This window comes from Salegentibacter haimaensis (assembly GCF_054121495.1).
In genome coordinates this window covers 1-115,343 of sequence record NZ_JBSYGH010000012.1, presented here as the reverse complement: position 1 = coordinate 115,343, position 115,343 = coordinate 1, and the positions used below count along the sequence as shown (strand labels likewise).

Annotated in this window: 98 protein-coding genes, 2 tRNA genes and 4 pseudogenes (1 of these 104 running past the window's edge); 47 read left to right on the top strand and 57 right to left on the bottom strand. The window is 41.1% G+C overall.

Annotation, left to right across the window (positions count from 1 at the left end; all coding sequences use genetic code 11):
* Window positions 1-1,507, bottom strand: partial view of a SusC/RagA family TonB-linked outer membrane protein gene (locus tag ACW6QP_RS12205; RefSeq protein ID WP_457911149.1) — the beginning only. It extends 1,529 nt beyond the left edge of the window; 1,507 of the gene's 3,036 nt are visible here — the first part of the coding sequence; the start codon lies at window positions 1,505-1,507; the stop codon falls past the left edge of the window.
* 234 nt (window positions 1,508-1,741) lie between these two features.
* Between ACW6QP_RS12205 and ACW6QP_RS12200 the strand changes: the two genes are divergently transcribed.
* Window positions 1,742-2,338, top strand: coding sequence for a ribonuclease HII (locus ACW6QP_RS12200; protein ID WP_457911148.1), 597 nt, complete (start codon window positions 1,742-1,744; stop codon window positions 2,336-2,338).
* A 166-nt stretch (window positions 2,339-2,504) separates the two neighbouring features.
* On the opposite strand, the gene ACW6QP_RS12195 is transcribed toward ACW6QP_RS12200, so the two are convergent.
* The 4 genes from ACW6QP_RS12195 to ACW6QP_RS12180 form a co-directional block, all read right to left on the bottom strand.
* Window positions 2,505-3,860 carry a RagB/SusD family nutrient uptake outer membrane protein gene (locus tag ACW6QP_RS12195; RefSeq protein WP_457911147.1) on the bottom strand — a complete coding sequence of 452 codons (1,356 nt, stop codon included), beginning with the start codon at window positions 3,858-3,860 and terminating at the stop codon, window positions 2,505-2,507.
* 10 nt (window positions 3,861-3,870) lie between these two features.
* Complete coding sequence (locus ACW6QP_RS12190) at window positions 3,871-6,867, bottom strand: SusC/RagA family TonB-linked outer membrane protein (protein WP_457911146.1); 2,997 nt, start codon at window positions 6,865-6,867, stop codon at window positions 3,871-3,873.
* Window positions 6,868-7,079: 212 nt separating this feature from the next.
* Window positions 7,080-7,784 carry a lipoyl(octanoyl) transferase LipB gene (gene lipB / locus ACW6QP_RS12185; RefSeq protein ID WP_457911145.1) on the bottom strand — a complete coding sequence of 235 codons (705 nt, stop codon included), beginning with the start codon at window positions 7,782-7,784 and terminating at the stop codon, window positions 7,080-7,082.
* Complete coding sequence (locus ACW6QP_RS12180) at window positions 7,785-7,943, bottom strand: YqaE/Pmp3 family membrane protein (protein ID WP_457911144.1); 159 nt, start codon at window positions 7,941-7,943, stop codon at window positions 7,785-7,787.
* A 140-nt stretch (window positions 7,944-8,083) separates the two neighbouring features.
* On the opposite strand from ACW6QP_RS12180, the gene lysS reads away from it, so the two are divergent.
* The 3 genes from lysS (at window position 8,084) to ACW6QP_RS12165 (ending at window position 13,017) form a co-directional block, all read left to right on the top strand.
* Complete coding sequence (lysS, locus tag ACW6QP_RS12175) at window positions 8,084-9,787, top strand: lysine--tRNA ligase (RefSeq protein WP_457911143.1); 1,704 nt, start codon at window positions 8,084-8,086, stop codon at window positions 9,785-9,787.
* 136 nt (window positions 9,788-9,923) lie between these two features.
* On the top strand, window positions 9,924-12,419 hold the full coding sequence (locus ACW6QP_RS12170; protein ID WP_457911142.1) for a zinc-dependent metalloprotease: 2,496 nt from the start codon (window positions 9,924-9,926) through the stop codon (window positions 12,417-12,419).
* Window positions 12,420-12,552: 133 nt separating this feature from the next.
* Entirely contained in the window at window positions 12,553-13,017 is a 465-nt protein-coding gene (locus tag ACW6QP_RS12165; protein ID WP_457911141.1) for a DUF4890 domain-containing protein, read from the top strand.
* 61 nt (window positions 13,018-13,078) lie between these two features.
* On the opposite strand, the gene ACW6QP_RS12160 is transcribed toward ACW6QP_RS12165, so the two are convergent.
* The 10 genes and pseudogenes from ACW6QP_RS12160 to xrtF form a co-directional block, all read right to left on the bottom strand.
* Complete coding sequence (locus ACW6QP_RS12160) at window positions 13,079-15,682, bottom strand: heavy metal translocating P-type ATPase (protein ID WP_457911140.1); 2,604 nt, start codon at window positions 15,680-15,682, stop codon at window positions 13,079-13,081.
* A 92-nt stretch (window positions 15,683-15,774) separates the two neighbouring features.
* Entirely contained in the window at window positions 15,775-16,095 is a 321-nt protein-coding gene (locus tag ACW6QP_RS12155; RefSeq protein ID WP_457911139.1) for a four-helix bundle copper-binding protein, read from the bottom strand.
* Between the two features lie 102 nt (window positions 16,096-16,197).
* Window positions 16,198-16,764: a helix-turn-helix domain-containing protein gene (locus ACW6QP_RS12150; protein ID WP_457911138.1), complete on the bottom strand. Its 567-nt coding sequence runs from the start codon at window positions 16,762-16,764 to the stop codon at window positions 16,198-16,200.
* Window positions 16,765-16,893: 129 nt separating this feature from the next.
* A complete protein-coding gene (locus ACW6QP_RS12145) occupies window positions 16,894-17,487 on the bottom strand; it encodes a DUF3347 domain-containing protein (protein WP_457911137.1) in 594 nt (197 codons plus the stop codon).
* 30 nt (window positions 17,488-17,517) lie between these two features.
* Window positions 17,518-18,222 (bottom strand): PepSY domain-containing protein, encoded by a 705-nt coding sequence (locus ACW6QP_RS12140; protein WP_457911136.1) that lies wholly within the window; start codon window positions 18,220-18,222, stop codon window positions 17,518-17,520.
* Between the two features lie 34 nt (window positions 18,223-18,256).
* Window positions 18,257-18,703 carry a DUF305 domain-containing protein gene (locus ACW6QP_RS12135; RefSeq protein WP_457911135.1) on the bottom strand — a complete coding sequence of 149 codons (447 nt, stop codon included), beginning with the start codon at window positions 18,701-18,703 and terminating at the stop codon, window positions 18,257-18,259.
* A gap of 25 nt (window positions 18,704-18,728) precedes the next feature.
* The gene (locus ACW6QP_RS12130) at window positions 18,729-19,151 is read right to left on the bottom strand and encodes a DUF3347 domain-containing protein (RefSeq protein ID WP_457911154.1); all 423 of its coding nucleotides are present in this window, start codon (window positions 19,149-19,151) and stop codon (window positions 18,729-18,731) included.
* A 135-nt stretch (window positions 19,152-19,286) separates the two neighbouring features.
* Window positions 19,287-19,799 (bottom strand): annotated as a pseudogene (locus ACW6QP_RS12125) (efflux RND transporter periplasmic adaptor subunit); the annotation flags it as partial.
* A 15-nt stretch (window positions 19,800-19,814) separates the two neighbouring features.
* Window positions 19,815-20,246, bottom strand: a pseudogene (locus ACW6QP_RS12120) (exosortase F system-associated membrane protein); the annotation flags it as partial.
* Entirely contained in the window at window positions 20,243-20,785 is a 543-nt protein-coding gene (gene xrtF / locus ACW6QP_RS12115; RefSeq protein ID WP_457911134.1) for an exosortase family protein XrtF, read from the bottom strand. The pseudogene ACW6QP_RS12120 and the gene xrtF, both read right to left, overlap by 4 nt.
* A gap of 87 nt (window positions 20,786-20,872) precedes the next feature.
* Here xrtF and ACW6QP_RS12110 point away from each other — a divergent pair, with 87 nt between their 5' ends.
* Window positions 20,873-21,331 carry a GAF domain-containing protein gene (locus ACW6QP_RS12110; protein ID WP_457911133.1) on the top strand — a complete coding sequence of 153 codons (459 nt, stop codon included), beginning with the start codon at window positions 20,873-20,875 and terminating at the stop codon, window positions 21,329-21,331.
* Window positions 21,332-21,400: 69 nt separating this feature from the next.
* Here the strand turns inward: ACW6QP_RS12110 and ACW6QP_RS12105 are convergent, their stop codons facing one another.
* The gene (locus tag ACW6QP_RS12105) at window positions 21,401-22,654 is read right to left on the bottom strand and encodes an ABC transporter permease (RefSeq protein ID WP_457911132.1); all 1,254 of its coding nucleotides are present in this window, start codon (window positions 22,652-22,654) and stop codon (window positions 21,401-21,403) included.
* A gap of 199 nt (window positions 22,655-22,853) precedes the next feature.
* On the opposite strand from ACW6QP_RS12105, the gene ACW6QP_RS12100 reads away from it, so the two are divergent.
* The 7 genes from ACW6QP_RS12100 (at window position 22,854) to rodA (ending at window position 30,473) form a co-directional block, all read left to right on the top strand.
* Window positions 22,854-23,234: a GxxExxY protein gene (locus tag ACW6QP_RS12100; RefSeq protein WP_457911131.1), complete on the top strand. Its 381-nt coding sequence runs from the start codon at window positions 22,854-22,856 to the stop codon at window positions 23,232-23,234.
* Window positions 23,235-23,434: 200 nt separating this feature from the next.
* Window positions 23,435-24,967 (top strand): bifunctional phosphoribosylaminoimidazolecarboxamide formyltransferase/IMP cyclohydrolase, encoded by a 1,533-nt coding sequence (purH, locus tag ACW6QP_RS12095; protein ID WP_457911130.1) that lies wholly within the window; start codon window positions 23,435-23,437, stop codon window positions 24,965-24,967.
* Between the two features lie 37 nt (window positions 24,968-25,004).
* Entirely contained in the window at window positions 25,005-26,033 is a 1,029-nt protein-coding gene (locus ACW6QP_RS12090; RefSeq protein WP_457911129.1) for a rod shape-determining protein, read from the top strand.
* Between the two features lie 15 nt (window positions 26,034-26,048).
* Window positions 26,049-26,870 (top strand): rod shape-determining protein MreC, encoded by an 822-nt coding sequence (mreC, locus tag ACW6QP_RS12085; RefSeq protein WP_457911128.1) that lies wholly within the window; start codon window positions 26,049-26,051, stop codon window positions 26,868-26,870.
* Complete coding sequence (locus ACW6QP_RS12080; RefSeq protein WP_457911127.1) at window positions 26,863-27,369, top strand: rod shape-determining protein MreD; 507 nt, start codon at window positions 26,863-26,865, stop codon at window positions 27,367-27,369. Before mreC ends, ACW6QP_RS12080 begins: the two co-directional genes overlap by 8 nt.
* Window positions 27,366-29,228, top strand: a complete 1,863-nt coding sequence (mrdA, locus tag ACW6QP_RS12075) for a penicillin-binding protein 2 (protein ID WP_457911126.1) — start codon at window positions 27,366-27,368, stop codon at window positions 29,226-29,228. Before ACW6QP_RS12080 ends, mrdA begins: the two co-directional genes overlap by 4 nt.
* On the top strand, window positions 29,229-30,473 hold the full coding sequence (rodA, locus tag ACW6QP_RS12070) for a rod shape-determining protein RodA (RefSeq protein WP_457911125.1): 1,245 nt from the start codon (window positions 29,229-29,231) through the stop codon (window positions 30,471-30,473).
* 242 nt (window positions 30,474-30,715) lie between these two features.
* Here the strand turns inward: rodA and ACW6QP_RS12065 are convergent, their stop codons facing one another.
* Window positions 30,716-32,851 carry a carboxy terminal-processing peptidase gene (locus ACW6QP_RS12065; protein ID WP_457911124.1) on the bottom strand — a complete coding sequence of 712 codons (2,136 nt, stop codon included), beginning with the start codon at window positions 32,849-32,851 and terminating at the stop codon, window positions 30,716-30,718.
* Window positions 32,852-32,997: 146 nt separating this feature from the next.
* On the opposite strand from ACW6QP_RS12065, the gene surE reads away from it, so the two are divergent.
* Genes surE through ACW6QP_RS12040 form a run of 5 tightly spaced genes read left to right on the top strand, consistent with a single transcriptional unit; the run spans window position 32,998 to window position 37,770 of the window.
* Entirely contained in the window at window positions 32,998-33,780 is a 783-nt protein-coding gene (gene surE, locus ACW6QP_RS12060; RefSeq protein WP_457911123.1) for a 5'/3'-nucleotidase SurE, read from the top strand.
* Window positions 33,773-34,054 (top strand): hypothetical protein, encoded by a 282-nt coding sequence (locus ACW6QP_RS12055; protein WP_457911122.1) that lies wholly within the window; start codon window positions 33,773-33,775, stop codon window positions 34,052-34,054. Before surE ends, ACW6QP_RS12055 begins: the two co-directional genes overlap by 8 nt.
* On the top strand, window positions 34,055-35,176 hold the full coding sequence (gene lpxB / locus ACW6QP_RS12050; protein WP_457911121.1) for a lipid-A-disaccharide synthase: 1,122 nt from the start codon (window positions 34,055-34,057) through the stop codon (window positions 35,174-35,176). It abuts the gene before it with no gap.
* Window positions 35,173-35,682, top strand: coding sequence for a C40 family peptidase (locus ACW6QP_RS12045; RefSeq protein ID WP_457911120.1), 510 nt, complete (start codon window positions 35,173-35,175; stop codon window positions 35,680-35,682). The genes lpxB and ACW6QP_RS12045 overlap by 4 nt, the downstream gene beginning before the upstream one ends.
* A 45-nt stretch (window positions 35,683-35,727) precedes the next feature.
* The gene (locus ACW6QP_RS12040; RefSeq protein WP_457911119.1) at window positions 35,728-37,770 is read left to right on the top strand and encodes a ComEC/Rec2 family competence protein; all 2,043 of its coding nucleotides are present in this window, start codon (window positions 35,728-35,730) and stop codon (window positions 37,768-37,770) included.
* A 67-nt stretch (window positions 37,771-37,837) separates the two neighbouring features.
* Here ACW6QP_RS12040 and ACW6QP_RS12035 read toward each other — a convergent pair whose 3' ends face one another.
* The 3 genes from ACW6QP_RS12035 to ACW6QP_RS12025 all read right to left on the bottom strand — a co-directional run bounded on the left by ACW6QP_RS12035 (window position 37,838) and on the right by ACW6QP_RS12025 (window position 42,223).
* A complete protein-coding gene (locus tag ACW6QP_RS12035) occupies window positions 37,838-38,377 on the bottom strand; it encodes a thioredoxin family protein (RefSeq protein WP_457911153.1) in 540 nt (179 codons plus the stop codon).
* Between the two features lie 90 nt (window positions 38,378-38,467).
* On the bottom strand, window positions 38,468-40,036 hold the full coding sequence (locus ACW6QP_RS12030) for a peptide MFS transporter (RefSeq protein WP_457911118.1): 1,569 nt from the start codon (window positions 40,034-40,036) through the stop codon (window positions 38,468-38,470).
* A gap of 15 nt (window positions 40,037-40,051) precedes the next feature.
* Complete coding sequence (locus tag ACW6QP_RS12025) at window positions 40,052-42,223, bottom strand: S9 family peptidase (RefSeq protein WP_457911117.1); 2,172 nt, start codon at window positions 42,221-42,223, stop codon at window positions 40,052-40,054.
* A gap of 182 nt (window positions 42,224-42,405) precedes the next feature.
* On the opposite strand from ACW6QP_RS12025, the gene ACW6QP_RS12020 reads away from it, so the two are divergent.
* Together ACW6QP_RS12020 and ACW6QP_RS12015 are read left to right on the top strand one after the other, a co-directional pair.
* The gene (locus ACW6QP_RS12020; RefSeq protein ID WP_457911116.1) at window positions 42,406-43,722 is read left to right on the top strand and encodes a hydroxymethylglutaryl-CoA reductase, degradative; all 1,317 of its coding nucleotides are present in this window, start codon (window positions 42,406-42,408) and stop codon (window positions 43,720-43,722) included.
* Window positions 43,722-44,639 (top strand): GYDIA family GHMP kinase, encoded by a 918-nt coding sequence (locus ACW6QP_RS12015; protein ID WP_457911115.1) that lies wholly within the window; start codon window positions 43,722-43,724, stop codon window positions 44,637-44,639. Before ACW6QP_RS12020 ends, ACW6QP_RS12015 begins: the two co-directional genes overlap by 1 nt.
* Before the next feature lie 73 nt (window positions 44,640-44,712).
* Here ACW6QP_RS12015 and ACW6QP_RS12010 read toward each other — a convergent pair whose 3' ends face one another.
* From ACW6QP_RS12010 to ACW6QP_RS11980, 7 genes are all read right to left on the bottom strand, one after another.
* Window positions 44,713-46,830, bottom strand: coding sequence for a peptidylprolyl isomerase (locus ACW6QP_RS12010; RefSeq protein ID WP_457911114.1), 2,118 nt, complete (start codon window positions 46,828-46,830; stop codon window positions 44,713-44,715).
* 96 nt (window positions 46,831-46,926) lie between these two features.
* Window positions 46,927-48,216: a hemolysin family protein gene (locus ACW6QP_RS12005; RefSeq protein WP_457911113.1), complete on the bottom strand. Its 1,290-nt coding sequence runs from the start codon at window positions 48,214-48,216 to the stop codon at window positions 46,927-46,929.
* 6 nt (window positions 48,217-48,222) lie between these two features.
* Window positions 48,223-48,414: a hypothetical protein gene (locus ACW6QP_RS12000; protein ID WP_457911112.1), complete on the bottom strand. Its 192-nt coding sequence runs from the start codon at window positions 48,412-48,414 to the stop codon at window positions 48,223-48,225.
* Entirely contained in the window at window positions 48,407-48,976 is a 570-nt protein-coding gene (lptC, locus tag ACW6QP_RS11995) for an LPS export ABC transporter periplasmic protein LptC (protein ID WP_457911111.1), read from the bottom strand. Before lptC ends, ACW6QP_RS12000 begins: the two co-directional genes overlap by 8 nt.
* A 3-nt stretch (window positions 48,977-48,979) precedes the next feature.
* Window positions 48,980-50,353, bottom strand: coding sequence for a hypothetical protein (locus ACW6QP_RS11990; RefSeq protein ID WP_457911110.1), 1,374 nt, complete (start codon window positions 50,351-50,353; stop codon window positions 48,980-48,982).
* 17 nt (window positions 50,354-50,370) lie between these two features.
* Window positions 50,371-51,618, bottom strand: coding sequence for a hypothetical protein (locus ACW6QP_RS11985; RefSeq protein WP_457911109.1), 1,248 nt, complete (start codon window positions 51,616-51,618; stop codon window positions 50,371-50,373).
* Window positions 51,615-52,346, bottom strand: a complete 732-nt coding sequence (locus ACW6QP_RS11980; protein ID WP_457911108.1) for a type III pantothenate kinase — start codon at window positions 52,344-52,346, stop codon at window positions 51,615-51,617. Before ACW6QP_RS11980 ends, ACW6QP_RS11985 begins: the two co-directional genes overlap by 4 nt.
* A gap of 105 nt (window positions 52,347-52,451) precedes the next feature.
* Here ACW6QP_RS11980 and ACW6QP_RS11975 point away from each other — a divergent pair.
* Window positions 52,452-52,524 (top strand) — tRNA-Phe (locus ACW6QP_RS11975).
* Window positions 52,525-52,702: 178 nt separating this feature from the next.
* On the opposite strand, the gene ACW6QP_RS11970 is transcribed toward ACW6QP_RS11975, so the two are convergent.
* The 6 genes from ACW6QP_RS11970 to ACW6QP_RS11945 are packed head-to-tail and all read right to left on the bottom strand — an operon-like array spanning window position 52,703 to window position 55,176.
* On the bottom strand, window positions 52,703-53,296 hold the full coding sequence (locus ACW6QP_RS11970) for a hypothetical protein (protein WP_457911107.1): 594 nt from the start codon (window positions 53,294-53,296) through the stop codon (window positions 52,703-52,705).
* A gap of 11 nt (window positions 53,297-53,307) precedes the next feature.
* The gene (locus ACW6QP_RS11965; RefSeq protein WP_457911106.1) at window positions 53,308-53,694 is read right to left on the bottom strand and encodes a hypothetical protein; all 387 of its coding nucleotides are present in this window, start codon (window positions 53,692-53,694) and stop codon (window positions 53,308-53,310) included.
* 18 nt (window positions 53,695-53,712) lie between these two features.
* The gene (locus tag ACW6QP_RS11960) at window positions 53,713-53,907 is read right to left on the bottom strand and encodes a hypothetical protein (protein WP_457911105.1); all 195 of its coding nucleotides are present in this window, start codon (window positions 53,905-53,907) and stop codon (window positions 53,713-53,715) included.
* An 11-nt stretch (window positions 53,908-53,918) separates the two neighbouring features.
* Window positions 53,919-54,203: a hypothetical protein gene (locus ACW6QP_RS11955; RefSeq protein ID WP_457911104.1), complete on the bottom strand. Its 285-nt coding sequence runs from the start codon at window positions 54,201-54,203 to the stop codon at window positions 53,919-53,921.
* A 22-nt stretch (window positions 54,204-54,225) separates the two neighbouring features.
* Complete coding sequence (locus tag ACW6QP_RS11950; RefSeq protein ID WP_457911103.1) at window positions 54,226-54,615, bottom strand: hypothetical protein; 390 nt, start codon at window positions 54,613-54,615, stop codon at window positions 54,226-54,228.
* 9 nt (window positions 54,616-54,624) lie between these two features.
* A complete protein-coding gene (locus tag ACW6QP_RS11945) occupies window positions 54,625-55,176 on the bottom strand; it encodes an outer membrane beta-barrel protein (RefSeq protein WP_457911102.1) in 552 nt (183 codons plus the stop codon).
* 88 nt (window positions 55,177-55,264) lie between these two features.
* Between ACW6QP_RS11945 and ACW6QP_RS11940 the strand changes: the two genes are divergently transcribed.
* Entirely contained in the window at window positions 55,265-55,492 is a 228-nt protein-coding gene (locus ACW6QP_RS11940; protein ID WP_457911101.1) for a helix-turn-helix domain-containing protein, read from the top strand.
* A 163-nt stretch (window positions 55,493-55,655) separates the two neighbouring features.
* On the opposite strand, the gene ACW6QP_RS11935 is transcribed toward ACW6QP_RS11940, so the two are convergent.
* Window positions 55,656-56,549: a bile acid:sodium symporter family protein gene (locus tag ACW6QP_RS11935; RefSeq protein ID WP_457911100.1), complete on the bottom strand. Its 894-nt coding sequence runs from the start codon at window positions 56,547-56,549 to the stop codon at window positions 55,656-55,658.
* 116 nt (window positions 56,550-56,665) lie between these two features.
* On the opposite strand from ACW6QP_RS11935, the gene ACW6QP_RS11930 reads away from it, so the two are divergent.
* The 10 genes from ACW6QP_RS11930 (at window position 56,666) to ACW6QP_RS11885 (ending at window position 66,017) form a co-directional block, all read left to right on the top strand.
* Window positions 56,666-57,178: a c-type cytochrome gene (locus ACW6QP_RS11930; protein WP_457911099.1), complete on the top strand. Its 513-nt coding sequence runs from the start codon at window positions 56,666-56,668 to the stop codon at window positions 57,176-57,178.
* A 47-nt stretch (window positions 57,179-57,225) separates the two neighbouring features.
* Window positions 57,226-57,816, top strand: a complete 591-nt coding sequence (locus tag ACW6QP_RS11925) for a fasciclin domain-containing protein (RefSeq protein ID WP_457911098.1) — start codon at window positions 57,226-57,228, stop codon at window positions 57,814-57,816.
* Between the two features lie 97 nt (window positions 57,817-57,913).
* Complete coding sequence (nosZ, locus tag ACW6QP_RS11920) at window positions 57,914-59,872, top strand: Sec-dependent nitrous-oxide reductase (protein WP_457911097.1); 1,959 nt, start codon at window positions 57,914-57,916, stop codon at window positions 59,870-59,872.
* An 88-nt stretch (window positions 59,873-59,960) separates the two neighbouring features.
* Window positions 59,961-60,596, top strand: a complete 636-nt coding sequence (locus ACW6QP_RS11915) for a hypothetical protein (RefSeq protein WP_457911096.1) — start codon at window positions 59,961-59,963, stop codon at window positions 60,594-60,596.
* Between the two features lie 67 nt (window positions 60,597-60,663).
* Entirely contained in the window at window positions 60,664-61,107 is a 444-nt protein-coding gene (locus tag ACW6QP_RS11910; RefSeq protein WP_457911095.1) for a nitrous oxide reductase accessory protein NosL, read from the top strand.
* Window positions 61,104-62,339, top strand: coding sequence for a nitrous oxide reductase family maturation protein NosD (locus ACW6QP_RS11905; RefSeq protein ID WP_457911094.1), 1,236 nt, complete (start codon window positions 61,104-61,106; stop codon window positions 62,337-62,339). The genes ACW6QP_RS11910 and ACW6QP_RS11905 overlap by 4 nt, the downstream gene beginning before the upstream one ends.
* A complete protein-coding gene (locus ACW6QP_RS11900; protein WP_457911093.1) occupies window positions 62,333-63,055 on the top strand; it encodes an ABC transporter ATP-binding protein in 723 nt (240 codons plus the stop codon). Before ACW6QP_RS11905 ends, ACW6QP_RS11900 begins: the two co-directional genes overlap by 7 nt.
* Window positions 63,033-63,815, top strand: coding sequence for an ABC-2 transporter permease (locus ACW6QP_RS11895; protein ID WP_457911092.1), 783 nt, complete (start codon window positions 63,033-63,035; stop codon window positions 63,813-63,815). The genes ACW6QP_RS11900 and ACW6QP_RS11895 overlap by 23 nt, the downstream gene beginning before the upstream one ends.
* Before the next feature lie 84 nt (window positions 63,816-63,899).
* Entirely contained in the window at window positions 63,900-64,646 is a 747-nt protein-coding gene (gene ric, locus ACW6QP_RS11890) for an iron-sulfur cluster repair di-iron protein (RefSeq protein WP_457911091.1), read from the top strand.
* Between the two features lie 171 nt (window positions 64,647-64,817).
* Complete coding sequence (locus tag ACW6QP_RS11885; RefSeq protein WP_457911090.1) at window positions 64,818-66,017, top strand: hypothetical protein; 1,200 nt, start codon at window positions 64,818-64,820, stop codon at window positions 66,015-66,017.
* On the opposite strand, the pseudogene ACW6QP_RS11880 reads toward ACW6QP_RS11885, so the two are convergent.
* The 12 genes and pseudogenes from ACW6QP_RS11880 to ACW6QP_RS11825 all read right to left on the bottom strand — a co-directional run.
* A pseudogene (locus ACW6QP_RS11880) lies at window positions 66,014-66,136 on the bottom strand (helix-turn-helix domain-containing protein); the annotation flags it as partial. The gene ACW6QP_RS11885 and the pseudogene ACW6QP_RS11880 sit on opposite strands and share 4 nt — an antisense overlap.
* A 21-nt stretch (window positions 66,137-66,157) precedes the next feature.
* Window positions 66,158-66,610 carry a Crp/Fnr family transcriptional regulator gene (locus tag ACW6QP_RS11875; RefSeq protein ID WP_457911089.1) on the bottom strand — a complete coding sequence of 151 codons (453 nt, stop codon included), beginning with the start codon at window positions 66,608-66,610 and terminating at the stop codon, window positions 66,158-66,160.
* Between the two features lie 64 nt (window positions 66,611-66,674).
* Window positions 66,675-67,565 carry a carbohydrate kinase family protein gene (locus ACW6QP_RS11870; protein WP_457911088.1) on the bottom strand — a complete coding sequence of 297 codons (891 nt, stop codon included), beginning with the start codon at window positions 67,563-67,565 and terminating at the stop codon, window positions 66,675-66,677.
* Between the two features lie 76 nt (window positions 67,566-67,641).
* Window positions 67,642-68,796 carry a DUF4960 domain-containing protein gene (locus tag ACW6QP_RS11865; RefSeq protein ID WP_457911087.1) on the bottom strand — a complete coding sequence of 385 codons (1,155 nt, stop codon included), beginning with the start codon at window positions 68,794-68,796 and terminating at the stop codon, window positions 67,642-67,644.
* 7 nt (window positions 68,797-68,803) lie between these two features.
* Window positions 68,804-70,630: a DUF4960 domain-containing protein gene (locus ACW6QP_RS11860; RefSeq protein ID WP_457911086.1), complete on the bottom strand. Its 1,827-nt coding sequence runs from the start codon at window positions 70,628-70,630 to the stop codon at window positions 68,804-68,806.
* 32 nt (window positions 70,631-70,662) lie between these two features.
* Window positions 70,663-72,375 carry a RagB/SusD family nutrient uptake outer membrane protein gene (locus tag ACW6QP_RS11855; RefSeq protein WP_457911085.1) on the bottom strand — a complete coding sequence of 571 codons (1,713 nt, stop codon included), beginning with the start codon at window positions 72,373-72,375 and terminating at the stop codon, window positions 70,663-70,665.
* 9 nt (window positions 72,376-72,384) lie between these two features.
* A complete protein-coding gene (locus ACW6QP_RS11850; RefSeq protein WP_457911084.1) occupies window positions 72,385-75,429 on the bottom strand; it encodes a SusC/RagA family TonB-linked outer membrane protein in 3,045 nt (1,014 codons plus the stop codon).
* A 16-nt stretch (window positions 75,430-75,445) separates the two neighbouring features.
* On the bottom strand, window positions 75,446-77,641 hold the full coding sequence (locus ACW6QP_RS11845) for a GH32 C-terminal domain-containing protein (RefSeq protein ID WP_457911083.1): 2,196 nt from the start codon (window positions 77,639-77,641) through the stop codon (window positions 75,446-75,448).
* Between the two features lie 49 nt (window positions 77,642-77,690).
* Window positions 77,691-79,280, bottom strand: coding sequence for a glycoside hydrolase family 32 protein (locus ACW6QP_RS11840; protein ID WP_457911082.1), 1,590 nt, complete (start codon window positions 79,278-79,280; stop codon window positions 77,691-77,693).
* A gap of 11 nt (window positions 79,281-79,291) precedes the next feature.
* On the bottom strand, window positions 79,292-80,635 hold the full coding sequence (locus ACW6QP_RS11835) for a sugar porter family MFS transporter (RefSeq protein ID WP_457911081.1): 1,344 nt from the start codon (window positions 80,633-80,635) through the stop codon (window positions 79,292-79,294).
* Window positions 80,636-80,876: 241 nt separating this feature from the next.
* Complete coding sequence (locus ACW6QP_RS11830) at window positions 80,877-83,585, bottom strand: substrate-binding domain-containing protein (protein ID WP_457911080.1); 2,709 nt, start codon at window positions 83,583-83,585, stop codon at window positions 80,877-80,879.
* A gap of 90 nt (window positions 83,586-83,675) precedes the next feature.
* Window positions 83,676-84,773, bottom strand: a complete 1,098-nt coding sequence (locus ACW6QP_RS11825; RefSeq protein WP_457911079.1) for a site-2 protease family protein — start codon at window positions 84,771-84,773, stop codon at window positions 83,676-83,678.
* Between the two features lie 348 nt (window positions 84,774-85,121).
* Here ACW6QP_RS11825 and ACW6QP_RS11820 point away from each other — a divergent pair, with 348 nt between their 5' ends.
* Window positions 85,122-85,775 (top strand): helix-turn-helix transcriptional regulator, encoded by a 654-nt coding sequence (locus ACW6QP_RS11820; protein ID WP_457911078.1) that lies wholly within the window; start codon window positions 85,122-85,124, stop codon window positions 85,773-85,775.
* A gap of 210 nt (window positions 85,776-85,985) precedes the next feature.
* Here ACW6QP_RS11820 and ACW6QP_RS11815 read toward each other — a convergent pair.
* The 6 genes from ACW6QP_RS11815 to ACW6QP_RS11790 all read right to left on the bottom strand — a co-directional run bounded on the left by ACW6QP_RS11815 (window position 85,986) and on the right by ACW6QP_RS11790 (window position 93,292).
* Window positions 85,986-86,059: transfer RNA gene (locus ACW6QP_RS11815), tRNA-Asp, on the bottom strand.
* An 86-nt stretch (window positions 86,060-86,145) separates the two neighbouring features.
* A complete protein-coding gene (locus tag ACW6QP_RS11810) occupies window positions 86,146-87,075 on the bottom strand; it encodes a DUF58 domain-containing protein (RefSeq protein ID WP_457911077.1) in 930 nt (309 codons plus the stop codon).
* Between the two features lie 94 nt (window positions 87,076-87,169).
* Window positions 87,170-87,514 carry a thioredoxin gene (trxA, locus tag ACW6QP_RS11805; protein WP_457911152.1) on the bottom strand — a complete coding sequence of 115 codons (345 nt, stop codon included), beginning with the start codon at window positions 87,512-87,514 and terminating at the stop codon, window positions 87,170-87,172.
* Between the two features lie 264 nt (window positions 87,515-87,778).
* Window positions 87,779-92,170, bottom strand: coding sequence for a DNA polymerase III subunit alpha (gene dnaE, locus ACW6QP_RS11800; protein WP_457911076.1), 4,392 nt, complete (start codon window positions 92,168-92,170; stop codon window positions 87,779-87,781).
* 217 nt (window positions 92,171-92,387) lie between these two features.
* Window positions 92,388-92,843, bottom strand: a complete 456-nt coding sequence (locus tag ACW6QP_RS11795; RefSeq protein ID WP_457911075.1) for a DUF2383 domain-containing protein — start codon at window positions 92,841-92,843, stop codon at window positions 92,388-92,390.
* A 2-nt stretch (window positions 92,844-92,845) separates the two neighbouring features.
* Window positions 92,846-93,292, bottom strand: coding sequence for a ferritin-like domain-containing protein (locus ACW6QP_RS11790; RefSeq protein WP_457911074.1), 447 nt, complete (start codon window positions 93,290-93,292; stop codon window positions 92,846-92,848).
* A gap of 250 nt (window positions 93,293-93,542) precedes the next feature.
* Here ACW6QP_RS11790 and ACW6QP_RS11785 point away from each other — a divergent pair, with 250 nt between their 5' ends.
* Window positions 93,543-94,100 (top strand): 30S ribosomal protein S16, encoded by a 558-nt coding sequence (locus tag ACW6QP_RS11785; RefSeq protein WP_457911073.1) that lies wholly within the window; start codon window positions 93,543-93,545, stop codon window positions 94,098-94,100.
* A 14-nt stretch (window positions 94,101-94,114) separates the two neighbouring features.
* A complete protein-coding gene (gene rimM, locus ACW6QP_RS11780; RefSeq protein WP_457911072.1) occupies window positions 94,115-94,642 on the top strand; it encodes a ribosome maturation factor RimM in 528 nt (175 codons plus the stop codon).
* A 97-nt stretch (window positions 94,643-94,739) separates the two neighbouring features.
* Here rimM and ACW6QP_RS11775 read toward each other — a convergent pair whose 3' ends face one another.
* On the bottom strand, window positions 94,740-95,024 hold the full coding sequence (locus tag ACW6QP_RS11775) for a GIY-YIG nuclease family protein (RefSeq protein WP_457911071.1): 285 nt from the start codon (window positions 95,022-95,024) through the stop codon (window positions 94,740-94,742).
* Window positions 95,025-95,163: 139 nt separating this feature from the next.
* A complete protein-coding gene (gene leuS, locus ACW6QP_RS11770; protein ID WP_457911070.1) occupies window positions 95,164-98,004 on the bottom strand; it encodes a leucine--tRNA ligase in 2,841 nt (946 codons plus the stop codon).
* Between the two features lie 204 nt (window positions 98,005-98,208).
* Here leuS and ACW6QP_RS11765 point away from each other — a divergent pair, with 204 nt between their 5' ends.
* The 13 genes and pseudogenes from ACW6QP_RS11765 (at window position 98,209) to ACW6QP_RS11705 (ending at window position 111,964) form a co-directional block, all read left to right on the top strand.
* Window positions 98,209-98,430, top strand: coding sequence for a hypothetical protein (locus tag ACW6QP_RS11765; RefSeq protein WP_457911069.1), 222 nt, complete (start codon window positions 98,209-98,211; stop codon window positions 98,428-98,430).
* Between the two features lie 27 nt (window positions 98,431-98,457).
* A pseudogene (locus ACW6QP_RS11760) lies at window positions 98,458-98,730 on the top strand (type II toxin-antitoxin system RelE/ParE family toxin); the annotation flags it as partial.
* A 215-nt stretch (window positions 98,731-98,945) separates the two neighbouring features.
* On the top strand, window positions 98,946-100,352 hold the full coding sequence (locus ACW6QP_RS11755; RefSeq protein ID WP_457911068.1) for a glycogen synthase: 1,407 nt from the start codon (window positions 98,946-98,948) through the stop codon (window positions 100,350-100,352).
* A gap of 2 nt (window positions 100,353-100,354) precedes the next feature.
* Complete coding sequence (locus ACW6QP_RS11750; protein ID WP_457911067.1) at window positions 100,355-101,623, top strand: glucose-1-phosphate adenylyltransferase; 1,269 nt, start codon at window positions 100,355-100,357, stop codon at window positions 101,621-101,623.
* Between the two features lies 1 nt (window position 101,624).
* Window positions 101,625-103,535 carry a 1,4-alpha-glucan branching protein GlgB gene (gene glgB / locus ACW6QP_RS11745; RefSeq protein ID WP_457911066.1) on the top strand — a complete coding sequence of 637 codons (1,911 nt, stop codon included), beginning with the start codon at window positions 101,625-101,627 and terminating at the stop codon, window positions 103,533-103,535.
* A gap of 188 nt (window positions 103,536-103,723) precedes the next feature.
* A complete protein-coding gene (locus ACW6QP_RS11740) occupies window positions 103,724-106,132 on the top strand; it encodes a glycoside hydrolase family 31 protein (protein ID WP_457911065.1) in 2,409 nt (802 codons plus the stop codon).
* Between the two features lie 91 nt (window positions 106,133-106,223).
* Entirely contained in the window at window positions 106,224-107,102 is an 879-nt protein-coding gene (locus tag ACW6QP_RS11735) for a cell division protein FtsX (RefSeq protein ID WP_457911064.1), read from the top strand.
* A 226-nt stretch (window positions 107,103-107,328) separates the two neighbouring features.
* Window positions 107,329-107,916 carry a YceI family protein gene (locus tag ACW6QP_RS11730; RefSeq protein WP_457911063.1) on the top strand — a complete coding sequence of 196 codons (588 nt, stop codon included), beginning with the start codon at window positions 107,329-107,331 and terminating at the stop codon, window positions 107,914-107,916.
* A gap of 27 nt (window positions 107,917-107,943) precedes the next feature.
* Window positions 107,944-109,206: a hypothetical protein gene (locus ACW6QP_RS11725; protein ID WP_457911062.1), complete on the top strand. Its 1,263-nt coding sequence runs from the start codon at window positions 107,944-107,946 to the stop codon at window positions 109,204-109,206.
* Window positions 109,207-109,316: 110 nt separating this feature from the next.
* Window positions 109,317-109,892 (top strand): YceI family protein, encoded by a 576-nt coding sequence (locus ACW6QP_RS11720; protein ID WP_457911061.1) that lies wholly within the window; start codon window positions 109,317-109,319, stop codon window positions 109,890-109,892.
* Between the two features lies 1 nt (window position 109,893).
* A complete protein-coding gene (locus ACW6QP_RS11715) occupies window positions 109,894-111,180 on the top strand; it encodes an acetyl-CoA hydrolase/transferase family protein (protein WP_457911060.1) in 1,287 nt (428 codons plus the stop codon).
* A gap of 114 nt (window positions 111,181-111,294) precedes the next feature.
* Entirely contained in the window at window positions 111,295-111,576 is a 282-nt protein-coding gene (locus ACW6QP_RS11710) for a hypothetical protein (RefSeq protein ID WP_457911059.1), read from the top strand.
* A 1-nt stretch (window position 111,577) separates the two neighbouring features.
* Window positions 111,578-111,964: a group III truncated hemoglobin gene (locus tag ACW6QP_RS11705; protein ID WP_457911058.1), complete on the top strand. Its 387-nt coding sequence runs from the start codon at window positions 111,578-111,580 to the stop codon at window positions 111,962-111,964.
* On the opposite strand, the gene ACW6QP_RS11700 is transcribed toward ACW6QP_RS11705, so the two are convergent.
* The 3 genes from ACW6QP_RS11700 to ACW6QP_RS11690 all read right to left on the bottom strand — a co-directional run bounded on the left by ACW6QP_RS11700 (window position 111,961) and on the right by ACW6QP_RS11690 (window position 115,077).
* Window positions 111,961-112,734 (bottom strand): universal stress protein, encoded by a 774-nt coding sequence (locus ACW6QP_RS11700; RefSeq protein WP_457911057.1) that lies wholly within the window; start codon window positions 112,732-112,734, stop codon window positions 111,961-111,963. The genes ACW6QP_RS11705 and ACW6QP_RS11700 overlap by 4 nt on opposite strands.
* 79 nt (window positions 112,735-112,813) lie before the next feature.
* Window positions 112,814-113,848, bottom strand: a complete 1,035-nt coding sequence (locus ACW6QP_RS11695) for a response regulator (protein ID WP_457911056.1) — start codon at window positions 113,846-113,848, stop codon at window positions 112,814-112,816.
* On the bottom strand, window positions 113,845-115,077 hold the full coding sequence (locus ACW6QP_RS11690; RefSeq protein WP_457911055.1) for an ATP-binding protein: 1,233 nt from the start codon (window positions 115,075-115,077) through the stop codon (window positions 113,845-113,847). The genes ACW6QP_RS11695 and ACW6QP_RS11690 overlap by 4 nt, the downstream gene beginning before the upstream one ends.
* Between the last annotated feature and the right edge of the window lie 266 nt (window positions 115,078-115,343).

Here is a 115,343-nt window from a genome sequence, read left to right as displayed (position 1 = left end):
CATACTGAGAAGCATCTCCTGAGGTAGGCACACCATACCCATATCTTCTATTAGTATATGTTCTATAGTTATAAAGCTGAAGATCGACGTTAAATTTAGTTCCTGCTTTAAAGCCTCCTCCAATATTCCAATCTAGAGAATTACCAGAAATCAAACGCGTAAAACGGTTTTCATTAAAGTTATCTCTAGTAGAGATTAATGGGTTTGGTAAAGCTCCTCCGATTTCCGCAGGTGTACCATCTTCATTATAGGGCTGTCTTAAAGGGTTCATAAAGTAAGTTGCTGTTCTTGGACTATCAAAGTAAGCACTTCTTTCTAAAAAGGCATCCTGAAAAGTGTAGGCTGCAGAGTTATTAGAAGAAAACTTCAAACTTGGACTAAAATCCTTAGAGAAATTCAAAGAACCTGAAATCCTTTCAAAAGAAGACCCTATAACAGTTGCTTCTTGCTTAAGATAACCAATGGAAGCGTAAAAACGATTATCCTCACCTCCACCGGAAGCAGACAAACTATATTGTTGAAATAAAGCATCTTTATTAGAAAGAGTTTCCTTCCAGTTCGATTCAGGACGCCCGTCTGTATCCCATTGAGAAAATAAAGCAATGTTATTTAAGACAAAATCTTCGGCTTCAGCTTTAGATGCAAAACCCCCATCATTAAAGAAAGCTTCAGAAGCCAGCTCAAGTCTTTGAGCATTAGTAAGTGGCTCTGGCTGATCTATAGCATCATTCTGAAAACCAACCTGAGAGCTAAAATTATATTGCGTCTTACCAAATTTACCACCTTTAGTAGTAATCAAAATAACCCCGTTAGCACCTCTTGCACCGTATTGAGCAGTAGCAGAAGCATCCTTCAATACCGTAATAGAACTAATTGTAGATTGATCTATCGCAGCTAGAGCACTTATACTAGATGTAGCATCACTAGCGTTAACATTACCATTATTTACCGGCACTCCATCTATCACGTAAAGCGGTTCATTACCAGCCGTTATAGAGCTAATACCACGAATTCTGATATTTGCTACAGATCCCGGAGTACCTGAAGAGGATGACACCGCCAAACCTGCAACATTACCCTGTAAAGCTTGATCTACAGATGCCGCAGCAAATTCATTAAGCTTTTCCTCGTCAACTTCTACTAAAGAACCAGTAACATCTGATCTTTTTTGAGTAACATATCCTGTTATCACTACCTCTTCTAAACCAGCTGCATCTACCGCCAGAGTAACATTATACACGTCTGATGAGCCTATAGTTATAGTTTGAGTTGTAAACCCAACATAACTAAATACAAGTACATCACCCGGGGCAACAGAGATAGAATAATTTCCATCGAAATTTGTTTGCGTACCATTAGAAGTACCTTGCTCAATAACATTAACTCCGGGAAGAGGTAAACCATCTTCGTCTAAAACTGTACCACTGACAGTTTTGTCCTGTGCAAATGATATTTGCACCACTAACGCCATAAAGAACGTTAGGAAAACTTTTAATTTGTTTTTCATTATTTAATTTAATTTGAATTAGCCTGAGCCAAAAATCATAATAAAAACTTAACAAACCAAATAAAATTTTAATTAAAATGCTTTTTGGACCAAAATTATTGGAAATTTAAGTGCATATTAATGTTCATAATTCAATTATTTTCATGAGAATGGAATTCTCAATCAATAGAGTTTAAATTTGACCTTTTAAAAAGATTATTAATTTCTAATATTGCAAAAGTATTTCTCAATTTAATGTTAAAGCAATTCGACAACAAAATTATTATCGCCGGCACCGATGAAGCGGGGCGTGGCTGCCTCGCGGGGCCGGTTACGGCAGCGGCCGTGGTTTTACCCCGGAATTTCAAAAATGATCTTTTAAATGACTCTAAACAAACCAGCCTGACGGCGAGAAACCTATTGCGCGGCATTATTGAAAAAGAATGCGCCTCCTTTGGAGTAGCACAGGTTTGGAATGGAGAAATTGACCAAATTAATATCCTCAATGCTTCGATTCTGGCGATGCACCGGGCGCTGGAGAAACTGGATTGCGACTATAAACATATAATAGTTGATGGTAACCGCTTTAAAGATTTTAAAAATATTTCTCACTCCTGTATCATAAAGGGAGATGCAAAATTTCTAAGCATAGCAGCGGCTTCCATTTTGGCAAAAACCTATAGAGATGCCTGTATGGAACAACTACACGAGGAATTCCCCATGTATAACTGGAAAAAAAATAAAGGATACCCTACCAAAGAACATCGCGCAGCCTTAGAAAAGTACGGGCCTACGAAATACCACCGCCAAAGTTTTAAACTCCTACCAGAACAACTTAGTCTTGAATTTTAACTCTTATATAAATACTCAAAAATCATCTCCCGAGTGTTACAGAAACCGACCTGACTACTAACGAAGGCTCTTAACCAGAGGGCGCCATTGGAGATTACACCGTGCAAAGCATAAAATAAAATAAGGCCGGGTTGACCCGGCCTTAAACTGTATAAAATTTGATATTCTAGTTTTGATAGGCGCTGTTTTGCACCAACAAATCATTTACATCCATTTCTCGTTGTGGAATAGGATAAATCAGTAAACCAGAATCAGCGGGAAGTTCTCCCACGGCGCGATCGGTTCTCTTATGGTCGTGGATTAGGTGACCTTCAAACATAAGTTCGAGTTCTCTTTCCAGCCATATATCTTCAAAACTAACCGACGCAAGAGGCTCGGCATTCGCTCTTTCTCTAATCGTATTCACATCGGCGGTTGGTGATTGACCCACTTCGGTTCCTTCTCTAAGATTCGCTTCAGCTCTAATTAGATACATTTCAGCCAAACGCAGGGTTGGAATATTCCCAAATTGATTGGTATATTTTGAAGTTAATCGCTCCCCACTTTGTGCACTCTCATAGAAAAACGAAGCCCTATCGTCGGTTTCTGAATCGAACTTATCTACATAGGCATCTTCAACAACTACATCACCGCCACGTCCGCCAAAGCTTTGCTGTGCATAATGAACTACCAGCCAATTTTCACCACTTTGGGTGGTTACCTGAAAGCTGAAGATATCCTCACTGCTATCGAAATCTCTGTTAAAGGCATCGGCAAATGAGCCAGTAAGAGAATGACCACTATTTTGAATAACATCATTAGCTGCATCACGAGCCTGACCATATTCTCCCATCTGAAGGTAAACACGAGCTAAAAGAGCCTGTGCGGCGTACTTGTCTGCCCAAAAACTATTGGATTCAGGCAACAGATCATAAGCCTGGTTAAGATCTGAAATCACCTGCGAATACACTTCTTCTACTGTATTCCTGGGAATTCTTAAATCCCCTGAATAATCAGTAAGACCGGTTAAAGTAATTGGCACACCCAATTGAGAGTTATTACCTCCCGGTTCATATTGCTCGCCAAATAAACGAACAAGGTCGAAATAAGATAAAGCACGAAGAAAATGAGCTTCTCCGGCAACGGTATTCTGTCTGTCTTCATCCACAATGTCTATATTATCAATCACCAGATTGGTTTGATTGATCGCATCGTAAGAGTTTAACCAAAAATTAGCGACAAATGAATTATCCACAAGGATATTTTTTGTGAAAACCTGTCTTGGTTGTTGAAATGTCCCTACCCAACTGGCCTGATCTGTAAAACCGTAAAGATCGGATAGCAAAGGCAAGTACCCTCCATAATTTGGAGTTTCTACTAATTCAGCATAGGCTCCAATTAGAATATTTTCGATATTTTCTCCCGTAGACAGAGCAATTTCATTAGAAACAGACTGCCTGGGTTCAATGCTTAACTCATCTTCACAGCCCGTAAAAGCCAGACCTGAGAGTAAGAATGAAAAGATTAATTTATATTTTTTCATAGATCATTTTTTAGAAGTTAATATTTACCCCAATCGAATAGGTGGAGGCAGCTGGAGGAGAATAAAAGTCAATTCCGGGTCCCTGGCCTGCATCACTAGTAGATTCTGGATCGTAACCAGTATAATTGGTAAAGGTCAATAGGTTAAATCCGGCGAAATACACTCTAAATTTACTCAATCCCATAGAGCTGGTCACGTTATCTGGCAAGGTATACCCGAGAGTTAGGTTACGCAATCTAACGAAATCGGCGCTTTCAAGATATCTTGTTGAATTTGCCGTACCATTAGCTCCAAATAATCTGGCCTGGGGCACATCGGTAATATCACCTGGTTGTTGCCATCTTCGCAGCTGATCTCTGGACTGGTTATCGAAATAATCGGCATTGGCAGACTGGTAAATCCCACCTCCATTATAGATACTGGCGCCCCACTGTCCCTGAAAAGTGAAACTAAAGTCAATACCTTTATAATACATAGTATTGGTTAAACCTCCAATCCACTCCGGGAATGGCATTCCTGCTACGACTCTATTAGCCTGGTTAGGATTTGTAGTAGTCTCTCTACTACCATCTTCACCGTTAATATAGTAAAGGGCATCTCCATTCTCTGGATCTACGCCGGCATATTCAAGTAAATAGAATGCTGAAATTGGTTCACCCTCTCTAAGAATATTTTGCCCGGTAATTATATCGGCACCTTCGTTTGGAAGGCTTTTCACCTCATTTTTATTCTGAGAAATATTGAAGCTGGTAGACCAGGTAAAGTCTTCCTTCTGAATATTTTTGGTATTCAAAACAAATTCCACACCGCGGTTTTCTAAAATTCCAACATTTCGTACAATACTTGGTCTTCCTGAAGTTCCCGGAAGAGGAACGTTAAAAATAAGACCATCAGATTCCTTGATATAGTAATCAATTTCTCCAGAAATACGATCGTTTAAGAATCCGTACTCCAATCCAAGATCCAGCTGTTCAACGCTTTCCCAGGTCAATAAGGGATTCTCAGCCTGAGTGGGCCCGATGCCGGGACGTTGGTTATAAGATACTCCACCAAATAATCCTCTCCAGGCAAAATCACCTATATCGGCATTACCAGTTTGTCCCCAGCTGGCACGCAGTTTTAAAAATGATAAAACACTAGAGTCTCTCATAAAATCCTCTTCAGAAACTATCCATCCCCCAGAAAGAGCTGGAAAGGTTCCAAATTGGTTTTCTCTACCAAATCTTGAAGAACCATCCCTTCTAATACTCGCTTTAAATAGATATCTATCCATTAGAGAGTAAGTAGCTCTGGCGAAATAAGATAGGAAAGCATTTTCAGTCTCGCTTCCGCTTCCGGCAGTAATTTCAGCAGCACTATTTACAGTCTGAAAATCATCTGTTGGGAACTCAATCCCTGTTACACTTTGAAATCTACGCTTGGTGTCATTATATTCCATACCGGCAACCACTTCAAGATCGTGAATGTCAGCAAAAATTTTAGAAAAAGTAAAATAATTACTGGCTACATAAGACTCGGTGCCTACGCTGGAAGCATAAGCCTGGCCATTAGTAGATTGGAAAGGAGCTAACCTTCCAACATAATTGTCTTCAGTCTGATAAAAAAGATCATATCCAAAATCTGAATTAAACTTTAGACTAGGAATAATTTGATATTCTCCAAAAGCCTTTCCGGTAACCCTTCTTACAACTGTGTTATAAAATGCATGTTTATCCTGTAAAAGGAAATTTGCATATAAAGTATTTGGATTTGGATCTCCATTCTCTAAAAAAGCAGGAGACATAGCCGGTTGAGCTATGGCCTGGATGGGGTTTACAAAAGCATTATCGTTCGCGATACGGTCTATATTTGTTCGCGAGAAACTTAAGTTCATTCCTGCTCTGAATTTATCAGACAGTCGATGGCTCACATTTACCCTTCCGGTGATTCTATCGAGTTCGTTTCCAGTAATTATACCTTTAGTGTCGTTATAAGCTCCAGAAAAGAAATAAGTAGTCTTTTCATTTCCTCCCTGCATAGATAAGCTGGCATCACGAACATGACCTGTTTGGAAGGCAAGATCCTGCCAATCGGTATCCACCTCACGGTTTCTCCAATCGGTCCCATTAGCAAGGAAGTCGAAAATACCTTCAATATAATCTGTTCCCCCTTCTTCTCCAAATGAGTTAACGGCTGCTTCGGTGAAAAGTTCGATATACTCATCTGTATTCAACCACTCTCTTTTATTAGTAGGTTGACTTATACCATGAGAGTAATTAAAAGAAAATTGTCCTTCCTGATTTTTACCGCTTTTGGTAGTAATAATCACAACTCCATTTGCACCTCTAGAACCATATACTGCGGCTGCAGAGGCATCTTTAAGAATATCGATAGACTCGATCTCATTTGAGCTTAAAGTTAGAAGTGGGTTGGTAGGTGCTCCGTTATTAGATTCATCATTATTTATTAACGGTACACCGTCCAATACGTACAATGGTTCAGAACCGGCACCAATACTGGCAACCCCACGAATTCTAATATTCACTCCCCCTTCTACCTTACCATTGGTTTGAGTAACCTGTACCCCGGCGGCTTTCCCTGAAAGGGCGTTCTGCACACTAGGAGTTGGCACCTCTTCGATATCTTCTGAGGTAAGCTTGGCTACATTATCGGTTAGTTTTCTTTTACTTTGGGTTCCATACCCCACCACAACTACTTCATCAAGTTGGCCGGCATCTTCTTCCAAAGTTAAATTATAGGTATCACTTGCCCCCACGACTAATTCCTGAGTAGCAAAGCCTACATAACTAAACACTAATACCTCTCCTTCAGCGGCAGAAATATTAAAGTTACCATCAAAATCGGTTTGCACACCTCTATTGGTGTTTTGCACAATTACATTTACCCCCGGCAATGGCATACCCTGGGTATCGGTCACTGTTCCACTTATCGGCTTTTGTTGTGCAAAAGCCATAGGAATGACAAATAACAGAAGTAAAGTAAGAATACCTTGTAAATCTTTCTTCATATTTATTTATGATTTTAATTAGAGGTTAAAAATCCTAAATATTTCTTATTAAATCAAAAATAAACTGAAAAAATACACGAATACGTTATAGCTTCAACATTTAAGAAAAATAAGTTGAAATAATGATGAGGCTAGTTACAGTAAGGGCTAATTTTGTGAATTCTTCAATTTCAATTAATAGTCCTCATTATGAATTTATTAAGAATACTCGCCTATTTAACAAACTCGGCCTCAAAAAGCGCTGCAAAATGTTTCTGAAGTTTTTCTTCTACCTCGTTCATAGGGATTTCTTTCTTTCCCAGCTCTACATTTAAAGAGGTTACCGCCTTACCTTCAATTCCGCAGGGAATGATATTATCGAAGTACCCGAGATCGGTATTTACATTCAGTGCAAAACCGTGCATAGTCACCCAACGGCTGGCTCTAACGCCCATCGCACAAATCTTTCGGGCAAAAGGGGTGCCTACATCAAGCCAAACTCCGGTTTCCCCCTTGCTTCGTGAAGCTTTCAATCCATATTCATCTAAAGTGAGAATTACCATTTCTTCTAAAAAACGCAGGTATTTATGAATATCGGTAAAGAAATTTTCGAGATCTAAAATGGGGTAGCCTACCACCTGCCCGGGACCGTGATAGGTAATATCCCCTCCCCGGTTTATTTTATAATAAACCGCATTTTTGCTTTTCAATTGCTCTTCAGATACCAGTAAGTTTTTGATATCGCCGCTTTTGCCTAAGGTATATACGTGGGGATGCTCTACAAAAAGCAGGTAATTTGGGGTAATTTCAGATAAATCTTCCCGCCGGTTTTTGATCTTGAGGTCCAGAATTTCCTTAAAAAGCTTTTCCTGGTAATCCCAGGTTTCCTTGTAATCTTTTAAACCTAAATGCTGTATTTCAACTTTTTTATTGCTCATCTATCTCTTCGGATTATTTAAAATGATCAATGCCGCGATCACTCCCGGAATCCACCCCAACAGGGTTAACAATAAAACGATGATTATAGATCCGCAGCCTTTATCATACACTGCCAGGGGCGGAAACAAAACAGAAAGTATAACTCTCCAAATGCTCATTTATAAATGAATTTCTGAAATTTTCTCTGCAAAGATAGAACTAAAATTTGGGCCTGCCAGTGCGTTGGTTGGTACTCCATTAGTGCTTATATTTGCAGCGATTTGCAGAAAAGCATCTCATTAACTTTCAAATTTTTACCATGCAGCTATCTGAACAGGAAATTGTACGCAGAGAGAAATTAAAGACCCTAAGAAATCAGGGCATCAATCCTTACCCGGCCGATCTTTTCCCGGTAGACCATACCACCAAAAAGATCAAATCGAATTTCGAGGAAGGAAAAAAGGTAGTGATAGCCGGGCGATTAATGTCCCGCCGAATTCAGGGAAAGGCTTCTTTTGCTGAAATTCAGGATGCCGATGGTAAAATTCAGGTGTATTTTAACCGGGATGAAATTTGCCCCGGAGAAGATAAAGCCAAATACAACGATTTTTATAAAAAATGGCTCGATATAGGCGATTTTATCGGGATTGAAGGTGAGCTTTTTAAAACCCAGGTGGGAGAAATGACCGTGATGGTAAAAGATTTCACACTGCTTAGCAAGGCTCTTCGCCCCTTACCCCTGCCTAAAACCGATAAAGACGGGAACACCCACGATGGCTTTAACGACCCCGAACAACGTTACCGCCAGCGTTATGCCGACCTTGCCGTAAACCCTAAGGTCAAAGAAATTTTCGTAAAACGCACCAAACTTTTCAATGCGATGCGAAATTTCTTCAATGAGAAAGGCTACTTTGAGGTAGAAACCCCAATTTTGCAGTCGATCCCCGGGGGTGCAGCCGCCCGCCCGTTCATTACCCACCACAATGCGCTCGATATTCCGCTTTATTTGAGAATTGCCAACGAGCTTTACCTAAAGCGTCTTATCGTAGGTGGATTCGACGGGGTTTATGAATTCTCTAAAAACTTCAGAAATGAAGGTATGGACCGTACCCATAATCCTGAATTTACCGCGATGGAAATCTATGTTTCCTACAAGGATTATAACTGGATGATGGAGTTTACTGAAAAACTTCTCGAGCATTGCGCGATGGAAGTTAATGGTACTACTGAAGCGATTTTCGGCCAACACAAGGTAGATTTTAAAGCTCCTTACAAACGCATCACCATGACCGATGCGATTAAAGAGTATACCGGCTTCGATATCACCGGGAAATCTGAAAAAGAACTTTACGAGGCCGCAAAAAATATGGGCATCGAGGTAGATGACACTATGGGTAAGGGAAAACTTATCGATGAGATTTTTGGAGAAAAATGCGAAGGCAAATTCATTCAGCCCACATTCATTACCGATTACCCCAAGGAAATGAGCCCGCTTTGCAAGGAGCATCGCGATAATCCTGAGCTTACCGAGCGTTTCGAGCTTATGGTATGTGGAAAGGAAATCGCTAATGCTTATTCTGAATTGAACGACCCTATAGACCAACGCGAGCGCTTCGAGGAACAATTGAAACTTTCAGAAAAAGGAGATGATGAGGCGATGTTCATCGACTACGATTTTCTTCGCGCTTTGGAATATGGAATGCCGCCTACTTCAGGATTAGGGATTGGGATGGATAGATTAATTATGTTCCTTACCAACAAGCAATCTATACAGGAAGTGCTGTTTTTCCCGCAAATGAAACCCGAGAAAAAAGCAGCAGCCCCAAAACCTGAAGATTTTATAAAAATCGGGGTGCCCCAGGAATGGGTAGATGTGGTGATGCACGAATTTGGCAACCTTGCCAAATTAAAAGAACATAAGGCCACTCAGGTGCACCAGAAACTCAACGGACTGCGCAAAAAGAATAAATTGCCTGTTGCAGCCCTTCAACTGGAAGAAGTACAGGGCTGGTTCGAAGAATAGAAATTTATTTAACTATTTTTTAAACCTTTTCCTTAATATATTGTCAAAAGACTGCCGTCGGCGGTCTTTTTTCATTTCAGAAAATATATAAGCCCGCTATTTCAAAGAATAATCCAAAAACCCTAAAACAAGATTTATGACTAAATTTTTTCCGCACAAACTCTTGCTGATAGCCCTTTCGGTATCGGTCTCGGGTTGTGCTGTATTTCAACCAGACAAAAAAAATGCTCCTGAAGCTTCAGCTTCAGCAGAAAAAAAAGAGAACGGGAAAATTAAACCTTATAACAAGGTAATTACAAAAGATGCAAAATCTGACCCGGGACTTTTCACCGTGCACCGCGTAGGTGATAAGTATTTTTACGAAATCCCAGATAGTCTTTTTAACCGGGAAATGTTAACCGTTACCCGAATTGCCAAAACCGCTTCAGGAATTGGTTTTGGAGGCGGAAAACAAAACACCCAGATGCACCGCTGGCAGAAAAAAGACGGGCACGTGTTGCTAAGAGTGGTTTCTCACGAGGTTTATGCAGCAGATTCCCTTCCGGTACACGAAGCGGTGATGAATTCGAATTTTGAGCCTGTTTTACAGCGGTTCCCTATTCAAACCTACGGAAAAGACTCCCTTAGCAAATCTACCGTGATCGAAGTAACCGATCTTTATACCAAAGATGTGATGGCTCTTGGCCTGCCAGACAGAACCCGGAAGCAATACAAGGTTTCCCGCCTGGATGATAGCCGCTCTTATATAGACACGATTAGAAGCTATCCCGAAAACATCGAAATTCGCCACGTAAAAACCTATAATGCCGGCGAACCGCCATCGAACGCAAGTACTGGCTCTATCTCGGTTGAATTTAGCAATTCGATGATTCTGCTACCAAAGGAGCCTATGAAGCGCCGTTATTTCGACCAACGTGTGGGCTGGTTTGCCCGCGGGCAGGTAGACTATGGTCTCGAAGACCATAAAAGCAAGGAAGTGCGCTATCTGGATAGATGGAGACTGGAAGTTAAAGATGAGGATATTGAAAAATTCAAGCGAGGGGAATTGGTTGAACCTAAAGAACCTATAGTTTATTATATAGATCGTGCCACTCCTCACAAATGGCGCCCTTATATCAAACAGGGAATCGAAGACTGGCAGGTTGCTTTTGAAGCTGCCGGTTTCAAAAATGCCATTATCGCCAAAGATCCGCCAACGGTAGAAGAAGACCCAGACTGGAGCCCTGAAGATGTGAGATATTCGGTAGTTCGCTATCTGGCTTCTCCAATTCCAAACGCAAATGGGCCTCACGTTAGTGACCCCCGCTCTGGAGAGATTTTAGAGTCAGACATCAATTGGTATCATAATGTAATGACCCTTCTTAGAAACTGGTTCTTCGTACAAACGGCTGCCATAAACGAATCGGCTCGTACCCCGGCTTTTGAAGATGAAGTGATGGGACGTTTAATCCGTTTTGTTTCGGCTCACGAGGTGGGACATACCATTGGTCTTCCACATAATATGGGAAGCAGCGTAGCTTACCCGGTTGAAAAACTTCGGGACCCTGAGTTCACTGCTGAATTTGGAACTGCGCCATCAATTATGGACTACGCGCGTTTCAATTATATCGCCCAACCAGAAGATGGAGATGTGGCTTTAATGCCAAATATTGGACCTTACGACAAGTATGCTATTGAGTGGGGCTACCGCCCTATTCTGGATAAGTCGGCTGAAGAAGAGAAAGCTGTTCTTGATGAATGGATTTTAGCCAAAGCCGATGACCCGATGTATCGCTTCGGAAGACAGCAAGGTGGCGGGGTAATAGACCCAAGTTCACAAACCGAAGATTTAGGTGACGACTCAATGTTAGCCAGCGAATACGGTATAAAAAATCTGAAACGCATAGTTCCAAATCTAATCGAATGGACTGCAGAAGACGGGAAAGACTACGAAGATCTTGATGATCTTTATGGGCAGGTTCTGGGTCAGTTTAATCGCTATATGGGCCACGTTACCGCAAATATTGGCGGGGTTTACGAATATTATAAAACCTACGACCAGGAAGGAGCTGTTTATACGCATGTAGATAAGGAGAAGCAAAAAAGAGCGATGAATTTCCTTCAGAAGCAACTTTTTGAAACACCTGAGTGGTTAATCGACCAGGAGATCTTTAATAAGATCGAATTTGATGGTAATATTGAACGCATCAGAAATATGCAGGAAAGGACGCTAAATAATCTTCTCGATTTCGGAAGAATGGCAAGACTTATGGAAAATGAGGAAATCAATGGAAAAGAGGCCTATGGTCTTTTAGATATGATGACCGATACCCGCCAGGGAATCTGGAGCGAACTTAGCCGTGGCGGTACTATAGACCGTTACCGAAGAAATCTTCAGAGGGCTTATATCGATAGGATGGAATACCTGATGACCGAGGAACAACCTCAGCTTTCAGGCAGAGCCAGAGCCTGGTCGTCAAGAACCGATGTAAATGTTGCGCAAAGCGATATTCGTCCTGTGGTTCGTGGAGAGCTAAAAACCCTGGAAAGACAGATTAGAAGTGCTGTAAACCGCACAGGAGATCAACTAAGCCGATATCATCTTCAGGATGCTTTAGATCGAATTGATCTAATCCTGAACCCTGTGAAGTAAGAAAGATTTAGATTGTTTTAATTAGCTATAAAGCCTGCTGAAAATTTTCGGCAGGCTTTTTGTTTTTTACGATGACATTAAACCTTCTTAAACTATAGTGGTCTAAGAATCAAACCTATAAATAAAAATTGCTATGAAAAAGATAATCACCATCCTGGCTTTGATACTTTCTGTATCGGTATTTGCACAGGAAAGAAAACAAGATCGAAAACAGGTTCACAAAAAAGAACATTCAGAAATGAACGTTGAGGAGATGGCTGAAAAAAGAGCCGAGAGAATGGCCGCCACTTATGAGCTTAATCAAACTCAAAAAGAACAGCTTAAAGCCCTGTTTGCCGAACAGGCCGAAGATCGTAAAGCCTTAATGGCCGATCGTAGAGCGCAAAAAATGGAGAGAAGCGGCAGAGACTCCATTCAAAGATTGGAAAGACGCCAGGAAAGAATGGCAGCTCAACAGGAAAAAAGAGCCGAAATGGAGGAAAAAATGAAAAACATTTTAACTCCTGAGCAGTTTGAGAAATGGAAAGCCAACGCAACTGCTGAAAAAGGCAAAATGTATCGAAAAGGTCCCAAAAGAATGGACCGTAGCAAGAGATAAAATCTGCAGTTTGAATTAACCTACTATGAGAACCCACCTGCCCCGGTGGGTTCTTTGTTTTTTAAATTTTTGCGCTTCGTAATCTCAGGGCATTTCCAATCACCGAAACCGAGCTAAAACTCATCGCCAGGGCGGCGATCATAGGGGATAATAAAATTCCAAAAACAGGAAACAGCACCCCGGCAGCCACCGGAACTCCAAGAGTATTATAAATCAAAGCGAAAAATAGGTTTTGTTTGATATTCCGCATCACTTTTCTGCTCAGGGTTTTGGCTTTTTTAATGGAATTTAAATCGCCCTTCACCAAAGTGATCCCGGCGCTTTCAATGGCTACATCGGTCCCGGTTCCCATAGCAATCCCAATATCAGCCTGGGCCAGGGCCGGGGCATCGTTAATCCCGTCGCCGGCCATCGCTACTTTCTTGCCCTCCTGCTGAAATTTTTTCAACTCCTCCTGCTTATCCTGTGGAAGCATTCCGGCTTTAAAGCCTGTAAGATCCAGCTCCCGGGCTACAGCCTTAGCAGTATTTTCATTGTCTCCGGTAAACATCCAAACTTCCACTCCATCATCCTGCAACGATTTTAAAGCTTCCCTGCTGGTCTTTTTGATTGGATCGACAATGCTGAAATACCCGGCTACTTTGCCATCTACACTTACCAGGCTTATGGTTTTACCCTGTTGCCTTTGCGAAATAATTTGTTCCTCTATTTCCTTAGCTAAGGAAATATTTAATTCATCCAGCAATTTTTCATTGCCAACAGCTATAGATTTACCGTTAATTTCTCCGGTCACACCCTTCCCGGTTACCGCATTGAAATTTACTATCTCCCCGAATTTTATCTCCCGGTCTTTAGCATAAGCCACACTGGCTCTGGCCAGGGGATGTTCACTTTGTGAATTTACTGAAGCGATTAAGGCTATTAATTCCTCCTCTGAAATTTCTGAAGTTGATACTACCTCATCTACTTTAGGTTTGCCTTCGGTTATAGTGCCGGTTTTATCGATAATCAATACATCGATTGCATCGAGTTGTTCAAGAGTACGTGCATTTTTAATCAAAACCCCGTTTTGGGCTCCTTTTCCAACTCCCACCATAACCGACATAGGCGTGGCGAGGCCCAATGCACAGGGACAGGCGATTATCAACACCGCGATAGCATTTACCAGAGCATAAACATAAGCCGGCTCGGGACCAAATATCGCCCAGACGATAAAAGTAATTACAGAAATGAGCACCACTATAGGAACAAAATAAGCCGAAATTTTATCGGCCAGTTTTTGAATTGGCGCCTGTGAACGGCTGGCCTCGTTTACCATATTGATAATCTGGGAAAGCAGGGTTTCATCGCCTACTTTTTCGGCTTTCATCGTAAAGCTGCGGTTCCCGTTTATGGTTCCAGAACTTACCTTATCCCCTTCGGCCTTATCTACCGGGATGGGTTCCCCGGTAATCATAGATTCATCTATACTGGAATTCCCCTGATTTATGATTCCGTCTACCGGGATTTTATCTCCGGGTTTTATTCGTAAAATATCACCTATTTCGATTTCATCTACACTCACCTCAACTTCCTGCCCGTCTACTACCTTAGTAGCCTTATTAGGCGCCAGCTTCAGCAATTCTTTAATGGCCGAGTTCGTTTTGCTATGAGCCCTGGCTTCGAGAACCTGCCCCAGCAGCACCAGTGTTAGTATAACCGTGGCCGCTTCAAAATACACGTGCACGGTTCCCATTTCGGTTTTAAACTGTTCAGGAAAGAAATTTGGAAAAATAAGCCCGAAAACGCTAAAAATCCAGGCAATCCCGGCACCAATCCCTATAAGGGTGAACATATTAAGGTTCCAGGTTTTAATCGATCGCAAGGCTCTTTCAAAAAACATCCAGGTAGCATAAAACACCACGGGTAGAGACAGACCAAACTGAACCCAGTTCCAGTACCTCATTTCCATCAATTCATAAAGCGGATTCCCCGGAATCATTTCAGACATCGCGATGATGAAAATAGGAAGCGTGAAGGCCACCGCGATCTTAAATTTATTCAGTAACTTTTTATAAGATTTGCTCTCGGCCGATTCAGATTCATCGCTGGAAATTCCAGCCTGCGGCACAAGATCCATTCCGCATACCGGGCAATCCCCGGGTTTATCGTAGGTTTTATCGCCTTCACAACGCATAGGGCAATAATAAACCGCATTCTTAGGAGCTTTAGCCTGTTTTTTGGGTTTTGGTTTGCTGCCTTTTTCGTGGATTTGGTAATGTCCTCCATCCTCTTCCAAAGCCTGTTGAAATTTCTTTATGGAGACCGGGGCTTCAGATACTATTTTTGCTTCAGCTGCTTCCAGATTCACATTCACTTCAGCAACTCCTTCAACCTGGCTTAAAATTTTTTCAACGTGATTTTTACAACCATTACAGGTCATTCCTGAAATGCTATAGGTTTCAGTCCTTCTCGCTGGTAATTCAATGCTGTAATTTCCAGGAATAGCGTTTAAGGCAGCCTGAAATTTATCGATTTCAATATGCTTTTCCATCGTAATTATCGCCGAATGCCCTTCCAGGTTTACCTGGGCATCATTAACCCCTTCAACATTTTTAAGGGCAGATTCTACGTGAGCCCGGCAACCCAAACAGGTCATTCCGGTAATGTGATAAGTATGTTTCATCGGTGATATAATGAAGAAAAATTCAGAAGAAAAAAATAAGAAATACTATTTAAAAAAGGCCGCCCAACTAGTTGCCGGCGGCCTTTAAAAGATTAAGCCAAAAACGCCTGGCAGGCATCGGCACACTCGCGGCAGGCTTTTGCGCACTGCTGGCAGTGGTCGTGTTTATGCTGGCTACATTCATCGGCACAGGCATTGCAAATTTCAATACAATATTTTACAAGTCCGTCTACATTTTTAAAACCTGTGGCAAGAACCTGATTTAAACTGCTGCAAACCTCGGCACAAACCCTATCGGTTCGAATGCAGTCTACCATCATTTTTACATTGTCTTCATCCAGACAGGCATCGGCGCAATAATTACAGTGGTTTATGCAATTTCCCAATGCGCTAATCAACTTTTCATTTCTCATAATATTGGTTTTTATTGGTTTACACCAAAGTTAACCAACATAAAAAGGAATTAGTTTTAATATTATGGTAAGAAGTTTTAAGAAAATGGGAATTTTAAGCGATTATAGCTTATCTAAAGATTGCCGTTCTGAGCTGTCGCTTTTAAACCGGGAGGGACTTAGCCCTGTTTCTTTTTTAAAAAAGGTAGAAAGATAAGCAGCACTGGAGAATCCAAGCCTATCTGCAATTTCGTTCATTCCAAGTTCCCCGTATTCCAGGAATTCCTTGATGCGCTCTATTCTAATTTTATTCTGAAAGCTCTGTATGCTCTGCCCCTCTGCCCGGGAAAAAATTCCCGTTAGGTGGCTGTAATCGTAGTGAAGCCTGTCGCTAAGAATTTCTGAAAGTTTTCGGCTATCTGCCTCGCCCCTTTCATACACCTGCTCTATCACAATAGACTTAATTGAGGTTACAATTTGTTCATTGCGTTCTAATACCAGTTCAAATCCGGCCGATTCCAGGGAACTTTTCAAATTATCTAAAGCTGCCTCAGAAATTTCAGATTCAATATCTATCCTGCCCAAACTTATAGCAGTATATGCCAGTTTTTGTTCGGATAGAATGTTTTGAACGCTGGCCAAACAACGATCACAAACCATATTTTTAATATGCAGGATGTTCTTGCTCAAAATTTTGAGAGTTTAAATACAGGTTGTTTTAGTTCAGAATTTGAATTGAAGGTTCTCGACTGCGCTCGCACTGACATCTGCAACTGCGTTTGCACTGATCTTAGAACTAAAACAACCTGATATTATTATTTATTGTATAGTCGCATCTACGCGCCCACATTTCAGCATTTTGTCACCATAGTACGGATTAAAAATGTCTTTTGAGTTTGAAAACCAATAGTCACCATTTCCTTCAAAGGCCATAGGGCAGTACTGCTTATAGATTTCGCCTGAAGCAAGCGCTCCTTCCAATTGATTCTCCATCGCTTTAGTAAGCTCTGAAAATGCCTCACGCTGCTTGTTTACATCCTTGGTTTCAGCGATTTTTCCGGCAGCCGTTTTTATCTCTTCTGAAGTTTCAGTCTCTGCTAATTCTTTAGCTTTCTTCTGAGTGGTTTCAGCATCGGTATTTACCAGGGCATCTTTAATGGCCACATAAAGCTTATAGGTTTCAGCGGTTTTCTCATCTTTAAATTCGGCTGAAAGTTCTTCTCCTTTATAGTTTTTCATTTCTCCCTGGCTGCTATGATCCATTCCGTCGTGATCCATACCTTCATGGTGCATTTCATTTTGCATAGGCTCTGCCGGTTCATTTTTCTTTTCCTCGGCATCTCTACAAGAGGTAAGGCTTAAACTGGTAGCTACAAAAGCCAGCATCATTACATTTCTAAAATTTCTTTTCATCGTTTTCGTGTTTATTAGAGTTTATAGTTATTAAGATTTCTTCTTAAGTTTTCTAATTGTGGGTGACGAAATATACCAAAGTACAAAGCCGCTTAATACCGTGATTAGGCCCAGAAGCGAAAAAATTCGAAGTACTGTATTGTTGAAATCGTCACGGCCTTCATAATCCATAGTATGCGTCATCCATAAAAAATCGAACCAACGCCATTCCCGGTGTCTCACCGATCTAAAAGTGGCATCGCCCACCGAAACATAGGCCTTAAGGTCGGCAGGCTCTTTATAGGAAATCACATAAGCCGGAAGCTTCCCGCTGCGGTATTCGTGATGTTTCCCGGTTTCCTTAATCATTTCTATACCTGAAACTTCCAGGTCATCGCGCATATTTCTCTGTGCAATGCTTAAGGCTTCCTCTTTAGAAATCCCGGCCCTTTTTTGGCCGGTTTCAGCATCGATTAATTGATCTCCGTTTACCAGGTAATATGGCCTGGAGTCGATTTCTTTTAATTCCAAAGAACTCACTTCTATGCTGGCAAAAGCATCTCCCGGAATTTTTAAATTGGAAAATTCAGTTTTAGGCAAGACTTCTTTTCTAAAATGATCACCGTGTATTTCATCTAAATTGGTCCAGCTAAAATACATTCCGCTAAGGGTCCAGAAAATAAACTGAATTCCTATAAAAATCCCCAGATATCTATGCGCCTGCCTTAATTTTAGCGCTGTTTTACGTTTAACCACAATGAGAGGTTTTATTGAACAAACTTATATAATTTTATTTTTCCAGTTTTTCGATTAAAGCCTTCATTTCAGCAATCTCCTTTTTCTGCGCTTCAATGATTTCTTCTGCCAGTTTCTTAACTTCAGGGTCCTGAATATTGGCATTCTCACTGGTTAAAATCGCCGAGGAATGATGCGGAATCATGGCTTTCATATACTGCACATCACCAATTGCGGTTTGGTTGCGCATCATCGTGAAAATTCCGATAAAAACAATCACGGCAAAGGCCAAAATCGCGTAATTCGCTTTTTTATTCTTATACATTCCCCACATAAAAAGCATCATACTCACCGCCATTGGGGCGATCATTAAAATCGTCATATAGGTACGCATTGTGCTTAATAGAACGTGATCTGTTTCGGCCACATTTAAAAACATTACCGCATACATTATGATGAAAGAAACGACCATCATCAATGCAAATTTTAAATACTGATTCATAATTATTGGTTTTATTGGTTAATTACTATTCTACTGTCCCGGTTACCTCCCCACATTTCAGCATCATACTGCCGTAATACGGATTCCTTATTTCTTCTGAAAGGCTTAACCAATCGGCACCCCGATCCTGGTTAGCCATTGGGCAATGCTGTATAAATAAACGTTCTCCAAATGGTTTAAAACTTTGAGCCATTCGTATCATCACCTGGGAAACTTCATCAAATTCATCTCTTAAAGCCGCAATATCGGCTGCCTCAGTCATAGAATTCAAATATGTTTCCAGCCTGGAGGTGTAGCTTTCAAGAGCTTCCCCTGCTAAATCCTGAAAATTTGCATTTTCTAGAGCATTCAGGCTATTTTGAAGCTCCGCGCTGGCTTTCGAAGCGGCCTCAAAATCATCTCCCACCAGAGCATCTTTTAATTTCAAATAATTATTAAAGATTGGCATAAGTTCTTTCTTTTCCCGGTCTGAAAGCGAAAATTCCTCCTCCGGTTCATCTTCCAGATCACTTTCTCCAGCCTGCGGCGGATTCATCATACTGGGCTTCCCTGCGAGTTGCACGGCAGCATCTACGGTAAAGGCTCCATTTACCACAATTTCATCTCCTGTTTTAAGACCATTTTCTACCACATAGGCGTCTCCCAACGAAGGTCCCAGAGTTATTTCTTTAATTCTGAAGCCTGCACCCGAAGCGGCAGGTTCTTTTAAATAAACCAAACTTCTTTTCCCTGTCCACAACACGGCCGATTTCGGGATTACGATTTGATCGCTGCTGGCTTCACCTATATTATTTTTTACTACTCCTGTAGCGAACATTCCCGGTTTTAACCTGCCATCCTTATTGTTCACCTCAACCCGGGCAGTAGCTACACGGGTTTGGGAATTAAGCAGCGGGTCTACAAAGCTTATCTTTCCTTTAAAAGTTTCACCCGGCAGGGAGCGAATGCTATATTCTACCTCGCTACCTTCCTTAATCCATCCCATAGTGCTTTCATAAAGATCAAAAAGCACCCAAACTTTCGAAAGGTCTGAAATTTCATAAATAGGCATTCCCCGCTCAACATAATCACCCAGGTCTACCATCTTTTTGGTAACAATTCCGTTAACATGTCTCTTCTGAAGCCGGTAATAATAAAATGCCGGAAGCAAAATAAGAATAAAAACCGGGTGAATTAGAAAGCGTCGAATATAAAAAAGGGTCATCACATTGCCCTTATCTAAATTCAAAACGAAAAAGATGAAGGCCAGCATTCCGAAGAAAAAAATAATAGAATACAGCAGGGAAGCGAATTTCACGATATTTATTTCACGGAAGGCCACATACAGTATTGCCAGAGAAATAAGACTGTTTATCCAAAAGCGCAGGCTTAAATTCAGTAATAATTTCGGAAAATCAATTGGAGGAATCACCCCCGAGAGATAGCCTCCATAGCGATAAAAATCGATTAAGGGATCGTAAAACAACTGGTGTTCAAAAAGCCGTACCAAAACCAGCAACAGCACCAAAAACCCAATCCCCGATAAGCGCAAAATTAGTTTCATAGGCTTTTTGTTGAATAGATTCTAACCCAGATCACCCAGAGGATAAATACGGTGCCGTAGATAATGAGTGGGAAAATTATGCTATGTAGAAATTCGGTATGCTGAGGGTATTCATAGATCCCAATAGCAAGAATAGCGATTCTAATGATATTCATCGCATAAATAATTACTGCCCCGGCAAGGAGGTAAAATAAAGTGAGTTTCAATTTTCCAAAAAACGACAGTACAAAAGCGGCAAAAAGTATGATGATGCTCACCGCGTTACAACCTTCTACGATTCGGGCCAGGTAAGTGTTGTTTACGATAAGTTTCATAGAAAGCTCAGACAAATGCGGGATGATTTCAGCTTTATATCCCATAGATGCAATTAGGGCCTCGCTTTGTTTGGCTACCAAATGCGTAATGTAATCGGGATAATAGGTGGCCGAACGAAACAGCCTGAGATAAAGATGATAGATAACCGAAAACACCAAATAACTGCCCAGAAACATAGCGATGAAGCGCAGTACCGATTTATATTTCTGAAATAATTGGAGCAAATTTGGCTTTGGTTTTTAACAAATTTATACATTTCGTCTTCAGCTACTGCGAGAATTTTTAAATACTTTTGCACCAAAATATTAGTTATGCCATTTCAAGAATTAAAACCGCAGATAAGCGAAATACTTTCAAATGAAAATCTTTCTGTAGACCACAGAATGGAACAGGTTTGTGCCGTTCTTCAGGAAAATATTCCGTATTATGATTGGGTTGGGTTTTATTTTAAAAATGGTGATAAAAATGAATTAAAGCTTCGGGCTTTTGCCGGCGAACCAACCGATCATACTATTATTCCCTTTGGAAAAGGTATTTGCGGACAGGTTGCTGTTTCTAATGAAAATTTCGTGGTACCAGATGTTAAAGCGCAAGACAACTATATCGCCTGCAGTATTCACGTAAAGGCCGAGATCGTGATTCCATTATTTGTGAATGGTGAAAACATTGGCCAAATCGATATCGACTCCCATACTCCAAATCCATTTAACATCGAAGATGAAAGATTTTTGGAATGGGTGAATGAGGAAATAGCAAAGATATTAAGTTAGAAGTATGAAGTTAGAAGTACGACGTAAATGAAACTTCTAACTTCATACCTCTAATTTCTAACTTACAGCTTACATTCCCGTTCTAATCGCTTCTACAGGATCTAATCTTGAGGCTGAAATTGCCGGGATGATTCCTGAAACCAGGCCGATCACGGCAGCTACTATTGTTCCAATCATAATGTTGAAAGGAGAAAGTACAAACTGAAAATCTCCGGTAAACTGGGACGCACCAATAGAGACCAGCCACACCATGAAGAGTCCTACCAAACCTCCAATTACCGATAGTATTACAGCTTCAAAAAGGAACTGGAATAAAATAAATTTATTTTTCGCTCCCAGGGATTTTTGAATCCCAATTAAGTTGGTTCGTTCTTTTACGCTCACAAACATAATATTAGCAATTCCAAAGCCTCCTACCAGGAGTGAAAATCCGCTAATGATAAGGCCAATTAAATTCATTTGGCTGGTGATATTATCGAGAAAATCGGCAAAGCCCTGCAGCTGATTTACAAAGAAATTATTATCGTCGCCGGGTTTAATCCCACGGTAATTTCGAATTTGTTGCTCAAGCATCGCTATAAATTCGGCATTATCTACCCCGCTTTCGGGTTTAATAACCAACTGTGGAAATATGCCTTTATTATTATCACCAAAAACACGGCGTACTAAATTGGCAGGTACGAATGCCTGGCCGTCGCGGGAATTTCCAAATAAACCTGCTCCCTGTTTTTTAAGCACTCCAATGACGCTTAATCTTCTTCCGTATAGACGCACCTGTTTACCCAAAGGATCTGAATTTCCGAAGAGATTCTGGGCAATTTCATGACCCAAAACGATTACCGGTGCCCCGCTTACCGATTCAGATTCATTATAGAATCGGCCCTCGGCGATATCGAAGGCTTCGATATCGTAGTATTCGCTGGTGGCTGCTCCCACGCCCACATCGGTAGTGGTAACATCTTCGTATTTTATAGATTCGTTAGGCACCCCGATCACATAGCTTATGGCTTCGGTATTGGGTAAATTTCGTTTCAGGTATTGATATTCGTCGTAGCTCACATCGGGGAATTGTTCCCGTTTCCAGCGAGGCACATCGGTGGGGCCAAAAGAAAAACGCATCACGATTATGGTGCTGTTATCCAGAGCGCTTAGGCTGCCTTTAATTTCCTTCTCAAGAGAGTCTACCGCAGCCAACACGGCAATGATAGAAAAAATCCCAATGGTCACCCCCAGCAGCGACAAAAAGGTACGCAGCTTGTTATTTTTTAACGCATTCAGCGCAAAATTGAAACTTTCTTTTAGTACTCGTAGATAGATAAGCATAGGTGGAGTGACCTTTTATAAAATGTAACAATAGGACGTTGTCAGTTAAATAAAGTTACATAGATTTCAGTCTAAAATTTAAATTATTAATAACCAAAGCGTTACATTAAATAAAATCATAAATTTAAAATATTTTGGAACGCAGATGACGCAGATGAATGGATAGTCGCCAATAGGAACAGTAAACATTTAATCAACTATGCAAACGATAAACTACAAGCACGCTGATCTTACCGAGAAAATTATTGGGGCATTTTTTAAAGTTTATAATTCTCTTGGCTACGGCTTTCTAGAAAAAGTTTATGAAAATGCCCTATTTATTGAGCTTAAGAAAATGAACTATTATGTAGAAAAACAGTCCAGAATTAAGGTCTACTATGAAAACATAGAGGTGGGAGATTATTATGCAGATTTGCTTGTAAACAATCTGGTAATAATAGAATTAAAAGCTGCTGAATCCCTTTGCGAAGAACACGAATTCCAATTGATTAACTATCTTAAGGCTACGAATATTGAGATTGGCTTGTTACTTAATTTTGGAAAAAAACCACAATTTAAAAGAAAGATTTTTTCCAATTAGATTGGTTCAAAGAAAACAGGCAGAGGTTTTATTAAATAAAAAATCATTAAAATCGATTCAAATCAGCGTCATCTGTGGTCAATAATCGAAATAGAAATGCGCTCTTTAAATGGCTTAAATTTTTCTTAATAATTAAAGCATCACATCTTTAGCTTTTTGGTTGAAATACTTACTTTTGCGACCTCATCAAACACAACACAATGAGCAATTTAAAACAAGCCAAATCGGCTTTGATTTCTGTATTCAGCAAAGAGGGCTTAGAACCTATCGTAAAAAAACTTAACGACCTGGGAGTCACCATCTATTCTACCGGCGGCACCGAGAAATTCATCCAGGACCTGGGCATTAAAGTAGTTCCTTTAGAAGACATTACTTCATATCCCTCGATTTTAGGCGGAAGGGTAAAAACCCTGCACCCCAAGGTTTTCGGCGGAATTCTTAATCGCCAGGATAATGAATCTGACGTTAAGGAACTGGCTGAATACGAGATTCCGCAAATTGACATTGTGGTAGTAGACCTTTATCCTTTTGAAAAGACCGTTGCATCGGGAGCTTCAGAAGAAGATATCATAGAGAAAATAGACATAGGAGGCATTTCTCTTATCCGTGCTGCAGCCAAGAATTTTAAAGATGTGCTCTGTGTTTCATCGGTTGAAGATTACGCAGAATTCGAGGAGCTTCTAAATGAAAAAAATGGAGAAACCAGCCTTGCAGATCGCAAAAACTTTGCAGCACGTGCTTTCAATGTTTCTTCACATTACGACACCGCGATTTTTAATTATTTCAATACAGAAACTCAAATTCCTGCCTTTAAACAAAGTTTTTCAAAGGGTCAGGAGTTGCGATATGGGGAGAACCCGCATCAAAAAGGACAGTTTTTTGGTGATATGGAAGCGATGTTCGACAAGCTGCACGGCAAGGAACTTTCCTACAACAATCTTTTAGACGTTGATGCCGCCGTGAATTTGATGAGTGAATTTAAAGGTGAAGCTCCCACTTTTGCAATTTTAAAACACAATAATGCCTGTGGGGTAGCTCAACGTGAGACTATTTTGGAAGCTTATAATGATGCGCTGGCCGGGGACCCGGTTTCTGCCTTCGGCGGAATTTTAATCAGCAATGTGGAGATCGATGCAGCCACGGCCGAAGAGATTCATAAACTTTTCTGCGAGGTGGTAATCGCTCCTTCATTTTCTTCGAAATCAGAAGAAATTCTGAAAGGAAAGAAGAACAGAATTCTTTTAGTTCAAAAGGAAGTGGCTCTTCCTGAAACCCAGGTACGCACCTGTCTAAATGGGGTTTTGGTGCAGGATAAAGATTTAAAAACCGATTCGGCTGAAGATTTAACGCAGGCCACCAACAATAAACCTTCAGATAGGGAGTTATCTGACCTGTTGTTTGCATCAAAAATTTGCAAGCATACCAAATCGAACACCATCGTATTGGTAAAAGACAAGCAATTATGTGCCAGTGGTACCGGGCAAACCTCCAGGGTTGATGCCCTAAGACAAAGCATCGAGAAAGCGCAATCCTTTAAATTTGATCTTAAGGGAGCGGTAATGGCCAGTGATGCTTTTTTCCCGTTTCCAGATTGTGTGGAGATTGCCGATAAGGCCGGGATTACCGCTGTAATTCAACCTGGAGGCTCTATTAAAGATCAATTGAGCATAGATTATTGCAATGAAAATAATATAGCTATGGTAATGACCGGAACACGCCATTTTAAACATTAATTTTATTACATTTACCAAACTTCAAGACTAAAAAAATATGGGATTTTTCGACTTTCTCATTGAAGAAATAGCAATAGATTTAGGAACTGCCAACACGCTTATTATTCATAACGATAAGGTGGTGGTGGATAGCCCTTCTATAGTGGCACGTGACCGTACTTCGGGCAAAATCACCGCTGTAGGGAAAGAGGCTGCAATGATGCAGGGAAAAACCCATGAAAACATTAAAACTATTCGCCCCTTAAAAGATGGGGTAATCGCCGATTTTGATGCCAGTGAGAAAATGCTCACTATGTTCATCAAGGAAATTCCGGCGCTGAAGAAAAAAATGTTTACTCCGGCTTTGCGAATGGTGATTTGTATCCCCTCGGGAATTACCGAGGTAGAGATGCGGGCGGTAAAAGAAAGCGCCGAGCGTGTGAACGGAAAAGAGGTTTACCTTATTCACGAACCTATGGCTGCAGCTATTGGTATTGGCGTGGATATTATGCAACCCAAGGGAAATATGATCGTGGATATAGGAGGGGGAACCACCGAGATCGCCGTGATCGCCCTTGGAGGGATCGTGTGTGATAAATCGGTAAAGATCGCCGGAGATGTTTTCACCAACGATATCGTATACTATATGCGTACCCAGCATAACCTGTATGTGGGAGAAAGAACTGCTGAAAAGATCAAAATTCAGATAGGTGCGGCAACCGAAGATCTGGAAGTGCCGCCGGAAGAAATGAGCGTTCAGGGTAGAGATCTTTTAACCGGAAAACCCAAGCAGGTAAATATTTCTTACCGTGAAATCGCCAAAGCACTTGACAAATCGATTTTGCGTATTGAAGATGCGGTAATGGAAACCCTGTCTCAAACCCCTCCCGAGCTGGCAGCCGATATTTATAATACAGGTATTTACCTTGCCGGAGGAGGCTCAATGCTTAGAGGATTAGACAAGCGCTTATCGCTAAAGACCGATCTACCGGTTTACATTGCCGAAGACCCGCTTAGGGCTGTGGTAAGAGGAACCGGAATTACTTTAAAAACACTCAACCGCTACAAGGGAATACTTATCAAGTAGGAAGAGAGATAGCTTATGCAGCAAATATTCAATTTTCTTATCCGCAATAAGAATAATATCCTTTTCTTATTCTTGCTGGGGCTATCTGTTTTTTTTACTATCCAAACCCACTCCTTTCACAAAAGTCGGTTTATTAGTTCGGCCAACCGGGTGACCGGGGGTATTTATTCCTGGGCCAGCGGGATTAGCAATTATTTAAATCTCGAAGAATACAATCAACGCCTGCTTGAAGAAAATATGCAGCTAAGAAATGTGATTGCCACCCTTAACGACACTATTGATATAGATAGTTATAAAGATAGCATCACATTTAGGGATAGTTATTATTTTCGGTCGGCACGGGTGATCAACAACAATTTTTCAAAAACCGATAATTACCTTACTTTGGATAAGGGTGAAAATCACGGGATAGAGCCCGAATTTGGCGTGGTTACCAGCCAGGGGATAATTGGAATTGTAGACCGAATTAACAGCCGCTACTCCAGGGTGATTTCTATTTTAAATTCTGAATCCAGGATCAATGCAAGACTGGCCAAAACCAATCATTTCGGGAGTTTGGTATGGGATGGCAAAAACCCAAATATAGTACAGCTAATCGATGTACCCCGGCAGGCACCGCTTGAGCAGGGAGACACTATAGTAACCGGTGGCCGCTCTTTAATTTTCCCTGAAGGCCTGCATATTGGAACTGTAGAAAATTTTGAACTGGACCTGAGCGAGAGTTATTATACCATACAGGTGAAGCTCTTTAATGATATGACCAATATCGGCTATGTGTATGTGATAGAAAACCTCGATAAAGAAGAAATTTTAGCCCTGGAGAAGACCGATGAATAGCCATATAATTTCAAATATCACCAGGTTCATCCTGCTCATTTTCGTACAGGTGTTGTTGCTGAACAACATTAACTTTATGGGGTATATCAATCCCTATCTCTATGTTTTATTTATTTTGCTCTATCCCTTCAACTCTAACCAGAGTTTATTTTTATTCCTCTCGTTCTTGCTGGGATTAAGTATAGATATTTTCGAAGACAGCGGCGGGATTAATGCCGCAGCCTGTTTAATTGCAGCTTATTTACGCCCCTTTTTGTTAAGGTTTTCCTTTGGAGTGAGTTACGACCATCAAAACATCAGGCTTAGCACCACTCCATTTGGGGCCAGGCTCAGTTATGTGTTTTTGATGATTTTAATTCATCATTTCATACTTTTTTCTTTGGAAATGTTCAGTTTAAATCATATCATTCCTATTCTAAAGAAAACTGTTTTTTCTACAATTTTCACGGTAATTTTGGTGTTTCTAAGTCTGGCATTATTCAGCAGAAAATATAGATGAGAAAAATTCTTTTATACGTTATTATTCTCATAACCGGGATGATCTTCCTGGCCAGGCTGTTTTATTTGCAGGTTATCGACACTTCGCTGGCGATTCGTTCTGAAGATAATGCTATCGAAAAAGTTTACGATTATCCGCAGCGGGGGTATATCTATGATCGCAATAAAGAATTGATGGTTTCCAACCAACCTTCGTATGATGTGATGGTGATTCCGCGAAACCTGAAGCCTTTTGACACTACTGAATTTTGCGAAATTCTAAAGATCACTCCCCGCGAGCTTGGAAAGCGGCTGGACAAGGCTAAAATATATTCCCCATTATTACCATCGGTAATCATTCCCCAGCTCACCAAGAGCGAGTATGCCTATTTGCAGGAGAAAATGCGCAAATACGAAGGTTTTTATATTCAAAAACGATCGCTTAGAGATTACCACGTAGATCATAGCGCCAATGTGCTTGGATATATCGCGCAGGTGAATAAACAAATTATAAACGACAACCCTTATTATATTTCAGGTGACCTTATAGGAAAAATGGGGGTTGAAGGCCAATATGAAGAATTACTTCGGGGAGTAAAAGGGGTGAAATATATTCAGAAAGACCGGTTTAATCGTAATATAGGACCTTATAAAGACGGGATTTATGATACTCTTCCCAAGAAAGGCAAAGATCTCACCATCACCATAGATTCCAAATTGCAGGCCTACGGTGAGAAATTGATGAAGAATAAGCGCGGGGGCATCGTGGCTATCGAACCTCAATCGGGTGAAATTCTCACAATGATAACCGCACCAAATTATGACCCGGCTCTATTGGTGGGTCGCCAGCGTTCTCCCAATTTTACCAAACTCTATTACGACACTATTGCAAGGCCTCTTTATGACCGCGGACTTTTAGCCGAGTATCCTCCCGGCTCTCCGTTTAAAGTTATGAATGCCCTTATCGCTTTGCAGGAAGGCGTTGTGGATACCCGCGACCAGTTTTCCTGCTATAATGGTTACACTTACGGAAGAGGCCGAAAAATGGGTTGCCATGCTCATCCAAGTCCGTTGAGTATGGTTCCGGGTATTGCCCATTCCTGTAATGCTTATTTTGCCAATATTTACCGAAGAATCATCGAAAAATATCCAAGCCCACAAAAAGGAATGGATGTATGGAATGAGCATTTAAAAAGCTTTGGTTTTGGACAGTATTTAGGCAATGACTTAAGCACAGGAAGACCGGGAAAAATTCCTGATTCTCAATATTACAACAGGATTTATCCCAATCATAACTGGTATGCCACCGCTACCCTCTCCAATGCTATTGGGCAGGGAGAAGTTTTAATGACGCCTATTCAACTGGCCAATATGGCCGCAACAATCTCAAATCGGGGATGGTATTACACTCCGCATATTTTAAAAGAAGTTGACGGCGATCCTATAAAAGACGAAAATTTTACCACTAAAAAACACACAAGTATAGAACCGCGGTTTTTTGATCCCATTGTAGAGGGAATGCACGAGGTTTACAAAAGCGGTACGGCCAGGAGCTTGCAAATTCCGGGAGTTGAAATTGCAGGAAAAACCGGTACCGCCGAGAACTTTACCAGATTTAACGGAAAACGCATGCAACTTACCGATCATTCCATTTTTGTGGCCTTTGCGCCCGTAGATGATCCTAAAATTGCGATTGCTGTTTTTGTGGAAAACGGGTATTGGGGAAGCCGATATGCAGGTAGGATTGCAAGTTTAATGATAGAGCAGTATATGAAAGGAGAAATTACGCGGAAGGATATGGAGAATTGGATTCTTTCTCACAGCCTGGAAGATGAATATGCCAAGCCGCTAAGCGGGGAACCCTTCAGAATAAATCAGTAAATGGGAAAAAGCACGGGATTCGACTGGATCACTATACTTATTTATATTTTACTGGTAGGCATTGGATGGGCTAATATTTATTCAGCTTCACTTACGGGCGATTCTTCCAGCATCTTCGATTTGGATTTCGTTTATGGAAAACAAGGGCTCTGGATAGCGCTAAGCGTCTTTCTTATCATTATCATTCTTTCGATAGAAGCGCGCTTTTATTATCGGTTTTCGAGTGTTATCTATGTGATTAGTTTGCTCTCCCTCGCCGGGCTTTTTGTATTCGGAAAAACCATCGCCGGCCAAACGGCCTGGTATGTCATGGGCCCGGTTAGCCTTCAACCTGCCGAATTTGCCAAGGCCGCCACGGCACTGGCAATAGCCAAATATCTTAGCGGAATCCAGGTGAATATTCAGGAATTTAAACATCAGGTTCGGGTATTTACTATTTTGGCCTTACCGGTAATTTTGGTGATGCTGCAACCCGATGCAGGAAGTGGCCTGGTATATTTTTCATTTATTTTTCCGCTTTATCGCGAAGGTTTGCATTTTGCATATTTGCTTATAGGTTTTTTCGCGGCGGCAATTTTTGTAGCCACCCTCGCTTTTGGGCCGGTATATGTAATTATTGGGGTTGCGGTAATAGCCTTGCTGTTTTTTCTGAAAAACCTAAAGCGACGCCCCAATATCATTAAATACCTGTTTCTTGTAGGAGTGGCGGTGGGTTTCACCCTGTCGGTAGACTATGTTTTTGAAAATGTTTTTAAACAACACCATCGTGATCGTTTCAACATCGTTTTAGGAAAAGAAGTAGATGCGCGGGGTATCGGCTATAATACCAACCAGAGTGAAATTGCCATTGGTAGCGGCGGTTGGTTTGGAAAGGGCTGGACCGAAGGCACTCAAACCAAAGGCCATTTTGTACCCGAGCAACATACCGATTATATCTTTAGCACGGTAGGTGAAGAATGGGGTTTTCTGGGAAGTACTCTGGTGATCGCACTTTTTATTTTATTGATGATTCGCTTACTGTATATGGCCGAGCGGCAACGTTCACAATTCAACAGGGTTTATGGCTATAGCGTTATTGGAATCATTTTTATGCACTTTTTGGTAAACATAGGAATGGTTATCGGGATATTCCCAACTGTAGGTATCCCCCTCCCCTTGCTTAGTTATGGAGGTTCAGGGTTATGGGCTTTCACCATCCTTATTTTTATCTTTATAAAACTGGATGCCGACAGGATGTCGCTCTAGGAGCATTGTTCTACTACCAGCAATATGGCTGCAACGAATAGAATTAGGAGAGGATAAATAAATTTTCTTTTAAGCATATTGAATTATTTAAGCGAAGAAATCTTCTGGGTGTAAACTTACGATTTATCTAAAAAAGCAAAATTTCAGCATTCACTTTTTATTGAATCAATCTTCAGCTTCATCATAAAACAAAGAAGGCTACCCTTGAGGACAGCCTTCTTTATTACTGATAATACAAAAATTTAATCCCGCAGTTTTGCAAGTTTAGATTGATGTATATTCTTCACTTTCATATCATATAACACATTGATAGCTTCTTCAACATACACGTCTCTACTCAGGCTGGTATGCCATCTTTCTCTTTTCTCTTTAAGAAGAGTGTCAGATTCAAACAGGGTTTCTTCGTAAGGCAGAGATTTATAAGTAAGATTGGTTTTATATTCTTTGATACCCTCAAAATATTTAGCCTGTTCTTTATTTGCTTCAGCCTGTTTTCTATAATCTTCAAGGCTTAAAGGATGAATATTCTTTTCACTTTGAGTTTTAACCCATTTAGCATTCTCTTCGATAAGCTTAATTTGGGCATTATCCTGCATTCGCTTTTTACTGTTAGCAATGGCTTCTTCAAAATCTATATAACCATCCCACACATCATAACTGGCTGCATCTATTTTATCCCAGGGAAGCGGATTCGATTGATCTTTTTCACCAATATCTACAAAGCTATAACGATCTGGAACAACCACGTCGCTCTTCACTCCCTCTAATTGGGTAGAACCACCATTTACTCTATAGAATTTTTGAGTGGTTAATTTAAGAGCTCCCATATCGCCATAATCGCTATTTCGCAGCCATCGGTTAAGGTCAATTACGTTCTGAACAGTACCCTTTCCATAGGTTTGTTTACTACCAATAACAATAGCTCTTTTATAATCCTGCATTGCTGCAGCAAGGATTTCTGAAGCTGATGCCGAAAGTTCATTTACCAGAATCACTAGAGGACCGTCCCATAAAGTACCGGGTTCCTGATCTTTTAAAACCTCTTTTCTGGAACCGGTAGATTTTACCTGAACAATAGGACCTTTATCGATAAACATTCCGGCGATATCCACTACTGTTTTCAGAGAGCCACCACCATTATTTCTAAGGTCTATTACGAGACCTTCCATATTTTGTTCTTTCAGGCTAATCACAGCTTTTTGAACATCTGAAGCTGCATTGCGGTTCTCGTAGTTCTCCATATCAAAGTAGAATTTCGGCAAATTCACCACACCAAATTTCTTACCTTCCTTCTCCACCATAGTTGTTTTGGCGTAGGTTTCTTCAATCTCTACCACATCGCGGGTAAGGATAATATCTTCTATGGTTCCCAATAATTTCTTGCGAACGGTAAGGGTTACTTTTGAATCTTTTGGACCTTTGATAAGTTCAACCGCATCGTCCAGTCGCATACCCACTATACTCACCGGTTCTTCCTCATCTTCCTGCTTCACTTTTAAGATCACGTCCCCTTCGCTCAATTCATCGCTTCTCCAGGCAGGACCTCCGGAAATTACCTCCATAATGGTGATGTTATCAGATTTTTTCTGAAGTCTGGCGCCTATACCTTCAAGTTTTCCAGACATAGCGATATCAAACCTGTCTTTATCCTGGGGAGCAAAATAGAATGTATGAGGATCAAACTCCTCTACGATGGCGTTGATATAAGCGTGGAAATAATCCTTGCGCTCAAGATCATCGGTAAAGTCGTAATACTCATCTAAAGAAGTAAGAGTAACTTCACGGGCTTCTTTTTCGAGCTCTTCAGGAGATTTCATTTCATAATCAGGATCATTTTCAAGTTTCTGTTGCTCCTCCTCCATCTTATCGTAATAAGTGATTAGGGTAGAAAACTTCAGCTGCTTTCTCCAACGTTCTTTTAAAGCTTCGGGAGAAGCTACATAATCCATATTTTCATAATCGGTATTGATTTCTTCCTTTACAGAAAAATCAAACGGCTGGCTTAGAATTTCTTTATATAAACTTCTGGCCTCCTCGGCTCGTTGCTGGTATCTATCAAAAGTAAGATCGAAAAAACTAATGTCTTTTTCTTTGATCTGGTCGTCGATCAAAGTTTCATATTTAGAAAATTCCTCGATATCGCTGGCGTAGAAAAAGCGCTTACTGGCATCGAGACTGGTTAAATAATCCTCATAGACCCCACGTGAGAAGTCATCGTTAATATCTTTAGCTTCAAAATGTCCCTGACTAAGCACATAAGTGATTAGGTCTATTAGAAGTTTATCTTTGTTCGGGTCGTTAAAGCTTCGGGTTGTGAAGCTGCAAGAGGTCACTGCCATCACCAACAGCAGAACCAATACACTAAAATTCCTTTTCATAAATCTTTTTAATTTCATCCTAAATTGCTCACCAAAATACATAAAAAACTGTGCCAAGGCCTTAATTTCACGCTATTTATTTGTTAAACTACTAAGATAAGCTTTCCCCCGGAAATTACTATTTTAGCAAACATAATTTTGAATCTATGACTAAGGAAAAACCCTTAATTCTGGTGACCAACGATGATGGGATCACCGCACCGGGAATAAGAGCTTTAATTGAAGTAATGAAAGATTTGGGCGATGTAATAGTGGTAGCGCCCGATAGCCCGCAAAGCGGAATGGGTCACGCCATCACCATTAGCGACACCCTTTTTTGTGAACCCGTCACCATCAAAGAAAATTACAAACATAAAGAGTTTAGTTGTTCAGGAACCCCGGCCGATTGCGTTAAAATCGCCACCCAGGAAATCCTGCACCGAAAACCCGACCTTTGTGTGAGTGGAATTAACCACGGTAGCAATTCTTCGATCAACGTGATCTATTCAGGCACTATGAGTGCAGCAGTCGAAGCCGGAATTGAAGGCATCCCGGCCATCGGGTTTTCCCTTCTGGATTATTCGCTCACCGCCGATTTTGAACCTTCCAAGAAATTTGTAAAAGCCATCACCCGCAATGTTCTTAAAAACGGACTTCCAACCGGCGTGGTGCTCAATGTAAACCTTCCAAAACTACCCGAATCTGAGATTAAAGGTATAAAAGTTTGCAGGCAGGCCAACGCGCACTGGGAAGAAGAATTCGACAAGAGAACCAACCCGCAGGGGCGGGACTATTATTGGCTCACCGGAAGATTTGTTAATAAAGACAACGGCCAGGATACCGACGAATGGGCACTTGCAAACGGGTATGTATCGGTTGTCCCGGTGCAATTCGATCTAACCGCGCATCATTTTCTCGATGATTTGAATAACTGGAAACTCAATGATTAAGCAAAATATCTTTATTGGATTTTTAGTTGGGATTTCAGCGAATATCGCCGGGATTTTGCTCTATATCAGCCTTTTTTCTGAATATAATATAGACGAAACCCTGCAGGATGCGCTTCGAAATGACTACCTGGGTAAAATTATAGCCCTGGGTGCAGTTTTCAATTTTTTACCCTTTTTTGTGTTTCTGAAGAAAAAACAAACCTATCACGCCCGTGGCGTGTTGATGGCTACTATGCTGGCCGCCGTGGTGATGGCTGTTTTTAAAATCCTGTAGATGAAATATTACCTGATAGCCGGCGAAGCCTCGGGCGATTTACACGCCTCCAATTTGATGAAAGCCCTGAAGGCCGAAGACCCCGAAGCCCAATTTCGCTTTTGGGGAGGCGATCTTATGCAGGCCCAGGGCGGCAAACTGGTAAAACACTACCGCGAGCTGGCCTTTATGGGCTTTGCCGAAGTGCTCCTAAACATTCGCACCATACTAAGGAATATTTCTTTCTGCAAGCAGGATATAGCCGATTTCAAACCAGATGCGATCATCTTTATAGACTACCCCGGGTTTAATATGCGAATCGCAAAATGGGCGAAAGAAAAAGGCATTCAAACCCATTATTATATTTCTCCGCAAATATGGGCCTGGAAAGAAAATCGCATCTCTGCGATAAAACGGGATGTAGATTTTATGTATGTTATCCTACCATTTGAAAAGGAATTTTATGAGGAAAAACATCAGTTTCCTGTGCATTTTGTAGGACATCCTTTGCTTGATGCGATTGCCGATATCGAGCAAATAGAGGAGTTTAAATTTAAATCTGAAAACGAACTCGACGATCGCCCAATTATCGCCCTGCTCCCCGGAAGCCGTAAACAGGAAATTGCAAAAATGTTGCAAACTATGCTGGAGGTAACGCGGCATTTTCCAGATTACCAATTTGTGATCGCAGGTGCTCCCAGCCAGGAAATCGAATTCTACAGCCAATACACCCAAAAGAGCAATGTACAGGTGGTTCAAAATCGCACCTACGAATTATTAAGCCTTGCCCACGCAGCCCTGGTAACTTCGGGAACTGCGACCCTGGAGACCGCGCTCTTTAAAGTGCCTGAAGTGGTATGCTATAAAGGTAATTTCGTCTCCTATCAAATCGCAAAAAGAATTGTAGATCTGGAGTATATCTCGCTGGTTAACCTAATTATGAACCGGGAAGTAGTCACCGAACTCATTCAGCGAAAGTTTAATGCCAAAAGTCTGAGGAGGGAATTATCTGCTATTCTGGAGGAAGATCGCCGAAAGGAAATCTTTGGCGATTATTATGAGCTGGAACAAAAACTTGGTGGCCCGGGTGCAAGCAAGAAAACCGCCCGTTTAATCGTTAAGCATATAAAAGAAGCGCAATGATTTTAAAGAGATTCGGCCTGTTATTTATTTTAGCCATTTTAATGGCTTCCTGCGGCAGTTCAAAGAAATCGGCAATTTCAGCTAAAAAATCCGGCATCTCCACCGCCGCCGAGCCCAAAAATCACAAGGCCTATAAAATAGTGGCCAATGCTCAAAAATTTGAAGGCACTCCTTATAAATACGGAGGAACTACCAAAAAAGGTATGGATTGCTCGGGCCTGGTTTATGTGTCATTCCTTGAAGAAGATATTCCCCTGCCGCGTACCTCCCGGGATTTGTCCCTGCAGGGAAAACGCTTATTCCTAAAAGAAGTCACTATTGGCGATCTTTTGTTCTTTGAAACCGATAAAAACCGAAAAGTAATCAATCACGTAGGTTTGGTGGTCGATGTGCTTCAGGACCAAATTCTTTTTATCCATTCCTCGACTTCCAGGGGAGTCATAATCTCCTCTCTTTCTGAAAACTACTGGCAACAGGCCTTTGTGATGGCGCGCAGGTTATTGTAATTTTTTATATCTTCAGGACTTCGCCCCGCTTAATTTCCAGGAGGGATGAATTTGCTCAATTTTAGCCTTATTAAAATCGCGCTGGTCTTTGGGGCCGGGTGTTTGCTAGGGTTTTATATAGACCTCTCCCCTGCGTTTATTGTATTAATTTGCATTACGCTTTTAGCGCTCTTCTTTTTCGCTTACCGGCGTGAAAAGAGAATGATCTTTCCAGATAATCTCTTCGGAAGTTTGGCGCTCCTGCTTCTTTTTTGTCTGGGAATTCTGAATTCCAGCCTGCGTCTGCCCGAAAACCGCAGCGATCATTACCTTAATTTTTCAGCTGAAAATGAGCCTGAAAATTGGCTGCTAAGCGGGGAAATTTCAGAAAATCTAAAACCTACCAATTTTTCCAGGAGGTATATCCTGAATTCAGAAAAACTTATTTCGGGAGATAGCAGCATACAGGTTGCAGGCAAAATATTTCTCAACCTCCCGGCCGACAGCCTGGCTCATTTTCAGCCCGGCGACCGACTTTTATTGCCTTTTGAAACTAATGAGTTTAAACCTCCCGGAAATCCGTTTCAATTCGATTACCGAAACTATATGCACAGGCAGGAGATTTACAGGCAAATACAACTTCAGCCTGAAGCAATTCTCAAAACCGGGCATAACCGGTGGTCCTTAAAAGCGCTGGCAGCCAGGTTTAGATCAAAAGTTATATCGAAGTTGCAACAGGAGAATTTTGGCGATGACGAGTTTGCCGTTATGCAGGCCCTACTTTTAGGCCAGCGCCAGGATCTTTCTACTCAAACCTATGCTGCTTATGCTGCGGCAGGCGCTGTGCATATTCTGGCTGTTTCGGGCCTGCACGTGGGTATTATTTTACTGCTTCTAAACCATCTTTTTAGATTTTTAAATCATAGCCCCCGGGGAAGAATAATTAAGACCATACTGCTCCTTACATCGCTTTGGGTATTTGCCATCATAGCAGGCCTTTCTCCCTCGGTTACCCGTGCGGTTAGTATGTTTTCTTTTGTAGCCATTGGAATGCAGCTTAACCGAAAAACCAGCGTAATGAACAGCCTGTTTACCTCGTTTTTCTTTTTAATACTTTTTAGCCCATTTTTGATTTTTCAGGTGGGTTTTCAATTAAGTTATTTGGCGGTATTTGCCATTGTTAGTATTCAACCCAAATTGGCAGGTATTTTTAAGCCAAAGACTAGAATTATCAAATATTTCTGGGATATTTTTACGGTGAGTTTGGCAGCTCAAATTGGGGTTTTGCCATTAAGCCTGTATTACTTTCATCAGTTTCCGGGTTTGTTTTTAGTCTCTAACCTGGTGGTTTTACCCGTGCTTGCAATTATTCTCGCCGGCGGAATTCTGTTGATCTTTCTTTCCCTGCTCGGGATGGTCCCGGCAATTTTCTCGAGCTTTAATAATGAAATTTTATCCCGACTAAACGCTTTTATTAATTGGGTTGCAAACCAGGAAGACTTTATTTTTTCTGAAATTCACTTTAGCATCTGGCAGGTGCTGCTCGCTTATCTCTGCATACTTTCGCTAATTTTTTATCTCTACGGAAAGCGTTATAGTCAGCTGGTAGCCCTTCTTGTTTGTATCATCGGCCTACAATTGATATTCATTTCAGAAAAAACAAGCTTCCGTCCTGCCGATGCCCTGGTTTTTCATCTCAACCGTAACAGCCTGATTACAGAATTTAAGAATGGGAAAATTCGGGCCTTTACTACCCAGGATTCTGTAGCCCGGCAAAGCCTATCCAATTACAAAACCGGCGTAAATGCCGATAGCCTTGAGGTAAACAAACTTCAGAATTTTTACAGGTTCGGCAATAAAAATCTTTTGGTGGTGGATAGTACAGAACATTTAATTCCCGATTTTAAACCCGATATCATTTTGTTGACTCAGTCTCCAAAAATCAATTTGGAGCGATTGCTTCAAATATATCAACCGGAAATACTGGTTGCCGATGGCAGTAATTACAATTCCTTTGTGAAAAACTGGAAGGCTACTGCCCAAAAACAAAAAGTCCCTTTCCACCATACCGGTGAAAAGGGAACTTTTCGCATTTTCCGGGAGCCATAAGACTCCAGAACAACTAACACTTAAATTTTACCCGCTAATCGGGATAGTATCATTTCAAAATTTGAACCTATTTAAAAGTACTTTCGAACTTAGACTCATAATCTTTCCAGGCTTCCTGACTGGTAATTTTTTTATAATCTTCTCCTGAAAACAGTTTCAGGTAGATTTCCAATTGCTTTGGAGTGCGATACCCGGGAATGGGGCCAATTAAATTGGCTTCCTCATCAAAAAACACCAAACTGGGATAACCGGTAACTTTTAGAGCCCGGGTAAATTCGTGGGTGCTGTTTCTACCTTTTCGGTTTTCATCAAATCCCGGATTGCTAAATTTCTTGTTTTTATAGGTAACCTCCTCGTTCCCTTCAGCATTAAATTTAACGGGATAGAAATTTTTATTGATATAATCGATTACATCGGGATTGGTGAAGGTATTCTTATCGAGCATTTTGCAGGGGCCACACCAAAGCGTGTAAGCATCCATAAAGATTTTCTTAGGTTGCTTTTTTTGAGCTGCCAGGGCCTCGTTCATACTCATCCATTGAATTTCCTGCGCTTGCAATGCGCTAATACTGAAAACAAGGAGTATTAGAGTAAAAATACGTTTCATCATCTACATTTAGAATTTGAACTTCAGACCTACAAAAAACGTTCCTCAAAATTAAGGAACGTTTTTTAATTATTTTAATCGGGTTTTAATTTATTCGCGTTCGGTATCGGCGATTTCATATTGTTCCTGCTCGAGCATTTCAACTTCATTATCTTCAGCCCCGTGAGTTAACCTTTTTAAAGGTTTCAACATTAACAGAACTATTCCTGCGAAAGCAACGGTAAAGATGGTGATGCCCGAAAAGATTGCGATATCTCCTGCTTCTGAAGCAAATCCGCCTACTACCCCGGCGAGTTTATTCCCCAAACCGGTTGCCGCGAAGTAAACCCCCATCATAAGCGATGCATATTTCATCGGCGCAAGCTTGGTGATAAAAGAGAGCGCTACCGGCGATGAGCAAAGCTCTCCAATGGTATGAAACAGATATGCCAACACCAACCAGTACATAGCCGAAGCTCCGTTTTCTTCGAATTGAAGGGAAGCCCCCACCATAAAAACGAAGCCAAGCCCCATAATGATAACCCCGGTTGCCATCTTGAAAATGGATGAAGCCTCTTTACTTTTAAGTTTTCGTCTGGCCCAGAAATTTGCCACTATCACCCCAAAGATGATAATAAACATCGCATTTAAAGACTGAAACCAGGATGCGGGAACTTCATTCCCTATTAATGGAAGGCTAAAAGGCAAACTACGATTGGTCTTTTCAAAAGCATAGATATTCATCAAACCACCGGCCTGCTCAAAGGCTCCCCAGAAAACGATTACCAAAATAAAAGAAAGCAACATCACTACATAACGATCTTTCATTACTTGCGTGGTAAGATCTTTATAAATCATAAGCATCATAGCAGTAACCAGAGAGATAAATACAAATAACAGACCGTAGGCCCAATCCTGCATCACAGTCCAGTATAGAGAAAAGATCATTAAAGCTCCGCTTATAAAAAGCTGAAGTGGAGATTTGAATAAATCTGAAAACAGGTTTCTTAACGAAGCCCCTTCGCTTCGTTCTACCTTAGAGAGCAGATTTCCAACGTTGGTTAGATAACGTTGCCCCCACCAGTAAACAATAAGTCCAAGAGCCATAGCGATCCCCGCAAGACCAAAGCCATAATGCCAGCCAATATTTTCCCCTACATAACCTACAATCAAACTGGAAAGAAACGCACCCAGGTTAATTCCTATGTAAAAGATGGTGAAACCTTTATCTCTTCGAATATCGCCCTGTTTATAAAGTCCTCCTACCATCGTGGAGATATTAGCCTTTAAAAGCCCTACTCCCACGATAATGAGACCAAGACCCGAATAAAAGGCCCACATCTCTTCTATCGCTAAAATTGTATGCCCGGCCACGAGAATTATACCTCCCCAAAGCACCGCTTTTTTCTGACCTAATAATTTATCGGCTATCATCCCACCGGGTATGGAAGCCACGTAAACCAACATGGTATACCAGCCGTAAAGTGCAAGAGCTTCTGGTTGAGTCCAACCTAAACCTGCATTGCCATCGGTGGTGGCACTTACCAGATAAAGCACCAAAATTGCACGCATCCCATAATAAGAGAAGCGTTCCCACATTTCAGTTAAAAACAGGATATATAATCCTACCGGATGCCCAAATAATTCTTTTTGAGGTGCTCGGGTTGTTGAATTAGCCATTTAGTATAGTTTTTCTTAAAGTTTATCCTTGATAAAATTGGTCATTAGGGTATACAGGTGCAGTCTTGTATTGCCGCCATAGATCCCGTGATTTCGGTCGGGATAGATCGCCCATTGAAATTGTTTGTTAGCCTGAACCAAAGCTTCCACCATTCTCATAGTATTTTGCAAATGCACATTATCATCTCCCCCACCGTGAATAAGCAGGTAATCACCTTCTAATTTTTCCACGTGGTTTATTGGCGAGTTTTCATCATAACCTGAAGGATTCTCCTGCGGGGTGGTCATATATCTTTCGGTGTAGATAGTGTCATAGAATCTCCAGCTGGTAACAGGCGCAACGGCTATAGCCATAGAGAAAACCTCGTTTCCTTTCAGGATGGCGTTAGACGACATAAATCCGCCGTAGCTCCAACCCCAGATTCCTATGCGATCTTCGTCTATATAATCTAATGCAGCAAGCTGTCTGGCTGCCTGAATTTGATCTTCAACCTCAAATTTTCCAAGCTCCTTCTGGGTCACTTTTTTAAAATCGGCTCCCTTAAATCCTGTACCTCTTCCATCTATAGTTACAATCATATAACCTTCGTTGGCCAGTAGTTGATACCAATATTCATTGGCATTGTAGTAAGAATTGGAAACCGACTGAGATCCCGGCCCCGAGTATTGGAACATTAAAAGCGGGTATTTTTTGCTTTCATCAAAATCGCGGGGTTTGATGGTCCACATATTCAAATCATTCCCGTTAACTTCTATCGTGCTTAATTCTTTCGGAATAAAATCATAGCCTTTTTCCTTTTCCAGAAGGGCTTTGTTATCCTTGATGTTTCTTACCAGTTTTCCGTTTTTAGCGTTATGCAAGCTAAACTCATAAGGAGTTTGAGTATTGGTGAACGAATTAATGAAGTAGGAATAATCGGCGCTAAAATCGGCGCTGTTCATCCCGGTTTTTTCGGTGAGTCTGGTTTTGCTTTTTCCGTTAGGTTTTATGGAGTACACATCGCGGTTTACGCTTCCATTTTCTGTGCTTTGATAGAAAATTCGATTGGATTTTTTATCAAAACCATAGTACCTGGTAACTTCCCAGTTTCCGCTGGTTACTTGATTTTTTAATTTTCCCGATTTGTCATACAGGTAGATATGATTCCAGCCATCTCTTTCGCTGGTCCAGATAAAATCGTTGTTATCGAGAAAAGTAAGGTTGTCGGTTACATCTACATAAGCTTCATCGGTCTCGGTCATGATCACTTCAGCCTCCATATCACCGGCATCCACAAAGATAAAATCGAGTTTGTTTTGATGACGGTTCAGCACCTGAACACTTAAAACTTCCTCATCGTTTGTCCATTTAATTCTCGGAATATAAAAATCTTCATAATCTCCAAGTTCAACCTTTTCATTTTCTTCTGAAGAAAGATCGTAAATAAATAAACTCACTTCTGAATTCTGCTCCCCGGCCTTGGGATATTTAAAAATCGACTGCGTAGGATACAAATCCTGCCCAAACATATCCATCGAAAATTCGGTCACTTCAGATTCATCGAACTTTAAATATGCAATTTTTTCTCCCGATTTATTCCACTCAAAAGCGCGAACAAAGGCAAATTCTTCCTCGTAAACCCAATCGGTCACCCCGTTGATGATGCTATTTATCTCTCCATCGGTAGTAACCTGGGTTTCTTCTCCGCTAGAGATATCGTAGGTGTAGATATTGTTTTCGAAAACATAGGCAACTTTAGAAGCATCTGGAGAGAATGTGGGCTCCTGCACCTTTTTGTCGCTAAGCTTTGTAAGTTTTTTAGAATTTAAATCGTAGATATAGTAGATTCCGCGGGAAGAGCGTCGGTAAATTTGTTCGCTTTCGGTGCTGAGCAAAATTTTTGATTCATCTTCACTAAGGCTATAATTATTAAAATTATCCAGGCCTTCGATATCTTTGGTATTGATAAGACTGCGGGAAAGATTTCCGCTTTTGTAATCGTAAACATCAATTTGGGTAGTTTGATTTTCCCTATCGCGGTTCAGAACTATATATTCTTTACCGTTGTTTAGGGATTGCAGGGATTGAAGACGCTCCTGGCTAAATTCTCCACCCCAAATATCTTCAAGGCTTATCTTTTTTTCCTGAGCATAAACTGCTGAAGTTGCAGCAATTAACAACCCAAGCACCACATATTTAAATCTCATATTTTGTAGGAATAAGTATTGCAGGCCAAGTTTACTAAAATTTCAGCAAAAATTCTTAACTCCCAGTGTTAAATACTAAGGATTTGTTAAAGAAATTTTCGACAAAATCAGCCCGGTAAATTGTTTTGGTTTAGTACTAGAGTTTAGCTTTGTATCTTTGTGCGGCTCTAAATTTTAGCAATATGATCACACCTGTTACCGGCTTTTCCAAACTCAGCAAAAAGCAAAAAATAGACTGGCTGGCCGAAACTTACCTAAAAGACCAACCCGAAGATGTTCGCATCCTGCGTCAATACTGGAATAGCGATGCCAACCTGCAGCAATTGCACGACGAATTTACCGAGAATACCTTATCTAATTTTTACCTGCCTTTTGGCCTGGCGCCTAATTTCCTAATTAATGGAGATTTACTGGCCCTGCCAATGACCATAGAAGAAAGTTCTGTAATCGCAGCGGCCAGTAAAGCAGCCAAGTTTTGGCGAAATCGGGGCGGATTCAAAGCCGAAGTGATCAATATTAAAAAAATAGGTCAGGTACATTTTATCTGGAAAGGTGATTTTGAGCATTTACAGGCCTTCTTCGAGGAGGTTAAACCCAAATTGCTCGAATCGGTAAAACCTATCACCAGGAATATGGAAAAACGCGGTGGCGGGGTGCTGGACATCGAGCTAAGAGATAAAACCCAGAGCCTGGACGATTATTTCCAACTTCATTGTTCGTTCGATACCCGCGACTCGATGGGCGCCAACTTTATCAATTCCTGCCTGGAGCATTTTGCTGAAGTTTTCAAAGCTGAAGCCCGGAAATTTGATGCTTTTACTGCTGAAGAAAAAGAGGTAGAAATCATCATGAGTATACTCTCCAACTATGTTCCTGAATGCCTGGTAAGAGCTGAAGTTTCCTGCCCGGTAGAAGATCTCGATGAGGATCAAAACCTGAAAGGAGAAGAATTTGCCAGAAAATTCATTCAGGCGATTAAAATAGCCGAATGCGAACCGCATCGTGCCGTTACCCATAATAAAGGAATTATGAACGGAATCGATGCTGTGGTCCTGGCAACCGGAAACGATTTTAGAGCTGTGGAAGCCGGGGTGCACGCCTACGCAGCCCGAAAAGGCACCTATAAAAGCCTTACCCACGCCGAAGTGAAAAACGGAGTTTTTAAATTCTGGATCGAAGTGCCGCTGGCCCTGGGTACGGTAGGCGGGCTAACAAGCCTTCACCCGCTTGTAAAACTGGCGCTGGACATTTTGCAGCAGCCTTCAGCTGAAAAATTAATGCAGATCGTAGCAGTAGCCGGCCTGGCTCAAAATTTTGCAGCGGTTCGATCGCTAATCACCACGGGAATTCAGCAGGGTCATATGAAAATGCATCTAATGAATATTCTCAACCAACACAAGGCCACCGAAACCGAGAAACATCAACTTACCGAATATTTCAAAAAACATACAGTCACTCACAGCAGTGTGGTAGAACAACTCGAAAAGTTAAGAGCCTAATGCAGGAATTTAAAAGCAACGGAAAATTATTGATCACAGGTGAGTATGCCGTTTTAGATGGCGCAAGGGCCCTGGCAGTTCCTACTAAATTCACTCAAAGTTTGCAGGTAGAGCCAGCTCCGGGAACCGGGATTTCGTGGCAAAGTCTGGATGAAAATCAGGAGCCCTGGTTTGAAGCCCGGTTTCAATTAGAGAATAATGAGTTAAGCCTAAAAAATTTGATTCAGGGGGAACACAAAGTGGCTGAAAGGCTGCTGCAAATTCTAAATTTCGCCCATAAACAAAAGCCAGAAATTCTTTCAAATTCATCCTGGAATGTCAAAACCCTGCAGGATTTTAACCGGAAATGGGGCCTGGGGACCTCCTCTACCCTTATCAACAATTTGGCGAATTGGTTTGAATTCGATGCTTATGAATTGCTAAAAAACAGCTTTGGAGGCAGCGGATACGATTTGGCCGTCGCAGGAAGTAAAAGCCCTGTGGTTTATCAGTTGGACAAAGACAAGCCTAAAATATTAAAAACCAATTTTCATCCTGCCTTTGCTGAAAATCTATTTTTCGTGTACCTAAACCGAAAGCAGGACAGTAGGCAGGCCATAGCTCATTATAGAAATCAGGAGAAGGCAAATAAGGGAATTTTAGTCGAGAAGATTTCAGCGCTTACCGAAAGCTTTTTGCAATGTGAGAATTTAGACGAATTTAAAACCCTTATTCTCATTCATGAAACTTTAATTTCGAAGGCGATCCATCTTCCGCGAATTAAAACCGAACTTTTCCCCGATTATTCCGGCGAGATCAAAAGCCTTGGTGGCTGGGGCGGCGACTTTATTCTGGCCACAGGAGGCGAACAGGAGCAAGAATACTTCCGCAGAAAAGGCTATAATGAAATTCTCTCCTATAGCGATATGGTTTTGTAAAATCTTATTTAAATCCATAAAAAAACGCCTCCCAAACCGGAAGGCGTTTTTTGATATTTTAAGCTATACTCTTCTAGTAAAATTTAGCACGATTATCTTCGATATCAGCTTTCTTTCTAAGCGCATCGAAAAGTCGTCCTGCAGCCTGCTGGCGAAGTCTTGCAGTTTCCTGATCGGCTACATTGCGGTAAGAATCTCTGGCAGGAGCTTCGTTACGGCTTACCAATTCTACCACGTAAACTCCTTTATCGCCTTCAATTGGCTTGCTTACTTTACCCGGCTCCATCGCAAATACAGATCCTACCACTTCAGGCTCTCTACCGGCGCCGGCAAGGGTTGGGTTACCAAGGTTTACCGCATTGGCGGTTTGTACCATAGTGTTTTGATTGCTGGCGATAGCTTCGAGGTTATCTCCTGAAAGTCGATTTTTGATGATTTCAGCTTTCTTCTTTTTAGTAAGAATTGGAAGTACGGTCGAAGAAGCATCTTCAGCGCTCATAAGGCCTTTATCTCTTTTCGAAGTTACCTGAGCAACCATATATCCATTAGGAAGATCGAAACGTCTAATGTCCCCAACTTTGGTATCATCTTCAAAAGCCCATTGTACTACTCTTCTCTGCTGTCCAAGCCCGGGAATTCTCTCTTCCAGCGCTTTTACATCGCGCACGGTTTTCACTTCGTAGCCATTTTTCTGAGCCTCCTCGGCAAATTTATTGTCGCGTGCTGCGATTTCAAATTTGGTTACTTCGTTGAAAAGATTGTTTCGCGATCTTTCTGAAGCTTCGATCTCACGAGCTAAAGTAGCCAGTTTTACCGCTCTTTCTCTATCGGTTTGTTCCTGGATGTGAATTACGTGGTAACCAAAATCGGTTTCCACCACTTCTACATCACCAGCATTTCCTTCAAAAATAAAGGCATCAAATTCTGGCACAAAAGCTCCGGGAGTAGCCCACCCAAGATCTCCACCTTCTTCAGAATTTGAAAGATCTGATGAGAATTGAGCCGCTAAAGCAGAAAATTGGTTCTTATTGCTGCGAACCACCCCGGCAAGACTATCGGCTAAAGTTTTAGCTTCTTCCTTGCTTCGGGTCACATCGGGAGCAAACTGCTGCCCACGGTAGGCCACTAAGATATGTGCTGCCTTAGAAGAATCGGGAATTTGTTTGGCTTCTACAAGTCTGCTAAGCTTCCAGTACCCATCGTGCTGGTATGGCCCGAAACTCTCTCCTTCTGAAAGGTTAAACAGGTTATCGGCGAATTCACGAGGCAATTGATTTTTGAAATAAAAACGATTCTCATAAGGTAAATCTGAATTTTCATTCACGAAATCCTCGATATCTTCGGCCTGTGCAAAACCGGGAAGAGTATCGTTAGCCTGTGAAGCTGCATTATATTCTACTCTTGAATTCAATAAAGCTGAAAGGCCTTCCTGGGCTTCGGCATTATCTTCTTCTGAAGCGGTTTCTTCAAAGAAAACATATTGAATATTTCTACTGGCTTCAGTTTCGAAACGAGCTGAATGATCTTTGATATATTTTCTGATTTCATCCTTGCTTACCTCTACTTCATCATCTGACACTGAAGTGTAAGGGATTTGAACAAATTTTAAATCGATATTATCGTTTTCCAGTCTGTAAGCCTGCTCTCCTTCTAATAAAGTAGCCCCAACCCCGGCGCTTACCATATTAAAGTAAGTATTCTGGCGGGCAGTATTGGCTAAATTTTCCTCGAAACGCAACCACTGGTCATAAGCTTCAGGGGAAGAGGCCTTAATGCTGGCTACGTATTCGCGAACAGCATTTTCATCGAACATTCCGGCTTCATTGGTGAAGGCCGGGTTATTTCCCATTTGCATTCTAATCATTTGACGAATCTGGGCCTGCTCGGCTCTAATGCCAAGTTTTTCCAATTCTTCTTCAACGATAAGCTCGCGCAATCTTTGTTCCCAAACCTGGTTTACCGCATCGGTAGTGCTGGCATTGGTGCCGGTGTTTCTTTGAAAACCTTCTACCTGTCTTGCAAATTCCTCACGACCAATCTCCTGGCCATTAACCACTCCAATTGTGTTTTGGGTTTGCGAAGAAAAACCTCCATTTCTAATCACATCGGCAAGAACGAAAGAGAAAAGCGCCAGGGCGATAATGATAATCAAGAAAACAGAACGCTGTCTGATTTTATTTAATACTGCCATTTGTAGTTTGTTATTTATCGAAATACAGGGGGCGAAAATAATGTTTTTAGCCTAATAATAAAACTTATAATTAGCAAAATCTTAACTAATTCGCAATTATTCTGAGGCTTTGATTTGCAGCTCCACCAATTCGATTTTGGTATTGGAAACTTCGAGGATATCAAACTGAAATTCATTTATTTTCACCTGTTCCCCCTGCTGCGGAATTTCTTCGGTATGATTCACTATAAATCCTGAAAGGGTTTCATAATTTTCACCCTCGGGAAGATTGAATTTATAATTTTCGTTAAGATAGTCAACCTCCAGGCGGGCCGAAAATCTGAAGTGATTTTCTCCTAAAACCTCTTCGGTTAACACTGCCGAGTCGTGTTCATCTTCAATTTCACCAAACAACTCCTCCACGATATCCTCAACGGTCATCATCCCGCTGGTGCCGCCATATTCATCGATCACCACAGCTATACTTTTCCGTTTTTTAATCAGTGCGTTGAGCACGTCTTTGATCCACATAGTTTCAGGAACAAAAACCACAGGCATCAAAATAGATTTAAGGCTTTTTGGTTTTTTAAAAAGATCGAAGGAATGCACATAGCCTATGATGTCGTCTATGGTTTCGTTATACACTAAAATTTTAGACAGGCCGGTTTCGGTGAAAGTCTCAATAAGATCCTGAGGGGCCTGGTGCTGGTCTACGGCAATGATCTCGGTACGAGGAATCATCACCTCCCTGGCTTTGATATCGGAAAAATCCAGTGCATTTTGAAAAATCTGAATTTCTGAATCTACCTCATCATCATCTTCTACGGTTTCCATCTGTTCATTGATGAAGTTTCCGAGGTCGACCTTAGAAAAGGCTAATTGCACCTCGTCTCCTTCCGTCCTGAAAAATCGCTTCAGAATAAGATCTGAGATCTTAATTACAAAGCTTGAAATAAAGCTGAAAAGCAGATAAAAAATATAGGCCGGTACCGCGAAAAACTTCAGCATCGAGTTCGCGTAGATCTGGAAAAATACCTTCGGAAGAAATTCGGCAGTGAATAAAATTACCAGCGTGGAGATAAGGGTTTGGGTAAAGAGACTTAGATCGGTAATGAAATAATTTACCAGGCCACTATCTACCGGATGCAGGGATTCTAACCACAGCATAATTAGATCACCCATATATACCCCGTAGATCACCAGCGCGATATTATTGCCCACCAGCATGGTGGCAATAAATTTTGAGGGTTTTTTTGTGAGGTTTTTTAAGACTTTCGCCAAAAAATCTTCCTGCCTTTTCTCTATCTCAATATAGATCTTATTGGAAGACACATAGGCGATTTCCATTCCCGAAAAAAACGCAGAAAAGAGAAGGGAGAGTACAATAATCAGAATGCTTTCGGTCATTCGGGTTTATTTATTACGTTCTTCAAATTTACGCCTAAAGCGTCTTTTGAAGAAGAACATAAATACAGATACCAGTACAAAGAAAATGAAGAGGTAAGCCCGGTTGCGTTCGGTACTCCAAATTCTTACCGCTTCGAAAGCGAAAAAAGCCGCGATAAACAGGTAAGCATATTCAAAATATTTAAAGTATTTACTCATCTTTATTTTCTTCTATGATTTGAATTCCAACGTTGGTACGGGATCGAAAATTACCGAAATTTTGATTAGAATCAAAACCTTCCCCCTGGTTCACCGCCCCGTTAGGAAAGCGAATGGTGTTGGGTCTATCGGTAAACACCCAGCTTAAATTTTGATCCCAGTAAAGCTGGCTGGCTTCAAGGCGGGTACTATCGCTGGTGATGATCACCACATCGCCCTGTAAATCTATGAGGCCGGTTTCTTCATAGATTACCCCGTAGTTTGCCGTAACCGTATTTTTTTTATTTTCCTCATCAAAGAACTCCAGTTCCAAACCGTCGGGAAACTCCCGGTAGGGAAAGCTTTTATTGGAAAAATCATACATTTTTGGACTACGCAAGTTAGCCACTAACCTGCCACTATCGGTGTATTTCAGATTGAGCTCCCCTGCAATTGCCTGTGGGGAACCACCTTCCAGATCGAGGGCACGAATTTCCTTTAAATTACCTTGACATGAAAAAAGCATTGTCACGCCGGTTAGCGTGACAATGCCTGAAATGATATTCTTATATGTGATCTTCACATTTTATAAGTTTGGAATGCGAACACTCTCGCCAATCCAACATCCGATAGAAATAGTTTCTCCAGCGCTGCTTCCTCTCTGGAAAACATCAGATTTTTGTGGAGCTCTACCTCTATAAGCCTCAACCGATGCATTTGCGTTCGAAGCGATAGATGGATCTACTCTTGCAGCTCTGGCAGCATAATCGGCAGCTAACCAGTACACAGCTCTTTTTGAGAAGGCATCATCCCCACAGTCGTTAGCACTCTGCGCATACATATTTGCAATTTGCAGGTAAGCGCTACCTAAAGACGGCTTAGCATTCACAGCTTTTCTATAGAAATTTCTGGCCTGAGAGAAACTTCCTCTCTCTTTATAGTTACCTGCAATTCTATAGTAAATTCTGGCTTTATCAGAAGGATCTTCTTCCAACTCTGCAGCCTGGTTGTAATACTCAAGAGCTTTAGCTCTGTCTCCATTAGCTTCAGCTAACTGTCCAAGTGAATAAGCAGACTTTGCAGAAGGCTCCAGGTTGTGAAGGGCTTCAGAAACCTGAACGAATAGTGGATCTTCGGTACAATCTTTATCAGAAAGTCTTGCGTTTACACTTTTCAACCAGTCAACATCGGCTCTCTTCTCATCAAAATCTTTGGTGTAAAGAGGGATCAGGTTATCACAATCGGCTCTTTGACCCAATTTAGCTGCGATACTACCTTTAACAAGATTATAGTTGTTTAGGTTAATCTCAGCGTTTTTGATTTGAGTTTGCTCTTTCGCAGTAAGGTCTTCACCTTTTTCCTGCTTTTCCAGCATAGGCGCCAAACGCTCGGCAGCTTTGTTTTCTTCCTCTTCGATTTTGGCCATAACCTTATCATAGTTATCGAAAACCTCCTGAAGCTCGCGCTCTCCGGCGTCCTGCATATCTACCATTAACTGGAAGTACGCATAAAGACCTTTAGGACTGGTAAAGTTATCTCTATCTTCGGTGAAGGCACGGTCAAAAGCTTTATACAGCTCTTCGGTGCTACCTATTTTATTGTCATATCTTAACTGAGCGATATCGGCATAAATTTTACCTTTTGGGGTTTTTTCAGGAAAAAGTTCCAGTCTCTCCTCCCAAAGCTCAATTAGCTCTTCTATATATTCTTCTTTTTGTTCACCTTCAGAATTGGCGATCTTGTGGTTCAGTGCACGCTCACCATATTGAAAAGTAGCCAGGCTGTACTTGGGACATTCCTCTCTAACTTTCATTAATGGCTCATAGGCGGCGTCGTAGTTTTTGGCCTTGGCATCATCGTATGCCAGAGCAGCCATCGTTGCACAGTCATTAGACTGTGCGCTCAAAACACTTGAACCTAACACGGCTCCTGATAGTAATGCTATTAATCTCGCTTTCATGTTCTTGTTTATTGTGGTTAATTAAATCTTCTTCTTTCGAACCATTTTCTCGCCTCGGTAAGAGACACTCCTAAAGATATTCTAAAAAAGTCTTCTTTTACCAATCCCGCATCTAAAGTACCGCGCTGACCATACTCAAAACCGAGATTTAAATTGGAGAATCCGGGTCCAACTGGTACTCCCAGTCCAAAAGTGATGCCAAACTCATTAACCGCCTGATTATTGAGGTTAAGCCCGGTTTCTTCAAATCTAAACCCGGCGCGATACACCACTCTTTTCCAGTAACTTGTAAGGGAATTATATTGAGGAATAAAATAGCCTCCCAGCTTGTACTGTGCAGCTTCATTATAAACTGCCGATTCGTTTTGCGTATTAAATCTGCTTATATACTCGCTGGCTCCGGTTTGTGCATATTCCCCACCCAGAAACCATTTATTTACCCTGCCAAGCCCCAGTCCAAAGCTGTAACGTGAGGGCAAAGTAAATTCAGAGTCGGGCACGGCCAATTCTCTTGACTGCACCGGAAGTTCACCCTGCGCAGTGAAAGCCACCGTAGAGATATTTCTCATATTTTCTGCGGAAAGATTTGCCTCAGGCGCGTAAGTAGCTGAAGCGTGTAAATTTAGATTTGAGGTGATTCGACGTTGAAAATCGAGCCCCAGGTTATAACTGAAGCCCTGTAGATTAGATCTGCTAACATCCTGTGTTCCCAGCTGGATATCTTCCCGCACCAGGGTTCGCCGGTTTTGGAAGTTCCCGAAGTTATATTGGGCCTCCACCCCAAAGCTAAGCGAAGGAATAATTTCGTAACCCGCCGAAAGGAAAACCCTGTTCATTCCCCCTCTACCGCTTAAACGGCTGGCTACCTCATCACGAATATCAAGGATTCTGTATCCTACTGAAGTATATGGCATCACTCCCATTCCGAAGCCGAATTTCCCTACAGGAACACCCAGCGCCAAATAATCCAGCGAGGTATTTCTAACGGTTCCACTCTCACGGGAAGACTCGATAGAGTTTTGTTCGTGACCTGCGCCCAGGCTATAAGTGGTTCGCCTAAGTTTACCATAACCGGCAGGATTTCGAAGATTTAGGTGAATACTATCAGAATATACACTTAAACCTCCCATCGAACGGTTTTCAGCGGTGCCTTTAAACTTTGTAAGGCCTATCCCGTAGTAAGAATATGGTGAAGAAATATTTTCCTGCGCCGCGGCTGATGCCGAAAAAATAACAGCTACGATTAATATTAATCGTTTTATCATTGACTTATATTAAATTCTAAAATATGATTTAGGCCCTCCAAAAGGAAATTAGGGTTGGCAAATATGCCATTTTTTACTCGCTTTGACAAAATTTGATAATCCCCACCGGTTAAAATTATTGTTAAATGTTTATATTCAGCCATATACGCATCTACAAATGAATTAATTTCAAACACCAGCCCGTTTAATGCGCCCGATTGCATACAGTCAATGGTATTGGTTCCCAGCAATTTTGTCTCATCCTCTGCTTTCAATAACGGAAGATTTCCGGTAAACTTGTGCATAGCCTCAAATCTCATATTCAATCCCGGCGAAATGGCACCGCCCAGGTACTCTTCGGCCGATGTTTTAAAATCGTAAGTAACACAGGTTCCCGCATCGATTACCAGGCAATTTTTGCCGGGAAATTCCTTAACCGCCGCAGCCACAAGGGCAATTCGGTCTTTCCCCAGGCTATTGGGGGTGGCATAAGAATTTTTGAAAGGCAACCTGCAGTCACTGGTTAGCTTATGGAGGTTTAGTCGTTTTTCAAGGAAACCGGCTTCTTCAGCTACCTCTTTCACGGTCCACGAAAGTATGGCCTGGCTGAGCTGGGGCCAATCTTTTAGAAGGATTTCAGTTTTTTCAAAAAAATCTTCACGGCGACATTTAGAACTATGTTTTAAGCTATAGTTTTGGAATACAGCCAATTTGACAAAAGAATTTCCTACATCAACGATTAAATTCATCTGGATTTGCTTTGAACGGCCAAAATACGAAAGCATTTTTTTAAAATTTCGTTTGTGGGTTTCTAAAAAGCAATATATATTTGCATCCGCTTTCACAAAGCAACTGGTGCCTTAGCTCAGTTGGTAGAGCAAAGGACTGAAAATCCTTGTGTCCCTGGTTCGATTCCTGGAGGCACCACCTTAAAAGCCCTGAATGAAAATTCGGGGCTTTTTTAATTTTTGTAGATTAGATACCATGTTCTAATATTTGTAGGATCAAAAACATTTTATTCCAAATTTTAATATGGACGGTTTTAACTATGAACCTAGGATAGAATAAAAATTAGAGTGGTTATAATTCCGTGACGCAACAGCCTTTAGTACCCTGAATTTTCTCTTAAAAAGGAATTTATCTCATTGACAAATTCTATAGCACGATTTGGAGCCATATTTAAAGATATGGAACTTCGATATTCACAAAAGGAAAGTTTTCTTTCACCACTAGTATAGTCTATAGCATTCATTCGCACTCCTTTGGGATTATTATTCTTTGAATGAATATTAACAATTCCAATTGATTGCGATGAAAGCGAATTATTATCATAATAAATATTTTCAGGAGTAAGATCTTTTAAATCAATACTGTATTCATTTCTATACATCAATTCGGATTGCGATTGATCTCTGAAGCTATTTGTTACAAACCAAAATTTTTTGGTATTCTCATTAAGTTTGAAGTAAAATTCATTAACCCTATAATTCGCCATATTTTCTCCACTATAATTATGTTTTGTCACACTAGCCATCATAGTATGAGTAAGATTGTTAAGACTTCTTTCGGCTCGCTGATTCAAATTCAGGTCATTCTCTCGAACCTCTTCTAGATTCACCAAATCGCATTCTTCATCCTCTTGACAGGATGAAAAAACAATTAACATCAGGAATATGAAATAAATATTATACCTCTTCATTTTTTCACAATTTATTTATTAGAATTTAAGTCATTATGGTTTGTAAATAACATATATTTCTTATTTTCTAGATTTCTCAATATAATATTACCATTATCATAAATGAATATATCCATTTTTTTTCCCATCATTGAATATCGAGCAGTAGTGTAGCCTAATCCGTCATCACTATCCTCAACTGGATTAGACAATTGCTTTAAACGTGCCGGGGGTGTGTTTTCCATATATAACCAAATATCACCTGAATCATCTTCATTAAACCGAAAAGTGGAAGCGTACAACCCCTTATCATACTCATTAGTTTTTTCGTCAAAAACTACTAAATATTTAAATGAAATCTCTTGAGCATAAATTTGTGTAATACCAAAAAAGAGAATTCCAAAGATTAAATTTTTCATATTTCATTTAAATAATAATTAGCTACAAGATTTGACAATAAGTACAGCCAGAACGATAACGATAACAATTGGTAAAAGGTTAAGAACGAAAGCACCACCCATAAAAGCACCTGCCTTTGCTGCATCCCCCTTTTCACCACTTTTACCAAATAAAGAGCCGATAATTGCAAAAGCTACTATTATACCAATAATTACTAAAATTGCGCTTCCCATAATCCTATAGTTTAATTTTGAAGTTCTTCAATTTTTTTATCAGCCTTGGATTCCTCCATAAACACAGAACCAATTTGCTTATAGACCATTCTTTCATCGCAAACATTTAAAGAATATGTAGCACCGTGCAGACCTTTTACACTATCAATAATTTCAATATTTTCTTTATCACAATCTTGTTCAATAGCAACAGTTTTTATAAGTGTTTTTTCGGTAGTACCAAACATTGTTCTATTTACAGAACCACAGGAAATTAATAATAGAGTTGCTAAAGCTGAGAAAAGTATTTTTTTCATAATTATTTATTTTAATTTATAATTATTGCTTAACTAAAATTGAATTTGGCACCTGATCCCAAGTTATTTCGTTGGGAGACAGTTTTGAAAATTCTAGTTTTACAGTTGGAGCGTTTTGAAAATCAAGATGTAATGAGTAGTTTACATCTGAAATAGTTTCTATCACTTCAATTTCCTGGCCTAAATCCCTAGAGTCTTGAATGAGTTTGCGATGACTGAGGTCAATTATGGGCTGGATTAATATTACATCATTCGAAGTGAATTTCACGCCGTTGTCTCCAGTGGTAGACCCTTCAACTAACCAAGTTCCATGTAACCATGCAGGCGGATTAATAATATTACTTTCATTATTCTCATTATCAGCACTACAACCAATAGTCATAAGAATTAATAGAATTATAAGTCTTTTCATCGTTCTTATTTATTGAAATTTATAACCTATACCAATATTAAACGTGTTATACCTACCTGAGATACTTGAGGGCATATAACTAACACCACTAAAGCGGTCGGTTATTTCAAAATTATATCTCCCTTCAAGGAAAAAATTTTGTGTAATGTCAAAACTAATTCCTGCTCCTAAATCTAAGCCTACTGAATTCATACCACCCCTTACTTCTTCAACAATGGCCGTTAGTTGCGGACCTGCTAAAAAGTTAAATTGTTCAGTTATATAATATTTTATTAAAACAGGTAAGTGAAGCCAAGATAAATCTTGAGTATTTGAATAAAGAAGAGCTGGCTTGGCAACAAAATTTTGACCTAAGTTTATGTGAACATTTGCGCCCGCAAAAAATCCATTAATACTTCCGCTTGAGCCAGTTATTAAAGTTCCATAGGAGCTATTACCTGTGGCAAAAGAGCCATTTATATAACCCGCCTCAACACCCCAGTTTATATCGTTAAAATTTTGTGAATAGGAATTCGAAAAAAATAAAATAAATAATAATAAAAGTGTATACCTATTTTTCATATTGTATAAAGAATTTATGATTACAGATGTGATTAAATAGCGCATATATGCGTTGATAATAAATTATTGCAATTGGCACCTTTATTCGGTGCAAAAAATCAAAAATCAATCTTTCATTAAATCATTCGGCAACAAGCTTCGAGAAACAAGAAAACTCAAGAATTTTTCTCAAGAACAACTTGCCTTTGAAGCCGATATTCCCATTTCACAGGTAGGGCGTATTGAAAGAGGGGAAGTAAATACTACAATAAGCACAGTTTCAGCCTTAGCGAGAGCCTTAAAAGTCTCTCCCAAAACCTTATTTGATTTTGAGTAAAATTTGAAATATTTTTTGGAATAAAAAAATAAATTTGTTAAAAGTCATTAAAAAGCCGCCTACAAATGAAAAGAGGTGAATTTGTCAATAGAATTATAGCACATCTTTATCTCTCTGCAGATCAAAAACATTTTCCGCATTTTTAAAAAATTGAAGCCCGGCTTCAATTTTCTTCACTCGCCTCAATTTTCCGCTTTCCATAATTCTTCAACCCCCACCCAATCACAAAAGTGCTAATGAGCGAAAAACTACTGTACAATACAGGTACCAGACTAATATCTTTATCTTCCAGCATTTGATTTGCGATAAACAATGCCAAAACACTGTTCTGTAATCCAAGTTCGATAGCAATGGTATAGGAGGTATTCTCCTTTAAACTTAATTTCCGAGCCAGGGCATAGCCGGCAAACAGGGAAATAAGGTTAAAGATAAGAAGCGGAATTAAAAGGTTTAAATGCTCCAAATAACGCACCTTGCGCTGGGATTCATCGAGAAAAATCACCACTAAGAATGCAAGCAGCATTATTAAGGGCAGAGCGATTTTCAAAAATTTGTGTAACCAGCTCCCAATTTTATCGCCAAAATATTCATTGATCAAAATCCCGGCCAATACGGGCAGAGCCACCGTGGTAAAGACATCGGTAAAGGTTTGAGTAAAACTAAGGTCTATCTCCACCCCATCGTTTCCAAATAAGCTATACCCCAACCGTACTATTAGAGGAATGCTTAGCAACACAAAAAAGCTATTGAAAGCTGTAAGCGACACCGAAAGGGCTACTCTCCCTCCTAACATTTTTGTAACCAGATTAGAGGCCGTCCCACCTGGGCAGGCTGCCAGTAAAAGCAATCCTATTTTATAGGGATCATCCATAGGCCAAAACAAAACCAACAAAAGCGCCAAAGCCGGCAAAAGCAGTAACTGTCCTGCAAGGCCTGTGATTACCCCTGCCGGCATAAGGAATACCCGTCTAAAATCTTTAAAACATAATTCGAGGCCAATACCAAACATAATGAGCGCTATGCTTGCTGGCATCACTATATCAATAACCTGCTGCATAATGCTTCCTCGATTTCAGAATCCTTAATTTCTTCTCAGACAAAATTTCGTATATGACCAGAATCATAAAATACAGTGGGTTTATCAGATAATTTTACATCAAAATACCAATAAAAATGAAAACACTATTAAAAACCCTAAGTTTTATCGTTCTGCTAAGCCTGATTATTTCCTGTGGAAATTCAGAAAAAAAAGAAAAAGAAAGCATTCGCCTGGGCGATTATACCGAAGCTCCCAAAAAAACCGAAAAAGCTTCTGAAACAGCCAGCTCCGAAGTTGCAGATTTATCTAATAAAGGTATAGGCCCGGTTAAAAATTTGAGTCTGCCTGAAGATATCGACGTCACAATGGCCCAAAATGGAGCCGAACTTTTCAAGAATATGTGCTCTGCCTGTCATAAAATGGACAAGAAATTCATAGGTCCGGCAATATCAGGAGTGTCTGAAAGACGCAGCCCCGAATGGATTATGAATATGATTCTCAACCCTGAGCAAATGATCAAGGAAGATCCTATTGCCAAAAAATTGCTCATAGAGTCTAATATGGCTGTGATGGCCAACCAAAACCTGAAGGAAGAAGAAGCCAGGGCTATCCTCGAGTATTTCAGGCAATATGATACGGCCAACTAACTCTACAGAAACTTCTAAAACCAAATGCCTATAAAAAACCAATCAATATGAAAACAATCTCGACATTTCTCATCTTTCTTCTAATAATGGGTACTTCACTGCTAACTGGATGTAAGCAAAATGAAACTTCAGAAGAAAAGGCGCAAACAAATTCTGAATCCAGAGAGGAGTCATCTTCGAATAAAGGCCAGGCTTTTATAGCCGATGAAGACTCAGAGCCCAACGCCCTGCGCATTGCCATAGGCTCTGAAGATCACAGCACCCTGGTTACTGCGGTGCAGGCAGCCGGAGTAGAAAACTCGCTGGTAAATGTTGGCCCCCTTACCGTTTTTGCGCCCACCAATGCAGCTTTCGATAAACTTCCGAAGGGAACGGTAGAAGATCTGCTAAAACCGGAAAACAAAGCCAAACTAGCCTACATTTTAAAACACCACGTGGCACCGAGTAATTACCCTATAGAAACCCTGATGAAAAATGTTGAAAGAGGAAGATCTCTTTATATGGCTTCAGGAGAAAATATAGAAGTAAGTCGTGAAGGTGACGACATTTATGTTGGCGGCACCAAAATTATTGGCACCGTACGAGCCAGTAATGGCTGGGTGCATATCGTTGAAGATGTAATTCTACCTAAAGGTTAGAAATCTTTAGAAACCTGACAGCGCTCAGTTTTCTCAGAAACAGCACCCTATATCTTTGCTTCAACAATTCTTAAAAACAATTATTAATACCAATCTAATGAAAAATATATTAAAAATAGCAGCTTTTGGTCTCCTGGGCATTTTCATGCAATCCTGCAACAACGAGTCTTCAGGCAAAAAATCTAAAGGCGCAATGGCATCTAATGTTGCCGAAAGAGTTTATGTGGCTCCAGGAGAGCACGATGAATATTACGGATTTTTCTCTGGCGGCTTCAGCGGACAAATGTCTGTGTATGGTCTTCCTTCAGGAAGATTATTAAAGGTAATTCCGGTATTCTCTCAGGATGCCGAAAAAGGTTATGGTTACAACGAAGGTACCAAAGCTATGCTTAACACCTCTTATGGTTTTGTGCCCTGGGGTGATCTGCACCACGTGGACATCTCTCAAACCAATGGAGAACTTGATGGACGTTGGGTATTTACTCACGAAAACAATACTCCCAGGGTAGCCAGGGTAGACCTTAACACCTTTGAAACCGGTGAGATTCTGGAAATCCCTAACTCTGCCGGAAACCACAGTTTCGCAATTACCGAAAACACCGAGTATTTAATCGCAGGTACCCGCTTCGCCATTCCTTCTCCTCAAAAGGATATGTCTATAGACGAGATGAAAGGCAACTTTAAGGGCCCTCTAACTTTCGTAAAAGTAGACCAGGAAACCGGAGGCATGGAAATCGCATTCCAGGTGGTGATGCCCGGCTTCAATTTTGACCTTGCCCACCCCGGAAGAAATGCTTCTCACGGCTGGATGTTTGCCACTACCTATAATTCTGAAGAAGCCAACAGCCTGCTTGAAGTAAACGCTTCTCAAAACGACAAGGATTTTATCGTAGCCCTTAACTGGCAAAAAATCGAGGAATATGTGAATAATGGTGGAGGAACCGAATTACCTGCCGAATATGCACACAACAAATTCGACCACGATACTCATACGGCGACTACCGAGATGAAAAAAGGAATCTTAACCGTAGATCCAAAAGATGTTCCCGGTGCCGTATTCTTTATGCCAATTCCAAAATCTCCCCACGGCTGTGACGTAGACCCAACCGGAGAATATATTGTAGGAAGCGGAAAACTTGCTGCCGAGCTTACAGTATTCTCCTATTCAAAAATGAAAAAAGCTATTGAAGAAGAAAATTATGATGGAGATGCCTACGGAATTCCAATTCTTAACTACGATGCCATTCTTGGCGGAATTGTAAAAGAACCAGGTCTTGGACCTTTACACACCGAGTTTGACGGAAAAGGAAACGCCTACACCACCTTCTTCATATCTTCTGAAGTGGTGAAATGGAGCCTTGACGACTACCAGGTAATCGATAGAAAACCTACTTATTACTCTGTAGGTCACCTTATGATTCCCGGCGGAAACTCAAGAAAACCCTTCGGAAAATACCTGGTGGCGATGAACAAAATCACCAAAGATCGGTACCTGCCCACCGGCCCTGAAATGAACCATTCAGCACAATTGTATGACATATCGGGAGATAAGATGGAATTGTTGCTGGATTTCCCAACTATTGGGGAGCCTCATTATGCAGCAGGTATCCCGGCCAATCTGGTTAAAAATAACTCCAAAAAGATTTATCGACTGGATGAAAACAAGCATAAATATGCTGTGAAAAACGAATCTGAAACCCGGGTTGAGCGCAATGGAAATGAAGTACACGTGTATATGACGATGGTAAGAAGCCACTTTGCCCCCGATAATATTGAGGGAATAAAAGTTGGAGATAAAGTTTACTTCCACGTGACCAACCTCGAGCAGGATTTCGATGTACCTCACGGATTTGCGATGATTGGCGCCAATACAGCCGAACTTCTGGTAATGCCTGGAGCAACCAAAACCCTGTTATGGGAACCTAAAAAAGAAGGGGTTTGGCCGCTATACTGTACCGATTTCTGTTCTGCACTGCACCAGGAAATGCAGGGATATGTTAGAGTTTCACCCGCAAACTCGAACGTAGAGCTCAAATGGTCGCTTGACGGTGAATAAGCTTGTGTGATTAGTTAATAAGGTTGATTTAATCGGAGAGAGGCGGGTAGATATCATATTTGCTCGCCTTCTTCACTAAAACTGAACTATGAAAAAGTCTGGAATCCTGATGATAATTGGCTCTGCACTATTGCTGGGACTCTTCATCTTTCCTCTTTGGAATATAGAACTGGGGGCACCGCAATACCCCGATCCTCTTGCGATGAACATCTATATAGATGGCATTGAAGGAGAGGAAGAATTTGATATTCAAAATATCGATGGGGTGAATAAATATATTGGAATGAAGAAAATTCCGAAGCCTGAAGAAATGTGGGAATTTAGAGTATTTCCGCTGGTAATAGGTGGAATGGCCGGCCTGGGAATTTTATTGGGTTTGCTTGGATTCTTCGGAAAGATGAGCCCACACTGGTTTTTGGGTTGGTTCCTGTTAATGGGAATTCTTGGAATGCTTGGAATGTACGACTTTAACAGCTGGCTCCTGGATTACGGAACAGATCTGGACCCCAATGCCATCATTAAATTGACCGATGCTGAAGGGAATCCGCTGAACTACAAACCCCCATTACTTGGCACCCAGCAAATCCTGAACTTTACTGCTCACTCATATCCCCGTGCAGGTGCAATCTTAATGTTTATCGGGATGTTTATCACCTTGATAGCCTGGTGGACAGGAAAGAATTCTGAGGCTTCAGTAAAACAAACTCAAAAGGCCTATAATTAAAAAGGTTTCAGCAGAAGACAAAAAACAAGTACAACAAAAGAATTATTAAACCTTAAAATTTTGACCTATGAAAAAGATAATGTTGGTATTCGCCGTAATTCTCCTGGCAGCCTGTAGCCGGGAAGCTGAACCCATAGCCTATGGCAGTGATTTTTGCCATTATTGTAAAATGACCATTGTAAGCAAAGCGCACTCGGCCCAGCTGGTAACCCAAAAAGGAAAACAGCTTAAGTACGATGCCATTGAATGTATGCTTCGGGATAATCTCGAAAATCATAAAGATGTTGAAATGGCATTAATGCTCGTGGCCGATTTCCAGGATCCCGGAACTATGATTAACACCCAAAATGCCACCTTCCTCATTCACGAGGAAATCTCAAGCCCGATGGGAGAAAACCTCGCGGCCATTAAAAATACCAGTGAACAGCAGGATTTAAAAGACCCTGAAGCCTATAGCTGGAACGAATTAAAAAAATATTTTCTTAACGGAGGAACACTAAGCTACAAATGAGGTATTTAATATTCATATTTTTTATACTAACTGGCTTCGATCTTACTGCAGGCGAAATTAGAGTTTGCGCCGGCTGCGAGGTTAAAAGCATAAAGGAGGCGGTAGCACTTGCAAATAGTGGCGACACCATCATTATTGAAGCAGGAGAGTATAAGGAATATGACATCAATATTATAGACAAAAGTTTGCATTTTATCGGGAAAGATTACCCGGTAATCAATGCTGAGATGAAAGGAACCGCCTTTGGAATCCGCGCTGAGGGGGTGACTATGGAAGGCCTGCATATCAAAAATATTGGTCGTAGCCATACCAAAGATTTCGCTGCCATTCTTTTGAATGGAAGCACAGGTTTCAGCCTGAAAAATAACATACTTGAAAATGTATTTTTTGGGATGCTCATTGAAAAATCTACCAACGGGCTAATTGAAAATAACAGGATTCAAAGCTCTGGCGGCACCGAGTCTAATTCGGGGAATGGGATTCATCTTTGGAGCTCTTCAGAAATAATTATTAGAAACAATAAGGTGAGCGGAATGCGTGACGGGATTTACATTGAATTTGGCAAACAATGTATGGTTACCGAAAATGTATGCGCGAACAATATTCGCTATGGTTTGCATTTTATGTTTTCAGATTATAACAAATACATCAACAATGTTTTTGAAGAAAATGGAGCCGGCGTTGCGGTGATGTTTTCCAAACATATTGAAATGAAGGAAAACCTGTTTAAAAAAAGCTGGGGTTCTGCCTCATATGGCTTGCTTTTGAAGGAAATCTCAGATGCCAGCCTGCAGCATAACAAATTTGAAGATAACACCATCGCAGTTAATGCTGATGGGACTACACGGGTGAAATTCATTGAAAATGATTTCTTCAATAATGGTTACGCGGTAAAAGTGCACGGCGGAGCGTATACTACAAGTTTTACCCAAAATAATTTCAGGTATAATTCCTTTGATATCGCCTACTCCGGAAGATTAAATGACAACAGCTTTACCGGAAATTTCTGGAGTGATTATACCGGTTATGACCTCAACAGGGATAATGTAGGCGATGTACCTTACCGGCCGGTGAAATTGTTTTCCTATCTGGTAAATCAAACTCCCGAGGCTATAGTGCTCCTTCGAAGCGTTTTTATAAATCTGCTGGATTTTTCAGAAAAGGTATCCCCCATTTTCACTCCGGCCGAATTAATAGATCACGAACCCCAAATGAGAAGAATAAAATGGTAAGTATTCAAAATCTACATAAGAAATTTGGACAACAAGAGGTATTGAAAGGTCTTGACCTGGCAATAGATCAAAAAGGAATTATTGCCGTGTTAGGCCCCAATGGCTCGGGAAAAACCACGCTTATTAAAAGCATTTTAGGAATGGTTATTCCCGATAAGGGAGATATAAATGTAGCCGGTGAAAATATTAAAGGTCGATGGGATTACCGCAACGGGATAGACTATTTGCCTCAAATCGCAAATTTCCCCGGCAATCTTAAGGTGAAGGAACTAATAGAAATGATCAAAGACCTACAGGGCCGCCCGGCCAGGGACCGGGAACTTATCGAATTTTTCAAGCTCGAGCCTTTTTTACATAAAAAACTCAATAACCTCTCGGGGGGAATGAAGCAAAAGGTAAATCTTGTTTTATGCTTTATGTTCGACAGCCCTTTGGTTATTCTCGATGAACCCACCTCGGGACTCGACCCCCTTTCGCTTATTTGGCTTCGGAAATTCATCCTGATGGAAAAAGACCGCGGAAAAACCATTTTGATCACCTCGCATATTATGAGTTTAGTTGAAGACCTCTCAGATAAAATTGTGTTTATTCTCGACGGGAAGATCTACTTTAACGGAAGCGTGGAAGAGCTAAAAGCCACCACCGGCGAGTCTGAATTTGAACATGCAATTGCTAACATTTTAACCCAAAATCATGCTGAAAATATTAAAGTATAGTTTTTACGACCTTAGCCGAAGTAGATGGAGTTATGTATACTTCCTTTTTTACCTGATTTTAGGTATAATTTTGCTTTTTTTAAACAGCGATCTTTCCAGTACCGTGATCACTCTTATGAATGTGATTATTATCCTGGTCCCCCTAATAGGTACAATTTTCGGGATTATGTATTATTACGATTCCAGGGAGTTCACCGAACTTTTGCTGGCCCAGCCCATAAAACGCAGTTCGATCTTCCTGGGGCAATATCTGGGGGTGGCGATCTCACTTTCTTTAAGTCTTATGTTAGGCCTGGGCCTGCCCTTCATCGCCTACGGATTATTTGAAAGTTCTGCGATTTGGGATTTCTTTTCGTTATTGGTTTCAGGGGTGTTTCTAACTTTTATTTTTACGGCACTGGCCTTTAACATCGCCCTCTCAAATGAAAATAAGATCAAAGGTTTTGGCCTTGCCATCCTGGTTTGGCTTTTTCTGGCCGTGGTTTACGACGGAATTTTCCTCTTAAGCCTGGTATATTTTCAGGATTATCCGCTGGATAAATTCTCGCTTTTTGCAAGTATGGCCAATCCTATAGATCTATCGAGAATCCTGGTATTACTTAAACTTGATATCTCTGCTCTATTAGGGTATACAGGCGCCGTTTTTAAGGATTTCTTCGGCACGGCGCAGGGTCTCATTATTTCCTTCGCTATGTTAGGTCTTTGGGTGCTATTACCGGTTTTTAGGATTTCAAGAGTTTCAGCTAAAAAAGATTTTTAAAAATCCTGTCTTTATGCGTTGACTCATAAAAGTTTAGAGACAGATAGCGGAAATTTACTTCAGAAATTAAAAAACAGTATAGCAATGGAAGCATTACGCAATCAAACCGTAGCCCAGCTGGTAACCGACAATATAAAGACTGCACATGTGTTTAAAAAATACGGTATAGACTTTTGCTGCGGCGGCGGAGTAAGTCTAAGTGAGGCTTGTAAATCGAAAAATCTCAATCTTCAGGAAATTGAAGCAGCCCTGGGGGCGATCAATAATTCTGCAGGTCGTGAATATGATTACAAGAAATGGTCACCCGATTTCCTGGCCGATCATATCGTGAATATTCATCACAGTTATGTAGAAGAAAACATCCCCTTACTGTTGCAATACTGTGAGCGGGTAGCCAAAGTACACGGGAAAACCCATCCTGAAGTAAAAAAAATTGAAGATCTGTTTCACAGGGTAGCAGGCGAACTCACTACGCATTTAAAAAAGGAGGAGTTGATCCTGTTTCCATTTATCAAAAAACTGGTAAAAGCCAACAATGAAGAAACCACTCTGGAACGCCCCCAATTTGGCTCAGCCGAAAATCCGGTGAATATGATGAAAGACGAGCACGAATCGGCCGGGGAGATTTTTGCTCAAATAAGAGAACTTTCAAATGCATATACCCCACCCCAGGGAGCCTGTAATACTTTAAAAGCCATGTACGCCAAATTGGAAGAATTTGAGCAGGACTTGCATTTACACATACATCTTGAAAACAATATTCTTTTCCCTAAAGCCCTTGAGCTGGAAAAAAAAGTGGTACAATATTTTTTTTGGTTGCAGACGCGCTGAATTTGGGGGCGGGGAGCTTAAGTAGATAGAATACTGCCCCAAAAATCTCTATCTTTAACCGCCCCCGAGATCAGCAGCATTTTTAATTAGTTGAGAAAAACATCCCGTCTGGATAGATTGGGATGTTTTTAATTTAAAAATGATGCCTCAAAATTTCTAAATTGCAGTTCGATGATCGCTATTAAAAAGCATATTAAGCTTGCAATTTTCTACTTCTTACTGGTAGCCTTGCTTGGGGTGCTATTGAGACTTTTTTGGGTGGCCGATGTACCTGCAACTTTTAAATTTCTGGTACATACCCATTCCCATATTGCCTTGTTGGGTTGGGTATACATAGGCCTTAGCAGCCTTATTTATTTTATCTTTTTAAAATCGGCAGTTCCAAAGAAAATCTACCTACGCATTTTCTGGTTCACCCAATTTTGTATTATCGGAATGTTATTGAGCTTTCCCTTCCAGGGATATGCGCTGTTTTCTATTATATTTTCGACTTTGTTCCTTCTTGCAACCTATTTTTTTAGCTGGATGGTCTTTAGATATACCCCCGCAGATTTAAAATCAAGAAACTCCTATGAAGTTTTACGTGCCGCACTTATTTATTTGATCATCTCCAGTATTGGGCCCTGGGCTTTGGGTGCGATTATGGGAACTTTGGGCAGCACCTCGATCTGGTATAAAAATGCGATTTACTTTTACCTGCATTTTCAATATAATGCCTGGTTTCTGCTGGCTTTAATAAGCTTTTTCCTTTTTATGCTGGAAGAGAAATCGGCAGGTCCAAACCCCGGGCAATTCAAAATTTTGAATTATTCCCTGCATACAGGAATCATTCTGAGTTTTTTCCTCTCGGTATTATGGACAGAACCTGCCGCTATTTTTTATAACCTGGCCGGCATTGGGGCTGTAGTTCAGATTTTTGCTTTTTGGATGCTGTATAAAATTTTCAGGCCCTCAATAGCTATGCTGAATTTTAGCAAGCTAGAAGTGCATCTTATCAAAATTTCTGTGGTTTTACTCGGGCTCAAAATTTTTATGCAACTACTTTCGGCTCTGCACTATTTTGCAAAACTGGCTTATAGCTCTATAGATTTTGTAATTGGCTACCTGCATCTCACCTTTTTAGGGCCCATTAGCCTGCTATTACTGGTAGTCTTTAGTCGATTTAAATTGCTGAAATTAGACCGGCTTTCCCTTAGCATTTATTTACTGGCATTTTTAATTACTGAAGGCATTATTTTCTTCCGCGGAATAGCCATTTGGCAACGCTGGGATCAACCCGGGGATCTGGCGCTTTATCTGCTGCTTGGCAGTTGGCTTTTTCCGCTGGCAATACTAATTCTATTGCTGAAGAATATTTTTAGCAAAGATTAGCGGTAGACCTTGCGGCATTTAATTTTCAATTCTTTCTTTTTCTCTAATGATTTTGTAGCTCGAATCACGGTCTCTACCCGCAAACCGGTGAGTTCGGCTATTTGCTGGCGGGTAAGATCTACTTTAAAAGAATAGGGCTCCTAAAGCTTATGCACGTGTTTTTTGAGATAATCGAGCAATCTTAGCACCCGGTGTTCAGGTTCCTGGCTGGAGATTTCTGAAGCGATAATAGCCTTGTAATAGAGGCGGCTGGCCAGGGTTCGGGTAAGTTCCAGGTGAAGTTTGGGATAAGCTTCAAGAAGTTCCAGAAATTTTAGCTTGTGCAGCTTATACAGCTCCACATCGGTAATGGCTTCAGCATTGGCAGGATATTTTACATCGGCCAGTAATGGTGGCTCCCCAAAACTCTGATTCGCATAAAAAATACCCTGAACAAATTCCTTTCCGTCGAAATTAAAATTGTTCATTTTCACCTCGCCAGAAATGATCTGGTAATAATTATTGGCGCAATCGCCCTCGTGGAAAATCACCTCCCCTTTGGGAAAATTCACCTTATTAGCGCCAAAATCCTCAAGTGCAACTATTGAAATCATAGGTCAAAATTAGAGATGAATTGCCATTCTAAATATGAGAACCATCAGTTGCGGCTAATAAAACCTATCTGGGATTTAAAAACCCGGTTATTTCTTTTTCAGATAATTCGGGATTGGCCCCTTCGCGGGCAGCCACCAGGGCGCCTACTGCACAGGCAAAGTTCAGGGCTTTTTGAGGCGCCTCCTCCTGAAGCAATTTCGCCAAAAGTGAAGCCAGGAATGAATCTCCTGCACCTACGGTATCTTTCACCTCAATTTTGAATCCGCTGTTGTAGTATAATTTTTCATCTTTCAGGAGCACCGCGCCGTGGCGGCCTTTGGTCACACAAATTTGTTTGGTTTTGGTTTTTTCGGCCAGGAAATGCAGGTTTTGCTCGAGAGAATTAAATGGAGAGTCCAGCATTTCGGCTATTTCAAAGAGTTCATCATCGTTGAATTTAATGAAATTGGCCTGCTGCATCAGCTCGATTAAAATTTCCTTTTCATAATGGGGAGGTCTAAGATTAACATCAAAAACCTTAAAATTCGCCTCTGGCAAAAGTTGCAGCAGCGTTTGGCGACTTACCTCATCCCGGCAAACCAGGCTTCCGAAGATAAAAATATCGGCTGTTTGCACCGCCTTTTTCATCTCTTCGGAAAACTGAATCTTATCCCAGGCAGCGGGATAAGAAATCTCATAACTGGCCGATCCCGAAGCCGAGAGTTGGACCTGCACCACCCCGGTTGGAAATTGCGAAGTACTTTTAACCAATCCCGATTTCACGCCTGTATTTTCAAGGTAGGAAAGCAGTTTTTCAGCATTTTCATCCTGCCCTACCCGGCTAATCATTTCAACGTTTACACCAATTTTACTTAGCCTGGAAGCCACATTAAGCGGAGCCCCGCCAATTCGTTGCATATCGGGAAAAACATCGATTAGAATCTCACCGAAGCAGATTGCAGATATTTGTGTCATTACTATCAATTAAAATTATTGGCAAAACCTGGAAAAGAGCTCCCAGGTTCTGCCTGAAAAAATCCAGCCTAATGTTTTAAAGCGTACTTAGATAATCTATTGAATTTTTATAAATCCCTTCAATATTTCCTCTATAGGCATTGGTACGCCCATCGTTCATACTCCATTCAATACCTCCTATACCAATGGCTATTATGGTACCGGTGTATGGGGTTTTAGGTTTGAATTCAATTATTCCCGGGCAACATTCATCGGCCACTCCGGCCCAAACGGCAAGCACCACCCCATTAAAAAGGCGTTCAAACTCATTGAACTGCCCGGGTTGATGACCGGGCCCTAGTAAAGAAACAGCGTCCCAAAGATTGTTATGGTCTTCTCTCCAGCCTCCATCGATCACCGGAATATACCCATTTTCGTCTTCTTCAATTAAACCTTCATTAAAGGTATAGATGGGGTGATTCTTTTTAGAACTCACAAAGTTCACTCCGTTATCGATCGCCCAGGTATCGGGTGAATCGAAACCTTCTCCATTCCCCTGTATGGTGAGCATTCCACTTTGATCACGACCAATGGTTTCAGCATAGCTGGTGGCCATCCCACCGAGCAGCATTTTTCCGCCTTCCACCAAATATTGGATAAAGGCCGATTTAGCCTGCCCTTCAGTAAAAGCCTCAGGCAATTCAGAAGTACCTACCTGATCATAATAAAATACCACAACGTTCACGCTTTGAAGGTCTTCATAAGTAACTTCGTTAACATACAGGTATTCAAAATCTTCAGGATAAGTTTCCTGCACCCAGGCAGCGGCGGCCTGGATATCATCATCGGCATTGGCAAGAAGCTCTTCAAATGTAGATTCTTCCCCAAGAAAGGCAATTTTATTGGGAAGTACCCTGGTAATCAATTGATATTTACGAGTGGAATTCCCGTAGGTGGCCGTAACCTCAATTCTTTCGGAAAGGTCTACTGTATTACCGCTGGCCGGGTTTATCTCGACTCCACGAGGCGCCTCAATATCTAATTCTACATTGGTAATATCGGTTCTTGGCGGAAGCACAAGATTAATAACTCCCTGTAAGTGATCTATATTTGCACGGGTCCCATTACCCTGAAGGGCAGTAATACTATTTAATACCGGGTCCAGGTTTTCGTCATAATTCTGGCGCTCCTCACAGCCTGCTAAAAGCAGGACTGAGAAGAGACCAAAAACTATATATTTCAATTTTCGCATAGCTTAATTAATCTTCAAGTTCGTATAGGTAATCCAGAATATTTTGGGTAAAGGTCTCGATATTGCCCTGGTAATCGTTCGTAGTACCGTTAGAGTCCCATTCATACCCCACTATTGTATTTTCTACACTAAAGATTGAACCTTTAAAATCGGTAGCGATCTGCTCATCAAAGCTACTGTGATTGTTTCCATCAGTTCGGTTCCAAAGTACGGCGCCATAACCAAAGGCATCACCTATATGCCCTAAAGTTCCAAATTTGGTGGCTGCCAGGGTTTGTTCGAAGGTTAATGCAGCATCCTGTCCGCAGCAACCTGGCTGTAGAACCCCATCGAAATGCTGCCACCAGATTAGGCGTACTTCTCGGGTTGCCGAATTTTGCAAAGCTAGAATTTCGCCATTATGGAAGCTTAGACCATCGAAAATAGGGTGGTTTCTACGATCTTCTGAATTATTCTCAGGTCGCATTCCAAGTCCCCAGATGTCATCTGATGGTTTTCCTTCGTCTACACAGCCTGAAGAATCGGCACACCCAAATTCAGAATACACATAATTTCCAGGTTCTCTTGGCGAAGAAAAATCGGCTGGCACACGATCTATGCTAAAGATGACAGGCGTGGCGTCTCCCCCTACGAGCATGTCTCCGCCGGCTTTCACCCAGCTTTTGAGTACCTGGGCAGCGGTGCCTCCTGGTCGAAGAGTAGCCGGCAGTAAAGTTGATACGTTGGTTGGAGTGGCAAAGTAACCTAAATCTTCTTTCGGACTTAAGTAATATAACATAGCTACTTTTACCTCGGCCATATTACGGGCCGTAATCTCGCTGAAGGCAAGGTATTTAAAATCATCTCCATAGGTATCCCGCATCCAGGTTGCCGCAGCTTTTGCGTCATCGTCAACCAATGCATCTATGCTCTCCTGCTCCCCTAAAAATGCGTAATAAGTAGCCTCAACCTCCTCGGCATCAACGGTAACCGTATATGCTTTGGAGATATCTTCAGAATTAGTCACGGTATACTCCACATCTTCTGAAAAGTCCCTGCTTTCTCCTGAATCCGGAGAAAGGCTTTGACCCTCGGGTACTACAATTTCAGGACTGAGGTCTGTTACATCGGTACCGGGAGGAAGGCTTATATAAATGGTATTTTCTTCATTATCTATAATTCCTTCGGCTTCGCCAATTTTAAAAGAAGTAATTCGGGGAGCCTGAATCTGGTTCACCATAACCGTATATTCAGCAGCCGAGTAACCATCGTTAGAAAGTACGGTATACACAACAGGATTGCTGAAATTTCTGCTAACTCCCGAAGCAACATCTACACTGGTACCTTCAGGAATTACAAAATTTGGAGTGAGATTGGTGATGTCTCCATCCTGGCTTCCAATTTCCACTACGATAGTGCGTTCTTCGTGGTTTATCACCCCGGCATTTTCTCCAATAGTGAAATTAAGGAATTTAGGATCTCCGTAAGCCGCCAGCATCGCGGTATATTCCCGATTGGCCCCGTTTTGAGCCTGAGTTTGGAATAGTACCGGCCCATCAGAAAAATCAAGTATACTTCCAGACTCCGGGCTAACTGTGGTGCCATCGGGCAGGCTTAAATCAACCTGAACGGCACTAAGATCGGTGCCGGCGGGAAGAGTCATTGAAATAGTTGCTGAAGTATGATCAATTTGGGCAAATTCTCCATTAACCTCAAATGATCTAATGATGGCCTGTGCATAATCGGGCACTACATCTTTAAAGTTATCATCATCGCTGCAGGATTGTATGAATACCAGTGGTAGCAGAAACAATAGCCTGATACCCGATTTTATTAGTTTTTGAAATGCTTTCATTGGATATATTTTAAGTTTTTAGGTTGTTTGATTTAATAGCCGGGCCGTTGCGTATATACACCACCGCTGGCATCAATTTCAATTTGAGGAATAGGAAGATAGTATTGATGTGGTTCTAAAGAAGCTCCCGCCAAATAAGGGCGTCTGGCCTGCTCCTGAGACACATATTCCCTAATGTAAGTATCGGCGATTCCCCATCTAACCAGATCATAAAATCTATGACCCTCATTGGCAAGTTCCAGGCGGCGTTCAAACCTTAAAGCTTCAATAGCCTGTTCCTGAGAAATTCCACCTGAATATGTCTCGATATGATAATTCGCTGCATCCTGTGAAGGATTATCAAAATCCTTTACATTAGGCGTATTTTTAGCTCTTAACCTTATTTGATTTATGATCTCGATGCCACCGGCAACGTCTCCTGTTTCGATTAAAGCTTCAGCTTTCCAAAGCAGCAAATCGGAGTATTTGATGAGCGGGAAATCAAGATTCCCTAAAGCCCAGGGGAATCCATTAGGATTAGAGGCCATCCCATCTGAGGTTGGGTAGATCACATTTTTCTTACGTGCAAAGTACCCATAGGTACCTGCATCACGGCTCCAGTTCTCCTGCTGCGGCATTGCGGTCCAGTCTTTCCATTTAATACCCGGTCTTCCTATGCTATGATCCAAGCGAGGATCTACCATATCGTCTTCATCCAGGTTCTGGGCATTAAAACTGTTGAATTGAGGTAAACCATTACTTCCTGTTTTGTAGGCATTTACCAGGTTCTGACTTGGCTTATGAAAATCGTCCCCATTCAAATATGGATGATTGGGATCGTCACTTGGGCTATCGGGTGAGTTTAGCAAATCCCCGAAATTCAGGTTGCCGTATTGAGAACCATCATTGATCGAAAATTGAATGGCAAAGATATTTTCTGCGTTTCCATAGCCGGGTTCAGAGTATAGTCTTTCAATATCTTCTACCAGGCGGTATTGTCCCGAATTTATTACCTGATTGGTATTAGTTATTACTTGCGACCATTCTTCCTGAAATAGATGTGCCTTGGCCAGGTATGCGTGAGCTACCATGGCATTGGCACGACCCAGATCGGCCTGAGAAGGGGGTAAAAGTTCTATAGCTCTGGTGAGGTCACCTTCGATCTTTTCCCAGATAAAGTTTTCATCGAAGGTATTAGGAATAGTTTTTAACTCGGTAACAGGAGTGTTTTCATCATACCAAACTATGGAACCGAAATTTTTCATCGCTTCAAAATAGAAATGAGCACGCAAAACATACATTTCGCCAATTCTAAGATCTCGATTCTCAAAACCTCCGTCTTCCAGGCTGGTAAGATATCGAAGTGCGGTATCTACTCTTTTTATTCCGAAGTAAATTGACCTCCAAAGGTTATATACGTTCTCACTTGAAGGAAAAACATCATGAGTTTCCAACTGGTGCATTCCACCACCGGGATTGTCTCCGGTTCCTCCACCTCCTTTATAGGCGTCTCCCGAACGAATATCGGAAGTAGCCCAGTTGGATGGGGCATGATCAAAAGGCCATAGATCTCTAAACTCCCCGGTGTTATAGCGGTAATCCAGAGCACTGTAGGCAGCGATTACCAGAGCTTCAGGCTCCAGATTTTCTTCAGAAATTGTATTGAATTCCTGTACATCGAGATCGTCTTCTGAAACACAACCCACGATCATTAGTATCCCCATTAGAGGAAGCACTAAAATTGATTTTATAAACTTTCTTTTCATACGATCGATTTAAAAATTAGTTGAAACTCCAAAGGTTACCGATTTCACGTGAGGAATGCCATACCCGGCTATTCCTATCCCACCTGCACTCAATCCAGAAACCTCATAATCAAAACCTGTAAAGGCAGTTACATCCCATAAGTTTTGTCCCGAGAGATATACCCGCATATTGTTTAAGCCCCATTGGTCTATTAGTTTATCACTTAGGGTATAACCCAGGGTAATATTCTTGAGTCTGAAATACGAACCATCTTCTACAAAATAGCTGGAAGGTTGTAATTCGTTATTTGAATTATTTGTACTCAAAGCCGGGATATTACTATTGGCATTATCTGGGCTCCAGGCATCCAGTGTATTGGCTCCAAAATTGAAACTGAAGTAAGAGAAATCTCCAAGATATCTCTGGGTGTTATAAATGTCGTGACCGTGTTTCCCATCAAAATAGGCGCTTAAGTCAAAACCCTTATAGGCGGCATTCAAATTGATCCCATAGATAAAATCGGGATGCGGATTTCCAATTATCGCTCTATCCTGGTTATCTATTACTCCGTCGCCATTAAGGTCACGATAGCGTATTCTGCCCAGAGCCTTGCCGGGTTGCCGGGCGTGGACAGCAACTTCTTCGGGGGTTCTAAAAATACCATCGGCTACAAGACCGTAGAAGGAAGCAATTGGTGAACCCTCCTGGGTAATGGCTACTCCACTATTCAACAGGAAATTATTGTCGGTATCCAGCGATTCAACATTATTGCGGTAGTGTGAAAGGTTTAAATCTATACCATAGGAGAAATCATTTTTCCTATCGCTACGGTAACTTAAAACTCCCTCAAAACCAATATTTGAAACTTCACCTGCATTGATTGTTGGAGGATCGGATTCTCCGGTTATCGCCTGGGCAATGGGCTGTAAGATTAAATTTCTGGTACGTTTGTCAAAAAAATCGGCGGTTAGGCTTAGTCGATTTCTAAAAAACCCAAGATCGAAACCGGCGTTGTATTGGGTGGTTTCCTCCCATTGGATATCTGGATTTGCCTGCCGGGCCTGTAAAATACCACGCTCACTTCCAAAGCCGCTACCCTGAATATCATAGTCTGAAAACTCTATTACGTTGCCAACCGTATTATCAAAGAAGGCACTTTGGAAAAGATAATTCCCTATAAGGTCGTTTCCATTTACTCCCCAGGAGCCTCTTAATTTAAAGTTTGAAATTGTTTCTGAATTCTGTAAAAAGGCCTCGTTAGAGACATTCCAGGCCACAGAAGCTGCGGGAAAAATCCCAAATTTATTATTCGGGCCAAAGCGGGACGAACCATCTCTTCTAATACTACCAGAGATTATATAGCGATCATCAAAGATGTACTTCAAAGATCCAAACTGGGATTGCTTTCGGTATTCGACGGCTCCACTAATGGTTTGGAATTCAGCATCGGTTCTCACGATATAATTTGGGTAATCGGTAATATTCACTCCACGAATCCTTTCAGTAAGAAAATCTTCGTCTTCACGGGTAAATTCTAAACCTGCCAGTACATTAAATCGGTGTTTCTCCAATTCAAAATCATAGGAAAGCAAATTGGTGAAAATGGTTCTGAAGAAATCATTTTCTACCTGATCCACATCGATATTGCTAAACACACTTGGAATCTGGTTCATTTGCACAAAAGGCTGGGTTCGGGTATCAAAATTGAAACGTACATAATCAAAATTCAGGCTGGTATTGAAATTCAAACCTTCCAGGATTTCTACATTGGCAAAAACATTCCCCAGCATACGGTTATTGCGTTGTTCATTTTTTCGGTTTGCCCAAAGATTTGCCACCGAGTTGGCCTTATCCTGAATAGTGGGCGCGGTATAGGTGCCGTTTATAGTATAAACCGGCAACAATGGATTTTGCAAAATGGCATTCTCGAATTCATTAGCCTGTACCTCATTAAAATTGGAGTAAAGAAAATTTTGCCCTACACTTATTCGCCCATCCAGAAAGTTAAAGCTGGTATTCAACCTGGCGTTTAGCCGATCGTAGTAAGTGTGTTTCTGAATTCCGTTATCTTTGGTATAATTAATCCCTGTGAAAATCTGCATTTTTTCACTGCCATAACGATAGTTAAAATCGGTGTTATAGGAGATGGAATTATCGATAATAGCATCAACCCAATCGGTATCTGAAGAGCGAATTAACTGCTCAGGATCTAAAAATTCAGGAATATCAAAACCGTTTCCGTTATCAATAAGCCGGTTAAAATTTCCTGAAATTCCATCATTAGCTCTGGCCTGGTAATACACCCGGGCCCATTGATCGGCATTGAGAATATCGATTTGATCCCGAAGCATATTCAAGGTGGTTTCAGATTTGACATTGAATTCTGAAGTGCCTTCCTTACCTTTTTTGGTAGTCACTACGATCACCCCGTTTGCTGCAGAAGTTCCATAGAGTGCGGCTGAAGCCCCATCTTTCAACACCTGAATACTTTCAATTTCATCGGGGTTAAGAGAAGATGGATTAAAGGTTTGCACCCCGTCTATCACCCAGAGCGGACTGGAACCAGAATTCACGGTAGTTAAACCCCGAATCAGAATTTGGGAATCGTTCCCACCCGGGGTTCCACCAGAATTAATTTGAATCCCTGGTACCCGTCCCTGAAGACTGGTTAAAATATTCGGACTAAATTCCTGTGACATTTCCTCGACATTCACCACAGTAATGGCGCCTGCAATGTCAGATTTTCGCTCACGGGTATAACCGGTTACCAAAACCTCATCGAGTTGGGAAACATCTTCCTGTAAAACAATGCTGTATGCACTGCGATTATCTATAGCTACTTCCTGAGTAAGATAGCCTATAAAGGAAACTACCAGAATCTCCCCGTCATTTACGGCTAGTTCAAAATTTCCGTCGAAATCGGTCATCGTCCCCCGGCTACTGTCTTTTATCAAAACACTGGCCCCGGGAACCGGCAATCCATTTTCATCGGTTATATTTCCCGAAATTTGCCTGTTTTGAGCAAACCCATAAACGGAACATAATAATGTGAATATTAAAATATAATGTTTCATATATAAGAGGGCTGATTTAGTTATTTTCAATTTCATAGATAGTGACTTCGGCATTTGCATTACCTCCTTCTACAAAAAGGTCTACGCCGGTAGCATCGGGACTTTCAGGAAAGAACCTTCCGGTGAAATGATATTTATCGTCAATAAAAACCTCCAGGACAGATCCATCTACATATACCCGAATATCTATATTGCTTCCAGATTGTAGATCAAAATCACCCCTACGTACATCCCTTCTTACAAGGTTTGAAGTGGAGCTATTTTCAGCGTCTACCACCCATTCTCTGGTATTAAAGTCATAATAAACCCGGTATTCTTCCCCGCTGGTTTCCGATTTCCCAAGGATGAAGCCAAACCTGCTGGCATTACCGGTGTTTATGCTGGCATTCATCTCAAAATATCTTCCGTTGAAATCTATATTATCTTCATTACCCGGAGTTAATTCCAGAGAACCAAAATTGGTTTGCCCTGCACGATAATCATCCAAATTAGGATGGGGAGAGATAAGAATTTCCCCTTCAGGGCTTAGGTTCCAAACCTGGGCTACACTAAATAAGTGTGCATAGCCCTGTTGTTGCTGAAATGCCGGTTGAACTTCATCGGGAATAATACCTATGGCTGTAGTTCTTCCGTTAGGCTCTGTAGTTACGGCTGGAGAAAGAAAGCCATTAACAACTTCAAGGTTTTTTGGCTCCTCAAAATCGGGCACAAATTCCCCGTTTTCGAAACTACCTGTCCAATAGAAAGTTATGGCGGGAGTTGTATCGGGAGTTTTTTGAACCAGCAAAATGAATCTGCCATCAGGGAATTCGTGCAATACCGGCATTTCCCAAAATTCACCCTGGCCTTTATTGATATCGCCCTGGAATAAAATTCCTTTGTAATCCCAGTTTTCAAAATCGACACTGGTATAGTAAACCACATTTCCACCTGTAGTTGAAATCCCGCTCCCTATAATCATATGATATAGGCCATCTTTATAGATTACATAAGGATCTCTAAAATCCAAATCTACCTCGGCCGGTGCAGCAGGGATTACAGGATTGCCGGGGTTTTTATCAAGGGTTTGGTAATTATCTGAAGAGAATGCTGTTCCCATCGCGGCTTTCGAACCATCTACGCCGGTGTAAACCACAGCCGGGGTACCATCCTGAAGAATGATCGCATCTCCAGACCAAATCCCTGCCTGATCCCAGCCCTGGGTAGGCCAAAGAACTGCTGGCTGCTCTTCCCAGTCTACCAAATCGGTACTGGTTAGGTGTCCCCAATTTTGCTGAGCGATTCCCAGGAACACTTCATTTTTTTGAAAAAACATATGGTAGGTACCATCAAGGTAAATTAATCCGTAAGATTCGTTAGTCCATCCATAATCGGGAATGGGATGGAATCTTGGCCTGTTGGTATCGCCCGAATAATCTAATCCCAAATTATAGGCTACATCTCCGGGATTGCCGTATTGATCTGCAATGAACTGAGTTACCGCAGGAGTAGCATATCCAGCATACACCTGTATTTCATCCAGAGCCCCGGAATAATAATCGATTTCAAATTCAAAAAGGCTTTCACCCATGGTATTTTTCCCTATACTGAATGGCGTTGCACCTGAAGGCCAGGAAATTTGCCCGGAAGGAACATCTTGTGAAGCTATAGAAGCTCTATTGAGATAGATTTCTACCCTGCCGGTTCCCGGGCTAATACTTGCTACGATATGACTCCATTCATTTCTCGGTATACTTTCTGAGCTTATAGTTTCCTGAAATTCACCATTTATATAATACTGCAACACTACCTGCCCATAAGTATTCAAACCAAGCATTACCCCGGTTTCAGAACCTTCAGAGGTCATTGCCAGCATTGCAGCAGTTCCTACTGGATAGTTGCGAGGCGAGGCCCAAAGCGAAATAGTTAATTCCTCTGAAGGCAAACGGCTGCTTGCGATTTCTCCATTGATTTCGTTGCTTAATCCATCAAAGAAAAGTGCATTGCCCGAAACTCCGCTCATGCGATTCACCGATTTCCCCTCTACTACAAAGGTTTCCCCGGTTGAAATTTCAGAAATAGTATTACCTGAATTTTCATCAAAGTTGAACTCTAGTGCTTTTTCAATGCGCAGGCTATCTATTTCGTCTATAAACACCACATCATCATCGTAGCAGGAGCCAAAAAGACTGCCCAGCATAAATATTTTTAAAAAGAAGATCATTTTTTTCATGGGTTTGAATTGATTATTGATAAAGTTCGAACCTGGTAATTCTAAAACTCTATTTATTTAATTGAGATATTTTAAATTTATCTATGTTGAATTCTTCACCAGCCTTAGCGGTGAAAGAACTAAAAGGTCGGTTAGGGAAGAAGATTTCGGTCATTACCGTCTCTCCTTCATCGAAGAAAATTTCGATAGACATATGGTCAAGAATAACAGTGAATTTCAGGTTCTCATTTTCCGAAATTCTTGGGGCTACAGAGCGTTTTGCAGCGAAATCTTCATTAAAATCTGTAATTCCAGAATTGCTGCGGTCTATATAATAATTGGCATTTTCAGCATCATACCCAAATTCCAGGATATCTCCTGAATTATTCTTGAAATAAAAAATATAATCCTGCTCTTTAAATTCGGCAATTTCAACTTCAATAACAGAAGGTGACAAGCTGGTTTCGGCTTGCTTGAGGATTTCGGCCTCAGTTTTGATTTCAATATTTTCTTTAGCAATTGCTTCAGCTTTATAAGTTTCCAGTTCCTTCACAGGTTTAGAAGTAATTCGATACGTTTCTCCGGTTTTCTTCAGTTCCAATTCCCGTGGAATTGTCATGGCACTTCTCCAGGTCTCGGTGGGAACTACAGTAGCATATTGCCAGTTAGACATCCAGCCAATAAAAAGATGGCGCCCATCCTCTTTCGGGATATTAGACCAGGTAACGCCGGCGTAATTATCCTTTCCGAAGTCTATCCAGTAATCGTGATTTTCGTCTAAATCCTGAAAAGACTTATGAGGAGTAAAAGTTTTCCCATCAAAATCTCCCACGAAATATTGAGTACCAGATCCTCCATTGTATGCTCCGGGATTAAGGCTTTGAATTAACACCCATTTCTTCTCTTGGGTACCCGAAACTGGCATTTGAATGAAATCTGGACATTCCCAAACTCCGCCGTGGGCTCCCAGCCCACGACCAAATTCAGAGGCTAACTCCCAATCCTTTAAATTTTGAGAAGTATAAAACAAGGTTTGATCATCGGCTGAAAGAACCATAACCCATTGATCGTGCACCTCATCTCTGGTGATCTTTGGGTCTCTAAAGTCTCTAATACCCGGATTTTCTATAACCGGATTGCCCTCATATTTGGTAAAGGTTTTTCCCTGGTCCAGGCTATATGCGATTCCCTGAGTCTGAAAATCATCCCGGCCTTCCTTTTCACCTTCAGGATCGTGATAGGTAAACATTGCAATCACAGGTGGGGTGGTCCCGTCTCCGAATCCTGAAGTATTTTCAGTATCAACTATTCCTCCTCCAGAAAAAATATATCCCTTTTCATCGGGTGCCAGGGCGATTTCCTGTTCTTCCCAGACGATCATGTCCTGGCTGGTTGCATGGCCCCAATGCATAGGACCCCAAACATTGCCTTTAGGATAATACTGGAAAAACAAATGGTAGGTACCATTAAGATAAAACATCCCATTAGGGTCATTCATCCAGTTTTCCTTTGGGGTGAAATGAAATTCGGGCCTGAAATCTTCATCAGCCTGGTTTGTCACAACCTCATTGCTTTCCTTCTCTTCCTCTTTTTGTTTGCAAGAAAAAAGACTGAAAAATAAGACCGGAATAAGGAAGTTGAAAAGGAGTTTATTAGACATATTATTTTTATTTAGTTATTCTTAAATGACAATTTTTGATTTTCAGTAGAAAGCTCTGCGCTTAATTCTTCCAGGGATTTGCCTTTGGTTTCGGGCATCAGGAAAATCACAAAAATGAGCTGCAAAACCATCATAAAAGCAAAAAATGCAAATACATATCCGGCTCCTATAGTAGAGAACAAAAACGGAATTGTAGAAGGCACGATAGCAGCAAGAATCCAATGGGTCGAGGAGCCAAAGGCCTGCCCGGATGCGCGTAAATGATTCGGAAATATTTCTGAAATAAACACCCAGATCACCGCTCCCTGCCCAATGGCGTGGGCAGCAATGAAGAGAAAAAGGAAGATGGGAACCCAAAGTCCGCCCCAATTAAGGAAAAAGGCTGCCGCCACCAGCGAAAGGGAAATGATATAACCAATTGAACCGATAAACATCAACTGTTTTCTTCCGAGTTTATCGATTAGAAAAACTCCCAATAAGGTAAACAACAAATTCACTACTCCTATTCCAATACTACTAAGCAGGGCGGTGCTTTCGCCCAAACCTGCGGTTTCAAAGATTCGGGGAGCATAATATAAAAATGCGTTGATCCCGGAAAGCTGATTGAAAAAAGCTACTAAAAAAGCGAGTATAAGCGGAAAACGATATTTTTTCATAAAGATATTCTCGCCAGAAACCCTGGTTTTATCCTGCCGGGTCATTTCCTGCATTTTTGCCTCAGGATCAACTTCTGGAGAAATTTCGTGAATTACTTTTTTGGCTTCCTTCCATTTAGATTTCGAGATTAACCACCGCGGACTTCGTGGAATGAAGATCACAAACATGGTATATATAAATGCAGGAATGGCCTCTACTCCCATCATCCATCTCCAGGGTTCAGCACCGGTATTACGAAGCAGGTAATTGGATAGGAAAGCGATCAAAATACCCAGCACAATATTAAACTGGTACAGAGAAACCAGTCTTCCGCGGTCTTTGGCGGGAGCAATTTCAGAAACATAGGTTGGGGCCGCTATGGTAGAGGCACCTACCCCCAGACCGCCAAGAAAACGAAAAACGGCAAAACTAATTGGATCATTAGCCAGAGCTGAGCCAAGGGCCGAAATAAAATAAAGAATCCCTATAACCAATAAGGTGTTTTTCCTTCCAAATTTATTGGTAGGAATTCCGCCAAAAATAGCTCCTACAACGGTACCCCATAAGGCCATAGCCATTACCACCGAACCGTGAAAGGCATCTGAGGTTCCCCACAAGGCCTGAAGCTGTTTATCGGCCCCGGAAATTACTACGGTATCGAATCCAAATAAAAATCCGGCTAAAGCAGCACTTATCGACCAGGCAAAAATCTTATTCATATCACATCTTAATTAGAATGTGACTAAAATATGCTTAAAGACTGGGGCCGGGTTTTAAGTATATTCCAAAAGATTATAATTTTGTTAATTAAATTAAAATAATTTGTTAAGCCCCTGATATAAAGAGATTTGAAGAAAATAAATCTATATAACTATAACGTTATAGTTCAAAAAATGATACTTGAATTTCATTTTGGTTACATAATAGGCAGGTAGACGAAAACCTTTTCGGTTTTTATTTTTACCTCCTGAATTGCTTTGGGCTTTCTCCATACTTATTTTTAAAACTTGTAGAGAAATATCCCGGGGAAGAGAAGCCAACAGAATAGGCAATCTCTGAAATATTAAGACTGCTCTCCTGTAATAAATGTTTGGCCCTACGAAGGCGTTGTTCATTAATATATTCACTAATGCTCATATCCAGTAAAGCCTTCACCTTACGGTAAAGCTGTACTCTTGAAATATTTAAATGCCGGGCAAGCGCTTCTACACTAAAATTCTGATCTTTTAGGTTCTCCTGAATATGCCTATTCAATTCCTTTAGAAATTGTTGTTCAGAATTTTCAAAATTCTCATCGGCAACTCTATCAATTCTATTGGTATAATAATACCTTAGTTTCTCCCTGTTATAGAGCGCGGTACGAAGTGATTCTAACAGAATGTCGAAATTAAAAGGTTTGGTGATATATGCGTCGGCACCAGCTTTTAAGGCCCTTAAACGAGATTCTTCATCACTAAGGGCCGTAAGAATAATGGTGGGTATATGCGATGTTCGCAAATCATTTTTAAGTTCTCTGGCAATTTCAAAACCAGATTTTTCGGGTAGGTTGAGGTCACAAATTATAATATCGGGAATTAGATCCTGAGCCATTTCAACCGCCTGGCGACCGTCTGAGAGATACACTTTGTATTTGTCGCTGAATTTTCGGGATAAGAGATGGGATAAATCTGCATTATCTTCTATAATTAAAATCGACTCTGCATTATCTGGTAATTCTTTGATTTGTATTTCAGGGATTTCTATGGTTTGAAATTGCTTTTGATAAGTATTCCCCGGTTCCCCTTTTTCAATTTCATATTCCTTTAAATGTTCCAGACCTTTCGGAATACAAATTTTAAACTCAGATCCCTGATGTGAATAAACCTCTATTTTGCCTTTATGCAATTCAACATATTGTTTGCTAATATACAAGCCTAATCCAGAACTTGGTCTTGCATTATTACTAGCCTGCCGAAAAGGATCAAAAATTTGCTCCCATTCTTCACCGGGTATTCCGACTCCAGAATCCTTGATTTTTATTTCAGCAGCACCAGGCTTTTCATCGATCTGAATTTGAATATTACCGTTATTGGGAGTGAATTTTAAGGCATTAGACAAAATATTATAAAATACCTTGTCCATCATATTTCGGTCGATGTATAGCTCTATCTCCCGGTTTGGAACTAAAAATTCCAGCTGTATAGATTTCCTACTTGCTTCAGTTTTAAAATCTTCATAAATATTTTTCAGAAATCCAGTTATATCGGTTTTTACGGGTCTTGGCTTTAAGTTTCCGCTTTCGAGTTTTCTGAAATCGAGCAATTCATCAATCAGTCTAAGTAAACGTCGGGAATTATTAAGAATTAGATTGGTCTCATAGTTGAATTCCTGTACATTTTTGTTCTGCTTACCGGTAATGCTTTCTATAGAACTAATTATAAGACTTAGTGGAGTTTTAAATTCATGAGAAAGCGCCGTGAAAAAATTGATCTTTGATTCATTAGAAATTTGGAGTTTCTCGGCAAAGCTTTCGATTTGATTGCGCTGGGTTCTTATCTTCTTATTATTAATTTCCAGCTTCCTTTTACTCTTCTTAAGTTTGAACACCAGATAAACAGCCCATAAACCCAGTAAAAACAATAATATACTCAATCCTATCATAAGCCTGACAAGACTTGATTGAGACCTGTAAGTAACTAATTGCTGATCTATTATCCCCTGTTGTTTTTCAATATCAAATTGTTGTTGATTTATTCTATTGAATTGATTCTGCATAATATTCACATTTACAGAATCGATAATCACCGTACTAAGAATATTATTTTTAGGTACACTTTCCCGATTTAAAATACGGTTGGCCAGTTTAATTGCCTCGCCACCCCCGGTAGGATATAATATGGTTGCGGTTAAAATCCCCTCTTTTACCAATTGTATCCCCCCATTAGGGCCAAATAAGCCATCTACCCCAATAATCTTAATTTCATTTTCCAAATTTCGGCTACGGGCCACCTCCCAGGCCCCAAGTGCCATTCGGTCGTTGTGTGCGAAAATAAAATCGGGCGAGTTAACAGAATCCAGAATCTTTTCCAGTTCTGCCTTAATCGAGGTTTTTTCCCAATCTCCCCGTATTTGGGCAACATTTTTTACCCTTTCGGAATTTCTGAGTACCGATGAAAAACCTTCAGATCTTTCATAAGCGGGTGAGGAGCCAGACAGGCCAGTAATTTCCATAACTTCAACCTCACCCTCAGAATGGGACAGAATAAAATTCGCTGCATTTCTCCCAATTTCAATATTATCGGCTCCAAGATATGAGGTATAATTGCTTCCTTCAACTTTCCTATCAATAACTATGGTTGGAATCCCGGCGCTCATGGCCTTTTCAATTACCGGGGTGATAGGTTGAGATTGAATTGGAGAAACAATTAGTACTTCAACCCCCCCGGCAATAAAATCTTCGATTTGCTGAATTTGAAGTTCTACATTATTCTGAGCATCTTTTATCTCTAGACTCAACCCGGGGTGCAATGCGGCTTCCACCTGCATAGACCTATTCATTTGTTGCCTCCAATTATCAGTTGTCATGGCCTGGGAAAAACCAACCCTTACATTGGAAGTTTCAGGCTCATTCTCACAGGAAAACAGCAAGAATAAAATATTAAAAAGGAATATAAATTTTAAAAGCTTCATAGATTAAGAAGTTACAGAAATCACGCAAATTTCTGTGGAAAGATAAAAAATTAAAATCTCAGATATATACGAATGATATTTAGCTGAGTCTCAGCTCTGATACTGTTTTAAAGCCTCTTTCACCATTAGAAACTCATTGATATTTTCCCGGTCTACGATGCCAAGCAACTTACCATCCTCTAGCACGGGAGCTATTTCAGCCTTGTTTTCAAGCAGAAGTCTGTAGGCTTCAGAAAGAGGCAAATCGGGCTCAAAGCTTAGAAAATTATTGTGTATTAAAGTTGCTATACCGGCATCTTTTCCGTTTTCGGCGAGGCCTTTAATTAAAAGTTTCCGGGAGAGCAGCCCAACTACTTCCTCATCACGTGTTATAACAAACTCCTGTGCCTGTCCATCCAGTAAAAGTTCTACGGCTTTTTCTAATGCCTCTTCAGCAGAAAGGGAGATAAAGTTTTTCATCATTACATCGCTAACCTTGTACTGGCTTAATGCAAATTTTGTGCTTTCAAAACTGGCTTCAGCACCGGCACCCAAATAGATAAATACACCGATAAAAATCAGGAAAATATTTCCGAAGAAACCAGCCAAAACAAACAATATAGCCAGAAACTGCCCGATAGCGGCCGCAATTCGGGTTGCTTTTTCTCTGTTGAGTTTAAAAGCAAGCAAAGCTCTAAGTACTCTACCGCCATCCATAGGAAAGGCCGGAATCAGGTTAAACAGGAATAATATAAGGTTGGCCAGAAGCAGCTGAAACCAAAAATTGATTTGAGGATAAACACCCGGTTCGTTCATCAAACCAAAGTCGGGGAAATTATCGGTGGCGAAAACCACGACAAACAAGACGGCAGCTATGACGAGATTTACCAGGGGCCCTGCTATGGCAACCACTAGTTCCTGTGCAGGTTTTTCAGGGATGCGCTCCAATCGTGCCAGGCCACCAATGGGCAAAAGAATGATACTTTTTGTGTTGATTTGGTATTTTTTGGCGGTAAGCGCATGACCTAATTCGTGCAGTAACACACAGGCAAATAATAAAATGATAAACAGCACCCCAGTAAATGCCTGATTCAAATTATAATCGATGCGGTAATAAATGAGAAAAATCCAAATGAGCAGGATAAGAAATGTCCAGTGTACCGAAATTTTGATACCAGCTATGCTACCTAAACTGAGTGACCATTTCATAAACCGGAAATTTAAAAGAAATTGACGCCTTTTAAATTTACGCAAAAAATCGTTGATCTTACCGCACACTTATAATAGAGAAGCCGGTAACACCATTTACAAATAGACCCTACCCTATTCGAATTCTGATGCACCGGCTAATCTTGCTCAAAATTAAAACTAGTTTGGAAAGTAATTTTACGGATTTCCGTAAATGTGGAAATTTGATGCCTGTCAAGCCGCGAAATAAAATTAATTCAGAAAAAAGTCTCAAATTGTGGAAATCCGTATAAATAGATTGCGTTCAACTATTACATTTATCACGAAAATTGAACCCGGAAATTACTTTCCTATAAAATTTTAGTTGAAATGTTTAAAAAAGTTCTGGTTGCCGAAGATATCGATGCATTAAGTCTTAAGGATTTTTTGCAGGAATTAGGGGTGGCTTCAGTAGACTCGGTACAATACTGCGATGAGGCCTATTTAAAATTTAAAAAAGCAGCCCTTGCGGGTGAGCCCTATGAATTATTGATTTGCGACCTTTCCTTTAAACCTGATCATCGCGAGGAAAAGATACGTTCGGGGGAGGAACTTGCGACAATCGTGCACAAAGAGTGGCCTGCCACCCAGATAATTATGCATTCGGTAGAAGACAACGTAAATACTATTAAAAAGCTTTTAAAATTTACCGATGCTTACGTTTGCAAGGGCCGAAAAGGGCTTAAGTATTTAGAAACCGCAATTCATAAGGTCTATAATTCTGAAACCTATATATCTCCCGATGTAGAAGTTATTTTAAAAGATTCCCCCGGCACCGAGCTCGATTATTATGAATTGTGCCTTTTAAAATATCTATCCCAGGGCTTCACACAGGATGAGATTAGTGATAAATTCAGGGACCAGGGATTAAAACCCTTTAGCAAGAGTTCAATTGAAAAGAGATTAAAAGATTTAAGAGAAGAATTTGGAGCCAATACCAACCCGCAGCTCATAGGAATGGTGATTGGGTTGCAGCTTATTTAGGCAGGGCTTTAAAAACAAAAAAGCCTCTTTCCGAATACACGGAAAAAAGCTTCTCATCAGTCGGCCAGGAAATCCTGGAGTCCCAGGAATTTCAGTGGCTAACTACACAATCCCGATAGCTCGGGACAAACAACACAACTACTCTTAGGCGCCAAAAAAAGCCCCCCGATTTGAGGAGCTTTCTTTTTTGCTTCCGATTTCCTCGGAATGCGGTCTGGACGAGACTCGAACTCGCGACCCCCTGCGTGACAGGCAGGTATTCTAACCAACTGAACTACCAGACCGTTGCGTTATTGCGAGGGCAAATATACACCCCATTTATAATTCTGCAAACCTTTTTTTCAATTATTTTCAGGTATTTTCCACGGGGTTATTTAAACTTTTGTCTCTCAATTAAATACCCCGTTAAAATTTTTTCAAAATCCTCGTTTATATTAGCCGCTACATAATTTATGCGGTATCGCGCGCATTCCAGCTTTAGCTTTTCGAGGTATTGTTGCACCGCACTGCGGTAATTTTCCTTTATATTATCTGAATATAAATCTACCTGCGCCCCGGTTTCCACATCGGTAAACCGCCTTGGCCGATTATCAAAATCAAAATCGAACTCGTGCCGGTTATCAATCACGTGAAAAAGTACCACCTCGTGCCGGTTATACTTTAAATGTCTAATCGCCTCAAAAAGCTTCTCTTCTTCAACCTCATCCTGAAACATATCGCTAAAAAGCATCACCAGCGAACGCCGCTTCAGTTTTTCGGCGATTTGATGCAAATAGGTATAGGTTTCGGTTTTGCGCGGCACGGCCGGAGTCTCCAACATTTCCTCCAGGGCATTCAGCAGCATATAATAGTGGCGTTCGCTGCCTTTTTCCGGCGTATAATATTCGTAAGAATTGCTGTAAATGCTCAAACCTGCCGCATCTCGTTGCCGTTTTAACAACTCCAAAATACTGGCCACCGCCAGGGCCGAGAACCCGATTTTATTCAAATTTGACAGGCTTTGCTGCTTCAGCCGGGGGTAATGCATCGAAGCCGAATTATCCACTATAAAATGACAGCGCAAATTGGTTTCCTCTTCATAGCGGCGCGTGTACAGCTTATCGGTGCGGGCAAAAAGCTTCCAGTCTATATGCCGGGTGCTCTCACCGCGATTATAGATCTTGTGCTCGGCAAATTCCGCAGAAAACCCGTGAAACGGACTCTTGTGCATCCCCGAAATATAGCCCTCCACCACCTGTCTGGCCAGCAGGTCCAGGTTTCCGAAGCCCTTAGATTTATGTAATTCTTCCTGAAAATCCATCTTTACGAAGATACTAATTGAGAGGCTTAACTTTAAAAATTAGGCATAAAAAAACCCGGCTTTGTTGCCGGGTTTTTTTATATAAAGCTGATTCTTATAATAATTGGTCAAGAGCTTCTGCGTAAGTGTTCTTAGGAGCAACTCCCACCTGGCGGCCTACTACTTCCCCATTTTGGAAGATTAAAACCGTTGGGATATTACGCACTCCATACTTGGCTGCAAATTCCTGGTTAGCATCAACGTCCAGTTTTCCTACCACAGCTTTCCCGTCGTATTCCTGGCTAATTTCGTCGATGATTGGTCCAACCATTCTACATGGCCCGCACCACGCGGCCCAAAAATCTACCATTACAGGCTTATCGCTCTTTAATACTTGCTCTTCAAAATTTGAATCGGTTATTTCAATTGCCATAACTATGTGTTTTGTTTCTTTTGTTATACTTAAAGTGTAAAATTAGTCAATTAATTTCTCTTTCCTTACAGACCGTATATTGTATTTGGTTATCAATACATTAATAGGCTTTATTTGGCGGTTCCCCCGCGCTGCTGGCGCGGGGTCGGGCTTTCAGCGCTACGGGGTAGCCTGCTTCAATCCCTAACCGGGCGATCAGTAAACAGTATGTAGTTTTCAGCATTCAATAAAAGCAAAATTAAACTTAAGCTCCCTCTCCCTTTTGGGGAAAGGCCTGGGATGAGGGGCTTTTTAATTCAATTTATACATCACCTGTTGTTCCTCAAGACTCTTAAGCAACTCCTGTGAGATCTTCACCTTTTGCTTCCTGCTGGGCATATGCAATTTCACCTGTTCTTTCATCTCGTACACCACAAAATTTAAAATATGATCACCCCGATGATTTCTAAAAGTATCTTTTAACCAGCTAATCTGCTCTTCCTTTAAATCGTCGATATTCAGCTGAATGGTGAGTTTTCTCGCAAAGGTATCCATCACCTCGTGCAGCAACATACACTCCTGAAACTGAATTTTTGGATCGGTACTAATCCCGGTTTCCTGATTTTTCCAACCTTCTTTCACAAATATCTTAAAATGCACAAACGAATTGGGCACCAGGAAATGCCTGAATTTGAGATATTCTTCCTTAAAAATCTTAAATTCATAAGAGGTTTGATAATCTTCTACGGTAAACATCGCCCATCCCTGACCGTTTTTCGAGACCCTATGCTGCACATCGCTAATCACCCCACCAATGCTTAGAATTCGACCCACGCATTTATGCAGGTCTTCCAAATCGGCTAAAATAGCGTTACAGAAATACTTCATTTCAAAATTAAAGTCGTCTAAGGGATGCCCTGAAATGTAGATTCCAACAACCTCTTTCTCCCGCCTGAGTTTTTCCATCGTTCCCCATTCCTCACAAGGCGGCACCACCGGTTCGGGGATTTGAACTTCGCTGGCTTCCCCAAACAAACTCACCTGGGAGCTGTTTTCATTCTCCTGGTATTTCGCAGCGTACTTTATCACCTTCTCTAAAAAGGTAATCCCGTCGCCCTCATCGTGGAAATATTGTGCGCGATGAGTAACTCCAAATCCGTCAAATCCTCCTGCTAAAGCAAGGTTTTCAAAAGCTTTTTTGTTGGCTGCACGAAGATCAATTCGTTTGGCCATATCAAAAATCGACCGATAAGGCCCGGCCTCAGTTTTTCTGTTCTCAACTATGGTATTCACCGCTCCGGCACCAACTCCTTTAATCGCTCCCATCCCAAAACGGATTGCATTTTCCTTATTTACCGAAAATTTATAAAATGATTCGTTCACATCTGGCCCGAGAACTTTAAGTTTCATCCGCTTACACTCTTCCATAAAGAAGGTCACCTGCTTGATGTCATTCATATTATTGGAAAGCACCGCCGCCATATATTCGGCTGGATAATGAGCTTTTAGATAGGCCGTCTGGTAAGCAATCCAGGCATAACAAGTAGAATGAGACTTGTTGAAAGCATAGGAAGCAAAGGCCTCCCAGTCTTTCCAGATTTTTTCAAGCTTCTCCCTTGGATGACCTTTGGCTTCCCCGCCATCCAAAAACTTTGGCTTGAGTTTTTCCAACAGCGCAAAGATCTTTTTTCCCATCGCCTTTCGAAGCATATCGGCTTCACCCTTGGTAAAACCTGCCAATTTTTGCGATAGAAGCATCACCTGCTCCTGGTAGACGGTGATCCCATACGTTTCCTGCAGGTATTCTTCCATATCAGGAAGATCGTAGGAGATTTCTTCAGTACCGTGTTTCCGGGCGATAAAACTCGGAATATACTCCATCGGGCCGGGACGGTACAGGGCGTTCATCGCAATGAGATCGTCAAAAACCGTGGGTTTGAGATCCCGCATATGCTTCTGCATTCCGGGAGATTCATACTGAAAAATCCCAATGGTTTCCCCGCGCTGGAACAGCTTATAGGTCTCTTCATCATCTAACGGAAAATCATCTGGCACCAGCTCTATATCGTGCCGTTCTTTTACGATTTGAACCGTATCTTTTATTAAAGTAAGGGTTTTTAATCCCAGGAAATCCATTTTTAGCAGGCCGGCGCTTTCCACTACCGAGTTGTCGAATTGGGTCACATACAACTCTGAATCCTTGGCCACCGATACCGGCACATAATTGGTGATATCGCCGGGGGTAATAATCACCCCACAGGCGTGAATCCCGGTATTTCTCACCGATCCTTCCAGCACCCGGGCCTGGTTCACGGTTTGCGCCTCCAAATCATCCCCTTCAGAAATATTTAAAAGCTCGTTGATCTTATCCAGGTCTTCACTGCGAAATTTCTTCTTGAGTTCCTTTTCATCAACCCCAAAAATCTTCCCAAGCTTGGCCATATTCGGAATAAGCTTCGAAATTCGATCGGCATCCATCAACGGAAGATCAAGCACCCTGGCCGTATCCCGAATCGAGGATTTCGCAGCCATAGTCCCGTAGGTGATAATCTGGGCCACCTGGTTTGCTCCGTATTTTTCGATTACGTAATCCATCACCCGGCTTCGGCCTTCATCATCGAAGTCAATATCAATATCGGGCATACTTACACGATCGGGATTAAGGAACCGCTCAAAAAGCAAATCGTACTTAATAGGATCGATATTGGTAATTCCAAGACAATAGGCCACCGCACTTCCTGCAGCCGACCCCCGGCCTGGTCCTACCGATACTCCCATATTTCGGGCTTCACGAATAAAATCTTCCACAATAAGGAAATATCCCGGGTACCCGGTATTTTCGATTACCGATAACTCGAAATTCAATCGCTCTGCAATGTCTTCTGTTATCTCACCATATCGGGCCCTGGCGCCTTCAAAAGTTATATGCTTTAAATAGGCATTCTCACCGCGTTTTCCTCCGTCTAACTTATCTTCAGGGTGCAGAAACTCTTCAGGAATGGTAAAAGCGGGAAGCAATACATCCCGCGCCAATTCGAAAGGCTCTACCTTATCTACAATTTCTTTGATATTCGAAATGGCTTCCGGCAGGTCTTTAAAGAGCTTTTTCATTTCATCGGCGCTCTTAAAATAATATTCCTGATTGGGAAGCCCGTATCTATAACCCCTACCCCGGCCTATTGGCGTAGCCTGTTTTTCACCATCTTTTACACACAATAAAATGTCGTGGGCGTTGGCATCTTCTTTTGCACAGTAATAAGTGTTATTGGTAGCCACTAATTTTACCTGGTGCTTTTTGGCAAAATTCACCAAAACCTGGTTAACCCTGTCTTCATCTTCCTGCCCATGACGCATTAATTCGATATACAGATCGTCGCCAAATTCCTGTTTCCACCAGAGCAAAGCTTCTTCAGCCTGATTTTCACCCACATTCAAAACCTTGCTGGGAACTTCCCCATAGAGGTTACCGGTGAGTACAATTAAATCTTCCTTGTATTGTTTTATGACCTCTTTATCTATTCGCGGCACATAGTAAAAGCCATCGGTATAGGCTTTAGATGACATTTTTGCCAGATTGTGATAACCATTTTTATTTTTTGCCAAAAACACCACCTGGTACCCATTATCTTTTCTGGATTTATCGGTATGATTTTCACACACAAAAAATTCACATCCCACTATGGCTTTTAATTCTTTGGCAGTGGCCGGTTCATTATTGGCCAGCGCCTCCTCGTTTTTTGCCTTAACCGATTTATTATAATCGCCTACCGCCTTTACAAAATGAAAAGCCCCCATCATATTGGCGTGATCGGTTAGCGCCACTGCAGGCATATTTTCATTGGCAGCAGCTTCTACCAGATCGGCAACGCTTATGGTAGACTGAAGTATGGAAAACTGCGAATGATTATGCAAATGCGCAAAGGGCACCTCATCGAGTTTTTCCAGGTTTTCCTTGATTTCCTCGGAAGTGATCCCTGCTTCAGGCTCCTGCTTCTGAAGCCGTTTTCTTATCTCTTCGGAAGCCTTTTTTAAATTGATGTGTTTTAATCCGATTAATTGAATCGGCTGCGGATTAGCCTCTGAAAAATTCTCAAAATAATCGGGGCTTACATCCAGTTGTTCGCCTGGATAAATTCTTCTTCTAATAAGTTCCAGAAAACAACGCGTAGTTGCCTCCACATCGGCTGTTGCATTGTGGGCTTCAGCAAAAGGTTCGTTGAAAAGATATTCGTGCAGCTCGGTAAGGGTGGGCAGTTTGAATTTCCCACCACGTCCCCCGGGAATTTTACAGAGATTTGCGGTGTCTTCGGTACAGGTATCCAGAACCGGCAACTCCTGAAGTTTATTTTCAAAATTTTCCCGGTAAAACTCAGCTCCCATGATATTCAGGTCGAAACCAACGTTTTGCCCAACTACAAATTTTGTTTTGGTCAAAGCCTCATTAAATCTTTCCAAAACCTCCCCCAAAGGCACGCCCTGCTCCTGGGCCAGTTCGGTAGAAATCCCGTGAATTTTTTCGGCATCATAAGGAATGTTGAAACCATCTGGCTGCACCAAAAAATCCTGACTTTCAATAAGCCTTCCCATTTCATCGTGCAACTGCCAGGCAATTTGTATACATCTTGGCCAGTTGTCGGTATCGGTTAAGGGAGCGTCCCAACGTTTGGGCAAACCGGTGGTTTCGGTATCGAAAATGAGGTACATAGAATAAGGCTTTATTGCTGATCTTCAAGGCTCAGCGAGTAAGAAAATAATTCCAAATAAGGGAGCTAAAAATAGGTATAATTTCTGCGTTTCAAAAAGAAAGCCTTAAGGATTTATTAACGATTCGCCTTCAGAAATCTTCAGCATAAAAAAACCTCACAGAATTCGAGTTACGATTTCTGTGAGGCTTGTACGAACACTAAAAACTACTACTACTTCAATCAAACATCTGTTCGTACAACTTAAAATTTTCAATATTATGGCGCAGATTTTTTTGCTGTCTTTCCAGTTTTTGAAGTAAACTCTGCGGAAGTTTTAAGCTCTTCATCGCGTCGTAATCTTCAAAAGCTTTGATATCTGAACTATGAATTTCCTCCAAAAAATAAATTTCTTCGGTTTCATCTACCCCGGGTTTAAAATTCACCCAATTTTCAACTTCCAGACCGGCACTGCTAACTTTTTCGCTTTCTCTGATTTCGAGATTTTCCAGCTCGTCTACAATTTCCCTGATAAACAATTCCCTCTCTTCGAGTCGCTGTAAAAAGAAATTCTTTAAACTGCGGTTTTTAAGTTTGTCTATCACCTGCTTATAAGCCACCTGGGCTAATCGGTTTTTATCTACCAAAATTTGAATTTTCTGCCCGGCATCGGGGCTATAGCTGCCTTTCTCCATATTTAAACCTTGCTTTCCAAACTTTTCACTTTATTAAGCGAGGCCACAATCGCCTTCTTTTGCTTCAGTAAAACCTGGGCGGTAGAAGCAGGAATTTCACTGTCTTTCAATATTGCCTCGTAATCTTCAAGAGCTGCCTTTTCTCCGCGGGCAGCTTCTTCAAGTGCAGCCTCAGCTTTATTTGCGGTAAGAGCAGTTTTAATATTCATCCAGGTGCGGTGCGCATCTCCAGCTATACTGGATTCTTCTTTAGGCGGTTCTCCAAAATTCCTGATCTCAGACTTTAGTTCGTGACTAAAATCATAACGTTCGGCGGCGCTTTCTGAAAAATAATTCTTTAGTTGCGGGTCTTCCACATTTTCCTCAGCAAAGCGGTAGCCCTTTTCTGCATCTATATTACGAACCAGTAATTTATTTAGCTTTTCACTTATCTTTTCTGAAAATTTCATCTGCTGCAATTTTGATTTAAAGATAGTGTTGCAGCAAAGCTTCAACAAGCTGTTTAACAGGCTTTAACTGCTTTTAACAGCAGCCGAAAATTAAGCCTAAATTTTTCAGAAATTTCGCTGATAAAGCATTTTTGGCCCGGGATTAAAACGCATCTACAATTTAAACTCCAACCTCTTGTAAATTAGAAAAATGTAGTATCTTTGCAGCCTTATTAATAACCGGGGTCGGGAACCCCACAATTTAATTTTTATGCCAGTAAAGTTAAGATTACAGAGACACGGTAAAAAAGGTAAACCTTTTTACTGGATCGTAGCCGCCGATGCGCGTGCAAAGAGAGATGGTAAATTCCTTGAAAAATTAGGAATCTACAATCCAAACACCAATCCTGCAACTGTTGAGATCGATGTTGATAGCGCAGTAAAATGGTTGGAAAACGGAGCACAGCCTACCGATACTGCTCGTGCAATCCTTTCTTACAAAGGAGTTTTGCTTAAAAAGCACCTTGCAGGAGGAGTTAAAAAAGGCGCTTTGACTGAAGAAGAGGCTGAGAAGAAATTCCAGGCCTGGTTGGAAGAAAAAGAGGCTAAGATCGACTCTAAAAAAGAAAACCTTTCAAAAGCTGAAGAGGAAGCTCGTAAAAAAGCCCTTGAAGCCGAAAAAGAGGTAAATGCCAAGCGTGAAGCCGAAGCTAAAGAAGCTGAAGCTGCTGCAGTTACCGAAGAAGGTGAGCCAGAAGCAAACGTTGAAGATCAAGTAGACGAGCAAACTGCTGAAGAAGCTAACACCGAAGAGAAAAAAGAAGCTTAATTTATAAGCAAACGATGACTGTAGAAGAGTGCTTCTTTTTAGGTAAAATCGTTGCTAAATTTAGTTTTAAGGGAGAGGTGCTTATTAAATTAGACACCGATGAACCCGAACTCTACACAGAAATGGAATCGGTTCTCATTGAATACAATGGGAATCTGGTTCCATTTTTTATTGAAAAAAGTTCCCTTCAAAAAAGCACGCTGCTTCGCGTAAAATTTGAAGACATAGACACCGAAGAAGACGCCGAAGACTTAGTGGGAGCCCTAACCTACCTTCCGCTTACGATGCTTCCCCAACTGGAGGAAGACCAGTTCTATTATCACGAAATTATTGGCTTTGATGTAATCGATGCCGAGCACGGCAACATTGGTAAGATTACCGGGATCAACGATTCTACCGCACAGGCCTTATTTGAGATCAAAAAAGGAGATAAGGACCTCCTTATCCCAATGAACGATGAGTTTATTGAAAAGATAGACAAACCCAACAAAACCATCTACCTCAACACTCCAGAGGGATTGGTGGAGATGTATCTGGGGTAGTGACAGGCCGTGATCCTATTACATTGAGATCTAATTTTGTTGACTCGTCATGCTGAACTTGTTTCAGCATCTAACTTGTGCAAAGTAATAAACCTTTTCATAATTGATCATAGAGATCTTTAACCTCCGGATTTACAGATTTAATCAAATTCCATTTCCAGTCTTTATGCCAATTTTTTAATTGCTTCTCCCTCGCAATTGCCTGCGCAATAGCTGTAAATTCTTCAAAATAAATCAAGTATTTGAGATGGTATTTCTGGGCAAATGACGAACCAATTCCATTTTTATGATCTGAAATTCGTTTTTGCAAATCTGAAGTCACCCCAATATAAAGCATATTCCGGGTAGAATTTGAAAGTATATAGATATAGCTTTTCTGCACTTTTAAATATAATAAACTTCAATTCAACTTAGACCCTGAAATAAATTCAGGGTGAGGAAACTTTTTTAAAATAAAAAATCCGCTCCCCAACCGGGAAACGGATTCTCCAAATCTTCAAATCATAAAATCTTCAAATCGTTTACCCCACGATATTCACAATCTTCCCGGGTACCACAATCACCTTTTTAGGAGTGCGGCCCTCGAGTTGCTTCTGAGTTCGCTCATCGGCCAGAATGGTTTTTTCGATCTCATCTTTTGCCATATCTAACGGAAGTTCCATCGTAAATCGCATTTTCCCATTGAAAGATACCGGATAGTTCTTGGTGCTTTCTACCAGGAACTTTTCTTCATAAACCGGGTATTCGGCAGTTACCACCGATTCTGAATGCCCCAATTTACTCCATAATTCCTCGGCGATATGTGGCGCATAAGGAGCGATAAGTACGGCAAGTGGCTCCAGCACCTCCCTGCTGTTGCATTTCTGGGCTGAAAGCTCATTTACGCAAATCATAAAGGTAGACACCGAGGTATTAAAACTGAATTCCTCGATATCTTCAGTCACCTTTTTGATGGTTTTATGCAAAGTTTTTAATGAATCGGCTGAAGCTTTTTCTTCGGAAACTTCAAACTGTTCCCCGTTATGATATAATTTCCAAAGCTTTTTAAGGAAATTATGCACGCCGGTGATTCCAGCGGTATTCCAGGGTTTTGCCTGCTCCAATGGCCCCAGGAACATCTCGTACATCCTCAAAGTATCGGCGCCGTAATCTTCACAAATATCATCGGGATTTACCACGTTGTATTTGGATTTCGACATTTTTTCGACTTCTCTTCCAACGATATATGAGCCGTCCTTTTCGGTTAAAAACTTCGCGTCTTTAAACTCAGGTCTCCACTTTTTAAAAGCTTCAATATCCAGTTCATCGGAATGATTAACCAGAGAAACATCTACGTGAATAGGCTGAACTGTGTTCTTCCCTACCTGATTTTTGGAAACCAAAACATTTTCACCTTCCAGCCTGTATACAAAAGCACTCTGTCCCAAAATCATTCCCTGGTTGATCAGCTTTTTAAAAGGCTCATCCACGCTTAAAAATCCCCGGTCATACAGGAATTTAGTCCAGAAACGGCTGTACAACAAATGCCCGGTGGCGTGCTCGCTTCCGCCTATGTATAAATCGACATTTCCCCAGTAGTTCTGAGCTTCTTTTGAAACGAATTCCTGATCATTTGCCGAATCCATATAACGAAAAAGGTACCAGCTACTTCCCGCCCAGCCCGGCATCGTGTTGAGTTCTAGCCCCCAAACCCCCGAAGGGGGCTTTTCATTCTGGTTTACAGATACTACTTTCCTGTTAGTTTCATCCCAATGCCATTTTTCGGCGCGACCCAAAGGCGGTTCGCCCTCTTCTGTTGGTAAGTACTTCTCCACTTCCGGAAGCTCTAATGGCAGGCATTCTTCGGGAATTGGATGCGGCAGGCCATTTTTATAATAAATAGGGAAGGGCTCGCCCCAATAACGCTGGCGACTAAAAACGGCATCGCGCAATCGATAATTGGTTTTCCCGTAACCCTGACCGGTTTTTTCCAGTTCCAGAATCACTTTTTGAAGGGCTTCTTTGTATTCGAGTCCGCTTAGGAAATTGGAATTCGCTATTACAGTCCCTTCTTTTCCGGCAAAAGCTTCCTCAGAAATATCTACATTTTCAAAAATATTGGGGATAGGCAGTTCAAAATGCTTTGCGAAATCGTAATCCCGCTGATCGCCACAAGGCACGGCCATCACCGCCCCTGTTCCGTAGCCGGCAAGCACGTAATCGCCAATCCAAATCGGGATAGGTTCTTTAGTAAAAGGATGCTCGGCATATGCCCCGGTAAACACCCCGCTAATACTTTTTACATCGGCCATTCGCTCACGTTCACTTCGCTTTGCACTAGTGGCGATATAGGCTTCAACTTCTGCTTTTTGTTGGGCTGTGGTGATCTTTTCAACCAAATCGTGCTCCGGTGCCAGAGTCATAAAACTCACTCCGAAAATAGTGTCAGGTCGGGTCGTAAAAACACCAATTTTGAATTCTGAATTTTGAATCTTGAAATCGACGTGGGCGCCTACCGACTTCCCAATCCAGTTACGCTGACTTTCCTTCAAGCTTTCGGTCCAATCCAGTTGCTCTAAACCTTGCAACAACCGCTCTGAAAATGCTGAAATTCGCATACTCCATTGCGTCATTTTTTTGCGCACTACTGGATAACCTCCACGTTCGGAAACACCGTTTACAATCTCATCGTTGGCTAAAACGGTTCCTAACTGTGGGCACCAGTTCACTTCGGTTTCGGCTAAATAGGTAAGTCTGTATTTTAATAAAATTTCTTGTTTTTCTTCAGAAGAAAAATTATTCCAGGATTCAGCAGAAAATTCCGCCACATCATCATCGCATGCGGCATTTACGCGGGAATTCCCTTCCGAAGAAAATATTTCCTCTAATTCAGAAATTGCCCGGGATTTATCTGCTTCTTTATCATACCAGGACTCAAAAAGCTGGATAAAGATCCACTGCGTCCATTTGTAATATTCGGGATCGCTGGTGCGCACTTCCCTGCTCCAATCGAAAGAAAATCCTATTTTATCGAGTTGTTCCCGATATCTTTTAATGTTGTTTTCGGTAGTTACTGCGGGGTGCTGCCCAGTTTGAATGGCATACTGCTCGGCCGGCAGCCCAAAACTATCGTACCCCTGCGGATGCAACACATTAAAACCCTTGTGACGTTTGTAGCGCGCGTAAATATCGCTGGCGATATAACCCAGCGGATGACCTACGTGCAGCCCGGCACCCGAGGGATAGGGAAACATATCCAGCACGTAATAAGCCTCCCCCAGCCCCTCCGAAGGAGGGGAGCCAGGATTTTTCGCTTTGAACGTTTCATTTTCGGCCCAGTATTTTTGCCATTTGGCTTCAATTTCGTTGAAGTTGTAACTCATTGTTTTGTTTTTCTTACCTACAGATTTAGCGCATAGCGACTCCACATTAATGCCTGCAAATTTACAATTTTAAACCACTTATGGGAATTTAGGAAGAAAGGATTAGGAGATAAGTTTCCACCTGAAAATTCCTTTTTAAAATGTTCGTTTCCAGATAAAATAGCCTGAATTTATTATCTTAGTTTGCTTTTAAAAAATGCTTAAATGAATATCCAGGAAGAAAAAATAAGCCTTGCTCAATTACTAATGGAAACTAATGATCCTAAAATTATTAATTCCATTCGTAAGATTTTGAGCAAGAAAGAACCAACAGATTTCTGGGACAAGCTTTCTCCAGAGGAAAAAGCTGAGATCGAAGCGGCTGATGAGGAAATAGCCAGAGAAGAAACTATCTCCTATGAGAAATTCATTAAAAAACACCGATAATGCCGCGAGAGGTAGTTATCAAAAACTGCTGAGAAAAAGCTAAAAAAGCTACTGGATTATTTAAGCAAAAACTGGTCTGATAAGGTTAAAAAAGATTTTATTAAAAAATTAGACCATAACCTTGAAATTATAAGTCGGCATCCTCAAATTTTTCCGAAATCTGATTCAAAACCCGGATTACATCGGACCGTAATTACTAAACAAACCACAATTTTTTATCGGTTTAATTCTTCTAAAGTCAAACTGGTCACCCTTTTCGATACTAGACAAAATCCCGAACGCCTCAAGGGGAATTTGTAGGTCGGGTAAACCTTTTGCAACCTAATTTTAAATCCCGTTAATTTTAGAATTATCAAATCATCTATTTTCTCCAATAGACTTTGTCTCTTTATTTTACTAAATTTATAGGGAATTGACGAATAACCGGCTTTGAATTTTTAAGTCTTTTAAAATCTCTGCCTGCCTATTCGCAATAAAACAACCCTATTAATTCTAATGTTTTCAATTATTAAAGTATGAACGTGATTCACGTAAGCGCCGAATGTTACCCCATCGCAAAAGTTGGCGGTTTGGGAGATGTGGTAGGCTCCCTGCCCAAATATCAGCAGGAGGCCGGGGTGAAGGCCAGGGTTGTAATGCCATTTTATGATACTAAATTCACCGCAGCTCACAAATTTGAAAGTATTTACGAATCGGAATTAATTCTTGGAGAAGACATCTTCTCTTATCGAATATTGAAATTAAAAGGAGCAGTTTTAGATATTGAAGTGCTCTTTGTGGATATCCCGGAACTGCTGTTTAAAGATTTTGTTTATTCTGAAGAAGATACCGCACGTTTTACCGCATTTCAAATCGCGGTGATGGATTGGATGCTCAGTTTAGAGGAAAAACCCTCTATAATTCATTGTCACGACCATCATACCGGCCTGATTCCCTTTATGGCCCAGGAATGCTTTAAATATGAATCGCTCAATCAAATCCCCACTATATTAACCATTCATAACGCACAATATCAGGGCTGGTTTTCACACGATAAAGTGCATTATTTACCGGCTTTTGATATTAATCATATCGGCTTGCTGGATTGGGACGGCGTTATAAACCCTCTAGCCTCAGGAATTAAATGCGCCTGGCGGGTGACCACGGTTTCACCCAGTTATATGGAAGAGTTACAACAAGCGGCGAATGGTTTAGAGAGCTTATTAAGTCACGAAAAAGATAAATGTGTCGGAATTTTAAACGGAATCGACGCCAAGGTTTGGAATCCCGAAACCGATGAATTTATTGCAAAAAAATATTCATCAAAAAATATTCAAACCGGGAAAGCCGCCAATAAAAAATGGCTGTGTAGGGAATTTGGCTTTTCAGCTTCAAAACCTTTGTTCGCCTTTATTGGTAGGCTGGTATATGAAAAGGGAGCTGACCTTTTGCCGAAAGTTTTGGATCAAATCCTTTCAGAAAAAAAATGCAGTGTTCTCATTTTAGGCTCGGGAAATCCTGAAGTTGAAAGGGAATTAAAAAGTCTGAAGAAAAAATACAAAGGCGTTTACAATACTTTTATTGGTTACGATGAGAAGCTTTCCCACCTCATCTATGCCGGGGCCGATTTTCTCTTAATGCCTTCCCGCGTGGAACCTTGCGGTCTCAATCAATTGTATTCGCTTCGCTACGGAACCATTCCCCTGGTGCGAAGTATTGGCGGATTGAAAGATACAGTTATAGACATTGAAGATGGCGGGTTCGGATTTTATCATCAGGAAGCTTCAGAAGAGGATATTCTTCAAACCTTAAAAAGGGCGATAGTTTTCTACCAGGATCAGCCTCAATTTAAGAAAGTCAGGAAACATATTATGAGCATTGATCATTCCTGGAATGTTTCGGCTCAACAGTATATCGATTTGTATAACTCTCTAAAAAGCTAATTATGTTAAACGACCAAGTATTATCGGTAATCCTCGGGGGTGGCCAGGGAACCCGGCTTCACCCCTTAACAGAAAGCAGATCTAAACCGGCAGTGCCAATCGCGGGAAAATACAGATTGGTAGATATTCCCATTTCGAATTGTATTAATTCCGATCTCAAAAGGATGTTCGTCTTAACACAGTTTAATTCGGCTTCCCTTAATCAGCATATCAAAAACACTTACCATTTTAGCTTTTTTAGTTCGGCTTTTGTAGATGTTCTTGCGGCAGAGCAGACCCCAAACAACAAAACCTGGTACCAGGGTACGGCCGATGCGGTGAGACAGGGAATGCATCATTTCAAAAAACACAAATTCGATTATTTTTTGATCCTATCAGGCGATCAGTTGTATCATATGGATTACAATAAAATGATACAACAGCATATAGACACCGGCGCCGATATTACCATTGGAACCGTACCGGTAAATGCAAAGGATGCGCCGAGTTTCGGGATAATGAAAACCGATAAAAACAACAATATCACCTCCTTTATCGAAAAACCAAAATCTGAACTTCTACCCGAATGGACCTCCCCTACCGGCCCCGAAATGGAGGCTGAAGGCAGAAATTACCTGGGGTCTATGGGAATTTACGTCTTTAACCGGGCCTTGTTGGAGCAGTTGATGGACGATCCCGGCACTGTAGATTTTGGAAAAGAGATCATTCCGCAGGCGATTGGGAATAAAAAAGTTTCCAGCTACCAGTTTGAAGGTTACTGGACCGATATTGGAAATATTGAATCCTTTTTTGAAGCAAATATTGGGCTTACTGAAGATATTCCGAAGTTTAATTTATATGATATGGAAAACAGGGTCTACACCCACGCCCGTATCCTTCCAACTTCGAAATACAGCAATACCAAACTCAAAAAAGCGGTAATTGCTGAAGGTTGCATTATTCACGCCGATAAAATCGAAAAGTCGGTAATTGGGGTAAGGTCCCGCATTGGAAAAGGGTCGATTGTGAAGAATTGCTATATGATGGGAACCGATTTCTATGAATCTCTGGAGGAAATTGAAAAAAACAATATTGAAATTCTCGCAGGGATCGGGGAAAACTGCCATATCGAAAATGCCATTATCGATAAAAATTGCAGGATTGGAGACAATTCTACCATTAAAGGAGGGCATCATTTAGAAGACACCGAAACCGATGCGTACGTGATTAAAGAAGGCATCGTAGTGCTTAAAAAAGAGGCGGTAATCCCACCGGGAACCACAATAGGATAATATGGCAGAAGTAAAAACGCATAGTTTATTTTCAGAATTTGATATTAATCTATTTAAAGCCGGGAAACACTTCAGGCTGTATCAAAAATTCGGTTCTCATCCTTTAAAGTTAGACGGAGTGCAAGGCACTTATTTCGCGGTTTGGGCCCCTGCCGCCAAAAAGGTTTCGGTGGTTGGCGATTTTAATCATTGGCAGGATGGCGAACATCAATTGAATGTGCGTTGGGATGGTAGCGGGATTTGGGAAGGTTTTATTCCGAATGTTGAAAAAGGGAATTTATACAAGTACAAGATCCACAGCAATCATAACGGGATTATAACTGAAAAAGCCGATCCGTACGCCCGCCGTTGCGAGCATCCGCCCAAAACAGCTTCGGTGGTTTGGGAAGACGATTACAAGTGGAAAGATAAAACCTGGCTTAAAAAACGAAAAAAACATAATTCGCTGGAGGCGCCTTTTTCGGTTTATGAGGTGCATTTGTCGTCCTGGAAGAAGAGAATTGAAGAAAACCGATCGCTTTCATACTATGAGTTGGCCACAGAGCTGGTTTCTTACGTTAAAGAAATGGGCTTTACCCACGTAGAGTTTATGCCTATTATGGAATATCCTTACGACCCGAGCTGGGGATATCAAATCACCGGCTATTTTGCGCCAACCTCACGCTTTGGTTACCCCGATGAATTGAAATATCTGGTCGACAAACTTCACGAAAATGAGATTGGAGTCATCCTGGATTGGGTGCCTTCTCATTTTCCGGAAGACAGTCACGGCCTGGGCTATTTTGACGGCACTCACCTCTACGAGCATCCAAACCCCAAAAGAGGCTATCATCCCGATTGGAAAAGTTTGATCTTCAATTATAACAGGAACGAGGTAAGAGCATTTTTAATAAGCAATGCCCTTTACTGGCTGGAGCAGTTTCATATAGACGGACTTAGGGTAGATGCCGTGGCTTCTATGCTGTATCTCGATTATTCGAGGGAAGAAGGCGAATGGGATGCCAATGAATTCGGCGGAAATAAAAACCTGGAGGCAATCTCATTTTTAGAAGAATTGAATAAAGAGGTTTATGCCTCTTTTCCCGATGTGCAAACTATCGCCGAAGAATCTACCGCCTACAGCGGGGTTTCAAAACCTGTTTTTCTCGGTGGCCTCGGATTTGGGATGAAATGGATGATGGGCTGGATGCACGACACGCTTCAGTATTTTTCTAAAGAACCCATTTACCGAAAACATCATCAAAACAACATCACTTTTTCGCTCACCTATTCATTTACCGAGAATTTTATGCTTCCGCTTTCTCACGATGAAGTGGTCTACGGAAAGCGCTCAATTTTAGGCCGAATGCCGGGAGACGAATGGCAGCGTTTTGCCAATTTACGCTTGCTTTATAGTTATATGTTTATGCATCCCGGGACAAAATTATTGTTTCAGGGTTGTGAATTCGGGCAGAGTGAAGAATGGGATTTTCAGAAGAGTTTAGACTGGCACTTACTGAAATACAAACCTCATAAAGGCATCAAAGAATTGATCAAGGCGCTGAATGAATTTTACAAAACTCAGCCGGCTTTATATGAAAAACAGTTCGTGCCTGAAGGTTTTGAGTGGATCGATTACAGCGACGCAGAGAATTCTGTGATGAGTTTTATCAGAAAAGGAGAAAAGACCAAAGATGATTTGATCATAGTTTGTAATCTCACTCCTACGCCCCGGGAAAATTACCGGGTTGGCCTGAACACTCCAGGAAAGCTTCAGGAGGTTTTTAATAGCGATCATAAAAAATTCTTCGGAACAGGGAATTACGAGAATTCTAACAAAAAAACCGAAAAGAAGTCCTGGCATTCCCGGGAACATTCCGCAGAAATAAATCTTCCGCCTTTGGCGATGCTGGCTTTTAAATATTCCAAATAATATCCTAAGCCAAACTTAGCTAATCAAAAAAATTACAAGCTTATAGTTAATAAAACACCTCAAAATATTTTGTGAACAGCGATGTATAATTGAAAACAATTCAGTTCTTTTACCTCCTTGAAAATCAAAATAAAGCTTTGCGATTTTACAGGGAATTTAAATCTTCAGCGCGAGTAATTTTATAGCCTATGATTACCAATACCGAATTAGAACATAAGGGAAATGCGTTTCCTTCCAATATAATTTCTTTCAGAAAAGACGTGGACAGCCTGCATTTTGCTACCGAGAATGATGTGGCTTTGCAAATCACAATATTAAGAGATGGCTTGCTGCGTTTTCGATATTCTACCACCGGCAGGTTTGCCAACGATTTCTCGTATGCCATAACTAAATACGCCAGTATTGGGTACAATCAGTTGGATATTGAAGAAAAAGAAGATTCTTATAGTATTACCACTTCCAAGATCATCTGCGAGGTTTCCAAAAAAGATTTAAAAGTTAAAATTTACGATGCCGGCGACGGTACTTTGATCAACGAAGACGAACTTGGTTTTCATTGGGAGGAGAGCTATGAATTTGGGGGCGATATTGTGAAAATGAGCAAGGTTTCCCAGGATGGCGAATGTTATTTTGGCCTTGGCGACAAACCCGGTCATTTGAATTTAAAAGGAAAACGCTTCGAGAATTGGGTAACCGATTCTTATGCCTACGGAAAAGATACCGATCCTATCTATAAAACTATTCCGTTTTACACCGCCCTACACAATAACAAAGCCTACGGAATATTTTTCGACAACAGCTTCAGGTCTTATTTCGATTTTGGGCAGGAGCGGCGTTTCGTGACCAGTTTTTGGGCACAGGGTGGCGAGATGAATTATTACTTTATCTACGGCCCAAAAATGACCGATGTAGTCGAATATTACACCGATCTTACCGGAAAACCAGATCTACCCCCACTCTGGGCTTTAGGATTTCACCAGTGCAAGTGGAGTTATTATCCTGAAAGCAAAGTAAAAGCAATTACCTCAAAATTCAGGGAATTACAAATTCCTTGTGATGCCATTTATCTTGATATAGATTATATGGAAGGTTTCAGGTGTTTTACCTGGAACAAGGAATATTTTCCAGATCCTAAGCGAATGGTAAAGGAACTTGAGGAAGCCGGATTTAAAACTGTGGCCATCATAGATCCCGGGATTAAAATCGATAAGGATTACTGGGTTTTTAAGGAAGGACTGGAAAACGATTATTTCTGCAAGCGCGCCGACGGGCCTTACATCAAAGGAAAGGTGTGGCCGGGCGAATGTTATTTCCCCGATTTCACCAATCCCGAGGTTAGGGAGTGGTGGTCTGGATTATTCAAAGAGATTATTGAAGAAATCGGAGTAAAGGGAATCTGGAACGATATGAATGAGCCCGCGGTGATGGAAGTTCCGAATAAAACTTTTCCTCACGATGTGCGTCACGATTACGACGGTAATCCCTGCAGCCATAGAAAAGCCCACAATATCTACGGAATGCAAATGGCCAGGGCCACATACCAGGGAGTAAAGAAATTTTCGCATCCCAAACGGCCATTTGTGATTACCCGGGCAGCCTATTCAGGGACTCAGCGATATACCTCAACCTGGACCGGAGACAATATCGCGAACTGGGAACATTTATGGATCGCCAATGTACAGGTGCAGCGCCTGGCAATGTCTGGTTTTTCGTTTGCCGGAAGCGACGTGGGCGGTTTTGCCGAGCAACCCCAAGGCGAACTTTTTACGCGATGGATTCAGCTGGCAACTTTTCACCCGTTTTTCAGGGTGCATTCTTCGGGCGATCACGGTGACCAGGAACCCTGGACTTTTGGGGAAGAAGTAACCGAAATAGTGCGAAAATTCATTGAACTTCGCTACCAGCTTCTACCCTATCTATATACTGCTTTTTGGGATTATACTGAAAAGGGAGTTCCATTAATTAAATCGCTGGTGTTGTTCGATCAGGAAGATGTAAATACCCATTATCGAATAGATGAATTTATTTTTGGCGATAGCATTCTGGCCTGCCCGGTGCAGGAACCTAATGCCAAAGGAAGAAGAATGTACATTCCCCGAGGAAACTGGTATAACCACTGGACCGATGAAGTCGTAAAAGGCGGAAAAGAAATGTGGGTGGATGCCGATATTGACAGTATGCCGGTATTTATAAAAGAAGGCGCTATAATACCAAAATACCCGGTACAGCAATACGTGGGAGAAAAGCTTATCGAAGAAGTTGTTTTGGATATCTATTACAAGGAAGGCAAAGAAGATTCTCAGTTTTTCGAAGATGCGCAGGATGGTTACGATTATGCCAAAGGGCGTTTTTGCCTGAGAAGTTTTAAGCTTACCGGAAGAAAAAATCAACTGGTGATTCAGCAGCATAAAGACGGTACTTTTGAATCTGATTGCAAAAGATTCAAATTGCAAATACACGGGCTGCCGTTTGAAGTTAAAAGCATTCAACTGGATAATGAAACCAAATCTTTAGAGCAGCTTCATATAAACGGATGTCTCACACTGATAATTGACGAAAATTTCACCGAATTAGATTTAAATGGAAATAATGAGTAAACCTGAACTCTAATTTTTTCAAAGTTTAAACGTTTTAAACCAGAGGAAAACTTATCTTTTTTATTTTTACACAAAATCTGTATCGCGCCCTATGAGCACATCTTTTGAAAAGTACCAGAAACGCAGGCTTATTTCTTCTTATTTTTCGGTGGTTATCAGTATTGCTCTAGTGCTTTTTTTACTGGGAATGCTGGGTTTATTAGTGCTCAATACAAAAAAGGTAGCCGATCATTTTAAAGAGCAGATCGCTCTTACGGTATATCTCAAAGATTCAGCAAAAGAGGTAGAAATCGAAGAACTCAAGAATAGCCTTGCAATGGCCGAGTATACCAAATCTACCACCTATGTTTCAAAAGAAGAAGCTGCCGAGGCACACAGCAAAGAAATAGGCGAGGATTTTATGGAGTTTCTTGGCTATAACCCCCTTCAGAATTCCATAGACGTCTATATGAATGCCGATTACGTTTCGGCCGAACAGGTAGACGAAATTGCTGAAGAACTTACCGCCAAAGCCTTTGTAGACGAAGTAGTTTATGACAAGCCCCTTATTTCCCTGTTAAATGACAATGTAAAAAAGATAAGCCTGTGGGTATTGATCGCCAGTGCGGTTTTCACATTCATCGCGGTTCTGCTAATCAACAGTTCAATAAGACTTTCGGTCTATTCGAAACGTTTTATTATAAAAACCATGCAAATGGTCGGGGCTACCAAAGGTTTCATTCGCCGACCCTTTATCTGGCAAAGCATAAAACTGGGAATGATTGGCGCTGTACTTGCCCTAATTGGAATGGCAGCTATGCTCTATTATTTAGACAATACCTTCCCTGAGTTAAACCTGGCCGGAGACCTTAAGCTTCTTGCCGCTCTCTTTGCAGGAGTTTTTATTGGAGGGATACTTATTACCTGGCTTAGCACATTCTTTGCCACTTCCAGGTTCCTGAACCTGAAAACCGACGAGCTTTATTACTAAACCCGGTCAAAAAAACTCCTGAATTTTTTAAAAAATATTATGCCTGCATAAAGATTTCAGGCCTTCACGAAAACGTTTTAGAATTCCAAACACCCTGCAACTACTGGGGTTTAGCTAATTATTCCTGAAATTCCACAAAGATCATAATCTGCTGAAATCTGACTGCGGTCATAATTTCTGCTGCATTTGTGTCGCAACTTTGTAATGAATTTAAAAACCAAGGATTATGAAAGCTCTAAAATCAATTCAAATTATTTCTACACTGGTAGTACTTTTCAGTTTAACGATTGGAGTAAGCTTTGCGCAGAATTATAGAATGCAGGCAAATTCAGATATAAAAATTGAAGGCACCTCAAACATACACGATTGGGAAATGGAGGCTACCTCTAAAGCAGGAGGTTTGGCGATAGAAACCGAAAACGGAAAATTGAGCGCCATTAAAAATCTGCAGGTAAGCATTCCTGCCGAGAGTTTAAGAAGCGGTAAAAGCGGGATGGACAAAAATGCCTATAAAGCTTTAAATACCGATAAGCATAAAAACATCGAATTTAAACTGAAGGAGGTTAAAAAGATCGAGGAAACCGGAAACAATACTTACAAAATCACCACCACCGGAACCCTAATCATCAACGGAACTTCAAAAGAAATTCCACTGGTTTTAACCGCGAAGATGAACGGCTCTAATATAGAATTAACCGGAGAACATAAATTAAATATGACACAATACAAGGTAGATCCACCTACCGCCTTAATGGGAACCGTTAAGACCGGTGAAGAGATCACAGTAAAATTTAAAACTAACTTTTCAAAATAATCAAATCACTTTCTAACAATTACTACAATGAGAAACCTATTCAAATATTCAGCTTTAGCTTTAGCGATGTTCTTTGGGGTGCAGATGCAAGCCCAGAACAACAGAGATCTGGACAACTTTCGCCAGCCCGACCAACGAGGAATTCATACCTTCGAGGCTCCAAAAGATACCATCTCAACTTTTGATGGTGTAAAAGTAAGAGTGGGTGGTGCATCTACCATTCAATTTCAGGCTCTGGATCACTCAAACTCAGGAGTACCGTTAATTGAAATTGGGAATAACTTTAACCTGGCTACTGCCAACCTTGATCTTGATGTGGCCCTTTTTGACGGGGTGAGAATGCACTTAAGAACCTATCTTTCTTCTCGCCACCACCCAGAGCCATACGTAAAAGGTGGATACCTTCAAATTGACAGACTGGATTTCATTAGCCCCGGTTTTGCCGGAGATCTAATGGATAAAGTAACCGTGAAGATTGGACATATGGAGAACAACTACGGGGATGCTCACTTTAGAAGAAGTGATAACGCCCAGGCGATTTACAACCCCTTCGTTGGAAACCTGATTATGGATGCTTTCACTACTGAAGTTGGTGCTGAAGTGTACTACCGTGACAGAGGATTTATTGGAATGGTTGGTGCTACCAATGGAAAGTTAAACCAGGCTGTAACCAATCCTGATGCTAGCGGACCTTCGTTCCTTGCCAAACTTGGATATGATGACTATGTAGCCGATGATTTGAGATTCAGATTAACAGGATCTGTGTATCACACCAACAAAGTTCAAACTTCATATCTATACACTGCCGATCGTGCCGGGTCAAGATACTACCTTGTAATGGAAAACCCAGATGCGACCTCTGCAGGAAACTTTAGATCTGGACGTTACAATCCTGGTCTTAGAAACGAAGTAACCGCTTTTATGATCAACCCATTCGTGAAATATGGTGGTCTTGAGTTCTTTGGAACCTTTGAAAGAGCCAGCGGGAAAGCTGCAAGCGAATTAGATAATCGTGTGGCAACCCAATTGGCCGGTGAATTGATCTACCGCTTTGGTCAAAACGAAAACTTCTACATAGGTACCCGTTACAACACTGTAGAAGCCGAAGAAGCCAACGGTAATGATATAGACATTACCAGATTCCAACTGGGCGGCGGATGGTTTATGACCAAAAACATACTTGCCAAGGTTGAATATGTAAACCAGCAGTACAATGGCTTTAACCCAGAAACTATCTTCCACGATGGTCAATTCAAAGGGCTAATGCTTGAGGCAGTAATTAGCTTCTAATACCCTACAACCAGGCCCGGGAATTGCAACCTTAAAAGGTGTATCCCGGGCTTTTTATTTCCTCAAAGGAGATTAAAATGATTCTTATCTTTATAAAAAACCACTTGATTATGAAAAGGCTCTTGATTACTACCGGTTTTTTACTTGCAGGATTGCTAAGCTTTGCTCAGCCTTATGAAGATTCTAAGGTGCACATCTTACCCCACAGTAATTTGAGTATAAAAGGCAATACCAATATTAACAAATTTGAATGTGAGTTCAATAGTTTAAGTTTTAGAAATCGCCCCCTGAATGTCAAATATTCAGAAAAGAATGGGAGAATGATTTTTAAAGACACCCGCTTATACCTGGAAAATGAGAATTTTGACTGCGGAAATCGTCGCATCAACAAAGACTTTCTGGACCTGCTAAATACAAAGGACCATCCCCAAATTGTAATTAAACTAAGAGAAATTGAGCAAAATGGCGATGACACTGCGAAAGTAAATCTTGTATTTAACATCGCCGGAAAAGAGAAAAACTATGTATTTCCAGTTGAAGTTACCGGTGAAGAAGAACTGTGTTTTTCAGGAAAATTAAAGCTTAATATTGAAGACTTTGGTCTGGAAGCTCCACAAAAAATGATGGGATTAATCGTGATAGATAAGGAAATAGAGATCAATTTTAACCTAAATATCCAATCTTAACATGGATGCTAAAATAATGACAGCTGAAGATGCGGTTAAACTCGTAAAGTCGGGTGACCGCATTTTTATTCAGGGGGCAGCAATGACCCCCAATATCCTGATTGATGCTTTAAGCGATCGCTACCGCGAACTAAAAGATGTAGAAATTCTCTCTATTCATACCGAAGGAAAAGCGGCCTACGCCCGGGAACCCTACAATAAGGCCTTTACTATTAGCACCTGTTTTGTAAGCCACAATATTCGGGATGCAGTGAATACGGGAATGGGAAGTTATATCCCCATTTTTCTTAGTGAAATCCACTTACTGTTTAGAAGAAATATTCTTCCTCTCGATGTGGCTTTTATCCAGGTTTCGCCTCCCGATGCTCACGGCTATTGCTCGCTGGGACTTTCGGTAGATATCAGTTTACCGGCCATACAAACTGCAAAAAAGGTAATTGCCCAAATTAACCCAAATGTTCCCCGCACTCATGGCGACGGGATTATACATATTAGCCAGATAGATGCGGCTGTTTATACTGAAAATCTTCTGCATTATTCAAATCCTTCAGAAGCAACCGAAATTGAAAAAAGAATCGGCCAAAATATCGCTGAACTTATTGAGGATGGTGCTACCCTGCAAATGGGAATAGGGGCCATTCCAAATGTGGTATTACAAAACCTGGAAAATCATAAAAACCTGGGAATACATACCGAAATGTTTTCAGACGGGATTCTTCCCCTGGTAGAAAAAGGAGTGATCAACGGCCTGGAAAAACAGGTGAAAACCGGCAAACTCGTTACCTGTTTCGCTATCGGCTCTCAGAAATTATACGATTTTGTAGATGATAATCCACTGGTGCATTTTAAGGAAGCGGCCTACACCAACGATACCGCGATAATTAGAAAAAACCCTAAAGTGACCGCGATAAACAGCGCCATAGAAATAGATCTTAGCGGGCAGGTGTGTGCCGATACTATTGGTAAACATCAATACTCAGGCGTTGGCGGGCAAATGGATTTTATTCGTGGGGCTTCACTTTCTGAAGGTGGCAAGGCTATAATCGCAATGCCTTCGGTCACAAAAACCGGGGTTTCCAAAATCGTCCCATATCTAAAACCAGGCGCAGGGGTGACCACTACCCGGGCTCACGTGCATTACATTGCAACCGAATACGGCGTGGTAGACCTTTTCGGAAAAAACCTCAAACAGCGCGCTGAACTTCTCATTTCCATCGCCCACCCCGATCACAGAGAACAACTGGAACGGGAAAGTTTTCTGAACCTGAAAAAACTCCTTCAAAATTAGAGTTCCTTTCTCAAACATTTAGCCCGGCCTGCCGGGCTTTTTTATTATGATTCGAATCATAAGAGGCCCAAAAGATCAAAACTACCTTTACTTCAGAAATCAAAACTTTAGATCATGAAGCTTTATAAAAATTTGGTAACCGAATTTGAAGAAATGAGCCTGGGTTACTCTACAATTGGCATCATCGCTTCCAGTTGTTTGGGATCAATTGCTGCTATGTTTATTCTTATGAAAGGTCATGGCCTGGTAAATATGCTGGAGCTTTTTTTAGTGGTAGTTGTTTGTATGGGATTTAATGCTGCAGTTTTAGCCCAATTCAAACCCAAAGTAATTTTTAATAGTTTATTGATTAGTTTAGCGGTTTCAGTGCTGCTAATCGCGATTAATTTAGTCTAAGGTGAAAGAAGAATTAAAAACCCGGGAGGACGTATTTAAACTGGTTTCCAGGTTTTACACCAAAGTGAGAGCCGAACCGGTTCTTGGCCCTATTTTTAATGAAAGTATTACAGATTGGGACGAACACCTGGAAAAGCTAACCGATTTCTGGGAAAGCAATTTGTTTTTTAAAGCCAGCTATCGGGGCAATCCCAAATTGGCGCATATAAAGGTTGATCAGGAAAATGATCATAACATTGAAGCAGGGCATTTTGGGCGCTGGATGAATTTATGGTTTGAAACTATCGATGAAAACTTTCAGGGAGAACTGGCCAATAGGGCTAAAAACAATGCCCGCAAAATGGGGTCGCACCTCTACTTGAAAATTTTTGAAGCCAGGTCTCGCTAACCGTGTAAGATTAATACCGGGGGTCTGCTTTCGTTAGAATCGCCAAAATCGGGGGCCTGGGTAAGCAATTCATCTGAAATTCTTAGGTTTCTTGCCGCAAGTACCACAAGATTGGCACCTTTTCTGGCCTTTTCCCAAAACTTATTGCTCAACTCATCTCCCGGACTTCCAATTTCGTTAAAGTTAACCCTCCACGGATTTAAACGCTCACTTAATTCAAGCCTGAAATTTGACTTTTGAAGTTCCTCCTGTTTGTTTCCGTTTATTTCCCAAACGTCGAACACCGGTGCTGGTTTCATCGGAAATTTTTTAAAGATATCCAGCATTCCGCCATTCAGCATAATCGAATAATCCACAGGAAACAACAGGGTATTCCAGGGGTTGAAACAGCCATTGCCGGCAATGGTAAGCACAGGACATTTCACCTTTCTTATGACATTGTATGTATTATTTCCAATACCGCGAATCTGGGGTGAATTCTTCCCTGAAGCTCCCATTACAATTAGTTGAATCTCCTTTTCGGCTACAACTTTTCGGGTAGCGTCTATGAGATTTTGGGTGGAGGTAACGGGGTAAAATGTATGATTGGAATTTCCGGCAAAAGCTTCTAATTTTCTTATATAAGCTTCAATTTCTCCGGGCTTTGACTCGCCTGCGTGCAGCACATAAAATTTCACCGGAAGATCCAGCCATTTTACAGCATACTTTGCAGCATTCTCTGCCATTGCAGAAAAATCGGTAAGTAAAAGCACATTTATCGCCATGGACATTGGGTTCTATTTCTGGGTGTAAAATTAGAAATAGACTGTCCCGGTAAATATGACCGCAGTCAGCTAATAAAATATTAGGTTAGGAAATTTTTTCCAGGCCCTGGTGATCAAGGATGCGAACATTTCTCCCTTCTATCTCAATTAGTCCTTCTTTTTTAAAGTCAGAAAGGGTTCTAATTAGAGTTTCAGAAGCAATGCCGGCCACTCCGGCCAAATCGGCTCTGGAAATTCTAATGCTGTGCAATGGGTTTTTTCTTATTTTTCGGGCAAAGAGCAAAATGGTGTTGGCTGTTTTCTTCCTTACTGAAGAATAAGCCATTTCAATAAGCTGTTCTTTTATTCCCATTAAATTATCTCCCATAAATTCCAGCAACTCCAGGCTTACATTCGAATTAGATTTTAAAATATCTTTTAAGTCATCCCGGTTAAGAGCATAAAGCACGGTATCTTCAAGCGCAGTGGCATATTCCCGGTAAGCCGAGTGATGATTAAAGTTTAAATTTCCGAAGAAATCCCCGTCTTTATAAAGTTCGGTGATAATTTGTTTTCCGTTGTTATCGAATTTATGAGCCTTAACCACGCCGCGTTCAACCATATAAAAATGAACCGAAGTTTTCCCTTCTTCATACACGGTTTGGCCCGGTTTAAAGCTTTTTTTTTCACCTTTTCGCATGGTCTCCCGCAGGGCATTTAGATTGGGAAGATCACCGGCACTTTGCTGACTTCCGGAGCGATTATTCAGAATCTCTACCTTGGCCAATCTGCTTTCGATGGCGCTAAGTAAATCGGTTTCCTCAAAGGGCTTGGTAAGGTAATCGTCGGCACCAAGATCCATCCCGCGACGAATATCTTTATGTTCAGTTTTAGCCGAAAGGAAGATAAAAGGAATCCCACTGGTAGCTTCATTTTTACTTAATTCTTCCAGAACTCCATAGCCATCGAGCTCGGGCATCATCACGTCGCAAACTATTATGTCGGGAAGGTTGGTTTTTGCAGCTTCTACCCCGGCCTTGCCATTTGGCGCAGTGATTACTTCATAATTTGAAAGTTCTAAAAGTTCGGCAGTATTTTCTCTTACTACTACATCGTCTTCTATAAGCAGCAATTTTTTCATTGTATTGAATTTGGTAATTCTACGGTAAATTTTGTTCCGCGGTTTTCTTCACTTTCAAAAAGGATGCTTCCGCCCATATTTTCAACGTGCACCTTTACGATATTAAGGCCAATCCCGGTTCCCTGGTTCAGCAGAGCATTTTCAGCTCTAAAATACCGTTCAAAGATATGTTTTTGATCTTTTTGGGGGATTCCCATTCCCTCATCTTCCACCTCGAATTTAATAGATTTTTCTGAAGGAAATATTCTGAATTTAATGATAGAATCTTCCGGTGAATATTTTATCGAATTCCCAATGAGATTAGAAAGTACCAGATCGAGGATTTTCTCATCCTGATAAAGCGTAACATCGTCCAGGTCACTCGGGTAATCGATTTCCTGCCCGTGTTTTAAGGTGACGTTGGCATTGTAAATCACCTCGTTCACCAGTTTATTTAGACTGAAGCTGGTATACTTATAATTTACATTTCCAGACTCCAGCCGCTCCAGAGAAAGAAAATCGTTGAGTATATTATTTAAATAATGCACCTTGTTTTTTATGGTGCGCAAGTGTTTATCGCGTTTTTCCTGCTGCTCGCTTAAGGTGTATTTTTCGGCCAACATAGCCGAAGTTAGAATCCCGCTAAGCGGAGTTTTAAATTCATGAGAGACCAAAGAAAGAAATTTCGTCTTGAGTTCGTTGAGCTCCTTTTCCTGTTTAAGAGCCAATTTTATGCGTTTTTCAGCCTCTTTTCTTTTTTTGATTTCCTGTTCTAAATCTTTAACCGTTTTTTGAAGTTCTCCCGTGCGCTCCTTTATCTTATCTTCCAGCTCTAAATTGAGTTCATTAATACGCCGCTGATTCTCCTTTCGCACCGAAATATCTACTATGAGCGACATTACAAAATGTTTCCCATCAATTTCAAAGGGATTCAAACCCGCTTCAACCGGAAATTCAGTCCCGTCTTTTTTAACTCCGTAGAGGTCCCGGCCGTGGCCCATTTGTCGTTTCTCGCTGTGTTCCAGGAAATTTTCGAAGTGCTTATGATGATTTTTGTTGTATCGTTGGGGGATTAGAATATTTAGGTGGGCCCCTATTAATTCTTCAGCCTTATAACCAAACATCTCTCCTGCAGCTTTATTGGCAGTAACGATATGTTGTGTGGCATCGACCACGACCACCCCTTCTGAGGCTGCCTCAAACAGTAAATTAAAAACGTTTTCCTGGTCCTTAAAAAATTCGGTAGACAAGTGTTAGAGAATTTGGTTAGCAGCAAACTAAATTACAAAGCATTTTTATTTTTCCCGAATTTGGCCCATAAAAAAACTGAACTCTTTTCAGAATTCGGTTTTCATTTTGTTGGCCTACTAGGGCTTCCCGATATTCCGCTGCGCTACAATCGGGACAGGCTTCTCGCCCAAAACAATATTCCCTGAAACAAAAAGAGGCCGTCTTAAAAGCTATTTTTAGACGGTCTTTTTTTATTCGTGCTTTAGGCAGTTTTACAATGTTATTG

Bases quoted from the DNA above. Each gene is read 5' to 3' on its own strand.
- ACW6QP_RS12200 (WP_457911148.1), top strand. From the start codon at position 1,742: ATGTTAAAGCAATTCGACAACAAAATTATTATCGCCGGCACCGATGAA.
- ACW6QP_RS12195 (WP_457911147.1), bottom strand. From the start codon at position 3,860: ATGAAAAAATATAAATTAATCTTTTCATTCTTACTCTCAGGTCTGGCT.
- ACW6QP_RS12190 (WP_457911146.1), bottom strand. From the start codon at position 6,867: ATGAAGAAAGATTTACAAGGTATTCTTACTTTACTTCTGTTATTTGTC.
- lipB (WP_457911145.1), bottom strand. From the start codon at position 7,784: ATGAGCAATAAAAAAGTTGAAATACAGCATTTAGGTTTAAAAGATTAC.
- ACW6QP_RS12180 (WP_457911144.1), bottom strand. From the start codon at position 7,943: ATGAGCATTTGGAGAGTTATACTTTCTGTTTTGTTTCCGCCCCTGGCA.
- lysS (WP_457911143.1), top strand. From the start codon at position 8,084: ATGCAGCTATCTGAACAGGAAATTGTACGCAGAGAGAAATTAAAGACC.
- ACW6QP_RS12170 (WP_457911142.1), top strand. From the start codon at position 9,924: ATGACTAAATTTTTTCCGCACAAACTCTTGCTGATAGCCCTTTCGGTA.
- ACW6QP_RS12165 (WP_457911141.1), top strand. From the start codon at position 12,553: ATGAAAAAGATAATCACCATCCTGGCTTTGATACTTTCTGTATCGGTA.
- ACW6QP_RS12160 (WP_457911140.1), bottom strand. From the start codon at position 15,682: ATGAAACATACTTATCACATTACCGGAATGACCTGTTTGGGTTGCCGG.
- ACW6QP_RS12155 (WP_457911139.1), bottom strand. From the start codon at position 16,095: ATGAGAAATGAAAAGTTGATTAGCGCATTGGGAAATTGCATAAACCAC.
- ACW6QP_RS12145 (WP_457911137.1), bottom strand. From the start codon at position 17,487: ATGAAAAGAAATTTTAGAAATGTAATGATGCTGGCTTTTGTAGCTACC.
- ACW6QP_RS12135 (WP_457911135.1), bottom strand. From the start codon at position 18,703: ATGAATCAGTATTTAAAATTTGCATTGATGATGGTCGTTTCTTTCATC.
- ACW6QP_RS12130 (WP_457911154.1), bottom strand. From the start codon at position 19,151: ATGCCAATCTTTAATAATTATTTGAAATTAAAAGATGCTCTGGTGGGA.
- ACW6QP_RS12110 (WP_457911133.1), top strand. From the start codon at position 20,873: ATGCCATTTCAAGAATTAAAACCGCAGATAAGCGAAATACTTTCAAAT.
- ACW6QP_RS12105 (WP_457911132.1), bottom strand. From the start codon at position 22,654: ATGCTTATCTATCTACGAGTACTAAAAGAAAGTTTCAATTTTGCGCTG.
- ACW6QP_RS12100 (WP_457911131.1), top strand. From the start codon at position 22,854: ATGCAAACGATAAACTACAAGCACGCTGATCTTACCGAGAAAATTATT.
- purH (WP_457911130.1), top strand. From the start codon at position 23,435: ATGAGCAATTTAAAACAAGCCAAATCGGCTTTGATTTCTGTATTCAGC.
- ACW6QP_RS12090 (WP_457911129.1), top strand. From the start codon at position 25,005: ATGGGATTTTTCGACTTTCTCATTGAAGAAATAGCAATAGATTTAGGA.
- mreC (WP_457911128.1), top strand. From the start codon at position 26,049: ATGCAGCAAATATTCAATTTTCTTATCCGCAATAAGAATAATATCCTT.
- ACW6QP_RS12080 (WP_457911127.1), top strand. From the start codon at position 26,863: ATGAATAGCCATATAATTTCAAATATCACCAGGTTCATCCTGCTCATT.
- mrdA (WP_457911126.1), top strand. From the start codon at position 27,366: ATGAGAAAAATTCTTTTATACGTTATTATTCTCATAACCGGGATGATC.
- rodA (WP_457911125.1), top strand. From the start codon at position 29,229: ATGGGAAAAAGCACGGGATTCGACTGGATCACTATACTTATTTATATT.
- ACW6QP_RS12065 (WP_457911124.1), bottom strand. From the start codon at position 32,851: ATGAAAAGGAATTTTAGTGTATTGGTTCTGCTGTTGGTGATGGCAGTG.
- surE (WP_457911123.1), top strand. From the start codon at position 32,998: ATGACTAAGGAAAAACCCTTAATTCTGGTGACCAACGATGATGGGATC.
- ACW6QP_RS12055 (WP_457911122.1), top strand. From the start codon at position 33,773: ATGATTAAGCAAAATATCTTTATTGGATTTTTAGTTGGGATTTCAGCG.
- lpxB (WP_457911121.1), top strand. From the start codon at position 34,055: ATGAAATATTACCTGATAGCCGGCGAAGCCTCGGGCGATTTACACGCC.
- ACW6QP_RS12045 (WP_457911120.1), top strand. From the start codon at position 35,173: ATGATTTTAAAGAGATTCGGCCTGTTATTTATTTTAGCCATTTTAATG.
- ACW6QP_RS12040 (WP_457911119.1), top strand. From the start codon at position 35,728: ATGAATTTGCTCAATTTTAGCCTTATTAAAATCGCGCTGGTCTTTGGG.
- ACW6QP_RS12035 (WP_457911153.1), bottom strand. From the start codon at position 38,377: ATGAAACGTATTTTTACTCTAATACTCCTTGTTTTCAGTATTAGCGCA.
- ACW6QP_RS12030 (WP_457911118.1), bottom strand. From the start codon at position 40,036: ATGGCTAATTCAACAACCCGAGCACCTCAAAAAGAATTATTTGGGCAT.
- ACW6QP_RS12025 (WP_457911117.1), bottom strand. From the start codon at position 42,223: ATGAGATTTAAATATGTGGTGCTTGGGTTGTTAATTGCTGCAACTTCA.
- ACW6QP_RS12020 (WP_457911116.1), top strand. From the start codon at position 42,406: ATGATCACACCTGTTACCGGCTTTTCCAAACTCAGCAAAAAGCAAAAA.
- ACW6QP_RS12015 (WP_457911115.1), top strand. From the start codon at position 43,722: ATGCAGGAATTTAAAAGCAACGGAAAATTATTGATCACAGGTGAGTAT.
- ACW6QP_RS12010 (WP_457911114.1), bottom strand. From the start codon at position 46,830: ATGGCAGTATTAAATAAAATCAGACAGCGTTCTGTTTTCTTGATTATC.
- ACW6QP_RS12005 (WP_457911113.1), bottom strand. From the start codon at position 48,216: ATGACCGAAAGCATTCTGATTATTGTACTCTCCCTTCTCTTTTCTGCG.
- ACW6QP_RS12000 (WP_457911112.1), bottom strand. From the start codon at position 48,414: ATGAGTAAATACTTTAAATATTTTGAATATGCTTACCTGTTTATCGCG.
- ACW6QP_RS11990 (WP_457911110.1), bottom strand. From the start codon at position 50,353: ATGAAAGCGAGATTAATAGCATTACTATCAGGAGCCGTGTTAGGTTCA.
- ACW6QP_RS11985 (WP_457911109.1), bottom strand. From the start codon at position 51,618: ATGATAAAACGATTAATATTAATCGTAGCTGTTATTTTTTCGGCATCA.
- ACW6QP_RS11980 (WP_457911108.1), bottom strand. From the start codon at position 52,346: ATGAATTTAATCGTTGATGTAGGAAATTCTTTTGTCAAATTGGCTGTA.
- ACW6QP_RS11970 (WP_457911107.1), bottom strand. From the start codon at position 53,296: ATGAAGAGGTATAATATTTATTTCATATTCCTGATGTTAATTGTTTTT.
- ACW6QP_RS11965 (WP_457911106.1), bottom strand. From the start codon at position 53,694: ATGAAAAATTTAATCTTTGGAATTCTCTTTTTTGGTATTACACAAATT.
- ACW6QP_RS11960 (WP_457911105.1), bottom strand. From the start codon at position 53,907: ATGGGAAGCGCAATTTTAGTAATTATTGGTATAATAGTAGCTTTTGCA.
- ACW6QP_RS11955 (WP_457911104.1), bottom strand. From the start codon at position 54,203: ATGAAAAAAATACTTTTCTCAGCTTTAGCAACTCTATTATTAATTTCC.
- ACW6QP_RS11950 (WP_457911103.1), bottom strand. From the start codon at position 54,615: ATGAAAAGACTTATAATTCTATTAATTCTTATGACTATTGGTTGTAGT.
- ACW6QP_RS11945 (WP_457911102.1), bottom strand. From the start codon at position 55,176: ATGAAAAATAGGTATACACTTTTATTATTATTTATTTTATTTTTTTCG.
- ACW6QP_RS11935 (WP_457911100.1), bottom strand. From the start codon at position 56,549: ATGCAGCAGGTTATTGATATAGTGATGCCAGCAAGCATAGCGCTCATT.
- ACW6QP_RS11930 (WP_457911099.1), top strand. From the start codon at position 56,666: ATGAAAACACTATTAAAAACCCTAAGTTTTATCGTTCTGCTAAGCCTG.
- ACW6QP_RS11925 (WP_457911098.1), top strand. From the start codon at position 57,226: ATGAAAACAATCTCGACATTTCTCATCTTTCTTCTAATAATGGGTACT.
- nosZ (WP_457911097.1), top strand. From the start codon at position 57,914: ATGAAAAATATATTAAAAATAGCAGCTTTTGGTCTCCTGGGCATTTTC.
- ACW6QP_RS11915 (WP_457911096.1), top strand. From the start codon at position 59,961: ATGAAAAAGTCTGGAATCCTGATGATAATTGGCTCTGCACTATTGCTG.
- ACW6QP_RS11910 (WP_457911095.1), top strand. From the start codon at position 60,664: ATGAAAAAGATAATGTTGGTATTCGCCGTAATTCTCCTGGCAGCCTGT.
- ACW6QP_RS11905 (WP_457911094.1), top strand. From the start codon at position 61,104: ATGAGGTATTTAATATTCATATTTTTTATACTAACTGGCTTCGATCTT.
- ACW6QP_RS11900 (WP_457911093.1), top strand. From the start codon at position 62,333: ATGGTAAGTATTCAAAATCTACATAAGAAATTTGGACAACAAGAGGTA.
- ACW6QP_RS11895 (WP_457911092.1), top strand. From the start codon at position 63,033: ATGCTGAAAATATTAAAGTATAGTTTTTACGACCTTAGCCGAAGTAGA.
- ric (WP_457911091.1), top strand. From the start codon at position 63,900: ATGGAAGCATTACGCAATCAAACCGTAGCCCAGCTGGTAACCGACAAT.
- ACW6QP_RS11885 (WP_457911090.1), top strand. From the start codon at position 64,818: ATGATCGCTATTAAAAAGCATATTAAGCTTGCAATTTTCTACTTCTTA.
- ACW6QP_RS11875 (WP_457911089.1), bottom strand. From the start codon at position 66,610: ATGATTTCAATAGTTGCACTTGAGGATTTTGGCGCTAATAAGGTGAAT.
- ACW6QP_RS11870 (WP_457911088.1), bottom strand. From the start codon at position 67,565: ATGACACAAATATCTGCAATCTGCTTCGGTGAGATTCTAATCGATGTT.
- ACW6QP_RS11865 (WP_457911087.1), bottom strand. From the start codon at position 68,796: ATGCGAAAATTGAAATATATAGTTTTTGGTCTCTTCTCAGTCCTGCTT.
- ACW6QP_RS11860 (WP_457911086.1), bottom strand. From the start codon at position 70,630: ATGAAAGCATTTCAAAAACTAATAAAATCGGGTATCAGGCTATTGTTT.
- ACW6QP_RS11855 (WP_457911085.1), bottom strand. From the start codon at position 72,375: ATGAAAAGAAAGTTTATAAAATCAATTTTAGTGCTTCCTCTAATGGGG.
- ACW6QP_RS11850 (WP_457911084.1), bottom strand. From the start codon at position 75,429: ATGAAACATTATATTTTAATATTCACATTATTATGTTCCGTTTATGGG.
- ACW6QP_RS11845 (WP_457911083.1), bottom strand. From the start codon at position 77,641: ATGAAAAAAATGATCTTCTTTTTAAAAATATTTATGCTGGGCAGTCTT.
- ACW6QP_RS11840 (WP_457911082.1), bottom strand. From the start codon at position 79,280: ATGTCTAATAAACTCCTTTTCAACTTCCTTATTCCGGTCTTATTTTTC.
- ACW6QP_RS11835 (WP_457911081.1), bottom strand. From the start codon at position 80,635: ATGAATAAGATTTTTGCCTGGTCGATAAGTGCTGCTTTAGCCGGATTT.
- ACW6QP_RS11830 (WP_457911080.1), bottom strand. From the start codon at position 83,585: ATGAAGCTTTTAAAATTTATATTCCTTTTTAATATTTTATTCTTGCTG.
- ACW6QP_RS11825 (WP_457911079.1), bottom strand. From the start codon at position 84,773: ATGAAATGGTCACTCAGTTTAGGTAGCATAGCTGGTATCAAAATTTCG.
- ACW6QP_RS11820 (WP_457911078.1), top strand. From the start codon at position 85,122: ATGTTTAAAAAAGTTCTGGTTGCCGAAGATATCGATGCATTAAGTCTT.
- ACW6QP_RS11810 (WP_457911077.1), bottom strand. From the start codon at position 87,075: ATGGATTTTCAGGAAGAATTACATAAATCTAAGGGCTTCGGAAACCTG.
- dnaE (WP_457911076.1), bottom strand. From the start codon at position 92,170: ATGTACCTCATTTTCGATACCGAAACCACCGGTTTGCCCAAACGTTGG.
- ACW6QP_RS11795 (WP_457911075.1), bottom strand. From the start codon at position 92,843: ATGGAGAAAGGCAGCTATAGCCCCGATGCCGGGCAGAAAATTCAAATT.
- ACW6QP_RS11790 (WP_457911074.1), bottom strand. From the start codon at position 93,292: ATGAAATTTTCAGAAAAGATAAGTGAAAAGCTAAATAAATTACTGGTT.
- ACW6QP_RS11785 (WP_457911073.1), top strand. From the start codon at position 93,543: ATGCCAGTAAAGTTAAGATTACAGAGACACGGTAAAAAAGGTAAACCT.
- rimM (WP_457911072.1), top strand. From the start codon at position 94,115: ATGACTGTAGAAGAGTGCTTCTTTTTAGGTAAAATCGTTGCTAAATTT.
- leuS (WP_457911070.1), bottom strand. From the start codon at position 98,004: ATGAGTTACAACTTCAACGAAATTGAAGCCAAATGGCAAAAATACTGG.
- ACW6QP_RS11765 (WP_457911069.1), top strand. From the start codon at position 98,209: ATGAATATCCAGGAAGAAAAAATAAGCCTTGCTCAATTACTAATGGAA.
- ACW6QP_RS11755 (WP_457911068.1), top strand. From the start codon at position 98,946: ATGAACGTGATTCACGTAAGCGCCGAATGTTACCCCATCGCAAAAGTT.
- ACW6QP_RS11750 (WP_457911067.1), top strand. From the start codon at position 100,355: ATGTTAAACGACCAAGTATTATCGGTAATCCTCGGGGGTGGCCAGGGA.
- glgB (WP_457911066.1), top strand. From the start codon at position 101,625: ATGGCAGAAGTAAAAACGCATAGTTTATTTTCAGAATTTGATATTAAT.
- ACW6QP_RS11740 (WP_457911065.1), top strand. From the start codon at position 103,724: ATGATTACCAATACCGAATTAGAACATAAGGGAAATGCGTTTCCTTCC.
- ACW6QP_RS11735 (WP_457911064.1), top strand. From the start codon at position 106,224: ATGAGCACATCTTTTGAAAAGTACCAGAAACGCAGGCTTATTTCTTCT.
- ACW6QP_RS11730 (WP_457911063.1), top strand. From the start codon at position 107,329: ATGAAAGCTCTAAAATCAATTCAAATTATTTCTACACTGGTAGTACTT.
- ACW6QP_RS11725 (WP_457911062.1), top strand. From the start codon at position 107,944: ATGAGAAACCTATTCAAATATTCAGCTTTAGCTTTAGCGATGTTCTTT.
- ACW6QP_RS11720 (WP_457911061.1), top strand. From the start codon at position 109,317: ATGAAAAGGCTCTTGATTACTACCGGTTTTTTACTTGCAGGATTGCTA.
- ACW6QP_RS11715 (WP_457911060.1), top strand. From the start codon at position 109,894: ATGGATGCTAAAATAATGACAGCTGAAGATGCGGTTAAACTCGTAAAG.
- ACW6QP_RS11710 (WP_457911059.1), top strand. From the start codon at position 111,295: ATGAAGCTTTATAAAAATTTGGTAACCGAATTTGAAGAAATGAGCCTG.
- ACW6QP_RS11700 (WP_457911057.1), bottom strand. From the start codon at position 112,734: ATGTCCATGGCGATAAATGTGCTTTTACTTACCGATTTTTCTGCAATG.
- ACW6QP_RS11695 (WP_457911056.1), bottom strand. From the start codon at position 113,848: ATGAAAAAATTGCTGCTTATAGAAGACGATGTAGTAGTAAGAGAAAAT.